109 protein-coding genes, 1 tRNA gene and 1 pseudogene (1 of these 111 running past the window's edge) are annotated in these 115,343 nt (G+C 39.0%); 23 read left to right on the top strand and 88 right to left on the bottom strand.

Annotation, left to right across the window (positions count from 1 at the left end):
• The 4 genes from G592_RS0112260 to G592_RS0112245 all read right to left on the bottom strand — a co-directional run.
• Nucleotides 1-529: the 5' portion of a hypothetical protein gene (locus tag G592_RS0112260; RefSeq protein ID WP_028248071.1), read on the bottom strand. 215 nt of this gene lie to the left of the window's left edge; only the first 529 of its 744 coding nucleotides appear in the window; its start codon is at nucleotides 527-529; its stop codon lies beyond the left edge, outside the window.
• Entirely contained in the window at nucleotides 529-1,239 is a 711-nt protein-coding gene (locus G592_RS0112255) for an ABC transporter ATP-binding protein (protein ID WP_028248070.1), read from the bottom strand. The genes G592_RS0112260 and G592_RS0112255 overlap by 1 nt, the downstream gene beginning before the upstream one ends.
• 17 nt (nucleotides 1,240-1,256) lie before the next feature.
• The gene (locus tag G592_RS0112250; RefSeq protein ID WP_028248069.1) at nucleotides 1,257-1,607 is read right to left on the bottom strand and encodes a GntR family transcriptional regulator; all 351 of its coding nucleotides are present in this window, start codon (nucleotides 1,605-1,607) and stop codon (nucleotides 1,257-1,259) included.
• A 109-nt stretch (nucleotides 1,608-1,716) separates the two neighbouring features.
• On the bottom strand, nucleotides 1,717-2,589 hold the full coding sequence (locus G592_RS0112245) for a helix-turn-helix domain-containing protein (protein ID WP_028248068.1): 873 nt from the start codon (nucleotides 2,587-2,589) through the stop codon (nucleotides 1,717-1,719).
• 357 nt (nucleotides 2,590-2,946) lie between these two features.
• Here G592_RS0112245 and G592_RS0112240 point away from each other — a divergent pair, with 357 nt between their 5' ends.
• From G592_RS0112240 to G592_RS0112225, 4 genes are all read left to right on the top strand, one after another.
• A complete protein-coding gene (locus G592_RS0112240) occupies nucleotides 2,947-4,248 on the top strand; it encodes an ABC transporter substrate-binding protein (protein WP_028248067.1) in 1,302 nt (433 codons plus the stop codon).
• A gap of 110 nt (nucleotides 4,249-4,358) precedes the next feature.
• A complete protein-coding gene (locus G592_RS0112235; protein ID WP_028248066.1) occupies nucleotides 4,359-5,243 on the top strand; it encodes a carbohydrate ABC transporter permease in 885 nt (294 codons plus the stop codon).
• A 12-nt stretch (nucleotides 5,244-5,255) separates the two neighbouring features.
• Nucleotides 5,256-6,083, top strand: coding sequence for a carbohydrate ABC transporter permease (locus G592_RS0112230; protein WP_028248065.1), 828 nt, complete (start codon nucleotides 5,256-5,258; stop codon nucleotides 6,081-6,083).
• A 40-nt stretch (nucleotides 6,084-6,123) separates the two neighbouring features.
• A complete protein-coding gene (locus G592_RS0112225; protein WP_028248064.1) occupies nucleotides 6,124-7,098 on the top strand; it encodes a glycoside hydrolase family 43 protein in 975 nt (324 codons plus the stop codon).
• 362 nt (nucleotides 7,099-7,460) lie between these two features.
• Here G592_RS0112225 and G592_RS0112215 read toward each other — a convergent pair whose 3' ends face one another.
• From G592_RS0112215 to G592_RS0112160, 13 genes and pseudogenes are all read right to left on the bottom strand, one after another.
• On the bottom strand, nucleotides 7,461-9,047 hold the full coding sequence (locus G592_RS0112215; protein WP_036952869.1) for an RICIN domain-containing protein: 1,587 nt from the start codon (nucleotides 9,045-9,047) through the stop codon (nucleotides 7,461-7,463).
• Between the two features lie 107 nt (nucleotides 9,048-9,154).
• Nucleotides 9,155-9,235: transfer RNA gene (locus G592_RS0112210), tRNA-Leu, on the bottom strand.
• A gap of 100 nt (nucleotides 9,236-9,335) precedes the next feature.
• Complete coding sequence (gene purD / locus G592_RS0112205) at nucleotides 9,336-10,604, bottom strand: phosphoribosylamine--glycine ligase (protein WP_028248062.1); 1,269 nt, start codon at nucleotides 10,602-10,604, stop codon at nucleotides 9,336-9,338.
• A gap of 2 nt (nucleotides 10,605-10,606) precedes the next feature.
• Nucleotides 10,607-11,233 carry a phosphoribosylglycinamide formyltransferase gene (gene purN / locus G592_RS0112200; RefSeq protein ID WP_028248061.1) on the bottom strand — a complete coding sequence of 209 codons (627 nt, stop codon included), beginning with the start codon at nucleotides 11,231-11,233 and terminating at the stop codon, nucleotides 10,607-10,609.
• A complete protein-coding gene (gene purM / locus G592_RS0112195) occupies nucleotides 11,233-12,258 on the bottom strand; it encodes a phosphoribosylformylglycinamidine cyclo-ligase (RefSeq protein ID WP_028248060.1) in 1,026 nt (341 codons plus the stop codon). Before purM ends, purN begins: the two co-directional genes overlap by 1 nt.
• A 174-nt stretch (nucleotides 12,259-12,432) precedes the next feature.
• The gene (purE, locus tag G592_RS0112190; RefSeq protein ID WP_028248059.1) at nucleotides 12,433-12,936 is read right to left on the bottom strand and encodes a 5-(carboxyamino)imidazole ribonucleotide mutase; all 504 of its coding nucleotides are present in this window, start codon (nucleotides 12,934-12,936) and stop codon (nucleotides 12,433-12,435) included.
• 24 nt (nucleotides 12,937-12,960) lie between these two features.
• Nucleotides 12,961-15,009, bottom strand: a complete 2,049-nt coding sequence (locus tag G592_RS0112185; RefSeq protein WP_028248058.1) for an aminopeptidase — start codon at nucleotides 15,007-15,009, stop codon at nucleotides 12,961-12,963.
• Nucleotides 15,010-15,024: 15 nt separating this feature from the next.
• A complete protein-coding gene (locus G592_RS0112180; protein WP_028248057.1) occupies nucleotides 15,025-15,357 on the bottom strand; it encodes a hypothetical protein in 333 nt (110 codons plus the stop codon).
• Nucleotides 15,357-16,043 carry an orotate phosphoribosyltransferase gene (gene pyrE, locus G592_RS0112175; protein ID WP_028248056.1) on the bottom strand — a complete coding sequence of 229 codons (687 nt, stop codon included), beginning with the start codon at nucleotides 16,041-16,043 and terminating at the stop codon, nucleotides 15,357-15,359. Before pyrE ends, G592_RS0112180 begins: the two co-directional genes overlap by 1 nt.
• Before the next feature lie 65 nt (nucleotides 16,044-16,108).
• A pseudogene (locus G592_RS18170) lies at nucleotides 16,109-16,210 on the bottom strand (hydroxylamine reductase); the annotation flags it as partial.
• Between the two features lie 27 nt (nucleotides 16,211-16,237).
• Nucleotides 16,238-17,473, bottom strand: a complete 1,236-nt coding sequence (locus tag G592_RS0112170) for a glycerate kinase type-2 family protein (protein WP_028248055.1) — start codon at nucleotides 17,471-17,473, stop codon at nucleotides 16,238-16,240.
• Nucleotides 17,474-17,494: 21 nt separating this feature from the next.
• Nucleotides 17,495-18,886 (bottom strand): GntP family permease, encoded by a 1,392-nt coding sequence (locus tag G592_RS0112165; RefSeq protein WP_028248054.1) that lies wholly within the window; start codon nucleotides 18,884-18,886, stop codon nucleotides 17,495-17,497.
• A gap of 123 nt (nucleotides 18,887-19,009) precedes the next feature.
• On the bottom strand, nucleotides 19,010-20,152 hold the full coding sequence (locus G592_RS0112160; RefSeq protein ID WP_028248053.1) for a CdaR family transcriptional regulator: 1,143 nt from the start codon (nucleotides 20,150-20,152) through the stop codon (nucleotides 19,010-19,012).
• Nucleotides 20,153-20,449: 297 nt separating this feature from the next.
• On the opposite strand from G592_RS0112160, the gene G592_RS0112155 reads away from it, so the two are divergent.
• Together G592_RS0112155 and G592_RS0112150 are read left to right on the top strand one after the other, a co-directional pair.
• Complete coding sequence (locus G592_RS0112155) at nucleotides 20,450-21,139, top strand: alpha/beta hydrolase (RefSeq protein ID WP_036952864.1); 690 nt, start codon at nucleotides 20,450-20,452, stop codon at nucleotides 21,137-21,139.
• A complete protein-coding gene (locus G592_RS0112150) occupies nucleotides 21,136-21,714 on the top strand; it encodes a GDSL-type esterase/lipase family protein (RefSeq protein WP_028248051.1) in 579 nt (192 codons plus the stop codon). The genes G592_RS0112155 and G592_RS0112150 overlap by 4 nt, the downstream gene beginning before the upstream one ends.
• Here G592_RS0112150 and G592_RS0112145 read toward each other — a convergent pair.
• Nucleotides 21,711-22,454, bottom strand: a complete 744-nt coding sequence (locus G592_RS0112145; RefSeq protein WP_028248050.1) for an alpha/beta fold hydrolase — start codon at nucleotides 22,452-22,454, stop codon at nucleotides 21,711-21,713. The genes G592_RS0112150 and G592_RS0112145 overlap by 4 nt on opposite strands.
• 313 nt (nucleotides 22,455-22,767) lie before the next feature.
• On the opposite strand from G592_RS0112145, the gene G592_RS0112140 reads away from it, so the two are divergent.
• Nucleotides 22,768-24,306: a methyl-accepting chemotaxis protein gene (locus G592_RS0112140; protein ID WP_028248049.1), complete on the top strand. Its 1,539-nt coding sequence runs from the start codon at nucleotides 22,768-22,770 to the stop codon at nucleotides 24,304-24,306.
• A gap of 98 nt (nucleotides 24,307-24,404) precedes the next feature.
• Here the strand turns inward: G592_RS0112140 and G592_RS0112135 are convergent, their stop codons facing one another.
• From G592_RS0112135 to G592_RS0112100, 8 genes are all read right to left on the bottom strand, one after another.
• Nucleotides 24,405-25,667 carry a sigma factor-like helix-turn-helix DNA-binding protein gene (locus G592_RS0112135; RefSeq protein ID WP_028248048.1) on the bottom strand — a complete coding sequence of 421 codons (1,263 nt, stop codon included), beginning with the start codon at nucleotides 25,665-25,667 and terminating at the stop codon, nucleotides 24,405-24,407.
• Between the two features lie 5 nt (nucleotides 25,668-25,672).
• Nucleotides 25,673-27,121: a helix-turn-helix domain-containing protein gene (locus G592_RS0112130; RefSeq protein WP_028248047.1), complete on the bottom strand. Its 1,449-nt coding sequence runs from the start codon at nucleotides 27,119-27,121 to the stop codon at nucleotides 25,673-25,675.
• A complete protein-coding gene (locus G592_RS0112125) occupies nucleotides 27,099-27,476 on the bottom strand; it encodes a hypothetical protein (protein ID WP_028248046.1) in 378 nt (125 codons plus the stop codon). The genes G592_RS0112130 and G592_RS0112125 overlap by 23 nt, the downstream gene beginning before the upstream one ends.
• Nucleotides 27,476-27,745, bottom strand: a complete 270-nt coding sequence (locus tag G592_RS0112120; RefSeq protein ID WP_028248045.1) for a hypothetical protein — start codon at nucleotides 27,743-27,745, stop codon at nucleotides 27,476-27,478. Before G592_RS0112120 ends, G592_RS0112125 begins: the two co-directional genes overlap by 1 nt.
• A 192-nt stretch (nucleotides 27,746-27,937) precedes the next feature.
• Entirely contained in the window at nucleotides 27,938-28,192 is a 255-nt protein-coding gene (locus G592_RS0112115) for a hypothetical protein (protein ID WP_028248044.1), read from the bottom strand.
• 16 nt (nucleotides 28,193-28,208) lie between these two features.
• Complete coding sequence (locus G592_RS0112110) at nucleotides 28,209-28,424, bottom strand: hypothetical protein (RefSeq protein ID WP_028248043.1); 216 nt, start codon at nucleotides 28,422-28,424, stop codon at nucleotides 28,209-28,211.
• 6 nt (nucleotides 28,425-28,430) lie between these two features.
• Entirely contained in the window at nucleotides 28,431-28,673 is a 243-nt protein-coding gene (locus tag G592_RS0112105) for a hypothetical protein (RefSeq protein WP_028248042.1), read from the bottom strand.
• A gap of 252 nt (nucleotides 28,674-28,925) precedes the next feature.
• On the bottom strand, nucleotides 28,926-29,192 hold the full coding sequence (locus tag G592_RS0112100; protein WP_028248041.1) for a zinc ribbon domain-containing protein: 267 nt from the start codon (nucleotides 29,190-29,192) through the stop codon (nucleotides 28,926-28,928).
• 284 nt (nucleotides 29,193-29,476) lie between these two features.
• On the opposite strand from G592_RS0112100, the gene G592_RS0112095 reads away from it, so the two are divergent.
• Together G592_RS0112095 and G592_RS0112085 are read left to right on the top strand one after the other, a co-directional pair.
• Complete coding sequence (locus G592_RS0112095; protein ID WP_028248040.1) at nucleotides 29,477-29,869, top strand: hypothetical protein; 393 nt, start codon at nucleotides 29,477-29,479, stop codon at nucleotides 29,867-29,869.
• 234 nt (nucleotides 29,870-30,103) lie between these two features.
• Nucleotides 30,104-30,670, top strand: coding sequence for a hypothetical protein (locus G592_RS0112085; RefSeq protein ID WP_028248039.1), 567 nt, complete (start codon nucleotides 30,104-30,106; stop codon nucleotides 30,668-30,670).
• Nucleotides 30,671-30,889: 219 nt separating this feature from the next.
• On the opposite strand, the gene G592_RS0112075 is transcribed toward G592_RS0112085, so the two are convergent.
• The 4 genes from G592_RS0112075 to G592_RS16485 all read right to left on the bottom strand — a co-directional run bounded on the left by G592_RS0112075 (nucleotide 30,890) and on the right by G592_RS16485 (nucleotide 40,585).
• Nucleotides 30,890-32,023, bottom strand: coding sequence for a YibE/F family protein (locus G592_RS0112075; protein ID WP_028248038.1), 1,134 nt, complete (start codon nucleotides 32,021-32,023; stop codon nucleotides 30,890-30,892).
• 11 nt (nucleotides 32,024-32,034) lie between these two features.
• On the bottom strand, nucleotides 32,035-38,550 hold the full coding sequence (locus G592_RS16490; RefSeq protein WP_051194908.1) for a CehA/McbA family metallohydrolase: 6,516 nt from the start codon (nucleotides 38,548-38,550) through the stop codon (nucleotides 32,035-32,037).
• 270 nt (nucleotides 38,551-38,820) lie between these two features.
• Nucleotides 38,821-39,453: an endonuclease III domain-containing protein gene (locus G592_RS0112065; RefSeq protein WP_028248037.1), complete on the bottom strand. Its 633-nt coding sequence runs from the start codon at nucleotides 39,451-39,453 to the stop codon at nucleotides 38,821-38,823.
• A 1-nt stretch (nucleotide 39,454) separates the two neighbouring features.
• The gene (locus G592_RS16485) at nucleotides 39,455-40,585 is read right to left on the bottom strand and encodes an AI-2E family transporter (protein ID WP_051194907.1); all 1,131 of its coding nucleotides are present in this window, start codon (nucleotides 40,583-40,585) and stop codon (nucleotides 39,455-39,457) included.
• A 197-nt stretch (nucleotides 40,586-40,782) separates the two neighbouring features.
• Between G592_RS16485 and G592_RS0112055 the strand changes: the two genes are divergently transcribed.
• Genes G592_RS0112055 through G592_RS0112045 form a run of 3 tightly spaced genes read left to right on the top strand, consistent with a single transcriptional unit; the run spans nucleotide 40,783 to nucleotide 42,638 of the window.
• Entirely contained in the window at nucleotides 40,783-41,244 is a 462-nt protein-coding gene (locus G592_RS0112055) for an RpiB/LacA/LacB family sugar-phosphate isomerase (RefSeq protein WP_015551008.1), read from the top strand.
• A 28-nt stretch (nucleotides 41,245-41,272) separates the two neighbouring features.
• Nucleotides 41,273-42,151 carry a ParB/Srx family N-terminal domain-containing protein gene (locus G592_RS0112050; protein WP_028248036.1) on the top strand — a complete coding sequence of 293 codons (879 nt, stop codon included), beginning with the start codon at nucleotides 41,273-41,275 and terminating at the stop codon, nucleotides 42,149-42,151.
• Nucleotides 42,144-42,638: an HAD family hydrolase gene (locus tag G592_RS0112045; protein ID WP_242830175.1), complete on the top strand. Its 495-nt coding sequence runs from the start codon at nucleotides 42,144-42,146 to the stop codon at nucleotides 42,636-42,638. The genes G592_RS0112050 and G592_RS0112045 overlap by 8 nt, the downstream gene beginning before the upstream one ends.
• Nucleotides 42,639-42,852: 214 nt before the next feature.
• Here G592_RS0112045 and G592_RS0112040 read toward each other — a convergent pair whose 3' ends face one another.
• The 6 genes from G592_RS0112040 to G592_RS0112015 form a co-directional block, all read right to left on the bottom strand.
• A complete protein-coding gene (locus G592_RS0112040; protein ID WP_028248034.1) occupies nucleotides 42,853-43,125 on the bottom strand; it encodes a DUF2442 domain-containing protein in 273 nt (90 codons plus the stop codon).
• A gap of 5 nt (nucleotides 43,126-43,130) precedes the next feature.
• Nucleotides 43,131-43,391 carry a DUF4160 domain-containing protein gene (locus G592_RS0112035; protein ID WP_028248033.1) on the bottom strand — a complete coding sequence of 87 codons (261 nt, stop codon included), beginning with the start codon at nucleotides 43,389-43,391 and terminating at the stop codon, nucleotides 43,131-43,133.
• Between the two features lie 356 nt (nucleotides 43,392-43,747).
• Complete coding sequence (locus tag G592_RS0112030) at nucleotides 43,748-43,984, bottom strand: hypothetical protein (protein WP_028248032.1); 237 nt, start codon at nucleotides 43,982-43,984, stop codon at nucleotides 43,748-43,750.
• A gap of 95 nt (nucleotides 43,985-44,079) precedes the next feature.
• Nucleotides 44,080-44,280 (bottom strand): kelch repeat-containing protein, encoded by a 201-nt coding sequence (locus G592_RS0112025; protein ID WP_028248031.1) that lies wholly within the window; start codon nucleotides 44,278-44,280, stop codon nucleotides 44,080-44,082.
• 2 nt (nucleotides 44,281-44,282) lie between these two features.
• Entirely contained in the window at nucleotides 44,283-44,852 is a 570-nt protein-coding gene (locus G592_RS0112020; protein ID WP_028248030.1) for a hypothetical protein, read from the bottom strand.
• Nucleotides 44,853-45,167: 315 nt separating this feature from the next.
• Entirely contained in the window at nucleotides 45,168-45,800 is a 633-nt protein-coding gene (locus tag G592_RS0112015) for a hypothetical protein (protein WP_028248029.1), read from the bottom strand.
• A gap of 323 nt (nucleotides 45,801-46,123) precedes the next feature.
• On the opposite strand from G592_RS0112015, the gene G592_RS0112010 reads away from it, so the two are divergent.
• Entirely contained in the window at nucleotides 46,124-47,548 is a 1,425-nt protein-coding gene (locus tag G592_RS0112010) for a class I adenylate-forming enzyme family protein (protein WP_028248028.1), read from the top strand.
• A gap of 99 nt (nucleotides 47,549-47,647) precedes the next feature.
• Here the strand turns inward: G592_RS0112010 and G592_RS0112005 are convergent, their stop codons facing one another.
• From G592_RS0112005 to G592_RS0111915, 19 genes are all read right to left on the bottom strand, one after another.
• A complete protein-coding gene (locus G592_RS0112005) occupies nucleotides 47,648-48,340 on the bottom strand; it encodes a YczE/YyaS/YitT family protein (RefSeq protein WP_028248027.1) in 693 nt (230 codons plus the stop codon).
• 159 nt (nucleotides 48,341-48,499) lie between these two features.
• Entirely contained in the window at nucleotides 48,500-49,681 is a 1,182-nt protein-coding gene (locus G592_RS0112000) for an ABC transporter permease subunit (protein WP_036952858.1), read from the bottom strand.
• 17 nt (nucleotides 49,682-49,698) lie between these two features.
• Nucleotides 49,699-50,868 (bottom strand): multiple monosaccharide ABC transporter permease, encoded by a 1,170-nt coding sequence (gene mmsB, locus G592_RS0111995; protein ID WP_028248025.1) that lies wholly within the window; start codon nucleotides 50,866-50,868, stop codon nucleotides 49,699-49,701.
• Between the two features lie 14 nt (nucleotides 50,869-50,882).
• Nucleotides 50,883-52,388 (bottom strand): multiple monosaccharide ABC transporter ATP-binding protein, encoded by a 1,506-nt coding sequence (mmsA, locus tag G592_RS0111990; RefSeq protein ID WP_420329247.1) that lies wholly within the window; start codon nucleotides 52,386-52,388, stop codon nucleotides 50,883-50,885.
• A gap of 160 nt (nucleotides 52,389-52,548) precedes the next feature.
• Nucleotides 52,549-53,667 (bottom strand): sugar-binding protein, encoded by a 1,119-nt coding sequence (locus G592_RS0111985; RefSeq protein WP_028248023.1) that lies wholly within the window; start codon nucleotides 53,665-53,667, stop codon nucleotides 52,549-52,551.
• A gap of 682 nt (nucleotides 53,668-54,349) precedes the next feature.
• Entirely contained in the window at nucleotides 54,350-55,378 is a 1,029-nt protein-coding gene (locus G592_RS0111980) for a substrate-binding domain-containing protein (protein WP_028248022.1), read from the bottom strand.
• 32 nt (nucleotides 55,379-55,410) lie between these two features.
• A complete protein-coding gene (locus tag G592_RS0111975; RefSeq protein ID WP_028248021.1) occupies nucleotides 55,411-57,000 on the bottom strand; it encodes a response regulator in 1,590 nt (529 codons plus the stop codon).
• Nucleotides 56,988-58,460 carry a sensor histidine kinase gene (locus G592_RS0111970; protein ID WP_028248135.1) on the bottom strand — a complete coding sequence of 491 codons (1,473 nt, stop codon included), beginning with the start codon at nucleotides 58,458-58,460 and terminating at the stop codon, nucleotides 56,988-56,990. Before G592_RS0111970 ends, G592_RS0111975 begins: the two co-directional genes overlap by 13 nt.
• The gene (locus tag G592_RS0111965) at nucleotides 58,447-59,499 is read right to left on the bottom strand and encodes a sugar ABC transporter substrate-binding protein (RefSeq protein ID WP_028248020.1); all 1,053 of its coding nucleotides are present in this window, start codon (nucleotides 59,497-59,499) and stop codon (nucleotides 58,447-58,449) included. The genes G592_RS0111970 and G592_RS0111965 overlap by 14 nt, the downstream gene beginning before the upstream one ends.
• Nucleotides 59,500-59,573: 74 nt before the next feature.
• On the bottom strand, nucleotides 59,574-60,602 hold the full coding sequence (locus G592_RS17155) for a hypothetical protein (protein ID WP_051194906.1): 1,029 nt from the start codon (nucleotides 60,600-60,602) through the stop codon (nucleotides 59,574-59,576).
• Nucleotides 60,603-60,764: 162 nt separating this feature from the next.
• The gene (locus G592_RS17150; protein ID WP_051194905.1) at nucleotides 60,765-61,646 is read right to left on the bottom strand and encodes a CPBP family intramembrane glutamic endopeptidase; all 882 of its coding nucleotides are present in this window, start codon (nucleotides 61,644-61,646) and stop codon (nucleotides 60,765-60,767) included.
• 15 nt (nucleotides 61,647-61,661) lie between these two features.
• The gene (locus G592_RS0111950) at nucleotides 61,662-64,118 is read right to left on the bottom strand and encodes a glycogen/starch/alpha-glucan phosphorylase (RefSeq protein ID WP_028248019.1); all 2,457 of its coding nucleotides are present in this window, start codon (nucleotides 64,116-64,118) and stop codon (nucleotides 61,662-61,664) included.
• A gap of 22 nt (nucleotides 64,119-64,140) precedes the next feature.
• Nucleotides 64,141-67,299: an isoleucine--tRNA ligase gene (gene ileS, locus G592_RS0111945; RefSeq protein WP_028248018.1), complete on the bottom strand. Its 3,159-nt coding sequence runs from the start codon at nucleotides 67,297-67,299 to the stop codon at nucleotides 64,141-64,143.
• A 103-nt stretch (nucleotides 67,300-67,402) separates the two neighbouring features.
• A complete protein-coding gene (locus tag G592_RS16470; RefSeq protein ID WP_036952854.1) occupies nucleotides 67,403-67,894 on the bottom strand; it encodes a DUF4190 domain-containing protein in 492 nt (163 codons plus the stop codon).
• Between the two features lie 123 nt (nucleotides 67,895-68,017).
• Nucleotides 68,018-68,821, bottom strand: a complete 804-nt coding sequence (locus G592_RS0111935; protein ID WP_028248017.1) for an enoyl-CoA hydratase-related protein — start codon at nucleotides 68,819-68,821, stop codon at nucleotides 68,018-68,020.
• An 85-nt stretch (nucleotides 68,822-68,906) separates the two neighbouring features.
• A complete protein-coding gene (locus G592_RS0111930) occupies nucleotides 68,907-71,483 on the bottom strand; it encodes an EAL domain-containing protein (RefSeq protein WP_028248016.1) in 2,577 nt (858 codons plus the stop codon).
• Between the two features lie 45 nt (nucleotides 71,484-71,528).
• On the bottom strand, nucleotides 71,529-72,197 hold the full coding sequence (locus G592_RS0111925) for a DUF6320 domain-containing protein (RefSeq protein ID WP_028248015.1): 669 nt from the start codon (nucleotides 72,195-72,197) through the stop codon (nucleotides 71,529-71,531).
• Entirely contained in the window at nucleotides 72,197-73,444 is a 1,248-nt protein-coding gene (locus G592_RS0111920; RefSeq protein ID WP_028248014.1) for a hypothetical protein, read from the bottom strand. Before G592_RS0111920 ends, G592_RS0111925 begins: the two co-directional genes overlap by 1 nt.
• 6 nt (nucleotides 73,445-73,450) lie before the next feature.
• A complete protein-coding gene (locus tag G592_RS0111915) occupies nucleotides 73,451-74,371 on the bottom strand; it encodes an alpha/beta hydrolase (RefSeq protein ID WP_028248013.1) in 921 nt (306 codons plus the stop codon).
• Between the two features lie 307 nt (nucleotides 74,372-74,678).
• Here G592_RS0111915 and G592_RS0111910 point away from each other — a divergent pair, with 307 nt between their 5' ends.
• On the top strand, nucleotides 74,679-74,876 hold the full coding sequence (locus tag G592_RS0111910) for a YjfB family protein (RefSeq protein ID WP_028248012.1): 198 nt from the start codon (nucleotides 74,679-74,681) through the stop codon (nucleotides 74,874-74,876).
• Nucleotides 74,877-76,072: 1,196 nt separating this feature from the next.
• Nucleotides 76,073-76,777 (top strand): hypothetical protein, encoded by a 705-nt coding sequence (locus G592_RS17145; RefSeq protein WP_051194904.1) that lies wholly within the window; start codon nucleotides 76,073-76,075, stop codon nucleotides 76,775-76,777.
• 327 nt (nucleotides 76,778-77,104) lie between these two features.
• On the opposite strand, the gene G592_RS0111895 is transcribed toward G592_RS17145, so the two are convergent.
• The 9 genes from G592_RS0111895 to G592_RS0111855 all read right to left on the bottom strand — a co-directional run bounded on the left by G592_RS0111895 (nucleotide 77,105) and on the right by G592_RS0111855 (nucleotide 86,263).
• Complete coding sequence (locus G592_RS0111895; protein ID WP_028248011.1) at nucleotides 77,105-77,803, bottom strand: adaptor protein MecA; 699 nt, start codon at nucleotides 77,801-77,803, stop codon at nucleotides 77,105-77,107.
• A gap of 270 nt (nucleotides 77,804-78,073) precedes the next feature.
• Nucleotides 78,074-78,982: a dihydroorotate dehydrogenase gene (locus G592_RS0111890; RefSeq protein ID WP_028248010.1), complete on the bottom strand. Its 909-nt coding sequence runs from the start codon at nucleotides 78,980-78,982 to the stop codon at nucleotides 78,074-78,076.
• Nucleotides 78,982-79,746: a dihydroorotate dehydrogenase electron transfer subunit gene (locus G592_RS0111885; RefSeq protein ID WP_028248009.1), complete on the bottom strand. Its 765-nt coding sequence runs from the start codon at nucleotides 79,744-79,746 to the stop codon at nucleotides 78,982-78,984. Before G592_RS0111885 ends, G592_RS0111890 begins: the two co-directional genes overlap by 1 nt.
• Nucleotides 79,746-80,666, bottom strand: coding sequence for an orotidine-5'-phosphate decarboxylase (gene pyrF / locus G592_RS0111880; RefSeq protein ID WP_028248008.1), 921 nt, complete (start codon nucleotides 80,664-80,666; stop codon nucleotides 79,746-79,748). Before pyrF ends, G592_RS0111885 begins: the two co-directional genes overlap by 1 nt.
• Complete coding sequence (locus tag G592_RS0111875; RefSeq protein WP_028248007.1) at nucleotides 80,647-81,933, bottom strand: dihydroorotase; 1,287 nt, start codon at nucleotides 81,931-81,933, stop codon at nucleotides 80,647-80,649. The genes pyrF and G592_RS0111875 overlap by 20 nt, the downstream gene beginning before the upstream one ends.
• A 94-nt stretch (nucleotides 81,934-82,027) precedes the next feature.
• On the bottom strand, nucleotides 82,028-83,350 hold the full coding sequence (locus tag G592_RS0111870) for an aspartate kinase (RefSeq protein ID WP_028248006.1): 1,323 nt from the start codon (nucleotides 83,348-83,350) through the stop codon (nucleotides 82,028-82,030).
• 99 nt (nucleotides 83,351-83,449) lie between these two features.
• The gene (locus G592_RS0111865; RefSeq protein WP_028248005.1) at nucleotides 83,450-84,250 is read right to left on the bottom strand and encodes an ABC transporter ATP-binding protein; all 801 of its coding nucleotides are present in this window, start codon (nucleotides 84,248-84,250) and stop codon (nucleotides 83,450-83,452) included.
• Nucleotides 84,243-85,190: an ABC transporter permease gene (locus G592_RS0111860; protein WP_028248004.1), complete on the bottom strand. Its 948-nt coding sequence runs from the start codon at nucleotides 85,188-85,190 to the stop codon at nucleotides 84,243-84,245. Before G592_RS0111860 ends, G592_RS0111865 begins: the two co-directional genes overlap by 8 nt.
• Before the next feature lie 20 nt (nucleotides 85,191-85,210).
• Complete coding sequence (locus G592_RS0111855) at nucleotides 85,211-86,263, bottom strand: ABC transporter substrate-binding protein (protein WP_028248003.1); 1,053 nt, start codon at nucleotides 86,261-86,263, stop codon at nucleotides 85,211-85,213.
• A 355-nt stretch (nucleotides 86,264-86,618) separates the two neighbouring features.
• Between G592_RS0111855 and G592_RS17870 the strand changes: the two genes are divergently transcribed.
• Nucleotides 86,619-88,970: a glycoside hydrolase family 11 protein gene (locus G592_RS17870; protein ID WP_081660409.1), complete on the top strand. Its 2,352-nt coding sequence runs from the start codon at nucleotides 86,619-86,621 to the stop codon at nucleotides 88,968-88,970.
• A 149-nt stretch (nucleotides 88,971-89,119) separates the two neighbouring features.
• Here the strand turns inward: G592_RS17870 and G592_RS17135 are convergent, their stop codons facing one another.
• Nucleotides 89,120-89,971: a CPBP family intramembrane glutamic endopeptidase gene (locus tag G592_RS17135; protein ID WP_051194903.1), complete on the bottom strand. Its 852-nt coding sequence runs from the start codon at nucleotides 89,969-89,971 to the stop codon at nucleotides 89,120-89,122.
• 122 nt (nucleotides 89,972-90,093) lie between these two features.
• On the opposite strand from G592_RS17135, the gene G592_RS0111840 reads away from it, so the two are divergent.
• The 3 genes from G592_RS0111840 to G592_RS0111825 all read left to right on the top strand — a co-directional run bounded on the left by G592_RS0111840 (nucleotide 90,094) and on the right by G592_RS0111825 (nucleotide 92,078).
• Nucleotides 90,094-90,306: a hypothetical protein gene (locus tag G592_RS0111840; RefSeq protein WP_028248002.1), complete on the top strand. Its 213-nt coding sequence runs from the start codon at nucleotides 90,094-90,096 to the stop codon at nucleotides 90,304-90,306.
• A gap of 336 nt (nucleotides 90,307-90,642) precedes the next feature.
• Complete coding sequence (locus G592_RS17720) at nucleotides 90,643-91,458, top strand: hypothetical protein (protein WP_028248001.1); 816 nt, start codon at nucleotides 90,643-90,645, stop codon at nucleotides 91,456-91,458.
• A gap of 2 nt (nucleotides 91,459-91,460) precedes the next feature.
• Nucleotides 91,461-92,078, top strand: coding sequence for a hypothetical protein (locus G592_RS0111825; RefSeq protein ID WP_028248000.1), 618 nt, complete (start codon nucleotides 91,461-91,463; stop codon nucleotides 92,076-92,078).
• Between the two features lie 203 nt (nucleotides 92,079-92,281).
• Here G592_RS0111825 and G592_RS0111820 read toward each other — a convergent pair whose 3' ends face one another.
• Nucleotides 92,282-92,605, bottom strand: a complete 324-nt coding sequence (locus tag G592_RS0111820) for a hypothetical protein (protein ID WP_028247999.1) — start codon at nucleotides 92,603-92,605, stop codon at nucleotides 92,282-92,284.
• Nucleotides 92,596-92,943: a hypothetical protein gene (locus G592_RS0111815; protein ID WP_028247998.1), complete on the bottom strand. Its 348-nt coding sequence runs from the start codon at nucleotides 92,941-92,943 to the stop codon at nucleotides 92,596-92,598. Before G592_RS0111815 ends, G592_RS0111820 begins: the two co-directional genes overlap by 10 nt.
• A 252-nt stretch (nucleotides 92,944-93,195) precedes the next feature.
• On the opposite strand from G592_RS0111815, the gene G592_RS16450 reads away from it, so the two are divergent.
• Entirely contained in the window at nucleotides 93,196-93,501 is a 306-nt protein-coding gene (locus tag G592_RS16450; protein ID WP_028247997.1) for a hypothetical protein, read from the top strand.
• A gap of 549 nt (nucleotides 93,502-94,050) precedes the next feature.
• On the top strand, nucleotides 94,051-94,374 hold the full coding sequence (locus G592_RS0111800; protein WP_028247996.1) for a hypothetical protein: 324 nt from the start codon (nucleotides 94,051-94,053) through the stop codon (nucleotides 94,372-94,374).
• A gap of 9 nt (nucleotides 94,375-94,383) precedes the next feature.
• Here G592_RS0111800 and G592_RS0111795 read toward each other — a convergent pair whose 3' ends face one another.
• From G592_RS0111795 to G592_RS0111780, 4 genes are all read right to left on the bottom strand, one after another.
• A complete protein-coding gene (locus G592_RS0111795) occupies nucleotides 94,384-94,641 on the bottom strand; it encodes a hypothetical protein (RefSeq protein WP_028247995.1) in 258 nt (85 codons plus the stop codon).
• Between the two features lie 23 nt (nucleotides 94,642-94,664).
• Nucleotides 94,665-94,862 carry a PspC domain-containing protein gene (locus G592_RS0111790; RefSeq protein WP_028247994.1) on the bottom strand — a complete coding sequence of 66 codons (198 nt, stop codon included), beginning with the start codon at nucleotides 94,860-94,862 and terminating at the stop codon, nucleotides 94,665-94,667.
• Between the two features lie 86 nt (nucleotides 94,863-94,948).
• A complete protein-coding gene (locus G592_RS16445; RefSeq protein ID WP_036952842.1) occupies nucleotides 94,949-95,821 on the bottom strand; it encodes a CPBP family intramembrane glutamic endopeptidase in 873 nt (290 codons plus the stop codon).
• A gap of 212 nt (nucleotides 95,822-96,033) precedes the next feature.
• Nucleotides 96,034-96,249: a hypothetical protein gene (locus G592_RS0111780; RefSeq protein WP_028247993.1), complete on the bottom strand. Its 216-nt coding sequence runs from the start codon at nucleotides 96,247-96,249 to the stop codon at nucleotides 96,034-96,036.
• 179 nt (nucleotides 96,250-96,428) lie between these two features.
• On the opposite strand from G592_RS0111780, the gene G592_RS0111775 reads away from it, so the two are divergent.
• Nucleotides 96,429-96,677 (top strand): DUF6465 family protein, encoded by a 249-nt coding sequence (locus G592_RS0111775; protein WP_028247992.1) that lies wholly within the window; start codon nucleotides 96,429-96,431, stop codon nucleotides 96,675-96,677.
• 198 nt (nucleotides 96,678-96,875) lie between these two features.
• Here G592_RS0111775 and G592_RS0111770 read toward each other — a convergent pair whose 3' ends face one another.
• Together G592_RS0111770 and G592_RS0111765 are read right to left on the bottom strand one after the other, a co-directional pair.
• A complete protein-coding gene (locus G592_RS0111770; RefSeq protein WP_028247991.1) occupies nucleotides 96,876-97,289 on the bottom strand; it encodes an EamA family transporter in 414 nt (137 codons plus the stop codon).
• A gap of 2 nt (nucleotides 97,290-97,291) precedes the next feature.
• Nucleotides 97,292-97,483: a GNAT family N-acetyltransferase gene (locus G592_RS0111765; RefSeq protein ID WP_242830174.1), complete on the bottom strand. Its 192-nt coding sequence runs from the start codon at nucleotides 97,481-97,483 to the stop codon at nucleotides 97,292-97,294.
• Between the two features lie 58 nt (nucleotides 97,484-97,541).
• On the opposite strand from G592_RS0111765, the gene G592_RS0111760 reads away from it, so the two are divergent.
• Entirely contained in the window at nucleotides 97,542-97,859 is a 318-nt protein-coding gene (locus tag G592_RS0111760; RefSeq protein ID WP_242830173.1) for a hypothetical protein, read from the top strand.
• A 193-nt stretch (nucleotides 97,860-98,052) separates the two neighbouring features.
• Here G592_RS0111760 and G592_RS0111755 read toward each other — a convergent pair whose 3' ends face one another.
• The 15 genes from G592_RS0111755 to G592_RS0111675 form a co-directional block, all read right to left on the bottom strand.
• The gene (locus G592_RS0111755) at nucleotides 98,053-99,141 is read right to left on the bottom strand and encodes a GGDEF domain-containing protein (protein WP_028247988.1); all 1,089 of its coding nucleotides are present in this window, start codon (nucleotides 99,139-99,141) and stop codon (nucleotides 98,053-98,055) included.
• Between the two features lie 71 nt (nucleotides 99,142-99,212).
• Nucleotides 99,213-99,653, bottom strand: a complete 441-nt coding sequence (locus tag G592_RS0111750) for a hypothetical protein (RefSeq protein WP_028247987.1) — start codon at nucleotides 99,651-99,653, stop codon at nucleotides 99,213-99,215.
• Nucleotides 99,654-99,864: 211 nt separating this feature from the next.
• Nucleotides 99,865-100,212, bottom strand: a complete 348-nt coding sequence (locus tag G592_RS0111745) for an EbsA family protein (protein WP_028247986.1) — start codon at nucleotides 100,210-100,212, stop codon at nucleotides 99,865-99,867.
• Nucleotides 100,205-100,666, bottom strand: coding sequence for a hypothetical protein (locus G592_RS0111740; RefSeq protein WP_028247985.1), 462 nt, complete (start codon nucleotides 100,664-100,666; stop codon nucleotides 100,205-100,207). The genes G592_RS0111745 and G592_RS0111740 overlap by 8 nt, the downstream gene beginning before the upstream one ends.
• 14 nt (nucleotides 100,667-100,680) lie before the next feature.
• Entirely contained in the window at nucleotides 100,681-101,643 is a 963-nt protein-coding gene (locus G592_RS0111735; RefSeq protein WP_028247984.1) for an RHS repeat-associated core domain-containing protein, read from the bottom strand.
• A 285-nt stretch (nucleotides 101,644-101,928) separates the two neighbouring features.
• Complete coding sequence (locus tag G592_RS16440; RefSeq protein ID WP_036952839.1) at nucleotides 101,929-102,261, bottom strand: hypothetical protein; 333 nt, start codon at nucleotides 102,259-102,261, stop codon at nucleotides 101,929-101,931.
• Nucleotides 102,248-102,430, bottom strand: a complete 183-nt coding sequence (locus G592_RS18165) for a hypothetical protein (RefSeq protein WP_420329246.1) — start codon at nucleotides 102,428-102,430, stop codon at nucleotides 102,248-102,250. Before G592_RS18165 ends, G592_RS16440 begins: the two co-directional genes overlap by 14 nt.
• A 376-nt stretch (nucleotides 102,431-102,806) precedes the next feature.
• The gene (locus G592_RS0111715; protein ID WP_028247982.1) at nucleotides 102,807-103,139 is read right to left on the bottom strand and encodes a hypothetical protein; all 333 of its coding nucleotides are present in this window, start codon (nucleotides 103,137-103,139) and stop codon (nucleotides 102,807-102,809) included.
• 11 nt (nucleotides 103,140-103,150) lie between these two features.
• Nucleotides 103,151-104,644, bottom strand: coding sequence for an RHS repeat domain-containing protein (locus G592_RS17130; protein ID WP_051194902.1), 1,494 nt, complete (start codon nucleotides 104,642-104,644; stop codon nucleotides 103,151-103,153).
• 199 nt (nucleotides 104,645-104,843) lie between these two features.
• Nucleotides 104,844-105,503, bottom strand: coding sequence for a hypothetical protein (locus G592_RS0111705; protein WP_028247981.1), 660 nt, complete (start codon nucleotides 105,501-105,503; stop codon nucleotides 104,844-104,846).
• 46 nt (nucleotides 105,504-105,549) lie between these two features.
• A complete protein-coding gene (locus G592_RS0111700; protein WP_278244649.1) occupies nucleotides 105,550-106,455 on the bottom strand; it encodes an RHS repeat-associated core domain-containing protein in 906 nt (301 codons plus the stop codon).
• Nucleotides 106,456-106,737: 282 nt separating this feature from the next.
• The gene (locus tag G592_RS0111695; RefSeq protein WP_028247979.1) at nucleotides 106,738-108,018 is read right to left on the bottom strand and encodes an IS4 family transposase; all 1,281 of its coding nucleotides are present in this window, start codon (nucleotides 108,016-108,018) and stop codon (nucleotides 106,738-106,740) included.
• A gap of 434 nt (nucleotides 108,019-108,452) precedes the next feature.
• Nucleotides 108,453-108,896, bottom strand: coding sequence for a hypothetical protein (locus G592_RS0111690; protein WP_028247978.1), 444 nt, complete (start codon nucleotides 108,894-108,896; stop codon nucleotides 108,453-108,455).
• A gap of 765 nt (nucleotides 108,897-109,661) precedes the next feature.
• Nucleotides 109,662-110,054 (bottom strand): hypothetical protein, encoded by a 393-nt coding sequence (locus G592_RS0111680; RefSeq protein ID WP_028247977.1) that lies wholly within the window; start codon nucleotides 110,052-110,054, stop codon nucleotides 109,662-109,664.
• 8 nt (nucleotides 110,055-110,062) lie between these two features.
• A partial coding sequence (locus G592_RS0111675) for a DUF6531 domain-containing protein (protein WP_028247976.1) occupies nucleotides 110,063-115,343 on the bottom strand: 5,281 nt, incomplete at its 5' end.

Below are 115,343 nucleotides of genomic sequence, written 5' to 3'. Positions count from 1 at the left end.
TGGCACAAAGTACAACTGCCAAAAATCCAAGACAGATAAGATATACCCATGACATAACACCGTCAAAACAAGCCATTCCAAATGTCTGGTAATTTAATGTAGCAACATCACCTGTAACAACCACACTTAAAAGTTCCATAACCCCTTTGAAATCTTCGTATCTAATTGTTAGAAGCATGATGTCGAGGATTGCAAGGACTGTGAAAAATATACCAGAGATAAGTACTGAGCCGCAGTTCTCAATTACTTTTGCTCCGAGAATCTTGTAACTGTTATTAGGTGTCATAAATAACATGTAGCTTTGCTTTGTATTAATATCTTTGCTAAGCACATGAATTCCATATACTCCGATTAGGAACAAGCCACAAATTGTTGTCAGCACCAATCCTGTAATGGATGCTGCAAGCAAATCATCGCTTAGTTTCCATGCCCCAAAAAGAAATAACAACTCGAAAAATGCTGTGAAGCAAAGGACCAGGCCCTTCATCTTCCATGATTTTCTAAACTCGTATTTAATTAATGCTCCCATTAACAAGCACCTCCCATTTCAGCAGCGCCATACACTTCTCTATACTTATCAGCTAATGAAATGCACTGGTTCTGTCTTAACTCTTCTACTTCATAAACACCTGCCAGATGAGATTTGTTAATGAAGATTGCATAATCAACAACTGACTCAAGCTCCTCTACAAGATGACTTGATACTAAAAGTACCTTGTCCTCACCGGCATGTCTGATGATTGCATTTAAAACTTCATCTCTTGCAAGAAGATCAATTCCATTAAGTGGCTCATCAAGCATGTATACCTTTGCGTCTCTTGCCATGGTAACTGCCACCTTTAATTTGGCAAGCATACCAGATGAAAGTTCCTTACACTTAAGTTTCTTTTCAAGATCCATCTCCTGAAGCATTTCCTCAAAAGCTTCCATCGAAAAATCATCGAAGAAATCCTGATAATATTTTCCAACATCGCCAACTGTCATCCAGTCATAGAAATATGGTTCTGTAGACATGTATGCGATTTCTCTTCTGCTTCTAACCCCTACTGGCTCATCCTTATATTTGATTACACCAGATGTTGGCTTAATAAGGCCTGCTGCCATCTTCATCCATGTTGTCTTACCGCTTCCGTTTGGGCCAAGCATTGCATAAATATGTCCCGGCTCAAGCTTAATGGAAACTCCATCTACTGCTGTCTTGCCAAGAAATTTCTTTGTAACCTCAAAGCTCTCTAACATTTTTATTCCTTCCTCCGTTATTTAGTAGTTTTAATCATTTCGATTGCCTCGTCCTTTGAAATACCAAGTTCTGAAATACATTTAAGAAACTCTTCCAGGCAACCATGAGCCATTTCATGACGACATTCTTTTATCTTAGATTCATCCTCGGTCACGAATGTGCCCATTCCTCTTTTGGTGTAGCAAACCCCTTCTCGTTCAAGTTCCTGATACACCCTGGCTGCAGTATTAGGATTGATTGTGTACTGCACTGCAAGATCTCTACTAGAAGGAAGTTTTTCACCTGTTTTGATTCGCTCATTTATAATATCCAGCTTTATCGCATCGATAACCTGCATATATATAGGCGTTTTTGAATCATATTGCATATGTATACTCCTCCGTGTTGTACCTCTGTACTATGTAGATAGTACACTAGTATCATATGGATGTCAACACCAGAGATTAAAAAAAAATTCCCCGAAGGGAATTTTTTTATCAAGCCTTTTTTGTATCAGCCCAATACATACTCTTAAATTCGGTAGGTGTGCATCCTTTTTGTATCTTGAACATACGGATGAAGGATGAGATTGATGTGAATCCACAGTTGAGGGCCACATCAGTTACTGATACACCTGGTTCAACCAAAAGCTCCTGCGCCTTTGCTATTCTTTTTTGATTTACATATTTATAGAAGCTAGTGCCTGTGAATTGCTTGAACAGCCTCTCAAAATAGAACTTACTAAATCCGCTCATGTCGGCTATGTCATCTAATTTAAGATCCTCTGAACAGTGTGCATTGATGTAATCACAGATCTCCATAAACTTTGGAGCATACTCTTCTTTTACAATAGGATTGTAATCTGTATTTACATTATTATTAGAATAGTTTGTTCCTATTAATACTAACATCTTCAGAAGCTGACTATATATATTCACCTCTGAGAAAGGATTATTCTCCATGTATTCCTCACGGATATTAATAAGCATCTCCTTAACTGTTCCATGAATCTCAGGATACTCTTCCGGTGTGATGACACAATAAGGAGACATAATGGAAAATAAAATTTCCACTTCTTTCATAAATCTAAGTGTGGTGGTGTTAGGCTGGAAAATAATACGACGACCTGTAGGCGGTGCAATAATAGAATGAACGCAACCTGGACAGACTATGCAGATATCTCCCTCGCGAAGTTCAACCTCCGCATTTGAGAAAACCATCTTATATCCATTTTCAACTGGCATTATTATTTCGATAGCTGGATGCCAGTGCATAGGATAATCCTCATATTGTGTGTTGTCATAGAGCTTTAATCCCGTACTCTGCTTGTAATTCACGGTCTCAAAGATGCCGTCTAAGCTTTCTATCATAAAATTCTTCTCCCTTAAAAAACCACCTTTTTTCAAAAGGCAATAATTGATAACTAATTTCCGTTACAATTTTTGCTCTTATTTGCCCTAAAATCAAGTTTTTTCAAATAATTGCTCCCCAAAATTAAGGAATTTGTTCATTTTATCATTTTCGCCACAGTTCTTTTAGTGATTTTGCACAATTTTTCAGCAATAATTAACTTTACTTGAGCAATTTTTGATAATTAATCAACAACATTTTTAAAGATTGTGTTCAAATTGTGTGTTAAATTTAAGTTACCAAAACAGTTAACAGACAAATGTAACACAATAGCAAATAGGGGGCTTATCATTTGTCAAGAAAAAGGAGGAGACGTAATGAAAAAGAAATTACTTGCGACTTTAATGTCAGCAATGATGATCGCTTCTGTATTTACAGGTTGCGGTGCATCAGGCGGATCGTCTGATTCAGCTTCAAGCTCAGGTTCAGACGGTTCAGCAGATGGTGTTCAGGAAATCACCTGGATGTTCTGGGATGATTTGGATGCCACACAGGATCTTATCTCTCTTGGATACAAGGAGAACGTTGAAAGATTCAACAAAGATTATGAGGGCAAGTACCACGTTAACGTTGTTACAACAAACCTCGAAGAGTACTATGACAAGTTAAATGCGTTAGTAGCTGCTGGGGAAACACCTGACGTATTTATTGTCAGCCCAGGCCCACAGCTTACCGATTATGTAGCACCTGGTATCGCTGCTCCACTTGATGACTATCTTGCTGATGGTTGGAAAGATACATTCACAAGTGATGCAGTATTCACACAGCAGACATATGACGGCAAGATCTACGCTGTACCTCTTAACACAGCTGCAGCTTGCTGCTTCTATAACACAGAGATGTTCGAAAAAGCTGGTGTAGAAGTTCCTACAAACTGGGATGAAATGCTTGGCGCTTGCGAAAAGCTTCAGTCAGCAGGATTTACACCAATCACAATTTCAGCTGGTACAGCATGGTGCCTTTCAATGGTAGCTGGTTACCTTTGCGAAGCTGAGGGCGTTGACCTTTCTAAGCTTGCAGATGGTTCTGCTTCTTGGGAGGATGGAAAGCTTGAGGCAGCTGCAACAAAGCTTCTTGACCTTTCTAAGTACTTCCAGCCTACAGCAGCTGGTGACACAAACGACGTTGCTACAGCAAACTTCTACAACGAAGAAGCTGCTATCCTTATCCAGGGTTCTTGGGCAATCGGTCAGATTAACGGCGAGAACCCAGAGTTTGAGTCTAAGTGTGGTGTATTCCAGTTCCCAGGTGTACAGAGACTTATCGCTAAGTCTGATTCACTTTGCATGAGCTCATCAACAAAGTCTCCTGAGGCTTGCGCTGCATTCATGAAGTACTTCACAGATGACACAGCTCAGAAGTACACAGCAGAAGTTGGTGGAAAGATTCCTGTAACAAAGGTTGAATATGATGCTTCAGCAGCACCTGCTCAGCTTGCTTACGTAATGGATATCTTTGAGAACGCAAAGGGTACATTCGGATTCTACAATGAGTCAATGCCTACAACAGAGACAGGCTCACACTTCGATGACACAATGGTATCAGTATTCCTTGGTGATATGACACCTGCTGAGGCTGCTACCGACATGGAAGAGTTCTACCAGGCAAACTGCCGATAACATTCTTTTTCTTCAATACCTTTATTGTATATTGGGGCGCAACTTCCCTGCGCCCCTATTCTTTTAAACTTTTTTAGGGTCTATTTAATAAAAATTAAGGAAAATAAGTTATGGATAAATTACTTAGAAACAAAAAAGCCATCATAATTTTCATGGCGCCAGCATTAATTCTATTTACTTTTATATTATTTATTCCAATCTGCCAATCTGTGTATTACTCATTTTGTGATTACAACGCTTTGACACCAGCAAAATGGGTTGGATTAAAAAATTATCAGGGATTACTTGGCGATAAAACATTGAAAATTGCCTTAAAGAATTCTGTGTTCTTTTTGGTTTATTCATGTATAACTCAGCTAATTATGGGTCTGTTCTTAGCAGCCCTTCTTACAAATATAGATAAAGGAAGAAACCTTTTCAAAAATATTATCTATTTACCATGTGTTCTTTCATCAGCTGCTTTAGGTCTGTTATGGATGTTTATTTTCAGCCCTAAGCTTGGTATCAACCAGCTTCTTCAAAAGCTTGGTATGGAAGGTCCACTTTGGCTTATGGATACAAAAGGTTTCATCATCCTTCCAATGTGGGTAATCGCATTCGTTGCTTTATGGCAGTACGTAGGACAATCAATGATGCTTTACATGGCTCAGATTTCCGGAATCAGCAAATCATTATATGAGGCAAGTTACATTGATGGTTGCAGCAAGGCTAAGAGCTTCCGTTATATCACTCTCCCGCTCGTCCGCCCTATGGTTGCAACCGCAATGTCACTTAACGCAATCGGTTCATTGAAATTCTTCGACATGATTTTCAACATGACAGAAGGTGGTCCAAACCACAAGACTGAAGTTCTTGCAACTCACCTTTATCAGCAGGGCTTTAAGTACTTCAAGTACGGATATGCCAGCGCAATCGGTGTGTTACTCCTTGTGCTTTGTTTGGCTGTAACACTGTTCATAAATAAGGTTGTAAAGACCGAGCCATATGAGATGTAGGAGGTTTTAGAAATGAAAAATTTATCAGTTTGGAAAGTTATTATATACATCTTTTTGGTAATCATGGCAGTGCTTTACTTGGCTCCACTTCTTTGGACATTTAATGTTGCCTTCAAGACAAATAAGGAGATTTTCACTGCTCCATTTGCATTACCACAAAATCCTACAATGGAAAACTTCACCTTTGCTTGGACAGCAGGTAAGCTTGGTATCGCAACACTTAATTCATTTATCGTCTGCGTTGTAACATTAATTCTCAGTATGATAATCGGTTCTATGGCAGCATTCGGCATTGCCCGCTTACGCTGGAAGTTTTCACATTTAGCACTTGTTTATTTCCTTACTGGAATGATGATTCCTGTACACTGCGTTTTGATTCCACTTTTCACACGTTTTGCAAAGGTTGGATTATCAAACAGCCTAACAGGTTTGATTCTTCCTTATTTAACATTCTCTCTTCCAATAACCATATTTATCATGGTTGGTTTCTTTGAGGGAATGCCAAACGAGCTTATTGAGAGTGCCTGCATCGACGGCGCATCAATTTACCAGATTTTCTTTAAGGTATGTCTTCCACTTGGAAAGACCGGACTTTTCGTTACAGGTCTTATGACATTCGTAGGAAACTGGAACGAACTCTTACTTGCAATGGTATTTATATCTGACGATATGAAGAAAACACTTCCTGTTTCTCTTTCAAAATTCGTTGGACCTTACAATACAAACTATTCACAGATGTTTGCAGCCATCATCATCGCAATCATACCAACAATCGTTGTATATTGCGCATTCTCAAATCAGATTGTAGATGGTTTAACTGCTGGTGCGGTTAAGGGCTAAAAACTAAGTGAAAAAAATTTAGGAGAAAAAAGAGAGTATAATGAAAACACAAAACAAACCCCTGATTACTGAACTTTTCACGGCTGATCCATCAGCACATGTGTATGAGGATAAGATTTTTATCTATCCTTCACATGACATTCCACATAACGGGGAAGACAACGACAATGGTGACGAATATCAAATGGAGGATTATCATGTTTTCTCAATGAGCGAAGACAGTGATGAAGTCACCGACCACGGTATGGTTTTACATCAGGATGATGTTCCTTGGGTAAGCAGCCAGATGTGGGCTCCAGACTGTGTATTAAAAGATGAGGTTTATCACTTAATTTTCCCAGCCAGAGACAAAGAAGGAAACTTCAGACTCGGTATTGCAGAAAGTAAAAATCCAGCAGGCCCATTTGAGCCAAGACCAGAATGCATTCCAGGAAGCTTTAGTATTGACCCTTGCTCTTTCATCGATGATGACGGACAGGTTTATATTTACTTCGGTGGTCTCTGGGGCGGTCAGCTCGAGAAATACCGCACAGGAAAGTTTGATCCTAACGGTACAGAGCCTCCAAAGAATGAGCACGCTGTATGGCCTAAGGTAGCTCCTATGAAGGATGACATGAGCGAATTTGCAAAGGCTCCTTCAGATGTAGTAATCCTTGATGAGAACGGCAACGAGCTTCTTGCTGGAGATGAAGACAGAAGATATTTTGAAGATCCATGGATGCACAAGCATAATGGAAAGTACTACTTCTCTTACTCAACAGGAACAACACACTATATCGTATATGCGGTAGCAGATAACCCATATGGCCCATTTACATATCAGGGCAGAATCTTAGAGCCAGTACTTGGATGGACAACACACCACTCTATCGTAGAGTACCACGGCAAGTCATATCTCTTCTATCATGACTGTGAGATTTCAAAGGGTATCAACCACAGAAGAAATGTAAAGTACTGCGAGTTAAAGTACAACGAGGATGGAAGCATCCAGACTATTACTCCAGAGTATAAGTAAAATGAAAGAGCACAGCTGTGGCTGTGCTCTTAATTATTATATTATTTCAATAATTGCATTTATCATATCTCTCTACCAACAGGCTCTCCCCAATCATATTCCTCTGAAGCCTTTGTATATCAAACTTAGGCTGCCACATACTCATAGTACTCTTCCTCAGTAGCAAATAACTCGTAAGAACCATCTACAAGACCCATATATCCCTCACCAACAACATATCCTTTCATAATTCTACCTCCTTTGGCGAACACTACGTTTATCAACTGTCTAAATTATGCATCACCTAGGTGGGTATAAATATGTACACAAAAATAGCCCGGCAGCAAATGCCACCAGGCCTCTAAAATAGCTATTCTGTTTAATTAGAATCCGCTGCACTTTCCTGAAAGTACTGCACCACTAATATTGTTCTTTCCGTTGATTGACTTGCAATCGATAATCTGTGCTTTGCCAAAAGTTACCTGGTAACCAAGTGCTGATGGCTTTCCAGATGCAGGCCAATTGTAGTTGTTCTTCTTATTAGAATCAGCTGTGCAATTCTTCATTGTAACAACACCGCTCTGATTGTTTCTGTCGAAACCTGATGCAAGATTGCCCTTCGCAGAGCATCCTGTAAGTGTATGCTTTAAAGGATCAAGGTGTGCCTTCTGACCTGGAGTCTTGTTGTCTACTCCACCCATCTTAAAGCCGTTACCATCGCCATAGATACCGTTGCAGTATCCATTGTAATTGGCCTGACAGTTTACAAGTGTAACAGCGCCGTGAGCTGCGTAGCAGTCCCAGCCGTCATCACTGTTGTAATCTGCGATACACTCTTCATAGTAGTTGCCTTCACCTGAGTGAAGCTTGTTAGCGAATCCATCTGCATTTTCACCCTTTGCATCTGCATTGTGATGTGAGTGACACTTGATGAACTTGTTGTATGCACCACCATTGCAAACCTGGAAGCCTGCATCCTGATTGTAGCAAGCCTCTACACTTGTAAATGTGTTGTTAGAACCTGTGATATATAAACCGTTATCAGAAGCGTTCTTTACAGTGATGTAAGAAACCTTACTACCATTACCTTCGAATGTAAGACCTCTTCCATTACTTCCTGATGTAGATGAAAAATCAATTACAGCATTGTTCTTTCCAGTAATATGAACACCTGAAGGAACCTTGACAGCACCTGACTTAACTGTACCGTTGATTACGATTGTAGTACCTGACTTTGCCTTGCTAATAGCAGCTGAAAGTGTGGTGCCACCATTCTTAACCTCGATTGAATTTCCAGATACAACTGGCTCCTGAGAACCTGAGTTGTTTCCACCATTATTGTTACCGCCCTGGTTACCTGAACCATTGCCCTTGTCTTTGTCCTTATCCTTGTTCTTGTTCTTATCCTCTCCCTTTGAAGGATTCTCATTAGAAGAACCAATGCTTTCGAACTTGAATAACTGAGCACCTGCACCATTAGATGATGAAAGGTAAACATTTCCACCATTTGATGTGCCGCTAACAGTAAGAGCCATCTTGTTTCCTGAACATTTAGCAGTAATAGAATATTCCTTATTACCTCTGTGCTTCACCTTGAAAATCTGCGCATCAGCGCCATTAGCCTGATAGATCTGTACATTAGTGCCGCTAGTCTTTGCACCGTTTGCAACATCCATCATTCTTCCACCATTAAGCCCGCTCTTAATAGTGATGTAGTTATTTCCTACATTTGAAACATACCATTTCTGTCCCTGATTTCCAACGCCCTGATACTGCTGAACATTAGCTCCGTTTGAATCTTTTTCCCCAGCAACCTCAACGTATTTCTGACTACTTACATTTTTAATGTAATACCAGCCATTTGGAATTAATGTGCTTGCTGCAGAAACTGGAACAGAAGGCAACAAGCTGACAACCATTGCACATGTAAGGGCAACTGCTATCTTCTTTTTTAACATTTTTCCTAACATAACATATCTCCTTATAAAAATACGGAAACCATTATACAATATAACGGTTCCCGTAGTAATAGTAATTATAAACAAAAAAATGCGCCAGATTTTTATCTGGCGCTTAATGCGGATGACAGGACTTGAACCTGCACGTCGGGGACACTAGAACCTAAATCTAGCGCGTCTGCCAATTCCGCCACATCCGCATGAATCAAGGTCTTGATATAAAATCTACGACCTCGATGTCGGCTCATCGACCTAGATAATATATCATAAATCAGCCGATGATTGCAAGGAAAAATCCTCTTATTTTAATATCGCATTTGCGATATCGTGTCTCATATATTTGTTCTCAAAATCAATCCACTCAGTAGCCTCGTATGCCTTTGCACGAGCCTCTACAAGGTCTTTTCCAAGAGCTGTTATTCCAAGTACTCTGCCACCATTTGTGACGATCTCTCCCTTGTCATTCTTAGCTGTTCCAGCATGGAAGCAATAGTAATCCTTGTTATTGAACTTCTCAAAGCCAGTGATTGGGAATCCCTTCTTGTATGCAACTGGATAACCATCTGATGCAAGAACTACACATACGCAAGCTTCATCAGAGAACTGGAGGTCCACCTGATCAAGTGTGCCATCGATACAAGCATTAAATACATCGATGATATCGTTCTGAAGTCTTGGAAGAACTACCTGTGCCTCTGGATCACCAAAGCGAGCATTATACTCAAGCACCTTTGGGCCATCCTCTGTAAGCATAAGTCCGAAGAAGATAACTCCCTTGAATGGTCTGCCCTCTGCCTTCATAGCATCTACAGTAGCCTGGAAGATATTCTTCTGGCAGTATTCTTCAATTTCCTTTGTAAAGAATGGGGATGGTGAGAAGTTGCCCATGCCACCAGTGTTAAGACCTGTATCTCCATCACCTGCGCGCTTATGATCCTGCGCAGATGACATAATCTTTACTGTATTTCCGTCTACAAATGAGAGTACAGAAACCTCACGGCCTGTCATAAATTCCTCGATAACCATAGTGTTACCTGCATCGCCAAACTTCTTATCCTGCATAATTTCAGCAACACCTGCAACAGCATCCTCGTGAGTTTCGCAAATAAGAACGCCCTTGCCAAGCGCAAGACCGTCAGCCTTGAGAACGATTGGATACTTTGCTGTCTCAAGATATTTTAAAGCCGCCTCTGGATCTGTGAAATTCTCATAACCTGCTGTTGGTATATTGTACTTCTTCATTAGGTCCTTAGAGAATGCCTTTGAGCCCTCGATAATAGCTGCATTCTTTCTAGGACCGAAGCAACGAAGGCCTGCCTCCTCAAACTTATCTACAACACCACCTACAAGTGGGTCGTCCATACCGATTACAGTAAGGTCGATTTCCTTTTCCTTTGCAAAAGCTACAAGCTTATCAAACTCCATAGCCTTAATATCTACGCACTCTGCAAGCTCTGCAATACCTGCATTTCCTGGTGCGCAGTAAATCTTATCTACCTGTGGGCTACGTGATACTGCAAGAACAATGGCATGCTCTCTACCGCCACTACCAACGATTAAAACCTTCATACTTATTCTCCTTTTATTTGAACCTTCCCATCAACTACGCTCACACATCCTCTTGCGATTAGGTCGATAGCTCGAGGCATTATTACCCACTCAGCCTGTTCCATGACACGACGCTGAAGAACCTCTGGTGTGTCTCCTTCAAGGACCTCTACAGCCTTTTGTAAGATGATAGGACCTGTATCTGTGCCTTCATCCACAAAGTGACATGTGGCTCCAGTAACCTTTACACCACGAGCCAAAGCGCCTTCATGAACCTTCAGGCCATAATAGCCTGTGCCACAGAAGCTAGGTATAAGTGATGGATGTATGTTAATAATTTTATATTCGTATTTACGAATCATCTCTGGTGGAATAACAACAAGGAATCCTGCCAATACAACCAAATCAACATTGTAAGAATCAAGCTTCTCTAGGAATGCTTTGTTGAACTCCTGGCGGCTAGCAAAATCCTTAGGACAAACGCAAACGCCTTCAATTCCAGCCTTTGCAGCTCGCTCTAACGCATATGCGTTTTTGTTGTTTGAAATGACAACAGCGATTTCAGTATTGTGAATCTCACCTGATTCAATCTTATCTATAATAGCCTGAAGGTTTGTACCGCCTCCAGACACGCATACAGCTATTCTCATTAGACTAAATCTACTCCCTTTTCTCCGTCAACAATCTTACCTACTACGTAAGGTGTATCTCCTGCAGAACGCATAGCTTCCATTGTCTTATCAACGTCAGCTGGATCAACAGCAACAATCATACCAAGACCCATGTTGTATGTGTTGTACATCATCTGCTCAGATACGTTACCCTTTTTAGCCATAAGCTTGAAGATTGCAGGAACCTCATAAGAATCCTTCTCTACAACAGCACGCTTGCCCTCTGGAAGCATACGTGGAATATTCTCATAGAAACCGCCACCTGTAATATGTGAGCAAGCCTTTACACGAACACCTGCATCCTTTACTGCCTTAAGAGCCTTAACGTAAATACGTGTTGGTGCAATGAGCGCCTCACCAAGAGTTGTGCCGAGCTCATCATAATATGTATCAAGACTTTCCTTTGTCATATCGAAAATCTTACGAACAAGAGAGAAACCATTTGAATGAACACCAGTTGATGCCATACCGATAAGAACATCTCCATCCTTAAGGTCCTGACCTGTGATGATGTCCTTCTTATCTACGATACCAACTGCAAAACCTGCAAGATCATACTCTTCCTCAGGCATAAGACCTGGATGCTCTGCTGTCTCACCACCAACAAGGGCGCAGCCAGACTGCTTACATCCCTCAGCAACACCGCTTACAATTGTTGCAATCTTCTCTGGAATGTTCTTGCCGCAGGCAATGTAATCAAGGAAGAAAAGTGGCTCGCCACCTGCACATGCAACGTCGTTAACGCACATTGCAACTGCATCAATACCGATTGTATCATGCTTATCCATAAGGAACGCAAGCTTAACCTTTGTGCCACAACCATCTGTACCAGATAAAAGTACTGGCTCATCCATGTTTTTAATAGCGCTAAGATCAAATGCGCCTGAGAAGCCGCCAAGACCACCTAAAACCTCAGGTCTCATAGTGCCCTTAACAAATTTCTTCATGAGCTCCACTGACTCATATCCTGCCTCAATATCTACTCCTGAACTCTTGTAATCCATGTTTCTCTCCTTTTATATCCTTTATTCCGCATGTTACGCTCACAAGCCATAATATTTCTCCGCTCATCTAACACGATTCGCTAAAGAAATATTAGAGCTTGTTAGCTACATGCTCATTTAAATATTAAATAAAAAGAAACCCTTGTATTTCTGCAAGAGTTTCTTCTATTTACGTTATATAAACGCCTTATAACCTTCGCTCTGAAGACGCGAATCCTTAGACTCCACCTGTTCCTTCTGGTCCACGATGAAATCGTGGAGTTTGCCTGCAAGGGTAGCGTCAGTCATTGCAAGCATCTTAACTGCGAGAATGCCTGCGTTAGCGCCTCCATTGATTGCAACTGTAGCCACAGGTACACCTGTAGGCATCTGAACGATAGAGTAGAGAGAATCCACTCCACCAAGGTCGCTTGTCTTCATAGGGATTCCGATAACTGGTCCCTCAAAAACAGCGGCACACATACCTGGAAGATGTGCTGCCTTTCCTGCTCCTGCAATAATAATCTGGACACCACGGTCCTTTGCAGTCTTTGCATAATCAACAAAGATGTCTGGTTCGCGATGAGCTGAGATGATGCGGATCTCATAATCCACTCCGAACTTCTCAAGTACCTCCACAGCCTTAGCCATAACAGGCATGTCGCTGTCGCTACCCATAACTACACTAACTTTTGCCATAACACTATCCTCCATAAAAATTAATTAATCAAATACCTTATTGAGCTCTTCGGTGCCTGGAACTACGAAACGTCCCTCCACGATGATTGGTAACTCTTCACCTTCCGCTGTAATTACGGTGATGTCACCAAGCTCGTAATAAGGAATTGTTATATCTGTGTGGCAATTAAAGTATGCCTTAGAGAAATCTGTTTTACGAAGGAGTGATACTGAGTTATCACGTGCGATGCACTCCTTGCCGTCTGGATTGTACATAGGTACATCCTCTGAATGTGAATAGCATGTGTCACCCACTGCAAAGTGAGGACCAGTCTTTTCTGCAATGAGAATTGGAAGCTTGTCTGCGATGCCAAACTTCTGACCCATAACGAATGCTCTTGTGTTAGTACCAATAGCAAACTCGCCGATAGGAAGTGTCTCATGCTTGAAAAGTACGTTATCAAAAATATATTTTTTATTTTCTTCTTCTGAATCGAAGTTTCTGCAAGTGTAAGAAACAATCTTACCTTCCTCGAACTTCATTTCAAGATTGCGATAGCAAAGCTCATTTAAGTATACCTGTGTAACGTGAAGCACACCGTTTGTGCCCTCAAGCTCAGGTGATGTGAATACCTCACCAACAGGGATATTTACGTCTGCTACGCAGTTCTCGAAGTTAGTCTGCTTCTCAGGATTATCAAGGTGATGAAGCTTTACAGTGATATCTGTATGGTTGTCCCCACGACCTGTAACATGAACTCTGTCACCCTTATCAAGAACATCGATAATGTGCTGCTGAATGTTCTTGTAGAGCTCGTAATCCATTGTATTGATAGCAACTGTCTCGTTGAAAATCTCGTTGAAATCCTTGCCAATCTCTGGGATTGGGTAAGCGATGATTGTGAAGCTGCGCTCCTCGCCGTGGATGTACTGATTCATAATCTGACCCCACTGGCTTGCAAAGTAAACATTAAGCTCGTTCTGCTTGTCTGTGTATTTTGCATTTGCTGGGAAGTTGGCTGGCTCAAATGGAACCTCACCAAATGTCTCGATAACAGCTGGACCACCGTGAGCCCCTGCAAGTTCCTTACACTTCTCGAAAGTATTCTTCTCTACCTCGAGCATTCTGTCTGCAAGACCCTTGTCCCAAACGTATGCCTTGTCATCCTTGTGATCATACTCGCACTGCTTGTTTGGTACTGTTGAGTAAAGGAATCGGCCGCGTGTGCCACCAAAGCGAACTGTAGCTGCAAGACCTGCCTCGTTGAAAAGACGGATGGCCTCACGAGCCATAAGCTCAAATCCAACTGGAGACTCTACACATACTGTCTCCTTCTTTGTAATGTCCTTACCACATACCTCGAAGCCCTTGATGTAACCCTCTACGTATGTACGCGCCATAGCAACAACATCCTCGTGAGGAAGACTGCGTAAGTGAGCTGCAATCTTTCTCTCGTTGTCACCAACATACATACCATAACGGTACATATATCTGTCATCTGATAAATCCGCATTTACGATAATATCTGTATAGAAATCATAGTCAGGGTCAATCATTGTGATGAGTGGCTCTGCTGTGAAAATATTGCAGTAATCGTGCTGGAATGATGACCATGCGCTTAAAATATCTTCTCTGCGGAACTTGTCCTCAGATTCTACCTGGCATACACCGTACACCTGAAGGAAAAGCTCCATGTAGATTGTGAAAATATCTAATCTGCCAGCAAAGGCTGCACGAATCATATCTGTAAGTAAATAGAAAATGCCTGAAAGTGGGCCACCAATTTCCTGTCCAAGATGCTCTACCGCATATGTAGGGCAAAGGAAGCTGTTCTCATATGTGCCCTTCTTGTAGATGGCAAAAATAGCATCTGCATCCTTCTGGCACTCCTCGATGCTTCTCTCCTGAAGCTTTCCAGCGATAGCCTTATCCATAACAGGAACAACTGTCATGATATACTCAGCCACCTGATTGAAAAATCTCTGAAGCTCCTCTGGAAGCTCCTTATCTTCTTTTATTGTAGAGATGCGCTCTGAAGCAAGCTCGTAGCGCTCGATAATATCATCTGTCTCTTTGTAAAAAGTACTGCTCATTATTAATACTTCTCCTTAGTTAATCATTCCTAAAATAAATGTGACTACCCATACGCCCATACAAAGGGTACTGATGACAACGCAGATTACTCTGTATTTCAACTCAGTCTTAGTCTTCATCTGGCCGCAGTTATATAGAAGGGCTGCAAGGGCCAAGAAAAATCCAAGCATCCCGATACCACCAACGAACTTAGGTGTCTCGCCTGCCATGTAAACAGACACACCCATGATAGCCACATATATAATTAATGAAAAAAGCGAAACTCCTGCAGCGTACATAGCCTCCATTGGGAGAGCCTTAAGCTGATTGCCGTAGGAATTACGTCTGTGTGGACGAATTCTTCCCATTACTGAACTCCGTATTCCTTATAATATGCATCAATGCGTGACTTCATCTCGTCATCGATAACAACGCGTCCCTGGCACTGTCTGTTCCAAAGATGCTCAACAACCTCATCCATAGAAACGATGGCTGCTGTCTTGAAACCATATGTATCTGCGACCTCATCAAGGGCTGTCTTGCTTCTGTCTCCAGAAAGACCAAACTCCTGACGGTTAAGTGAAACCATAAGACCAACGATAGTAACATCACCCTGAGCACGTACGATAGGTACTGTCTCCTCCATGCTCTTTCCTGATGTGGTAACGTCCTCGATCATGACAACTCTGTCGCCATCCTTAATCTTATATCCAAGGATGCCGCCCTTATCAGCGCCGTGATCCTTTTCTTCTTTACGATTGCTGCAGTATTTAATCTCCTTACCATACAATCTGTGAAATGCCTCAGCTGTGATTACAGCGAGAGGAATGCCCTTGTAAGCTGGTCCGAAGAGGACATCAAAATCATCTCCGTATGCATCGTGAATTGCCTTTGCATAATACTCTCCAAGGCGCATGAGCTGGCTACCTGTTACATAGGCACCTGCATTCATAAAAAAAGGAGACTTTCGCCCTGACTTCAGTGTAAAATCACCAAACTTAAGGACGTCTGCCTCCACCATAAACTCTATAAATTCTGACTTGTAGCTTTCCATAAACGATTCTCCTTCGTTACAACCAGATTGATTTTCAAAACCTTCACGATTGTAACATAAGAAGTGACGCTTTTCAATGAGTTCATCATTTTTCCAAGTGAATATGAGTCATTACACTGTCCTGCGTCCAAAACTCTTGGTATTCCATTGATATCACCTAAGCTTAGTATATCACAGAAGTTTTTTTTTATTCATTAGATATCAATCAGTGCTATAGCAACATCATTTACGTTCGTTCCTGTTGCACCAGTTATTATCAGACCATCTACTGCTTTTAATGCATTGTATGCATCATTATCTTTTAAAACATCATGTATGTTGATTCCTTTAGCTTGTAATTCTTGATAAGTCTCATTATCAACATAGCCTCCAGCGGCATCTGTTGGGCCATCCGTTCCATCACTGCCAACTGATGCTACTGCAATGCCTCTATTTCCAGCTATTCCTATAGCAGCACTGAGTGCAAGTTCCTGATTTCTTCCACCTTTACCAGTACCAGTAAGATGAACTACTGTCTCTCCACCAGCAATAATGGCCAGCTTTTCATTGTCCTTTGCTTTTGTCTTTGCGATGCTAGCAAGAAAACTTCCTGCTTCTCTCGCCTCGCAGCAAAGCTCATCTGTCAGAATAATAGGCTTGTAACCTAACTTTCCACTGTTGCTAGCAGCAGCTCTACAAAGTTCTCGTACAGATCCAGTTATATGAGTTTCTACATTATTTAATTCTTTAGGAGTTTCTTTATCTAATAGTTCTTCAGCATCCTTAGAAAGCTTAATATTGTATTTACGAACTATTTCTTTTGCTTCATCACATGTAGAAAAATCAGGATATGCTGGACCACTAGCTATCATATCAAGTGGATCTCCAACTATATCACTAAGCACAATGCTAAATACTTTGGCTGGAGCGCAGGCTAAAGCAAATCTACCGCCTTTTACTTTACTAAGACGCTTTCGAATAGTGTTTATCTCTACTATATCTGCGCCACTAGCAAGTAACTGCTTTGTAATATCTTGTAGTTCTTCACCAGAAATTAATGGCAATTCAAACAGGGCACTTCCTCCACCGGAAAGCAAAAAGATAACTGTGTCATCTTCTGATAAGCCTTCTACTAATTCAATAGCTTTTTTTGTCGCATCAAAGCTATTTTGATCAGGTACTGGATGTCCTGCTTCAAAGCATTGTATCCCCTCAATATTGCTTTTAACATGATCATATTTTGTTATTACAATGCCGCCATCTAATCTTTTAAGAACTTTTTTTGCTGCTGCGGCCATTTGCCAAGCCGCCTTTCCAGCGGCTACTAGAATCACTTTACCTTTTCCATAAGCGAAATTGTTAAGAGCTCTAGTAACCGCCTCATCAGGCAGAACTTCTTTTATTGTGTTTTCAACAATATAATCAATATCATTCCTTAATTTCTGATTCATAAAACTTCCTCGATTACATTATTAATGTATGAATAGGCTAAGAATAGCTATTTCAATTATAGCTGCAATACCCATAACAAGTGATGCTACTGTCCAGGTCTTGTAACCTCTTTCTGGAGTCATCTCACCAAAGTTAGTAACAACCCAGTAATAAGAATCGTTTGCATGTGATACTGTCATAGCACCTGCTCCGATTGCCATACATACAAGTGTTATCTGTGCTGGTGTAGTAAATCCAAGCACTGGAAGAAGTGGAGCTACGATACCAGCTGTTGTTGTAAGTGCTACTGTAGAAGATCCCTGAGCACTCTTTAAAATAGCTGAAAGTAAGAATGGGAAGAAGATGCCCATTGCTGAAAGTACTGTAGCATGCTCTGAAATGTAGTTAACCATATCAGAAGAAGCAATAACTTTACCAAGTACACCACCTGCAGCTGTAATGAAAAGAATAGGACCAACTGTCTTTAGAGTATCGTTTACAATGTCATAGAACTCATCAATCTTTTTAGCTCCGCAAAGCTGAATAACAGCAAAGATTGTACCAACTGCAAGAGCGATAATAGGAGTTCCTAAGAACTTGCAGATGCTAGCACCAGCTCCTGTTACCTTAGCCATTGTAACAATTGAAGATAAAGCCATCAGAATGATTGGCACAATAATAGGTGCAAGAGCAGAGAATCCATTTGGAAGCTTACCATACTCAGCAACTAATTCTTCGTATGTTTTGCTAACAGCATTTGTATCGAATTCATCATCAGCCTTAACCTTCTTGCCAATGAATGTAGCATAGCAATATGCTGCAATAAGTGGGCAAATTGAACATACTAAACCAAGTCCAATTACAAGAAGTAAATTATCACCAATTCCAAGTGTATTTGCTGCAGCAATTGGACCTGGTGTAGGAGGTATAAATACGTGAGATGTAAATAGACCAGCTGCAAGACCAACTGTCATTGCAACAGAAGATGAAGCTGTTCTCTTTACTAATGCTTTACGGATAGGGTTTAAGATTACAAAACCTGAATCACAGAATACTGGGATGGAAACAACCCAACCCATAAGCTCCATAGCAAGTACAGGATGATTCTTGCCTACAATCTTAATTACTATATCAGCAAGTTTTAAAGCTGCACCTGTTTTCTCCAAGATGCTACCAATTAAAGCACCAAGGATAATTACAATACCAATAGATGTGAATGTGCCAGAGAAGCCCTGACCAATTACAGTAGCTATACCAGCCTTTGTTGTTCCGTCCTCTAAAGTGACATCAACAATAGGAATGCCCGCTAACAGACCTAATACCAAAGAGATGCACATAATTGAAATAAATGGGTGAATCTTGAACCTTGAAATCATGACAATCATTAAAACAATTGCCAAAATAAAGATGATAATTAACGGAAATCCAGTCATGGAACCGCCCTCCCTTCTTAAAGCGTTTATAAGATACTTTTATGATACGGGAGGGCAATATAGAATTTAATGTACTATCGTTACAAAAAGAGTATTAATTTTTTGTGTTGAGAACACAACACATTATATATTGTATTTGTTCCTCTTCCTATACAAATAGGTGTAGAAACTCTCTAAAAAGCTTCTATCAGAAGCTTTTGCCACTGGGTCGATATCCATTAATTCCTTATACTTATTGTATCGATAAACCAATGTGTTTTTATGTATGAATAATTCCTGGGCTGCTTTATTAAAGTTAAAGTTGTTTCTAATTAAAGCTCCAACTGTCTCTATGAAATCATCAATCTTTCCCTCTGGAAATTTACTTTCAAAGATATAAAACATGTTAGCCATATCTCTCATTGGAGTAATGAAATGCAAATACTCTCCTACATGATCATAGAAGAAAACAGAACTTCCATCTGTTTTTATATATTCCTGTAACCATCTGCAATGTCTGTATGCATAGTAATATCGTGCATAAGAATCTTGAAAACTGCCAATATAGAACTTTGCCTGAGTATCGTTTTCTTTCATCCATCTAAGAACTGGACTTAAATACTCTCCAACTATGTATTTGTAATCAGAGAACAGTTCGCTAACTGTGTCAGGCATGGTCTTAAATATGATGACTCTCTTTTCATCAAGTGCCAAAGAAACATCTTTTAAAGTATGATAAGGACTCTTTTTAAGATGCACTAAAAAGTCAGATGCATTAACCCCATCCATAATAGCTAAGATAGGAATTCTAATTCTTTCTTCAGGATATCCAAGTTCCTCAGCCAACTCTCGGATTTCTTCCGAGTCCGCATACTCAACCTCAGTTAACATATGGATAAAACGCTCTTTTCGATTTTCACGTAGTCTGGCCTTTTCTTGTTGTTTTTCATATCGAAGCATAGACTGAATTGCCATCTTTACAATCATTGCAACAGGTCTGATTTCCTCTGGCTCTCCAGTAACACCAACTACTCCCTCGCGCCTTCCATCCATCTCTATTACCATGTTTATGCCTGGAAGAACATTGGGAAATTGTTCGATGGTTGTAGTATCAACTATGTCCTCTTCCCCATGGACAATTCTGTAAGCAATCTCGTGATACTGCCCCACACGCTCACTGTTTCTGCTTGCTATTATCACACCATCTTCATCCATAATGTTTACATTATATGAAGTGTATTCTGTTACTTGTTCAATAAACTTTTCCGCTAAAAGCTTACTAATCATGCCCCTTCTCCCTTTCCTTCATCCTATTAATTATTGTAAATCTTCACTTCTATAAAAGCCACTACCTTGATGAAGACAAGAGGGGAAATGGATACAGGGCATACCCTCAAAGAACTTTAACCAAAGCTTTAAATATCTGCTATCATTATTACAACAAGCACAAGGCTGGTACTCTAAATCAATGAGCTTAGAATAGGACACCTCGGAGGCCTTGATTTTACTGGGATTATTGCAAGAAAGCGCATGAAAGTGTCAATCTTGTCAATCTATCAAATATAATTCATATGGAGTTTTGAAATGGTTAAAGAGAATTTTCAAATACAAACAACGAACTGCATAGCATTTATGGATGAAGCCCCAGAGGTTGTACTTGTTCAGCCAGTAGACTCCCATGATTACGAGATGCTAGACTCTGAAACAAAATATATCACAGAGCATACAGATAAACCTTTTATTCTTGTTGCCTTTAGCGTCAATGACTGGAATAAAGACTTATCTCCTTGGCCTGCACCACCCGTGTTTGGAAAAGAAGGTTTTGGTGACGGGGCTAAAGGAACACTTGCCTTTGTGATAAATGAGCTCATTCCTGCAGTAAAGACAAAATATGGTATGCCACAAAATACCCCTCTCATTTTAGGGGGCTATTCTCTTGCAGGATTATTTGCTCTTTGGAGTGCCTACCAAACAAATGCTTTCACAGCAATAGCTGCAGCTTCTCCTTCAGTATGGTTCCCTAATTTTCTTGAGTATGCTAAGAGCGAAGATATTTGCGTCAAACATATCTATCTAAGTTTAGGTGATAAGGAAGAGAAAGCTAGAAACCCTATTATGTCTACTGTAGGTAAATGTATTAGAGAGCTCAGTGATTACTATCAATCAAAAGAATTAGATTCTACCCTAGAGTGGAATGAAGGCAATCACTTTAAAGAGGCTGATATCCGTACAGCAAAAGGCTTCACCTGGGTGTCAAATGAGGTAAATCAATGAAAAAACTAATTCTATTTGGAGATTCAAATACATACGGATATGATCCAAGAGGCTTCTTGGGTGGTAGATATCCAGCAGAAATACGTTGGACTACACATGTAAAGGAAGCCCTAAAAGATAACTATGATGTCATCGAGGAAGGAATGAATGGACGAATGTTGCCAGAGTTAGGCTACGGCTATTTCACAACAACCATTCAAAGTCTAACCAAAGATGATGTCTTTGTAATGATGCTTGGTACCAATGATATTCTACTTACAAATCATCCAGATGTAGAAGCCACACTACAGAGATTGGATGACATTCTTGATTATGTTAATCAAAACTGCCTTGCTAATTTTATCCTTATAGCACCACCATATATCAGTGCGTCAGATTCTGAAATGGAACTATATCATGACTGTAGCAAAAAAATGAATGAAGGCTATATGAAACTAGCAAAGGAACATAACATAAATGCTATCGATGCTGGAAAATGGAATATAGAGATGGGTTACGACGGCGTTCATTTTTCAATTGATGGGCATAAAAAGTTTGCCGAATCTCTATTGGAAGTTTTATCTACAACAATTTAAATAATAGATTCAACAAATCTTTCTGGCTGAAATGGAGCCAAACTTGCATGACCTGCATTATCAAACTTCTTAAATACGGTATTTGGAAATACCTTTTTGATATAATCTATATCCCACTTTCTTTGCTTCTCTTCACCATCACCATACCAGTACTCTATTTTCGGACAATCTGTAGTTACTATCTTTGGCATAGAATAATTATCTGTAGAATCAAAGGTTCTCCAGATAGTCTTGTAGCTTATCATTTCTAAAACCTTTGCTTCGTACTGTATATCTTCCTCAGAAAGATTATCAGTTGCAAATGCTTTTTCCAAAAGCTTCACTCCACCTATTTTTCCTATGGATATCATCAAAAAGTCTCTGAGAAGAATAAATCTAGTCACTATCCATGGCAACTGGTACGGCGTAATTCCTCCATCAATCACAGCTCGATTAAAATTAATCACTCCATTTGATAATAGTTTTGTAATAAAGGCTCCTCCCATAGAGCAACCATAAATACAATCAACCTGCGTTATCCCCTTCGCAGTGAGCCATATTTCTAACTCTTCTGCTATATCTTCTACACTTGTAAAATCACTTTTTACATCCGGATCATAACCTGGAATTGCAGGAATAATCAGATGATACTTTTTTTCAAGCGCTGGTATAACATACTCAAAGAAATCCCACATCACAACTGCAGGATGAAGCAACACCATTATCTTGTCATTTTCTTTACCAAATTCATGTATTGTCATAGCTTTCCTACCTAAATAGTAAACATATCCATGCTAAAAAAGCAGAAACTGTAATAATGCATATTACATGAAGTAAATGCACATTATACTATTTATCTATCTCTTAACTAATAATATCACATTGTGTTAGTCTATGCTAACGTTAGTTGCAATCAACAAATTGGAATACTTTGATCAAAAATGAAGGCTTCTTATTTAGTCAACAAGAGGTCTTCTTTTTAATTATCCTACAAGTTTTAGGATAATGTTTAACACTTTTATCATAATCTGCTGATAAAATTACTTTAAATGATGATGTAAGGAGGTTTTGTACATGAGTAGTAAGAAATCAGCATTCGAAGTATATCTTTCAGCGGTATTTAAATGGGGCATTATAGCGTTGACAGGAGCATGTATGTTTGCAACATGTATGTTCATTACTGAGAAATTGTTAGGCTTTTACAAAGATATGCAATGGATTGCTGTAATCTGTTTCGCCCTTATGGATGTTTGTTTTTTAATTTGTGGAATGCTTATACTAAAAACATCATTTAATGAAGAGGGCTATCTAATAGATGGAAAATTACAGCTAGGCAAAATTTTTTGTTCCGGCGTACTTATTATTCAATGGACTTATATTGTTTATATGTGTCCAACTAGAAATTTCTGGGGATTCTTAGCATTCTTTCTTACACTAATCGGATTTTTCCTTGATATAAAACAGGTATTGTTAACCGGTGGAATTTGTATTATTTCCCTTATTAGTGGATGGATAGTTCGAGGCTCACAACTTCTTCCTGCAAAAGACGAATTATATGTGACTGATATAATAATGTGTATTGTTGGATTAACTATATCTTTGGCCGGCATAACATTGTTTGTTTTCTTTGTTTCTTATTTCCTTGTAAATGCTAAAAAAGATGAACTTGAAGAAAACAACAAGAAGGTTGTTGGTGTAATGAATGCTGTAAAGTCTATTTCTGAAAAGATGGTTTCAGCAGGTACTACACTACTTGATATCGCCTCAAATGAAAGTGCTTCAGCTGAAGAATTATCAGCCACAAGTGATGATTTAGTAGAGAATAGTAATATGCTTGGTACCAAAGCTGATGACAGTATGGCAAATCTTTCAGAACTAAGTGATGTAGAAAGTATTGTAATCGAAAATGTTGAGAAGGTTGAAAATACCTCAGATAATTTACTTGTTAAATCAAACGAAAATGAAAAAGCTCTTAATGATTTACAAGGAATTAACTCTGATGTTTCAGATTCAATGGCCACCACAACAGATATTGCAGAACGTCTGTCAAATGCAGTTGAAGAAATCGGAACTACATTGGAACTTATTCAGGGAATATCTTCTTCAATCAGTTTACTTGCTTTGAATGCGTCAATCGAGGCAGCACGTGCAGGTGAAGCTGGAAAGGGTTTTGCAGTTGTGGCAACAGAAGTTGGTAAACTTGCAGAAAGTACATCAAATTCATTAAATGATGTTGGCGAAGTAATTGATAGAGTTCAAATGAATGTAAGGGAAATTACAAGCCAGGTTGAGAAAAACGCCTCAAAGCTTGAAGAACAAAATGAACAATTCAAGAAGGTCTTTGGCGATGTAGCAGACATGAGTGTAATGCTTAATGATTCTGTTGCTGCGGTTTCAGAAATGAACAAAGCCATCAAGCGTCAATCTGATATCATAAAACAAACTGTAGATATCAATCAGGATATTGCCGAAAGTATTAGAGATGAAAATCAACAATTCGTTTCTATAAGAGCTATGGCTGAAAGCAATGCTAAAAATACAGAAGAAGTTGCTAATCAAGCCAAAACTATTAACGATATGGTGGATGAAATTTCTAAATTATTAAATAGCTAAATCTTGTGAGCTTTATCCTTTAGCAGCATATAAAAAGTCCTAAAATACAGATTTTAATAAGCCTCGAAGCCTTTGTTGACTTCGAGGCTTTAATTAAGTTATTCATCAATAAATTTTATGATTTCGTGAAGGTTATCACTAATATATTTTTGACCAGTTGGTTCCAACAAAATACCGAAAAATTCTTTTCCAGATACTGTTTTACCAATCCCTCTTTTTATTCCATGTAAATCGCCTTGTGCTGTTGGTACATAAATATTTTTTCCATTTTCTTCATATACATTTATGTCTCCAACTGAATAGAACCATTGAATTACATCTATATATTGAAGTCTTTTTTCTGATATCCCTTGATTAAACAAATCCATCAGAGTTTTTGAAATAGAAAATGCATCTTCGGAAATTTTAGAATTATAAAATGGGATAGCTTCTACATTTACACTAGTTGAACTCAAAATATTAGCGCTTATCTTTCCGGCTGGAACTATCAGCGTATCAGCTTTTCCATTCAAATATCTTATATTATCTTTTGATTTCAGTCTTCTTAATCCTCGTGCTATTAGTTGCCGTACTCGCTCTCCTGTCAAAGTATACTCATATCCTATTTCGGCTAAAGTCATACCGTCTCTATAGTATTTCAAAATACATTCATAATCTCTTCCATATCTTCCATCTTTCTTTATTTCAATAATGGCCATAATTCTTTGCTCAATATCTTCAGGATACATCTCTTGATCTGGTAGTATCTTTTCCAATAAATTATATGGATATTGCTTTTTTCTATTGTTCTCTATTTCCTCTGACAAATGTTTTTTTTCATCGCTTTCCATCACAGTATTTTTATCTGTAATTTCATCATTATTTTCAAGACCAGTTTCAGTTACTATTGATTCAATTAGTGCTTCATAGTCGGATACATCTACCCTGTATTTATCAAATGGATTCTCGCCGTTAAAGACCTCAACTAACTCTCCCTTACTTACGCATAAAAAACTCACACCAGCTGCTTTTAAAACATTAGATATTTTGTCATAATCTGGACCTCCAGTTGTAGGACGTCCAAGTCGATCTATTATCAGCCTATACTCTAATAATTGATTTAAAACGAACGCTGACCTATTATGAGCACAATACATATATCTCTCAAGCTGTATAATAACATGATTAGGATAAGCTTCTTCCATTTCAGTATACATACTTTTTCCTGGTGACAGGTTAACTTTTTTCAGCAATTCCCTTAACGAATCCTGAAAATCTTTATCCTTCTTTAGTATTTCAATATCTACTCGTTCTCCCGTTGTAGGGTCTACCCCTAAAGTTATTGCCTTTATCAATTCTGTTATATTCTTAACGGACTCCATATTCCTTACTCCTCAAACAAATCATCTATTCCATTCATCATATCTTTTGGATCTAAACCATCAATATCAGCTATATTTATATCCTGATCTTTTAAATCGCCTCTAGTATTACATCTATTTTTCCAATAACCTTCGACATCTAAATCAGAGAATATCCTGAATGGACGTCTTGCAGTCTTCTGCTTATCAATCTCTTCCTGAGATAAACAAGAATCAGCTTCACATGCCCTTTCAAATTCTTCATATCGATTTTGTTCTTCCTCATATGCTTCATCATACGCATATATTTCATTATCATCATATACATCACGCTCTAGCTCGTTGACTACCCAGCCGTCATCATCAAACTCTTCCTCGTCATATGATGTACATTCTTCAACTCTATCTTCGAATTCATACTCTATATATTCTGAACCAACCAAATCTTGGCGTTCTTTGACCTTTTTTTCAGCCCCAAAACGTTCTTTATATTTTTCTAACTTTCTTTCATTGACGATTCCAGGTTTGATTGTCCTAAAAGCCTTCTCCGCAGAACCAATATTTGATACATAAAATCCATATAATTGTGCATCGTACTTTGTGTATGTTTCATCCCGCATTTTTTTATAATATTTAATCTTTTTCTCCAGTGTTTCTAGTTTATCGACAATATACACTTCGTATTCAGAACAAATATTTAGATAATCTTCATCGTATTCTTCTATAGGTCTTTTTATAAATCCCAGGTATTGCAGTAACAATATTCTAAATATCTGATCAAAATTTAATTCCTTTTTAAAATATAAATATTGGACTTTATTATTTTCCAAATCTGTTTTTAATCTATAATCTCTTTCCAAATCAGTTTTGTCATATACATAATCAGCCACAAATTGAAAACATTCTTTCAATGAAGATTTACCATCAAGCCATAAATTTTGTGCCAAGTGAGCTTCTTCATCATTGAAGCTATATAACTCCTTTAAATCACGTACGTAATTTTGAATATCTTTTGAATTATCAATAGCAGTAACTATTATTTCTCTATTTTCCATTTTCATTTCTACTCCATTTTCAGTAAGGCTATCCCATGATGGTCTAGCTTTATACTTCAATCCATCATTTATCTCAAACGCTTCTTTCGGTGATATACCAAATATTTTTTTAAACTTAGTAGAAAAAGCCTGAGCTGTACCTGTCCCTGATATGTCTATAGCTTCCTGATAAGTCTTATGAATATCCCCGTTAGATAATAGTTTTTTATAACTAATCATCATACGTCGTTCTGATATATATTGAATTACAGTTTTGTCCATTAAAAATTTAAAAATGTTATTTCGACTTCTTTCATCTAGGACTTCATTAACTACCTCAAAAGCTATCTTACTAATTTCTTTGTCCTGTAAATATTTTTCTTCGCGTATTAAATTTTCTATTTTTTGAATAATGGTTTCAAATTTTTGTTTTGCTTCCATACAGCATTCCCTCCCAATCAGTACTTTCATTGTACTGGTCAAAATAATATTTTTTATTGTATTTCTTCAGGTTACGAATTCTATTTTTACCATCAAAATGTCTTTTGCCAAACCAAGTAGGAGCCTTATACATTGTGATACACAGACCTTCACAGCTAAAAATAAAGCAATATCCTGCATAATATTTTATTATTGTTCCATCATAGGCTTTTCTTTCTAAGTATTCCTTTTCTACAGTACTAAACTGATTCGCATCGATTCCTCTGTTATAAGCATTTTCCATCATACGAATAGAGGCTTTTCTATTCAATCCAGTTCTTTCTGCTGTTCTTTCAATACTATGTAATGTAACCATTATGCTACCTCCTTTATTTTCTCATAATGCCCACCATTTGTAATTACTCTGAAATAATAATTTGCTGAATACTTATTAGAAAAAACTCTGGCTATATCACCTGAGCAATCTATCAATCTTACATAATATTCATTTTTATATTTAAAACATTGTAAAAGCGCCTTTGTATATCCGACTCTTCCGCCCCTCCAACACGATACTTGTTCTGCATCTCCGCAGAATAGCATCTCTTTAAAATCTTCTATACTTATTAATCTTATTTTCTCCATTGATATTTTCTCCTTTCAGTTAATACTTAGATACTACCCCCAACCAAGCTTTATTACTTCCAAATGCCTGTACAAAAATTTAGAACATAAAAAAAAGAAATAGGCTTTTGCCTATTTCTCCTAATCCAGCGTAGTTTTCTTTTAAATATGAACGATACTCTCTAAAAAAGGCATTAGCAGTATCATTGATTGTCACATTAGAAGGATTTTTGGCTTTATACAGAGCTTGCTCGAATGCCTGTATAAAAAATCATATTGCCCAGAATTGTTATTCTTTAGATATTCAACAATAGTTTCATATAGAACAACTTTCCCATACTTTTTTGCAGCTACATTTCCGTTATAATATTTTTCTGGACATATAATAATTGTTAAAAACTCATCATAATCGACATTATTAATACCAAGTTTTCCTCTCTCAACGTACCGTTCTGGTTGTTTGGGCATAGCTATAGCATCTATCTTATCTTCTATATAACAAGCCTATCTTATGAGAAGAGTTTTCTAGTATGACAGTAATGTCACTTTCTCCTAATTTAGAATCGGTTTTAGATAATTCAACAGAAATAACATTTGCATCCTCAGCTATAAATAGATTTTTAAAATCTCTATCCATATGGAATAGCTGAGCGATAAAAAGGTCTATATCATGCTCATAAATGTTATTTACAACAATCATTACAGTCTACTCATCTACCGTTTGTTCTTCATCTAAATAAAAGATACTTCTAGGATCACTTGTTGAGTCAGCAGCTCCAGTTGCCTCGGCATTATCAAGTATATCTTCTAAATCATCAATTTCTTCATTCGAATCATTAGGCGTTTCAAAATATACATAGATAACACTTTCGCTATCAGAAGAAAGGATAATGGCAAACATTACTGTAACAGGTTCTTCGTTTATTTCTCCAGTATATACATAAAGCAATGTTTTATTCCCTGCAACATATGTACTCTGGGAAAGTTCCCTATATGGATTAGATAAGACCTCTCCTATTTGTTGATCTGCAATGTCATTAAATGCTGCATTGTCAATATATAAATATACATTCCAAAAATCTTCAACTTTTTCACTTTCAAAGCCAAGCCTAGAATAATCGGATGAAAATGAACCATCCTCATAATAATAATTATCTGGAATTTCAAAAGTTATTCCACTAATACTATATGTAAACGGTCCCTATGGCAAAGTTTCTTCATTTTCGCTATCAGAGTCAAGAAGACTATTTTCCTGGATAGTTATATTGTTATTGATATCTTCTTTTTCAATATAGTCAAAGATAAAGAAAATAACAAACACTATGACCGCTATGGTAAACATTAATGCAACTATGGAAGAAACTGATTTATTATCTTCTTCAGTATTATTAATAGGAGCACCACAGAATTTGCAGTAGGCGTCATTCTCGGATATTTCATGGCCACATTTTTTACATATAAAACTCATTTAGAAGCCCTCCTTTACATATTATTAATATCAAAAATATGTGTTAATAATGAGAAAACCACACGTAACAAAGATTCGAAGTAATTTTTTCTATATATTTTCAGACCTTGACTATATTATTTTAGATTTGCTAATATGAACTAGGTGTATTGGCACGCCAGCTCATCCGTGTAAAGACCAAGTCAGCCTCTTATTATTTTTCTACAATCCAACTTTGATTAGTTTCATTGAGATTGTCTACGGATGCTATCTTAAAATGATTTATCAAAGGAGGAACAAATCGCGTGAATTACATTGATTATTTCAAGTCACAAGCAAAGAAATTCTACAAAGATTTCCAAACACAGTACAAAAATGAGGATGATATAGGTTACAGTTATAATCCAAAATATTGGTTAGACATTGAATGGATAATTGCATCCTGTGATATTGATGAAAATAATTTCAGTTTGATGAAAGCGCAGCATATTATTGCTATTCTTGCAAATTTTGAAAGTTGGAATGAATTAATACATTCAAATGAATGTAAACTAGAGCTGGGTTATTATCTAATTGAGAACCGAGAAGGAATTCTTTTAACAGAATGGCAAATGTATGAAAACTGGGCACCTATGGATACTTTTGATGATGGTGTAAAACTAAATATTTTTAAACATACATTTTTAGAACAAGCTTAATTTTAACACTTATTAACGATATAACTACTATATCTGACTGTAGAAATCATATATTTATTAAATTGAAATTAACAGTTCTATTAAAGAGGTATATACATTGCAAAGATACAAAGAACATGTAAGTGACTTAGTCGATCTTATGCTGGAATGGGATTGGTCTGAAAATGAGATTCGAGGTTTAAATCCTTATAAATTGACAATCGGAAGTAGACAAAAACCAAGCTGGGTTAGAAAATGAAAAAAAGAATTATGGTATTATCAATGATTTTCTGCATAGGATTAGCTATAATCGCCTGTGGAAAAGAGGATTCTGCAACAGAAACATCTGAAGTTGTAGAATCTGTGGAGCAGTCAGTTAAGGATACTGTTTCCGAAGAAGCAACAGAGAGTTCAGCGGAAGTGGAAGAAGACGACGAAGATGAAGAAGCAACAAATACAACAGTATGGTGTGGGTATCTAGAAGCATCAAATAAGGAGCTCAGCGGTGAGCCTGATGAGTATGGCGTTATACGTGCGATAATTTATGATGCACATTTAGATGGAGACACTTTCACTCTGGAAGGTACTTTAAACTTCAAGAACGATATGTTCCAGGACCCAATCGGAATGGTTCCAGGTGATGTAAACACATTTAAAGTTGATGAAAACACAAAATACCTGTTACATGGTGGTGAAGCAGGTCCTGAAGAAAAGACCCGTGAAGAATTTGAAGAAATATTCAAGGGTCTACTAGATTCCGGGCTATTCTTTGAAGTAGAAATCGAAAACGGTGTTGCAAAAACTGTAAATATTCGTTCATAAATAAAAGCACTAAGTAAGGACTAGGTAAAATGCCTAGTCCTTACTTTCTATTTTCCTTTACGTAAATTGTAAAATTGAATACCAAAAAATCCTAAAGCAGCTAAAGCAAGAATGCATAATACTATAATTAACATCGCATTTGATGAAGCTTCATCAGCTTCTGTAGCTACCTCTTCTGCAGATTTTTTCCTGTTCAGCACTAGCAGTCTTTAATCAATCCTATTTCTTACTATACAAATATCCAGCCACTGCTGAAACACATGGCACGGTTCCGATGATTCCAATAGAACCTGCAACGGCTCTAATCAATTCTATAGCCACAAAATCTGTGTTGACAAGCTGTCTAAAGGAAACGCCGTAGGAATAGATAAGCACCATCATGTTAAGTGCTCCACCAACATAAGCAAGCACAAGTGTGTTTGCCATGGTTCCCATTGCATCGCGACCGATGTTCATGCCTGCTGCAAAAAGCTCCTTAAAGCCAAGCTTTGAATTGGCCTCGTGAATCTCTCCTATTGCAGATGATATAGACATTGCAATATCCATAACAGCGCCCATGGCGGCAATCAAAATTCCACTTATAAACAAGCCGCGAAGCTGAATAGGATTTGTTGACTTCACAAGAAGAAGCGCCTCTGCTTCATCCATCTGGAATGTGGTAACACCGCCTGCCTTGGCAGCAAGCTCACCAAGTAATGCTGCTATGAGAACACCTGCAAGAGAGCCAAATGCTGCTGCAATTGTCTTCTTCTGTACACCGCCAATAAGCAAGAAACACAAAGCTGATGTAACGAACACTATAACTATTGTAAGTGGAATAGGCGATACTCCCTTTAATGTAAGTGGAAGCAATACAAAAATAATTGCAACCACTGTATATGCAAGTCCTGCGAAAGCTTTTAAGCCCTGCTTACCACCTAGTAAAACAAGCACTGCGAAGAACACAACAATAAGTCCTAAAAAAAGAGGAATTCTGTTGTAGTTGTAAATGCTCACCTCATATTTACCTGCATCAGTAGTATCTATTCTGACACTGACCTTATCGCCCTTTGCCACATCAACATTATAGAGGGCACTGAAGTAGTTCGTCACATGACAAACATCTCCCTTATAACGGCCAGTGAGAAGCTCTACCTCAAGTTCGGCACTTCCCTTTTTTACATTTTCAATTTCTTTATCAATCGATGTATTATCCTCTATTACAGAAAGAACTCTAGCAGTCTCATATTCGACGCCAGAGCTCTCTGTGATAGTGTATTTTGGCCTGTCAGTGTTGGCGTAAATAATCACTCCAACACTGAGGGCTATAAATACAAGGACTGATACAATTTTAATTATCAGTTCTTTTTTCATTTTCTAAAAAATTACCATCCAAAAAACTTTCCTAAGAAGCTCTTAATTGCGCTAACCACCTGCTTAACAACTGGGTTCTCAACAATCTTCTTAACAACTGGATTCTTGGCAGCTACCTTCTGAACCGTCTTCTCAACAGTCTCAACAACATTCTTAACTACCTTTCCAACCTGCTTGATTGTTTCCTTAACAGGATCTGGCTTAACCTCTGGTTCAGGCTCCTTAACAAGAACAATATCATCGCAATTGCGAACTCTGAATACAGGTACTGATACCTCAGAATCTCCCTCTGGGTGCATGTAAAGAACACCAACTGCAGAAACTGTAGCACCTTCCTTAACGAAGTTTGCTACTTCGTTCTTTCCTGTTGTAGCTGAGTTGATGTAACCATCGATGAAGATAGCTGCCTCAACGCCTGTAGAATCCTTAAGCCAGAATTCCTCAACAGTCTTTCCGTCAGAACCGTAAGCAACTCTTGTTACCTTACCAGTTGTCTTAAGAAGTGAACCACCAAGAGCATCATAATTCATTGCAGTCTTTGTGTCTACTTCCTTTGGAGCCCATACGTATGGCTCGTCATTAAGAATCTTAGATGAGATAACCTTAAGCTCCTTATCTCCCTGATACTGTGAAACGTATCCAACGATACGCATCTTTGTACCAATTGCAAGACCTGGTGTAGCATATGGGAATATGTCGATACCAGCTGTCTCATCCTGAAGGTAAATTGTATCGAAGAATGTTGTGTTCTCGTTGTCTGTACCAGATGTTACATAACCTTCAACAGCGAATACCTCATTCATCTTACCAGCACGAGCCTCTGCGATTGTAGATGTTGGAAGCTCTACTGTAACACCCTCAAGGATGTTGTTAATGATTGTGTGGTTAGTGTATGGCAATGAATCATTGTTGTCCATCTCTGCCTTTACTTCGAAGTCTGAAATGAATACGCCACCAGCTACGAAGATATCACCACCAGCCTTTGTGTGCTGTGTTGCAAGGAATGTAACATCACCAAGGTTGTCATTCTTTGCACCCTTAACACCGTTATCAAGTGTACCTGGCTGTGGATTTCCTGATGCATCCTTGCAGTCTACTGAGTAAGTAGTATCAAAGCCCTTTACAAGCCACTGTGCCTTGTCTACAAAATCTGTAGCCTTAGCATTTGAAATATCAACTGAGCAGCCTGAGTACTGGCTGTACTTCTGGCCATCTCTTAATCCAGCAAATAAAGCTGACTCTGTGTTGTAAGTAGTTGGGTACATTCTGTATACCTGACCACCATTGTTTGTATCATCACAAACCTCATCAGAACCCATGCGGATTGTAGAGCCGATTGCTTCAAGAAGCTTGTTCTGCTCTGTAGCTGTCTGACCGTCTGTTGTATCTGAGTAATCTGCAAGACCACATACGATTACAGAACCGCCATTTGCCACATAGTCCTTAACCATAGCAATGAAATCATCACTGAAGTGTGAAACTGTGTAATCACCAGCATTTGCTGTACCAGACTTCTTAGCTGGAGCGGATACTACAAGTAATGAGCACTTCTCAAGCATCTCTGGTGTAATTTCTGTTGTAACAACCTGAGCTCTGATATTCTTCTTAGCGCAGATTGAAACGAAAGCTGACATGTTGCCACCGTAGTAGCCAGTAACATAGTCATTGTAATGTGTTCCGTCGATGAGTACGTCTGTAACCATCTCTGGAACTGCATAGCTTAACTGAAGCTTATCTGTGTATACCTTAGGTACTCCGTTAAGTGTTGCGTTAACAACTACCTCATAAGTAACCTGACCAGCCTCGTTATATACGAAGTCTGTCTTGAAGGTTGCTGTGCCCTGTGACTTAACTGATGTGATACCAGCCTCTGCACCTGAAAGGTTTACAACCTCTGTTTCCTTATTATCAACGTCCTTGAGGACTACCTGGATGTTGTCGATTGTAAGATCTGTCTGCTCGTTGTTGTAGAAATCAACATTTACATCAAGGCTCTCTCCCTTTACAGGAAGAACTGTGTTTGTGTAAGTCTTGTTGATACCGCAAGCCTCAACCTCACCTACCCATACAGGAGCTGTAACAGCGATATCGCCATCATCTTCTGTAATCTTTAAGTAGTAGTATGAGTAGCTAGATGGTACCTCGAATGTAACTGTCTTTTCGTTAGTAGCTACATTCTCCATAGCGATTGACTGACCACCGTTAACGATAACCTCAACACGGCCAATCTTTGAATCTGTAGGATCCTTGATTTCTGCCTTGAGCTCAACAGTATCACCTACTGCATCCTTCTCAAGGATTGTACCCATGATGTTATTATCAAGTGTGTAATATACTGAGAGGTCGTTATCCTCTGTTGCGTATATACGATAATTTCTCATTGCATCATAGATAGCAGTTTCATCATTTGTATCAGCAAGCATTACTGTACGTGCTGTGTTGGCATCGCCCCACTTACCCTTGTGGTTATCCTGGTTGTTAGTAGGAGCTACGTGCCATCCCTTATCAAGGGCACGAGTGTAGTACTCGTATGATGGGAAGTAACCTGAAGAACCAATTGTACCTTCACCGTTACCAACCTCAATCATTGTGATTAACGCATCGTTCTCTTCTGTGTAGTATGCGAAATCCTGGAAATCACCGAAGGTTGTACCTGGGTGATTGAACTGGCTGATAGAATCAGGAACTGATCTAAGTGCCTCATAGTAATTCTGTAATGCTGTAGCATATGTTGAGTATGCTGTCTGTGTACGGCTCTGGAAACCTGGTGTGTTGTAAGTGTTGATATGACCAAGACCATTTGACCATGTCATCTCATAACCGTAAGCACATGTAAACTTATCTGTTGAGTACTGCTTTACAAGATTGTGAGCGTATGTCCACTCATCTGTTGCAGCCTTATCTACGTTCTCAGTAATCTTTGACTCCTTCTCGTTGTCAATTGAGTTACTGTGGTCCGTAATTACGATATAGTCAAGATTATCTACGTTAGTAGCATGCTTTAAAGCCTCCTCAAGTGTACCAGCACCGTCAGAAATGCTTGTGTGTGCATGAATCTGTCCAAAGTAGATGTTGTACTTCTCATTTTCCTTCTTTGTGAACTTGAGAGTAGAAACAGCGCTATCCTTGTAGCCTTCCTTTGTAGCCTTTACCTGGATCTGAGCAGGAAGAGTCTCAAGTGTGAATGGCTTTTCATATTCAATCCAGTCATTGTGCTCTTCAACTGCTGGCTCTTCTGTCTCTTCATTGTTCTCCTCAGAAGCTACTGTGTTATCAGCTGCTGCAATCTCTTCCTCAGTCATGTATCTGTAGAAGATCTTAGCACCCTCTGTCTTAGACTTAAGGGATACCTTCTGATTCTCAATAACTGCGCCACCGTTTGGTGTAGCCTTAACTGGTGAAACCTGAGCCTGTGTGTACTGATAATTTACAGTAACAGATTTAGCAAGTCCTTCCTTTGTAGCGTAAGCACGAACTGTTGCTGGAAGCTCTGTGAAGCTTACCTTCTTTTCATCATCGTACTTAACAAACTCTCCACCGTTTACTGAGTAGAAGATTTCTGCTCCCTCAGTCTTAGATGAAAGAGATACCTTCTGGTTAGAAGAAATCTCGCCGGCTGCTGGACTGGCAATTACATAACCAGTAACATCATCGCTAACGATTGGGTTACCCTTGAATGTAACACCATCAATGCGGATAACACCGCCCTTTGCTGGAGCCTTGTCGCCCTTAGCTGACTTGTCGCTTGCAGGAACAAGTCTTACATAAAGCTTCTCAGCATTTGCTGCTGCATTTGGAATGTCGAAGCTAAATGTGATGTAGTATGTTGGAGCAAGAGATGTGAGTGCCTTACCATCTGTGATGTCGCCAGAACCATTTACCTCGAATGGCTCCTGAACAGCCTTGCCGTTCTCATCTACCTTATCTCCTGCCTTGTAAGCTGTGTACTTATATGAATATGTACCAGTCTTAAGATCCTTGAATGATTCTCCATCTGTAGAGTACTGAAGCTGGAATGCTCCGCAAGCAGTGTTTGAAGCTCTCATTCTGAAATCAACTGACATGTTGCCATAGCCTGCTGATGGGAATGCAAACTGCATGTAATCAGTGTCCTTATTGATAACACCTGTTGATCCCATGTAGAAGTTTGTAGAGCCTGTGTTGCTACTCTTTGCAGATGTCCATGGCTGTGAAACACTTCCATTTACAACTGCTGTGTACTTAGCAGATGAATCAAGCATATCGTTAGTAGCATATAAGTCACCGTTGATATACTCCTTAGATGTCTCTACTTCATCGTAGTGTGCATTACCTGCCCACTGAGCAACTGTAAGAAGAGTATCATCATAATCGTACTTAACTGTCTTTGTGCCTTCTTCAAGTGCATAGAAGCTGAACTCATAAGCAGCAGCTTCCTTGAATCCATAAAGTGAGAATCCACTATAGTATTCAAGAGCCTGAACGTTTGAACCAACCTTTGCGAAAGCATTCTTTAAGTAATACTTTCCTTCTGCGCTGGCTGCTTCCTCTGTCCAAAGGCTGTTATCTGTCTTTGTATCCTCAAGAGTAAGATTTGCATAAGTCTTCTTCTTGCCGTCTACTTCCTTCTCCTCAACTGAGCCAGTAAGGTACTTGCCATCAGCTGTCTTGAAAGAATAGTATCCGTTGTCATCAACTGCAACCTTAAGAACTGCAGCATTTAAATCCTTTGTTTCAAGTGTGCCATCCTCTGCTGGCTCAGCTGCAACATCCTTGATCTTACCATTTGTAGTAGCCTCAGATGTCATAAGCTTCTTGCCTGCTGGATAATAAACAACTACCTGATCTCCATCGTAAAGCTCTCTTGTGAGAAGCTTTCCAAGTGTGTTGTCTGTAGGAGCATCTGTCTTCTCAAGCTCAGGTACTGTGTATGCTGAGAATGTGTATGCATCCTTCTTTCCACCAGCTGTGTAGCTGTATGTTGTGAATCCTGAGTAGAACTCAAGATACTGTGCCTTATTCTTGTAAACCGCATTTACGTTTTTAACAAGGAATGTGCCATCTTCCTCTGGCTCAACTGACCAAAGGCTGAACTCATTCTTCTCAGCCTCAAGTGAAAGGCTGTTTCCTGTAGCTCCTGAAGTAAGGTACTTTGTTGTAAGTACATTATCCTCAAGAATGTCTGATGTAAGATAAAACTCTCCATCATTTTCAGCTTTTACGAGCTTAAGCTTAACAATAGCAGCCTGAGCATCTGTGTATGTAAGGTGGTTGTCATCATCAACCTTTACATCAACACCAGCCATCTTCTTGCCGCTTGCCTCAGTAGAAAGTACCTTTTCATTATTAAATGAAAGTACAAACTCCTGCTCATCATCAAGCTTTGTAATATCTGTAATCTTGGAACCTGCAATAAGCTTGTAGTTGAATGAAACTATCTCGCTCTTTGTCTCATCAACAACTGAGTAAGCATAAATTGTAGTTTCCTTTGTGATTTCGATTGCTTTCTTGTATGGGCTGTAGTTGTCCTCGCTGCCATTTACGTTGTAGTAAATCTTAGCGTCTTCTGTATCGCATGTAAGCTCTACCTCAGCACCAAACTCTACCTCTGTACCGCTTTCAACAGAAGCCTTTGGAGCTGAAACCTTGCCCTCACCTGCAACCTTGCTTGTAAGCTTGTAGAAACCTAAGGTCTGGTCCTTAATGTTTCCTGTTGTGTTTGTGTATGCTCTCCAATCCTGTTTATTGTATACCCCTAAGAATCGAGTAGCATCCTTTGAGTCTTTAGCTGAAAGATAACCAGTATCATCAAGCTGCCACTGAGCGCCAACCTGATCCTTTGGCATCGAACCAGCTCTAACACCGTTGTTAGCAGCGTTAGTGTAAAGATATGAAGAACCACTTCCTATTGTATAGTAAGTTCTTGTAACCTTTTTCTCTGACTCCTTATCCTGTGAGTCCTTGTCATCCTCTTTCTCAAGATCCTTCTTATCAGAATCTTCAACGGACTTCTCTTCTGCCTTTACCTCAGAAGCCTCTGCATTCTCAACTACAGTCTCATCCTCTGTAGTCTCAGAAACCTCATTAGTAGAAGTCTTTTCAGAAGCTTTTACAGAAGCCTTTTCTTCTGTAGCCTCACTGCTTATTTCCTCTGACACTGTCTTTTCCTGAACAGCAGCTGTCTCTGCCTCTGTATTATTATCAGAGCCTGCTACAACTGTCTCCTCAACAGTGTTCTTTGTAATTGTCCATGCATAATCTGAATCACTACCTGATTCGATAGTTAAAGAACCATTGTTAACTGTTCCGAGAACAGCTGCTGGTGCTTTTCCTGTAGATGCATTTGGCAATACGTAGATTTCGCCATCGGAAGTGCTCATTGTGATGGCAATAGAATCACTAGATGTGATATCGGATAGACTTACTTTAGTCCAGACATGGTTTGTTTCTTCGGCCTTAGAAATGAAAGAAATATCAGTGTAAGCACATGAAACAACCATCAAAAGCGAAAGAACTAAAGATAGCCCTCTGCGAGCCAATTTTTTCATTACCTATCCTCTCCTCCTTTAATAAATTCAGACAAAAACGCGTCAAAAAAGGCGACTCACATATCCCAATCATCCACTATGTACCTAAATGATTTGGTATGTAAATCGCCCTTCCTAAATCGTTATGTCGTGTAATGTTAGAGTATCATTTTGAGGGTTTAATTTCAATATAATTTTCACACATTCATCACATTTTCTAGTAAGTATACAAAAGATTCAATAAAAACTTTAGTTCATTAGAAGGATAGCATGACAGAGTCAAGGGGAAGCCTATATTCTCTTCTTGCACACATCCTCCAGGCAGCATTTGTCGCAGTAAGGTGCTGTGCGGGCTGTGCAGACGGCGCGGCCATGATCCACAAGGCGGTGACAGAGTTCATTGCCTTCCTCTGGTGGAATGATTTTGCGTAAGGCCATCTCCACCTTAGTTGGCTCCTTGATATTGTCTACGAGGCCGATACGGTTTGAAAGTCTTATGGCATGTGTGTCTGTTACAATAGCAGGCTTGCCATAGACATCTCCAAGAATCAGGTTGGCTGATTTACGTCCAACTCCTGGAAGCTTAAGTAAATCCTCCATAGTATCTGGAACCTTACAGTCATAAACATCTCGCAGCATCTTCATACATGCCACTATGTCCTTGGCCTTGGATTTTCCTAATCCACAAGGGCGCACTATGGCTTCCACATCTGCCACATCAGCATCTGCAATGGCCTCAATGGTAGGAAACTTTTCATATAATAAAGGAACAATCTCATTTACTCTGGCATCTGTGCACTGGGCTGCAAGCCTTACCGACACCAGAAGCTTCCATGCATCATCATAATCCAATGTGCAGTCACTGTATGGATATTCCTTTTTTAGTCTTTCTATTACAATAAGAGCAAGCTCTTTTTTTCTCATGTTATTCTCCAGTATTTTCAATCTCTTCCTCATCCATATCTTCAAGGAATGGAAGCAGATACTTATGATAAATCATATCTAAAATGGCAACCATAGGAATGGCAAGAAGGATTCCTACTACACCGAACATCTTTCCACCAGCCACAATGCCGATGAGAATCCAAAGGCCAGAAACTCCAAGGGAATCTCCAAAAAGCTTTGGCTTGATAACATAGCCGTCAAGTGTCTGAAGGACAGCTGTGAAAATCAAAAATGCTACTGCATACCATGGTTCTACCAAGAGAAGCAGGAAGCCACCGATTACTGCCCCGATAGCTGGACCAAATGTAGGGATAATGTTAAATACAGCTACAAGCACAGAAACAAGTCCTGTATAAGGCATTCCAAGTATTGTCATAAATATCGCATTTACGATACCAACAACCATGGCATCAATCAGGTTATAAACGATGTAGCAATTGAGAATCTTATCGCTCTCTTTGATTATATATTCAACTTTTTCATACTGATCCTTACAGAGAGCCTTTAAAAATCTTGCTCCGCCTGCCTTAAGTTTATCCTTTTCAGCAAGGAAATAAATTGAAAGTAAAAGTGCTATAAATGCCTGTGCAACACCGCTACCTACGTCAGCTGTAGTAGCCATAATTGTATTCATGTTTTTTGAAGCATATACTTTCACAGTATTGAGCAAATCATTTGAGTTATTGATAAAGCTGGTTAAATCGAGTGTTGAATTTGAAACTCCAATAGCTGTAAGTGTTCTCTGGAGCTTATCCATATACCCATTGAAATTTCTAGCGAAAATCTTAATACTGTCCACAAGCTGTGGAACAACTAAAACACCTATCCACACCAGAATAAAAATCAAAAGTACAAATGCACATGCATTTCCAAGTGCAGCCTTAGTCTTTTCATTCTTAAGCTTTCCAAATACCTTTCTTCTAAGAAACATAGCCAATGGATTAACTATGTAGGCAATAACTGCCCCAAAGAAAACTGTGGAAAAGAAACCTAAGAAAGTTCCGATTATGTTGAGAACTGAACTGATTTTCATCAGCAGAACGAAAAGTACTACACCTATACAAATTGAAACTGTTAGTGAATACCATGATTTATTTTTTATATTTTTCATTGTTCCTCCAAAAATTCACAAATCGCTATTAATAGTGGTATTTATAGTTATAATATGGCAAAGTGGAGACTTAAATGCAATGAATTAATTCTAAAAATTCTATTAAGTCTTCACATATTTGTGATATGGTATAAGTGTTTATGGATAACAACTGTGGTTAAAACCCAGTTATTAATAGGTTTAGGAGGTAATTCCATATGAAAATTGCAATGGCAAATGATCATGCCGGAACAGAAATGAAGAATGAAATTAAGGCATATCTCGAGAGTAACGGATATGAAGTAGTAGATTTTGGTACTTATGATGGTGAAAGCTGCGACCTTTCAGATTTCGTTTATCCAGCTTCCCTTGCAGTAGCGAAGGGAGAATGCGACAGAGGAATCTTCTGTGATGGTGTTGGATATGGCAGTGCTCTTATCGCAAATAAAATCAACGGCTGCTACGCTGCAGTTTGCCAGGATCCTTTATGTGCTACTCTCGCAAGACAGCACACAGATTCAAATATCCTTTGCCTTGGTGCAAAAATTATTGGCGGACTTATGGCTATGGAAGTTGTAAAGACATGGCTTAATACAGATCCACTTATGGAGGAAAAATATCGCCGTCGCGTTCAGAAGGTTTGCGACATCAACGATAAGCATTGCGTACCTGTTAAATAGTTTATTTATCCACATATAAGGGTAGCCTATGGAAAGCAAAACACAATTCGAAGCATATATAGCTGATGAAATATCAAGACATGATGGAGTAGCTATTCCAATCAAGTCTGGTTTGCTTCATCGCCTTCTTGTAAAACGATGTTATTGTGAAAACCTGCATCCAAATCCTGACGATGAATTTTCTCATCCTAAGATTGGGCCTAGCTATCGAATCATTTCTGATTATGAAAAGAAGTTTTTAAACTCGGAGCGAATTTATCAGAATTACTATATGGGCGAGGAGCCTATTGTAGTTGAACGGATTCATCCTGATGGCTATATGATTCTAAACGGCCATCACAGGTGGGCTGCGGCCCTAAGACTGGGCTATCCAAAAATTCCAGTACAGGTTGTAAATGTAGTTCACAATCAGGAAATCAAAGAAATAGTTAAACACTCAGAGCACAACAAGCGCGTTACCCTTGATTTAGACGAGGTTGTTTTCTACAATGGCACACAAGGACAGGCAGAAAAACCATTACCATTCCCACTTAATAAGATTTACCCAGATCGACTGAGACTTGGAATTCCTGCTTTATTTAGAATGCTTGAAAAAAACGGATTTGATATTTGGTTATACAGTGTTAACTACTATTCCACTGACTATATTAAATCGCTTTTACGTAAATACCATTTAACTGCTACTGGTATAGTTACAGGTACATCAAAAAGAACTAATCCAGAAGACAAAAAACTGATGGAATCACTGTATGTCGACAACTATTTATACACTCTACATCTCGATAATGCTGAAGTCAGTATGTTTGACAATGTAGCCAATGAATTCCGTGTATATCCAATCAAAGATAAGGATCACTGGTCAAGGGACGTAATCAACATTATTAAGGAGCTACCTTCTTATGATTAATAATGCCGGCGAGAAAATGCGTATCTCCTTCGACCTTGATGAGGTTCTGTTTGTATCACCGATGACCCACAAGGTTGAAGAGCCGCCACCTTTTCCCTTTAACAAAATATATAAAGAACGATTGAGGCTTGGCACTCCTGCGCTGATTAACGAACTTCAGGAGCTGGGCTTTGAAGTATGGGTCTACACCTCCTCTTTCAGGACGGAAAGCTACATTAGGCATCTTTTCAAACTGTATAATGTTCGTTTTGATGGGATTGTAAATGGACAAAGACATTTGAAGGAGGTTCAGAGAAATAATTCAACCATTCTTCCTCAGAAAATGCCTAGCAAATATCGAATTGCCTTTCATATTGATGACGAGAAAATCGTCTGTTCAAACGGAAGACAGTATGGATATGAGACATATCATCTTGATGCTGAAGATGAATTGTGGAAAGAAAAAATATTGATACAGGCGTATCATTTGAATGCTAAACTGAATTAACCCAACTCCAACAAGGTGATTTATGAATTATACAATTCACTAATCACCTTGTTCAATTTATTTCCATTATTATTTCTAATCACTTAATTCTTCCAGGTACTAAAACATCAAATTCTATTTTCAATACTACAATTCCAAAGACGTCTCTTTTTCACTTGTAAAATAAATTTTGACATTTTAGGACCTCCATTAGAAATTTAATTTTCTTTTATTTCTATGCTAAAGTATCAACGACTTCAGGACAGTTATACAATGTAATCGGATCTATATCCAAGCAATCAGCCTCGCCATCTACCCCTATATCCCATGCCAAAGTATCATTCATGATTTTACATTTTTCTTTGAATACGACTATGTCATCTATTTTTTTAAATAACCCTTTAGTAAGATTCGGCTTCACATCATAGCAAGTAATTTTTCCATCTGCAAAATATATCCAAACCGTAAAATCATCCTGTGGAACAACCTGAATTATCTCATACATCATACTCTTTACCTCAACGGTTCTATTTTTTTTAGTTCTTCCATCATCTTAGCCAGCTCCCAATCATTCATTAATTCATCTTTATGAATAATCGACCAAGCCAAAACCAATTTGACTTGTGATGATGGCATAAAGCCTTTCATTATCCGTGATCTCTTTATATCCACCAAAGCTTTATATTCACCGTATTTTGCGTGAAAATGTGGTGGATTGTGATCATCGTAATACATTGAAATTTCAATTCCAAAAAAACTAGATATAACTGGCATTTTTATTATTTCCTCCATGCTCTATTAATATTTATAATAGTAGCAAAGGAAGGTGTACATAAATATACCCACTTAATTAATGTACTAAAAAATCTATGGAATTGAATTTAATATAAAGAGTCCTACAAAAATTTTCTGTATACTCAATTATTACTCTATCAGATTTAGTCGAAAAGTGTGAGTGATTATTTATATTTTTATTCAATCTACATTCCTGTAAATTTAAAAAGACCGAATGAAGTAGTCACCTCATCCGGCCTTTATTTTTCAATGATTTACACTTTAAATTAAATCCATCTAGCGTTTGTGAGCTTCTCTTCACTGATAATTGTCAAGGGAGGGTCATTTTTTATATTCTATTTGTCTGCTTTCTTAGCACCTCTTAAGGCTAATATTCCTGCAACAAGTGGCACAATGCCAAGCACTAATAACATAACGCCTGCAACAACCACAATGCCCATATCATTAGCATCACCATATGCAGGATTAAAAATCATAACTCCGCTGGCAGCAAGAAAAAACACTCCAGCACCAACACCTATGATTCCTGTAACAGTGCATATTATACCCATAATTTTTAATATTTTCTTCATAACATACTACCTTTCTACAAACTGTATTACTCGGTATAATACACTTCTTAAAAGATAATTACAAGTTATGATTTTCCTTTTTCTATCAACCAATTTCATTTCTTGAAGGAATTGATTGTGCGGCCCCCTTTTTCTGAACAGCCAAAGCTGATGCTTTTGTGGCCGTCAACATTGTCTCTGGTATTATCCTGGTTGGCACCACCAAAAAGCACAATACTATTCTGTCCATTATCATCAACCTGAATTATGGTGTGTCCACATCGTTCAGAAACAGTCTTGATATAGATACTATTCATGCTTACTGAAGCTGAGAAAGAATCTCATTTAAATCAAAAGTCTGACCTGAGTAAGAAATTACCCACTTGCCATCTACATAGTTAACTGGAATATCTTTTAAGCTATCTGCGTATGTGCAGATGTATGTATCACCCTCGTATACCTCTACATTCCAATTGATTGAAAATGTCTTAGAATCAGCATTAACTGTAACAGTACCTGTACCATCCATTGTACAGTTGCCATATGCTCTATTAACTAAGCTGAACTGTCTGTTAACACTCTCAAGAGAAGCTGTTTCTGTGCCAGGATTGAGATACTTATCCATCTCTGCCTTCTTCTCTAAAAGCTCATCTAAATAGTTAAGCTTGCGACGGTATTCCACATATGACTTATCTGGATTAGTCCATACCTGATAATATGCTACCCAATATGCTCTTTCTAAATCTGATAAACTGCTGTATGGTGTGTCTATCGCGATGTTATCTAATGCAGCCTTAGCCTCAAGATACTCCTCCGAAACCACACCAGCCTCCTCACATTTATAAACTATACTATCGTAACCACAATACTTCACATAGAGTTCAGTCACTGCCTCTCCATGTGCCGCTTTCTTCTTGAAGGATTCTGAAGCTGTAGCCTCATATCTAGCCTTTGCATCACTAACTTCCTTCTCAGCCTGTGCAATTTCTGTAAGAAGCTTGTCATAATCACTGGCTGTAACCTGTGCTGTAGCTTCTATATTCTCAGCAGCCTGTGCGCTTGTAGAATTAAAAGCAAGTCCAGCTGAAACAAGGCATCCACTTCACCGAAGTTTATTGTATAATACAAGACTATCATATGTCCAATCAAATGTCTGTCTACGGATAGCACGTGGGCAGAGAGCACCAGCACGTCTCATGTGTTACTAAAGTCCTTTATAATGTTTCGCCAAATAAAATGAAAACAGCAAAAGACCTATAGTTTCCATACCATGATAGATTACCGAAGTCCAGACAATGCTAATGATTTTGACTTCCATATCAAATGTAATCATTTGAAAAATGCAAAATGCCAAAATAAAAACTGCTGTTATAATCACAGATATAATCTTTAAAAACCTGTCTTTCAAAAATACTGCCGATACAAATATTCCGATAATCAGTGCGGAAAACATTCCGATGTATTTAAACCCGTGTGTGGAATTGTATATTCCAGAAAAATCCACTGCTCTCTCATATGTATCCATAGGAATGATTCTGTACAAATCACTGACAAAACTCTTGTACTGATAGCTGGATACCATAGACATAATCTGTATAAACAGAAGTATGGAAGCCCATATTTCAAGGAGCTGATAAATGTCCAATGCTGTCAGAGTAGATATTCCATCTGGAATGTATTCCTTCTGCAACAGGCCCATCTCTTCACTATCATCTTCTGTAACCACTTTCATAATTTTTCGCATCTTCTTTATATTTCTGGTAAAGATAACTGCAATCAAAATGGTAACTGTCAGATGAATACACATATTTGAATAGAAAATAGTGCTGTTAAGCATATCAGGCTCACTGAGATTGGAGCTGAAAAAAAAGCGCGACAAAGCATTAAGGCATTGTGAAAACAAGCCTATTAATGCCGATGAACATATTGATTCAGATAGATAATGTTTCCGTGTATTTAAATACATTTCACACCCCTATAATATGCCTTCCCCTGACTATAACAATATTTTAAAAGTTTCCCCCTATATCATCAATAGTTTTTAATTGACACCATCTGTCAAAAACAGCAGGATATTGGCAAGTTCTCCACACATCTCATCAGACTTTTCATGCTATAATTTTTAGCGTTCGCAATACATTTTAAACAGGGAGGTAGTTTATGTTTAAATATTTGGAAACATTGGAACAGGAAAAACATGTTAATGCATTCAGATATCTGGATGGAGAGAATTCCTACAACATTACATTTGAGACATACATACGCGACATTAAGGAATGTGCTACAAGACTTGAAAATCTTATGGGTCCATTAGAGGGCAGACACATTGCTCTTATTGGTGGAAACAGCTATGAGTACGTAGTTATCGCTATTGCACTCATGTTCAGCAGAGCTGTAGTCATTCCTCTTAACTTCCGTGAGATGGAAGAAAATCTTAAGTTTGCAGTAAAAAATTCAGATGCTGAATACCTTATTGCTGACGATCTTGAGAAATTCAGCTTCTTATCAGACACTAAGACTTACAGCTTTGACATTGCTCTTAAGGGAGATGTAGAGCCAAAGGATCTTAAGGACTTCACAGACGAAGAAGCTAACAACCTTATGATGATTGTTTACACTTCAGGAACTACAAGCCTTTCAAAGGGTGTAATGCTTTCTGTAGGTAACATCTTCAGCGGTGAAAAGATTGCACTTCCAAAGGGATATTCAAATGGCTTTGAGCCATACCCAGGTATGCCAATCTACACTAATTTCCCACTCTATCACATTGGTGGACTTCTTGCTCTTATCACATGGTCAGAGCATGCATGTACATTCTACCAGAGCGTTCATCCAGAGAACATTCTTGATGATCTTGTAGGCGAGGAAATTGATTACGCTTGTGTACTTCCTGGTACTTTAAAGCTTTGGCTTAAAACTATCAAAAGAGGTCATATGGACAAGCTTGGTAACGTTAAGATTCTTTGCACAGCAGGTGCTCCTGTAAGTATTGATGACGTTAAAGAAATCACTTCACACGGTATCGCATTCGGTCAGTACTACGGTATGACTGAGACAGGTGGAAATGCTACATTCAACTTCGATATGGAGCATCATATGGCTTCTGTAGGTCGTCCTTACGATGATGCAGAAATCAAGATTATCGACGGCGAGATTGGTATCAAGTACTGGGGTAACATGATGGGTTACTACAAGAACGAGGAAGCTACTGCAGAAATCTTACGTGATGGTATGATTTTCACAGGTGACCTTGGTTACCTTGACGAGTCAGGATACCTTTACATGACTGGTCGTAAGAAGAATCTTATCATCCTTTCAAGTGGTGAGAATGTAAGCCCTGAGGAGCTTGAGAGATACATGTACGCAAATGAAAACGTTAAGGAATGCCTGGCATTCGAGAAGAATGACAGAATCCACGTTTCTGTTTTCTGCGACGAAAACGCTCATGATGATATCAAGGCACACGTTGACGAGCTTAATAAAAAGCTCCCAATTTACAAGAGAATCTACGGCGTAGAATTCCAAGATACAGAATTCGTAAAGACTGCAACTGGAAAGATTAAGAGACCAGAAGTCGCTATCTAATGTAATTAAAGCCATGGACATTTAATTGCCCATGGCTTTTTTATCTCTGTTAGTCTTTGGCTAAACCTTCCTGTTTTGTTTTAAGCTGCTTGCCTCCCACTAGTGGGAAGGCTTTGCGAACATTATTTTAAATGATTCCGACAGCCTCTGGTGGCGGATCTCAGCTGCGTTGAATTTCACTGACTTAAATGCGAACTGCATGATAGGGCCGGTGCCGAAGGCGCTGATAATAGTGCCGATGCCTACAGGTCCTCCTAAGAGCCAGCCTACAAATGTGGCGGTGGAAAGAAGTCCAATGCTGACCACACCGATGGACAGCTTCTTTGCTCTCTTTGTAAGAGCCACAAGCAGTGTATCTCTAGGTCCACAGCCAAGTGCTGCTGCCATATAAGTAAACTGAGTATAAGCCATTATAATCAGTCCAATAATCATAACAGGGATGCCTGTAGCAAATGAGCTGCAAGGCTCCACCAAACCAATTCGATTAAACAAATCCACAGACTTACCTACAACAAAAGCATCTATAAACATTGCAATACCAATAGGTGCCCTCATAAAAATATCTATTCCAAGGATGCTGTAGGACACCGCAATTGATGCTGTTCCATATAATATCCCAAGACTTTTTGATAAGCCAAGGTTTAATACATCCCAAGGGCTGGCGCCGATGTTTGCTTGGATGGTAAGATAAACTCCAAATCCATTTATAAACAAGCTGATGGCTGCCACAAGCATATTCATAAGAATAGCCCTTGTGGAGCTGTTTTCTCTATAATAATTTCCGAAAAGCATATCTAATCTCCACTTGCTAAAATCGGACTAATTATAGTCTCACACAAGAGCCTAGTCAATGATTTTATAAAACAAAATTTAGGACAGGAAAATTTACGCAAAAAAGGCCCAGGCATAAGCCTGAGCCAAGAGAATATAATGAAGAAAATAAACTACAGATTATTTTGTAGCTGTTTTCTTATTATTGAGGATTTCGAATACTACAGCGCCGAGAAGAACGACACCCTTAACAACCTTCTGCCAGTTAGCATCGATACCCATAAGGGACATACCAAGGTTGATAACACCAATAAGTGTAGCACCGATAATCATACCGAATACTGAACCAGATCCACCGTAAGCAGATACACCACCTACTACGCAGGCAGAAATTGCATCCATCTCGTAGTTTGTACCAGCTGTAGAGTTTGCAGCCTGGAAACGAGCCATTGTAAGGAATGCAGATACAACTGTAAGTACTGCCATGTTAAGGTATGCGATGAACATGATTCTCTTTGTATCGATACCTGAAAGTCTAGTAGCTTCCTTGTTACCACCGATTGTATAGAAGTAACGTCCAATATCTGTCTTAGATGTGATGAAGCTGTAGATTATAACGATTACAGCTACCCAGATAAGTGAATAAGGAACACCACCTGCAAGTGCAAACTTGTAACCAAAGAGCATAATTACAAAGCAGATAAGCACTGACTTTACAACAACCTTTACAAAGCTATCAGCAACATATCCCTTCTTAATTTTTGTCGCGCGTTCTCTAAAGAGAAGGAATACTACGATTACTGATGCGATAAGTGCGATTACAATACTTGTCATATTGTACTGAACACCGCCGATTCTTGGGCCTCCGAAAAGATCGTTCATCTTTCCTGAGAAGAGGCTACAGAAGGCTGGTGGAAGTGGGCTGATGTTTGAATTACCGTTAAGTAATGCAACACCCCATCCACGAAGTGCAAGGAAACCTGCAAGTGTAGCAATCCATGGTGGAATATTGATATACGCAATTACGTATCCAAGAACACAACCATAAATTACACCAACGAGAAGCATTACGAGAATACCAACTATTGTTGGAGCTCCCATATTTACCATAACCTTTGCGCCGATAACACCTACTAAACATACGAATGAACCGCAGGAAAGATCGATGTTACCACCTGTTAACATACACATCAACATACCAGTTGCAAGAACATAAACGTATGCATTCTGTGTGATAAGTGCATTGAACTGACTTGGCATTAACATTGTGCCATGTGTTGTAGCGTTAAAGAAGAGAACAACCAGGACCAGTACAATGAGCATAGTGTTTTCTTTAACTATCTTTAAAATTTTGTCTTTCACTTTTCGCTCCTCCCTTCCTATTTCTTCTCTCTCTTAGACATAACATCAAAGATTACCGCTGCGAGAAGTACAAGGCCTTTTACAACCTTCTGATAGTTGGCATCAACACCCATGATTAACATACCCTGGTTGATAACACCCATTAAAAGAGCACCGACGATAGCTCCGAATACAGAACCTGTTCCGCCGTATGCTGAAGCACCACCGATGAAGCAAGCACCGATTGCATCCATCTCGTAGAACTGACCGTATGTAGGCTGAGCTGATGCTGCACGAGCAACTGTAAGGATACCAGCAAATGCTGCCAAGAATCCCATATTCGTATATGCGAAGAAGTAAACCTTCTTAGTGTTGATACCAGAAAGCTGTGTAGCCTTCTCGTTACCACCTACTGCATATAAGTAACGACCGATTGTAGTCTTTGTTGTAACGTAGTTGTAAACAAGTACTATAAGGATGATCCAAAGAAGTGATGTTGGGATTCCCTTATAACCTGCAAGCTTGTAAGCAAGGAATAAAATTACTAATGAGATAAGAACAATCTTTGCATAGAAGCCAGCTGCACCTGATGTCTCATAACCCTTGCGTGAAGCAGAAATTCTCTTCTTGAATGAGAATAATACAAAAATAACAACTGCGATAACGCCTGCTAATAAACATGTAATGTTAAGTCCATCACCGTGGAAGAAATCTGGAATGTAGCAATCAGCGCCACCACCAAATACATTAAGGAATGTTGTATTTGAAATTGATACCGCATATCCGTTAAGAACTACATTTGATAGTCCTCGGAAGGCGTACATACCAGCAAGTGTTGCGATGAATGGTGGAACGTTTACGTAAGCAACCCAGAATGCCTGCCATGCACCAACAAGTGCACCAACAAGTAACATTACGATTACTGCTACCCAAACATTTACCTTCTTGTCCATGAGCATTGCTCCGATACCGCCTACGAAGCAGACTACTGAACCAACAGAAAGATCGATGTTACCACCAGTTAAGATACAAAGTAACATACCAGTTCCAAGAACGAATACGTATGCGTTCTGTGAAAGAAGGTTGTTAACGTTCTGAGACAGAAGGATTGTTCCGCCTGTTCCAACGTAGAAAATTCCTATAACGATCACCAGGGCGATAACCATGGTGTACTTTTTTAATGTATTTCCAATGCTATTTGAAACCATGTTTTCTCTCCCTTCTATGACTTAAGGATGCAAGACATGATGCTCTCCTGAGATGCCTCAGAACCAGCCATTTCACCAACCATCTTGCCCTCGTTCATAACATAAATTCTATCTGACATACCAAGTACCTCTGGAAGCTCTGAAGAAATCATGATAACTGACTTTCCAGCTGCTACAAGGTCATTGATGATGCAGTAAATTTCGTACTTAGCACCAACATCGATACCTCTTGTTGGCTCATCGAGAATAAGTACATCTGGATTTGCAAACATCCACTTAGCAAGAAGAACCTTCTGCTGGTTACCACCTGAAAGGTTACCAACGTTCTGCTCAACTGTAGGACACTTTGTCTTAAGCTTCTCTCTGTAATCCTCAGCAACCTGATATTCCTTATCCTGATCGATTACACGCTTAGAGCAAATCTCTGAAAGATTTGAAAGAGTTGTATTAATCTTGATTGGATTTGTAAGAACAAGTCCGTTACCCTTTCTATCCTCAGTAACGTATGCAATCTTGTGCTTGATAGCATCCTTAATATTCTTAAGGTGAACCTCTTCTCCGTTCAAGAAAAGCTGTCCTGAGATGTTTGTTCCATAAGCCTTACCAAAGATACTCATGGCAAGCTCTGTACGGCCAGCACCCATAAGTCCGGCAATACCTACTACCTCGCCCTTACGAACGTTCATTGATACGCCATCAACAACCTTACGCTCTGAGAACTGTGGATGGAATACTGTCCAATCCTTAACTTCCATAGCGATGTCACCGATTTTAACATCATGACGCTTTGGGAAACGGTCTGTCATTTCACGACCAACCATGCCCTTGATAATTCTGTCTTCAGAAATATCATCCTTTGTCTTATCAAGTGTTTCAATTGTAGAACCATCACGGATAACAGTGATTTTATCTGCTACATAAGAAACCTCATTAAGCTTGTGGGAAATAATGATAGATGTCATTCCCTGCTTTTTGAATTCAAGAAGTAAATCAAGAAGTGCCCTTGAATCTGTCTCGTTAAGAGATGAAGTAGGCTCATCAAGGATAAGTAATTTTGCGTTCTTAGCAAGTGCCTTTGCAATTTCTACAAGCTGCTGCTTACCAACACCGATATCTTTAATCAATACACGGCTGCTTTCTGAAAGACCTACCATCTTCAGATACTTGTCAGCCTCTGCATATGTTTTGTCCCAATCAATAGCTGCTTTCTTTCCCTGCTCATTTCCAAGGAACATGTTCTCACCAATTGACATGTAAGGAATAAGAGCTAATTCCTGATGGATAATTACGATTCCCTTTTCCTCTGAGTCCTTGATCTTCTGGAACTTACAAACCTCTCCATTGTAAACAATGTCGCCTGTGTAAGAACCGAATGGGTAAATACCACTTAATACATTCATCAGAGTAGACTTACCAGCACCGTTCTCGCCTACAAGAGCGTGAATTTCACCTTCTTCTACTTTAAGATTAACGTTATCAAGGGCCTTTACGCCTGGGAACTCTTTGGTGATGTTGACCATCTCAAGTATTGTTTTTCCCACTTGTATTTCCTCCCTATAAAAAAACTTTAGAATAACTTATGTGTATTCTCTTCAAAATATTCTCTAGTGAAAACCTTTAAAATAGGGCAGGTTTCCCTGCCCTATAAAACTGTTTTGGTTTTAGATGTTTATCACCTAATTACTGAAGCTGATCCTCTGTGTAGTATCCAGAATCGATAAGGAGCTCCTTGTAGTTGTTAGCATCTGCGAATACTGGCTCGCAAAGGTAAGAAGGAATGATACCTGTTCCGTTGTCATATGTCTTCTCATCGTTAACATCTACTGTCTCACCATTAAGAATCTGACCTACCATCTTAACAACCTGTGAAGCAAGTGTACGTGTATCCTTGAATACTGACATAGACTGCTTTCCAGCGATCATGTTCTTTGTGTTCTCGATATCGCAATCCTGACCTGTGATGATTGGATATTTACCCTTGTAGTTTGCTGCAAGTGCGTTCTCAACACCAAGTGCTGTAGAATCGTTTGAGCAGAGGCAGATATCAAGGTCATCGCTAGCATAGTTAGAAGAAAGGATTGTCTCCATACGTGACTGAGCTGTCTCTGTAGCCCATGCTGGAGTAGCAACTTCTGCGAACTCTACCTGACCAGACTTAACTTCAAGTGTTCCTTTTTCAATGTATGGCTTAAGAAGATCCATAGCACCGTTGTAGAAGAAACCAGCGTTGTTATCACCTGGATCACCAGCTGTGATTTCAAGTGTGAATGTATCAGATGTGTTCTCAAGGTCGAGCTGATCGATGATGTACTGACCCTGAACCTGACCTACCTTGTAGTTATCAAATGTAGCGTAGTAAGAAACTGCATCTGAGTTCATGATAAGACGGTCATAAGCGATAACTGGGATGTTCTTCTCAGCTGCCATATCCATAGCCTCACCAAGTGAAGAACCCTCGATAGCTGCAACTACGAGTACGTTACATCCTGAGTTAATCATGTTCTCAATCTGAGAAACCTGTGTCTGAACATCGTTTGAAGCGTACTGAAGGTCAACATCAAATCCAGCTGCCTTAAGCTCCTTCTCCATGTTAGCACCATCCTGGTTCCATCTCTGAAGGTCCTTTGTAGGCATTGCTACACCAACCTTTGTGCCACCAGCTGTTGTAGTAGACTCTGTAGCCTCACCTGCATCTGCTGCTGGAGCTGAATCTGTTGTCTCTGTGCTTGTACCACAGCCTACTAACATAGAAGCTGCCATAGCACCTGTTAAGAGTACACTTAATAATTTCTTTTTCATTTCCTAAAAAACCTCCCTTTCAATTAGGTTATGTTTGTTACTGTAGATAATATATCATTTCACTTTCTGAAAATGGTTGTCACTTTCTTCACATTTTTGTCTAATCCGTATTTACGATTAAAAAAGGACTAGCACATTTTTGTGCTAGTCCTATATCGTAATTACAATAATATGCTATTCTATCCACTATTTGTTTTTCAACCTGCTTTTGCCACATGATATAAATGGGGCTATGGCGGCGCCATGTTACTTATTTACGGGTAAATGATTAGTTTAGTTAGATTACACCCGTAAATTTCCAATTTAAAAATCAATGTTTTTTCTAAATTACGGGTATATCTAATAAAGGTTCCAAAATACCCGTATTTTTCAAAAGTTATTACCCATATTGTGGTTTCTGTGAATACGAATTACGGGTAGATTATAGCTTTCTAATTTTCTACCCGTAAAAGTCTTTAAAAATGAAGATTTTTTACGGGTGATAATAGAAAATTCTAATCTATACCCGTAATGTAATTTTACTGCAATATATTTTTACGGGTAAAATAATCCATCTCCTGGTTTCACCCGTAAAATACCTGTAATTCATACTTAGAATGCATCCCAACTCCAACCTTTATTGTTTTGGGATGCATTAATAAGACCAGATGAGACACCTCATCCGGCCTTATATCAATTACCATTATTCACCCACATTTAAGTATACGTCCTCACGGCTGTGGAAGCCTCCATCTATGATGACTTCATCAAGATTGTCTTTATTGACTGCCACAGGTTCGATGGCTACATATGGAATTGTGTTTTCGCCGTCGCTAATGCTATTCATTACAGAAAGATCCTGCCCCTGAGCCAACTGTACTGAAAGCTTTGCTGCTTCCTCGGCAAGCTTGCCTACTGGCTTATACACTGTCATCAGCTGTGTGCCCTGCACTATGTGCTGGCATGCTGGAAGATCTGCATCCTGCCCAACTACTGGGATTTCTCCAGCAAGCTGTGCAACAGCAAGAGCTTTGATTACAGAAGTTGCTACATCATCATTTCCGCACATGATAGCATCGGCAGTACGTACTAAATCCATGTGATCATATACATATGCTCCACCAAGCTCAGCTTTCCAACCCTCACAATTATATGTATCAAGGATATCTATGCTGTTTGCGTTCATCAATTTGGTGAAGCCCTGGTTTACCATAGGAACATTCATATCTGTATATGGTCCGCAAATCATAATAACTTTTTTAGCACCTGAACTAACTATGGCATTACCAAGCATACTTCCAACTTTTTCATTATCAAAGGAAATATATAAATCCGCATTTACGTTAGGAATAAGTCGGTCGTAACACACTACTGGAATCCCAGCTTTTTTAGCATCTATTACCACATCAGTAAGAGCCTCTGCGTCTATGGCGATAATAACAATGCAATCTACCTTCTTATCTATTAAATACTGAATCTGTTCAATCTGCTTTTCAACATCCCCATTTGCATTCTGAACATTTACTGTGGCTCCTAGAGACGAAGCCGTATCAACAAATACGTCTCTGTCCTTTTCCCATCTCTCGATTACAAAGGAGTCGAAGCACATTCCTATCTCCAGCTCGTCCTCCTCTGGCTGGGTCTGGGCAGCCTCTCCGGCTCTGCTGCTACATCCGCAAAGCAGCGTGCCCATCAACAGACAGACCGTCACCTTTTTCAAAAAACCCTTCATACCTATTAGTCTCCTTACATCCTCTATAGCAATTATCCACGGGCGTAGTCCGTAGGTGTCTTGCCTGTATACTTCTTGAAATTTCGTGAGAAGTAATTTGGATCTGAATAACCAACTTCTGCAGAAATCTCTTTCATAGACTTATTTGTAGTCTTAAGCAACTTTTTAGCTGCCTCAATTCTAAGCTTGGTAAGGTAATCAATGAAGTTCTCTCCCGTTTCTTCCTTGAATACCTTTGAAAAATAATATGAACTGATGTTAACCACTCTTGATACATCATCCAGAGTAAGTTCCTTCATATAATTCTCATCTATATACTGCTTTGCCTGATTTACAGCACTCATGGATTGCTCTTCATGTTTGTTTGATACCCAGAAGGCTGCATCCTTAATCTTTTCTGTAAACCAGATTTTCTCATCTGCCAAACCACTTAAACTCATAAGTTCTGAAAGATAATTTGCCCTGCTTTTAAATTCGTACATACGACCTGTCTTTTCATATGCAAGATGCTCTGCCCAAAGAACAAACTCAAGACACTTCAGACGAACACTGTCGTTATCATTTGCATATGTACTTTCCATCCAGTCGAAGAAGGTCTGGGCAATGGATACAGATTCGCTGACATTTCCAAGATTAATCTCATCGAAAAGTCGCTTCTCCAAATCCATTGGATAATTTTCCTCGTACTGACAGGCAACAGGCATGTCATCCACATGAGCTACGTGGCTGGTGTTACTTATCAACACTGAGTTTGCTTCCTCGTAGGATTCGCACATTCTTTCAAGTGGCTTTACAGAACCGAAGCCCACTCTGAAGTCCATATCAAAGCGGTCTGCCAGCTTTCTGCAAAGAGCTCTGGCGTTTTCCACAATCTCATTTCTCTCATTATATGAAAGAGTGTCGTTGTGGCATGGAATGAGAATTGGGATTTTGTTGGACATAACATTTCCCATAATTCCCCTGATATAATCATCTGTGATAGTGTGAATTTCCTTGTAGGATTTCTGGGCCTGGATAGATGCAGCAACAGCACTGGTCATGTAGTTGCCCACAAGCTCGCGACCAAAGGTCATGCATGCCATGTAGCCGTAATCACAGTCGATACCAAGAAGAGTCTTGTAGTTATCAATATCCTCTTTGAAGTACTCTTTAAAAAGAAGATCCTGAATAAGACCATTTTCTATAATAGGAACAACTATCTCCAGCTTCTCGCGAACCTTTAAATCGTTGCTGCGCTTTGTGCGCTCGCCATCGATTCTTCCCATGGCTTTCTGGAGGATATCGATGATAGCCTCACGGCTCACAGGCTTGTTGAGATAATCCAAAACACCTAAAGAAATGGCTTCCTTGGCGTAATCAAACTTGTCGTAAGCTGTCATTACAATAAACACCACATGCTTATTAGTACGACGGATTTCGCGCATGGCTTCGATGCCGTTGATACCTGGCATTTGGATATCCATAAAGGCGATGTCCGGCTGGAACTCTTCTGCAAGCTCAATAACCTGGCGGCCCGTTTTGGCAACGCGGATTTCACATCCGCTACCAAACTCTTTTTCAATTATGAATTTGAGGGAGTCGATGACGATTCCCTCGTCGTCTGCTAACATTACTTTATACATGGCAAATACAATATTGTCTCCGTTCCCTTATTTTCACCTTCCGAAATAATATCCAGCACATCATCTCTCTCATAGAAGATGTTCAGACGTTCGATGCAGTTGGCAAGGCCCACTCCGTTTGAATCTGTTTTCTCTGGATTGCCTTCGTAGCTGCCCTCGAGAATCTTGGTGATTGTCTCACTGCTCATTCCGATTCCGTTGTCCTTGATGCTGACGCAGATATAATCCCCTAATTCGTATACAGAAAGGCTGATTTTCTTCTTCCATTCAATGTTTCTGACACCATAGTTGATACTGTTTTCAACAATAGGCTGAAGTATCATACTAGGTATTTTTACATCCAGAAGACTTTCATCAATCTGCTTTTCAAACTGAATCTCTCCTGCGAAACGAACATTGATGATGTAAATATAGATATCTACAAGCTCGATTTCTTCCTTCAAAGTAACAGCATCTTTATTTTTCTTGATGTTGTAACGAAAGAAATTGGCTACGTTATGCATATACTCGCTGGTGCGGTCTGCCCCTTCCATCATGGCAAGCTGTGCGCCTGCATTTAAAGTATTAAAAAGGAAATGCGGATTAATCTGAGACTGAAGATATTTCAGCTCCGCATCCTTAATATGATTTGCCATAATCAGCTCATTTTCCTTAAGCTTTCGCTCTGTCTCCATAGACTCGGTAAGCTTGGTGATATAGGCCTTCAGTGAAACTACCATCTTGTTGAAGGCACGAGTCACAACACCTACCTCATCGTTATTGATTACCGCTGGAAGTGCCACATCAAAATCACCATCAGACACTCTGTTTGCAGCCTGAGCCAGCTTTACAAGTGGACTTGTGATTGTAGAGGCAATCAAAACTACGAAGGACAGGTTAGCTACGCCGATAATAATCAGTGTCAAAATATTCAGCTCTTCAAGAGTCTGCAAGGCAGACATCATTGTGCTGTATGATTTTGAGTTGTTGATGAACTGCTGATTGTTCAGGCTTGTGATATTTGAATCGATATAGCCGTAGGTTCTTGTGGCTTCCTCGTAGTAGCTCTTATACTTTTCAACATTACCACCACGCTTACTTTCCACTGCATGATTGGTAAGCTCAAGGTAATTTGCCGACATCTTAAGGATGTTGCGCTCAAGCACGCGGCTTTCATTTACATCGTTATTGTCATCTAAATCTCTAAGTAAATCCCTGTAGTTCTGCTCAGCAATATAGTATTCCTCGAGAGCGTTACTGGTCTTGGTTCCAAGGTAGACCATAGTAGCACCCTGAAGTCCATCCAACGCACCTGTCAGCTCGTTAAGGGAATTGTTGCTGGCATATACTTCATCCAATGAAGTAAGCATTCTGTCGGTACCCATGTACAAAACAATGTTTACCATAAACAGCAAAATAATAGGCAGACAGAATACGATAATCATCTTTTTTCTTAAGGAGAGTGATCTAATGGTTTGCATTTTCCACCTCCTTCAGATAATCCTCAATGTTTGTGCCATCAATAATCTCCGGCTCAACATTGACATAATCAGAAACATGGCCCGTCTGTCTATACTCAACAAAAGCTTTTGCTGCAGCCTGTCCCATGCTTGAAGCATTCATTGTAACTGTGCTTTTGATAACCCCCTGCTTGATTCCAGTATAAATAGACTGAGACTCATAGTTTCCAAAAAGCAAAATCTGACCAACCTTGTTGTAATCAATCATGGCCTGATAGAAGCTCTCAGTAGAAAGCTCATCTAGGCAGATTACCACTGGCTTAATCTCATTCTTCTGGAACAGATTCTGAATGTATTCTTCTGTTGCGAAAGCATCATTGCTTTCGATTCTTCTAATTTCAAATTCAAGAGGTCCGTTTGGAAGTTCCTCATCGGAAAAAGCCCCCTGAATGTTGTTAACGAATGTATTAAGAGTATTGTCATCATAGGTGTTGTTGGCGATTACCATCACGTGCTTCTGTTTCACAAGATTTTTCTTGATAGCATCAGCATAAAGGTTTGCAATAGTGTAATTGTTCACACCTACAAAGCTGACACGGCTCTCAGAGGCAATGTCAGTCTCCAAAGTAATAACTGGGATATGGGCAGAATATGCCTTTGTAAGAAGGTCGAGAGTCTCTGGTTCATCATCTCCCTCAAGCATGATTCCATCACAGCCTGATTCAATAGCCATCTCTAAAAGCTCGGTCTTACTGTAATTGACATCTACATTATCAGAAATCATATCCACATAGACGCCATGTTCTATACCATACTCGCTGGCCGACTGATACACGTTCTGCCAGAAATCACTTTTATCATTAGAGGCAATGAGAACCACATAGGAATCGTACTGGCTGTACTTGGCTTCCTTGAGAAGATTATTGGCCTCGCGCATACGCTGATGGAACAAAACGAAGCTAATAATGGTGGTTAAAAACATAAAAGCAACAGTACAACCTGCCGCAATGACAAGTGCACTGTTGCTCTTTAATTTAATTTTGTTCCCGCCTAATTTCATAATACATTACTTCTCCCGCAAATAACCCCCAAATATTTCTTTGTTATTTGCTAACTTAAAATATTATAAATAAACTAAGTCATAAAATCAACGTGTTGCACGCCACTTGCATGACCATCACTTTCATGAAGGAACATTCCGGATTTGCGGGTAACTCCGGTGGCGTCATAATTTTCTGTTCGGTGGATGAACTGGGTGTCTAGTCGGCCAAGGAAAATAGCTCCTACATCAGACTCCTTCAGTCCATATAGCTCCTGCTCTCCTTTCTCATTGATGGTCATGATTCGAAGCTTTGTAAATACAGGATCATTCTCATCGATCCAGCCATTGCCATCTTCATCAAAATCCTCAAGTTCGCTAAAACCATCTCCTGTTCTTGCGCCAAACAGCTCCAGGCCATTTTTGATGAATCCATCATCATCTTTATCCAGCGCCAAAAAGCCTGAGCCCTTGCCAAGATTATGAATCTCATCCTCTTCTCCATCCCCGTCTAAATCGAAGAAGAAGGTCTGGTCAGCTATCGATGTTGGACAGTCATCCAGATTGATTACCAGTGGATCCACGCAGTTTCTGATTGCTGTAGTTACAGTTTCATACTTCTCTACAAATGAATCTGACAATGCAAAGCTGTAGTTAAAATTCAGCTTCCGTCCATCTGCTGTGACAGCTGTTCCTGTAGATGAATACTCTACACTCTGACTCTCCCACCGCTCGTAAGATACTGAAGTAGTCTGGATAAACAGTGCTCCAGTTTCCCCAGTAGACATGTCCCCAAGCTCATCCATAGAACCAAATGTTTCTCTCAGCATTTGTCCAAAGGCACTGTCCTCATCAAAATATCTTCCAAGCATAAACATCTTCAAAAGATACTCGATGGTCTTAAGCCTTAGCTTGCTTGTACTGTCGATTTTGATTTCATTGTTGTTATCGACAGCCTCAGTCTTTTCCTCCTTTTCAGTTTCATCTGCCTGAAGCTCATCCCCTAAAAGGGTAATCTCCTTCAGATTAAAGACGGGTTTTGTCTCTGACTGAACAGTCAGACGCATTCCACTAGTGTAACTAGTGGTTGAGGCCATAGAAACCTCTGAATTGTTAATTACCATCCGCTTTCCTCCTTCGTAAAAACCAAATAGCGTTAAAAAGAAGAAAGTCCCTTTTCTGCCCTCATAGACTCTTTTATTTCAGGTGGCACTGATACCTGAAACAAAAGAAAGACCAGGAAAACCTATGGGCCTTCCTGGTCTCTATGATACTCGTCCGTGTAATTATATATCGGTTGATTCGGTGTTATTATTAACCACTGCCGATGTCTTTTTCAGCAAAAGAATGGCTCCGTATGAAACCACCAGTGATGCCAATGTGCAAAGGAAGAATGACAGGATAGAGTCTCCTCCTGATGGCATGAATTCTGAACCAATGGTACCGATAAAATTAAACAGAATATGAATAATAATTGTAATAACAAGGCTGTCGTAAAGGTACATTATGTAGCCTAAACCCAAGCCTAAAACAAAGGCGTATATTCCCTGAAGCTTGTTCATATGGAAAGCGCCAAACATAATAGCCTGAACCAGAATAGCATAATATACTGGCATGGCTTTTCTTGCTGCATGGAAAGTAATTCCTCTGAATATAAGCTCCTCACAAACAGGGCCTAAAATGATTGCATAAACGATCATCAAGGGTGTCATGGTAGTACTGATTCCTGCTGACTCCATGAGTTCCTCGTATTCCTCCAGCCATGAAGGGAATGATGAAGCCAATGCATTCATAAGGTATAAAGTCACATACTGCATTCCACATGAGAAAAGCAAAATTCCACAGATTGTAAGTGGTAAATTATTGGATTTGCCTGTAAGCCAAGAAAGCTTTCCTTCTCTGCAATATTTCTTATACACCCAAAAGGCCACTGATGCTGTAACCGCTGCATAGATTATAGATGTCCATGCCGTACCGTCTCCGGTGGAATAATCATTAATCACCTGGACCATGAAGCTTATGTAGTCATCACCCTTATAGGTGCTCATCTCTGCAACTATGTAAAACTCAAGAGCTATGATAGATGCGGCTGTCTGAATTAAAATTGCAAAAATGGTTGGCAGAAAAATCCATGGAATATATCTTCTGTCAGTATTATTCTGATTCATTATTTGTCTCCAATATTATTTAAGCTCAAGCTTATCCAGATGCCAAATATCATCTACATATTCCTGGATAGTTCTGTCTGAAGAGAACTTACCAACATGAGCAACATTTGAAAGGGCCATTCTAGCCCACTTATCTCTGTCCTTATAAGCTTCCTGAATCTTCTCGTGAGCCTCACAGTAAGATGCGAAATCCTTAAGAACGAAGTATGTATCAGCTCTCTCTGTACACTCTGTATTAAGAAGTGAATTGTAGATAGGTCTGAAAAGTTCTGGATTGTCTATGCTGTAGTTGCCATTAACGAGCTGAGACAGAACCTTCTGAATATGAGGATTCTTGTTCATCTCATCAACAGGGTTGTAGTCACGATTCTGCTCGTGAGCAATAACCTCGTCAGAGCTCATTCCGAAGATGAAAATATTCTCCCCGCCAAGCTCCTGGTACATCTCCACATTAGCACCGTCCATAGTACCGATAGTAACAGCACCATTAAGCATAAACTTCATATTACCTGTACCTGAAGCTTCCTTTGATGCTGTAGAAATCTGCTCAGAAACATCTGCTGCTGCAAAAATCCACTCTGCATTGGAAACTCGGTAATCCTCGATAAATACAACCTTAAGCTTATTATCTATAGATTTATCATTATTAATTACTGCACCTACATTGTTGATAAGCTTAATAATAAGCTTAGCGTTCTCATAACCTGCAGATGCCTTTGCGCCAAAGATAAATGTCGTTGGATAGAAATCCATCTCTGGGTCCTCTTTAATCTGATTATACAGATACATTACATGCAAAATATTGAGAAGCTGACGCTTGTACTCATGGAGTCTCTTAACCTGAACATCAAAAATTGAGTTAGGGTCAACTGCTATACCATTATGGTCAAAGATATATTTTGCAAGTCGCTTCTTGTTCTCCAGCTTAATATCCATAAACTGCTGAAGTGATTTCTTATCATCAAGAAGTATAGTAAGCTTCTCCATCTGAGAAAGATCTGTAATCCAACCACGACCAATCTTCTTGATAACCCAGTCAGATAGCTTGTAATTACCATGCATCAAGAATCTACGCTGAGTAATACCGTTGGTCTTGTTGTTGAATTTTTCAGGATACATCTCATAGAAATCATGAAGAGAAACGTTCTTCAAGATTTCTGTATGAAGAGCAGCAACACCATTTACTGAGAAGCTGGCGCAAATAGCCATATGAGCCATTTTTACCTGACCATCAGCAAGGATTGCCATGCGGTGAACCTTTTCATCATCACCAGGGAACTTAGCTCTGATTTCCTCGCAGAAACGACGGTTGATTTCCTCAACAATCATGTAAATACGTGGTAACAGACCTTTGAAAATATCCTCTGGCCATTTCTCAAGAGCCTCTGCCATGATGGTGTGATTTGTATAGGCTACACAATGAGTAGTAACCTCCCAGGCATCGTCCCAACCAAGACCATGCTCGTCCATCAAAAGACGCATAAGCTCAGCAACTGTCAGTGTTGGGTGGGTATCATTCATCTGGAATACCACCTTCTCTGGCAGACGCATAATATCATTGTGATAACGTAAATACTTTGCGATTGCTCGCTGAAGAGATGCAGATACAAAGAAGTACTGCTGCTTTAATCTAAGCTCCTTACCCTGAATGTGATTGTCATTAGGATAAAGAACCTCTGTAAGGTTGCGGGCCAAATTCATGTCCTCAACAGCCTTGTTGTAGTCGCCACGCTCAAAGGATGCAAGTCTGAATACTTCCTTTGGCTTAGCATCCCAAATCATAAGAGTGTTTACCATACCATTATCAAAGCCAGTGATTGGCATATCGTATGGTGTGGCTAATACAGAGTTGTAACCCTCATGAATATATTTAGTAGTACCATCAGGCTGGTTTTCATAGCGTACCCAACCGCCAAACTTAACTTCGAACTCATACTCTGAACGCTCAAGCTCGAATGGATAACGGGTCTGGAGCCAGTCATCTGGAACCTCCCGCTGATATCCATCCTCAATCTTCTGCTTGAACATACCATAGTGATATCTGATACCACAGCCATATGCTGGATACTGCAATGTAGCAAGTGAATCCAGGAAGCAGGCTGCAAGACGACCAAGACCACCATTTCCAAGTGCTGGATCTGGCTCCTGGTCCTCGATAAGGTTTATATCTACTCCAAGATTAGCAAGAGCATCCATAACCTCTGTGTAGCCTCGCATGTTAATCATGTTGTTACCGAGAAGTCGTCCAATCAGGAACTCCATTGACATGTAGTAAACACACTTAGGATCCTGCTTGGTAAATTCCTTCTGGGTAGTGAGCCAGTTGTCGATTACCACGTCATTTACAACTTCGGCGCAAGCGCGGTAAATCTCTTCTTTGGTGGCCTCCTCAAAATCCTTTCGGAACATAGACTTAACACGGTCTCTGATCTCGCGTTCAAGCTCTTTAGTGCTTGGCATCTGTCTCTTCATACTCTAAAAACCCCCTATACGATTAGTTTTTAGTTACTGCTAACGTTACCTTCTCACCATTTATATTCCACTCTTTTACGTGGTCGCCTGTAGCACCTGTAACGATAGAGTCTGCAAGTACTTCACCAGCGATAGTGTCCATATTTCTCTTAAACACGTCATTTATTTTATCAGATGATTCGTAAGAAACTGTGATTCTGTCCATTACCTCGAAATCTGCTTCCTTACGCATTGTCTGAATCTTAGATACGATTTCACGAACGAAACCTTCCTCAAGGAGCTCCTCTGTAAGGTTTGTATCGAGAACTACTGTAACGTAGTTGTCACCGTCTGCTACGAAGCCCTCTGTCTGAGCCATAGAGATAAGTAAATCTTCCTCTGCAAGCTCGATAGAAGCATCAACCTCTGGAAGTCTGAGAACTCCATTAGCCTTAAGCTCTGCATAAGCTGCGTTTCCATCAAGGCTAGAAAGTGCCTTCTGGATGCCACCAAGGAACTTACCGTACTTAGGTCCTACTGTACGAAGCTGTGGCTTGAAGCTGTATGATGTGAATGCTGAAACATCATCTGTAAATGTAGCCTTCTTAACATTAAGCTCATCCTCAATGATAGAAACATACATCTCATCAAGCTCATGCTCAGCCTTGATGTACATCTGACCGATTGGCTGACGGTTCTTGATATTTGCTGTATTTCTACATGCACGACCGTGAACTACGATTTTGAGAAGCTCGTCCATATCTTCCTCAAGCTTCTTGTCAATGAACTGCTCGTTTACAACTGGGAAGTCGCAAAGGTGGATAGACTCTGGAGCTGTCTTATCTACTGAGCAAACCATGTTCTGGTAGATTTCCTCTGTCATGAAAGGAATCATTGGTGCTGCTGCAAGTGCGATATCCTTAAGGCATGTGTAAAGAGTCATGTAAGCATTGATCTTATCCTGCTCCATTCCCTTTGCCCAGAATCTGTCACGGCAACGACGAACGTACCAGTTTGACATATCGTCAACGAACTCATCAAGTGCACGTGCTGCCTCAGGAATCTTGTAAGCGCCAAGGTTCTCATCAACAGCCTTGATTGCTGAATTCAAACGAGAAAGAATCCACTTATCCATAACTGCAAGCTTGCTGAAATCAAGCTCGTACTTTGTAGGATCAAACTCGTCAATGTTTGCATAAAGAATATAGAAAGCGTATGTATTCCAAAGTGTTCCAAGGAACTTTCTCTGGCCTTCCATAACAGCGTTCTCACCAAATCTCTTTGGAATCCAAGGAGCTGATGAGGTGTAGAAGTACCATCTGATAGCATCTGCACCCATCTTCTCAAGTGCATCGAATGGATCTACAGCGTTGCCCTTTGACTTAGACATCTTCTGTCCATTCTCATCCTGAACGTGACCAAGTACGATTACGTTCTCGTAAGGAGCCTTGTTGAAAAGTAGTGTTGATTCAGCCATCAACGAGTAGAACCAACCACGAGTCTGGTCAACAGCCTCTGAAATGAACTTAGCAGGGAACTGCTGCTCAAATACTTCCTTATTCTCGAATGGATAGTGATGCTGAGCGAATGGCATAGCACCTGAATCGAACCAGCAGTCAATAACCTCAGGAACACGCTTCATTGTGCCCTTACACTCAGGACATGTGCATGTAACCTCATCGATGTATGGACGATGAAGCTCGATTGTCTCTGCATCGGCACGGCCTGAAAGCTCTGCTAACTCCTTGCGGCTGCCGATTGAAATCTGCTTACCACAGTCTGGACACTCCCAGATGTTAAGTGGAGTTCCCCAGTAACGGTTACGTGAGATACCCCAGTCCTGAACGTTCTCAAGCCAATCACCGAAACGTCCCTTACCGATTGAATCTGGAATCCAGTTTACAGTGTTATTATTCTTAATCAGGTCATCCTTAACCTCAGTCATCTTGATGAACCATGATTCTCTAGCGTAGTAGATAAGTGGAGTGTCGCATCTCCAGCAGTGTGGATACTCGTGCTCGAACTTAGGTGCCTCGAAGAGCTGTCCCTTAGCATCAAGGTCCTTAAGTACGTTTGGATCTGCATCCTTAACGAACTGACCAGCGTATGGTGTCTCTTCTGTAAGCTCACCCTTACCGTCTACGAACTGAACGAATGGAAGGTCGTACTTACGGCCAACCTTAGCATCGTCCTCACCAAATGCAGGAGCAATATGAACGATACCAGTACCATCTGACATAGTAACGTAATCATCGCATACTACGAAGTGTGCCTTCTTGTGCTGCTTCTCAGCTGCAATGCCAGCGCACTCGAAAAGTGGCTCGTATTCCTTGTACTCAAGGTCTGTTCCCTTGTAAGTCTCAAGAACTTCGTAAGCCTTCTCGCCTTCTTCCGAAGCCAGCTTGCCAAGAACCTTATCAGCAAGTGCCTCTGCGAGAATGTATGTATAACCATCAGCTGCCTTTACTCTGATGTAAGTCTCAACTGGATTTACGCAAAGTGCAAGGTTTGATGGAAGTGTCCATGGTGTTGTTGTCCATGCGAGGAAATAAGCATCCTCTCCCTTAATCTTGAAGCGAGCGATTGCTGAGCGCTCCTTAACTGTCTTGTAGCCCTGAGCAACCTCCTGTGCTGAAAGTGGAGTACCACAACGAGGGCAATAAGGAACGATTTTGAATCCCTTGTAAAGGAGCTTCTTGTCCCAGATTGTCTTAAGTGCCCACCACTCAGACTCGATGAAATTGTCATCATATGTGATGTAAGGATTGTCCATATCTGCCCAGAAACCAACTGTTCCAGAGAAATCCTCCCACATACCCTTGTATTTCCATACGGATTCCTTACACTGCTTAATGAAAGGCTCCATACCGTATTCTTCAATCTGCTCTTTTCCGTTAAGACCAAGAAGCTTCTCAACTTCAAGCTCTACTGGAAGACCATGTGTATCCCAACCAGCCTTACGAGGAACGAACTTGCCCTTCATTGTCTGGTATCTAGGAATCATGTCCTTAATGGCACGAGTCTCAACATGACCGATGTGAGGCTTGCCGTTTGCTGTTGGAGGGCCATCATAGAATGTGTAAGTCTCCCCCTCTTTTCTTGAATCCATTGACTTCTGGAAGATGTCATTCTCGTTCCAGAACTTGAGCACCTGCTTTTCGCGCTCAACGAAATTTAAACTTGCGTCTACTTTGTTGTACATATAAAGTAATTCCTTTCTGTGAGACTAGGCTTTCTCGTCACCTAATCCTTATTATTATATGTAAAGAATGAAGGATGGTTAGGCCTTCACGCTTTCATCCAAATTAAAGTGTGTCATCCTTTTCTTTAAGGAAGTCTTCAAAATCATCTGAATTTCCATCAAAATTGTAGAAATCCTCTATATCATCAAAATCCCTGAAAATATCTGGATCTTCCCCATTGTACTCATAGTAATAAAATGGAGAATCGCCATTCTGAAGCTCATTTTCAAACATCTTGCTGATGTTGTCAGCGTTCTGGAAAATCACCACATAGCTTCCTATGCATAAAACAATAGAAAGAACAGCTGTGATAATACCTCCAATAGCTAGCTCTCTGCCCTTTGCACCAGCCTTTGTGCTTCCAATGAAAATGAAGCCCATGATAATTGCAATAATTGCTGAAATAATATTTAAAAGAAACAAGAAAAATACTAATGAAACTGCACCCAGTATAAGTGAAGCTATAGCAAGACCGTAGTTTGCTGGTGCATCACCATTCTGAAGATTCTTAATTTCTCTTTCCACATCATCGGTGTAATAGTAGTCGTATCCCATGAATTCTCCTTAAAAATAAATATATTTCACCTAATCTTAAATATTCTAACTGTTTACGTATTTTTTATCAAGAGAAGGGCGCAAAAAAAGACCCCTCTTGCGAGGGGTCAAAATTGCGATAAATTAGAAATCTGTAAGGTTTGCAGCTCTTCTCTCAAGGAAAGCACCCATTCCTTCAGCCTTATCATGTGTAGAACATGTAATTCCGAAGAGGTTAGCCTCCATCTCTACTGCATTCTTGATATCCATATCGTATCCGTTGTTGATAGCTGCCTTAGCGATAGATACTGCATAGCTTCCCTTAGAAGCAATCTTCTTAGCCATAGCCTTAGCTGTATCCATAAGCTCCTCACATGGAACAACCTTGTTTACAAGACCGATTCTGTATGCCTCGTTAGCATCGATAGAATCGCATGTGAAGATAAGCTCCTTAGCACGTCCCATACCTACGAGACGAGCAAGTCTCTGTGTACCACCGAAACCAGGAATGATACCAAGACCACACTCTGGCTGACCAAATGTAGCATTCTCAGAAGCGATACGGATATCACAAGCCATAGAAATCTCGCAACCGCCACCAAGAGCAAATCCGTTAACTGCACAGATTGTAACCTGTCTCATGTTCATAAGCTTGAAGAAAGGAACTGATGCTCTCATACCGAAAGCACGTGCCTCAGCTGCTGTAAAGTTAACCATCTCAGAAATATCAGCACCAGCAACAAATGACTTAAATGCGTTATCCTTCTTATCAGGACCACCTGTAAGAATAAGAACCTTTACGTCGTCTCTAGCCTCGATCTCTGTAAGTGCAACGTTTAACTCATCAAGAGTCTCGCTGTTAAGTGCATTAAGTGCTGCTGGACGTGAAATTGTAAGTACGGCAATCTCGTCTGCAACCTCAAGCTTTAAATTGTTGAATTCGCTCATCACAAAATCCTCCTATGCTGGGTTCGCCCCAATTATTTTCTACTGTTTACTATCATAGTGTATTGTTAAAACTTTGTCAATCACTTTAATGATGTGTTGGCTCACCTTTTTTCATACGCTTTTTATTCAGGTACATCTTGGCATCAGCATCATCGAAAATCTCACTCATTTCACTTTGTCCATCAAACTTGGATACGCCAACAGCTATAGTAACTTCTTTTTTCTTTTTATTACGGACATTAACCTTTTCTAAGTTTTCAAGAAGCTTATCTATATTTCCATAATCAGCACCCTGAGCTATTACCACAAACTCATCGCCACCGACTCGGTAAACAGGACTGTGGGCAAATACAGTACAGATAATTTTACAGCCCGCTCTAATAAATTCATCACCGGTCTGATGCCCAAAGTTATCGTTAACGTCCTTAAGACCATTCAAATCACAAACTACTATAGCAAACTCAGATGCTTTTCCTGCTTCAATTTTTACATTAAATTCTTCCTCGGCAATTGCGTAAGCATGCTTATTCTTAACACCTGTCAGTTCATCTCGAATAGCCTTATCCTCGGCTTCAGAAACCTTTTCAGCGAATTCTTTTTCCTTTCGAACCTGCTCATCAACGTCAATAAGACCAAAAATAAGCTGTGGACCATCCAACTCTTCTACAAGGGCAGTTTTCATGGTTACATATCTTAAACCACCTTTTATCCTCTTAATTCTGCAGGTGTATGTAAATAATCCACGTTGTTTGATAGACTCCAAAATATGTTCCTTAGTGAACACTTTCATAAGAGCATCAACATCTTCTTCGTAAACAATTTCCTTAAGTCTATCTCTACTTTCTTTGAAGAAATCCTTACCCTCTGGCTCCAACTCATATAGCATATTTTCAGGATTCATCTTAAAAATTTCATAGAATCCCGTCTCAGGATCAACACTATATATATTAATGAAATCACTGGAAAGAGCTGCTATTCTATTGAAGGTTATACGTTCTTCTTTAATTCTCTGGAAAGCCTCCTGCTCACGTGTATGAGCATCAACATTACTAATACCTATGATAATATGCCTGTTATCTGTTCTTACACGAACAGCCTTCAAGTTTACATAAGTAGGCTTTCCATCCATAACTGTTCTGTAGGTAAGTGTGTACTTGCCGTACTGATTTAAGTCACGTATAACATTTTCCTTTGTAAAGGAATCTATAAATCGTGGTCTATCTTCCTTGTAAACGAATTTGTATTTCTCTAGTTCAGGCTGGTCAAAATAGTTAGTACCACGGTCTACAACTGATACATCTCGATTTTTTCCATCAGAAACATATTCTACAAATTCATCCTTTTCCATATCTACAAAATATAGCTTTATGTAATCTTCTGCCAGAGCTCTTGCGATATAATTGTAGGTCAAATCTTCGCTTGAATTAGGAATATCGGTAACAGACAAGACTACAACAGCAACAGCGGACATACCTGTAACAGGATTCTGAGAAATTTTGTCTACAAGTATCTGGACCATTTTGCCATTTTTAGTACGCTCGTCTACAATAACTCGTTTTCCATCTACTCCGCACTGACGTACAGCATTCATGGCATATAATCCCACAAAATTTTCCGAGCTTTTGAAATAATAGGTGGATACGCCCCTTTGATCAGTAAAATTCGCATAGCAGAATTTTCTAAAATTACCGTTGCAGCGAAGGAGAGAAATTTCCTCAGAATTTACCTGCAAAATAGCCATCGGAAGTGTATCAAAATAATCTATAAATCCATTTTCCTCATTACTTGTAAAGGACAAATCATAAAGGCTGACATGACCTACTGTCGAATAATACTCGCGCTCATCAGGATTTTCAAAACCTATCTGAATACCCTTATCATATCTATCGAGAAGCTCTGCTAATGAAACTGGCTTACAGAAATAGAATCCCTGAAGCTTGGCACAGCCAATCTCACTTAAAAATTCTACTTCCTCCTCTGCTTCAACTCCCTCTGCTGCCACCTCAATTCCAAGTCCCATAGCCATTCTTACAAGCTCTGTTGAAACTACTCTAGCACCTTTATTAAATCGCAATTGGCTAACCAGACTCATGTTAATTTTCAGCAAATCAAAATGAATCTGCTGAAGAAGAATAGGCGCTAAATCACCATTTCCATAATCGTCCATCCAAATCTGAAAACCCAGCTCATGAAATTCCTGCAATTTTGATAATACTGTCTCGTTTCTCGTTCCACAGGCACTTTCAATGATATCAATAGCAATCAATGAAGGGGGCACAGATGTACCTTCCAGTCGCTGCTTCACCTCGGAAACAATATCTGATGAGAAGAAATCTATCTGAGAGAAATTTACAGAATGAACCACTCTGTATAATCCAATTTTCTCGAACTTTTCAAGCTTTGCAATAACCTGTTCTAGAACGTAAAGGTCCAATCTGTCAATCAAATTGACAGACTCAAGGATAGGAATAAACTCAGCTGGATTAAGCACGCCAAGCATAGGGTCGTCCCAGCGCACTAAAGCTTCCTCACCACATACTCTACCACTAGAACCACGGATAATCGGCTGATAGTAAACCTCCAGCCAGCCCTCCTGCATTGCCCTTCCAAAGTTCTCTAATAAATATTTCCTCTTATCAGGTATTCTATCTCCGGTATTCATGCAAATAACCTCCGTAAGGTCGCACTACCACTGCTGCAAAACTTGCTATACGCTCAGCCTGCGCTGAATCTCGCCAACAACTTCTCTCCCTTTGAAAATTATTGCTCCCACAAAAATAATGAAACTAACAAGTAAGCAAATCATCCACTCGATTGGACAATCCTTCTTTAATGTTATGCAAACAAAGTATGGAATAATTCCCACAAGTAAATCTGTCAACAGATATACCATCGCGTTACCACTTTTATCCACCATGCACAGCACAAAGTTGGCAACAATTGTGCACATAACCATGATAGGAATAACCCATTGCAAAACGAAAAGCAGGTAACCAAAATAATAAGCAGTAACACTCACCATAGCCATTACAATTACCACTACTATGGACATAATCCTGGAGGCATCCATTCCCTTTTTAAATACATGGATGATACTGAACTCGAAGGCAAATAACCACATCAGCACCAAAAGGCTCCAATGGAATCCACCGTATTTTCCGAATGGAAGCTTGAATATGTAATCCAGCCAAAGCGCTGATATAATCACTATCCAAACAATGAACAGTTGCAGCTTGAAGAAAAATGACTGGAACTTTAATTTTAACTGTGTTGGGAAATATTTTTCCTCATCCTCGCCTACCAGACGGCTCTGGCACAATGGACATTTCTTTAAATTTCCTCCAACATCAATCTTACAATATGGACAATTCTTCATTAGCGAATCACCTCCGTCGCATAAGCAGTAACCTTCATGCCATCCTCACTGAGGCCTCTAACGAAGCTTTTTACTACCTTTGTATTTGAATATGGTGAGCTGATTCCAAGGGTCATCTTACCGTTGTAGCTACTCATAACTACAAAGAGATTTGATGAGCTACAGAAACCATTATAGTTTCTAATCTTTGGAATAATCTCCTCTGGAGGACGCTGCACTCCAAGATTTGAAAGAACAACTGACACCTTTTTATCCATAATCTTTGAGCCATAGCGAACAACCATCTGCTTAATGAACAGTGGCACCGCTCTAACTGGAATAAAGTATTCCATAGTCTCAAAGTTATCCATCTGTTTTTTAATGTTTTCCTCTGTAAGGTTTTCCTTAAGCTTGGCATCAAATTCCTTTGCCAAATCCTCAAAGGAAATCTCCTCATCGAAAACATGGGCAACATTTACATTGTTGAAGAAATTACGTGAAGTCTGACTTGGATAGTAATTTCTTAGATTTACAGGCATAGACACATTGATTGGCATATGCTTTTTACGTGGAGGCATATCATCCTTGATAGCAAGCATAAGCTTTGCGCCAATATAGCTGGTCATTCCAACTCCGATATTTTTAGCCTTTGGAAGGATATCATCTGTTGGCACCTGAATCTCAAAAAACTGAAGTTGATCATATGGAAGCTTCAATCCGCTTGGGTGATAAGCCACCTTTAATGCCGATGATTTCAAGGACAAGTTTCCAAAAAACTGTCTATAACTGTCCTGATTCAAATCATCATATGAAGCGCCTGAATGAATATTTAGCTCTTCAAGCTCATCAGGATATTTAAGCTTCAAATAATCAAAAACAATAATGTTTAAAAACTCTAATGCACCTGTTCCATCTGAAATAGCATGGAACAAATCAAGATTAATTCTCTTGTGATAGTAAGTCACCTTATAGTGCAGCATCATTCTGCCTGGGTGATAAAGAGATGGGCAAACACGTCCATGCTCCTTTTCTACTACTGGCTGAAGGTCTGTGTCCTCCATGTAGTGCCAAAAAATACCTCGGCGAACTCGCACATTAAACTGTGGTCGAAGCTGAATAGCTGACTCCACTGCCTGCTGTAAAAGCTCTGGGTCTATGTCTTCCCAAAGAGTACAACTGACTCTAAGGGTTCGTGTATCTCGTTTTGCGGCAGTGGCCAAAAAAACCTTGGCGACATTGTCGACTTTGTACCAATTTTCTCTACTCATTTATCTTCAATCCTTATAAATTTCCTCTGAGACGTAGTCCGCGAGACGTTTCATCGCGCGGCCAGCCACAGGCAATGGCATTTGCTGATACACATGCCATCCATCCTTTTCTACGTCCAGCTTTGCTTTGCCTCCTGCCTTCTGAATCTGCTTCACAAGAGAGGCGCTGTCCTCATAGAGGATTTCTGTTTTCCCACACTGCACCAGAGTAGGTGGGAAATGCTGAAACTCACCAAACAATGGTGAATATATAGGGTCTGATGGTTCGGCGTCCTCTCCAATTACTGCATCCCTCACTGATTCTACATAGTGCTTTGTGAGGATTGGATCCTTGCCATCATACTGTTGATATGATTTTGATTTTGCTGTCATATCAGTCCATGGACTAAACAGCAACAACATTCTTGGTGGCTCTTTGCCCTCCTGCAAAATCCTTTGGGTAAGGCATACCATTAAATTGCCACCGGCAGAATCACCTGCCAAAATAATCCGGTCATTTTTATAGCCCTGATCAATCAGATAATTCCAGACTTCTTCGCCGTCCTCTAAGGCAGCCGGAAATTTGTTTTCTGGAGCAAGTCTATACTCAAAGGAAACCACTGAAAAACCTGTGGACACTGCAAGCTTTGCTGCCAATATTCTGGCATATGCCAAGCCACCACAGGTATATCCACCTCCATGGGCATATAGAATCACGTACTGTGGATTGTGTGCCAGATCAGGCGTCACCCACTCACATGGAATCTTTCCAACCTTGAATGGTTTCAGGCTTACGCCCCCAGTTGGAGCCGCCAGCCTTCCAGCCAGTTCCATGGCCGAACGCTGTTTGCGCAAATCTTCTTCTGTCAGCGATTTTCCGGCTATTGAATTTACTGCTTTCAGCGCCTTCATAAGAGGGTCACTAAGATTCAAGTTTAATAAGGCCATAGCATCTCCATGAAATCATACTGATATAAGCTTATTATAGTAATTCTAGACTGATTTTTAAATATGTAAAATATGAAACAAGGATGAAAAAAATATGAATATTTCAATATCCATCAAGGGTTATCTAATCTAATTATCAACACGTCATACAAAAACAAAGGGCTTTTTCTATCTAAAGTGCCAAAATATCCATAATTCACAGTTTGTTCACAATTTAGACACAGTTTGGCACCAATTTGTGAACAAGTAATGGTAGAATTCTAGAGTAGTTGAAAAAGCATAGTCTTTTTTAGGGGAGGCGCTAATTATGGATATATCAGAGCTTTCTATGAGTTTAAGTCAGAACAAGCTACTTTCAGCTGTGGGGACAGCAATGCTTGGTAAGACATTAGATGTCATGGAGGGACAGGCGCAGCTTTTAACTGAAGGCATTGATATGAATGCACCATCACTTGAAAGTCTGGTCTATCCTACTTCTGGTACCATGATTGATATGCGCATATGAGTTATAAATGTATTTGGGTTTTACGATATGAAAAGGGCCTACCGTTTAGGTCCTTTTTTCATGCCCAAAAGTTAAATTTTTTAACCTATTCCCTGCTTAAATATAAGGTGGTAAGCAATTCACAAATTATCTTTTTCTTTTACAATTTTATTCACATATTTTCCATTGTTCCTTCAAACTAACTTAGTATTATAATTACATCGCAAGACAGAAGCGATGAACCATTTTTTTCATAACATTATTCTCCCTTTTTGAAGAGGACGCCCCGCCGGCGTCCTCTTTACTTTTATCTAAACTTTATTGTCTTTGTCTCCTTGGCTTGATGTAAGCTCCGCTTACTAGGACTCAAAAGTTCCTTGCTTTGCAAGGATGCCTTTTGGTCCCTTCGCCGGCGTCCTCTTTACTTTGCATAGGATTTTGTCAAAGACACCTATGCAAACTGCTTATTTTCGTTAGCCTTTGACAAAGATCAGAGCATTTACATTGGTTTTTTGTCAAAAGCACCTCGGAAGACCGCTTGGTTTCGTTGGCCTTTGACAAAGATCAGGACATTTACATTGATTTTTGTCAAAAGCACCTCGGCAGGCCGCTTGGTTTCGTTGAATTTTGACAAAATCACACTTTTTTCTCTTCATTTTGTCAATACACCTTCCTCAGCCCGCATATCTCCGTCGGTCTTTGACAATGATTCAAAAATATATTTATAGATTGACATTACAAGCTATTAATGTTATAAAATTTAAGTCTTTTTTCAAAATAATTTATATAATAACCACTAGTTCAATGCTATGACTTCATGTGGGCATCATAATGAAAAGTCCCACAAGAATCTGACTTTAGCCAGGCAATATTTTCTTTCATAAAATATTGGTCCAACCCTGGTTCTTGATTTTCTGATAAAACAAGAATCTATATTGACACTATGTATACATCTTAAACAAATTAAATAATCTCTATTACCTCATATTATTTCAAAGTATTTCGCATAATAAGCTGAACCTTATAAATTTTTAGTCCATGTTTTTATGAATGCAATACTTTTACATTTAAATATAATGATTTTCAAATTCAATTTTCCAATTTAACTACAACAAAATAATTAACAATTTCTATACAAAGGAGAAATCACTATCAAAGAATATATTAGTAACAGAATAAATAATATAAAAAAAGAGCTTAACGAAATAAACAGCGAATTGTCCAGCCTTCCTGAAGGAGAACTTCGAATATATCCAAATGGTAAATACTATAGGTGGTACTACTCAAAAGATGGTAAAACAACTTTTCTTGACAAGTCAAAAAAAGATTTAGCGCAGGAACTCTCCAGGAAAAAATATCTTTCATTAAAAAATTCATATTTATTAGCGGAATATAAATTCCTGCAAATGTATTATGAAGATATTGAAGAGAAAGAATTGGCACTTGAACAATTTCTAACACAATCAGGTTATTCGCAGCTTCTATCTTCTACTACATGCAATAATGATAACTATCATGATTGGATGACCGAAAAATTTATATCTAATCCTAAATATGCTGAACATTTAACATACGTTTGTCCATCTGGAAATAGGGTTAGATCAAAATCTGAGCAACTAATAGATATTGTTCTTTCTCAACATAATATTCCCTATAGATATGAATGTGAATTAGTCATAGGTAATGTGACATTTTATCCAGATTTCACTATTCTTCATCCTATCACAAAGCAGCTATTTTACTGGGAGCATTTTGGAAAAATGGATGACTATAATTACAGCAAGAATGCTTTAGCTAAAATAAAAACCTTTCAAGAGCATGGGCTTATTGCTGGAAAAAATCTTATACTAACATTTGAATCAAGCGAGCACCCATTCACATATAAGGATGCAGAAGCCGCTTTGGTTCAGATGCATATATAGAGCTAGGATATTATGGTGGGGTTATTAGGCGCATCCAGCAGAGATTTTTTTGTCAATGACCAACGGAAGTACGCGGGCTCAAAAGCTTCCTTTTGACAAAATAACATGTTAAAACACCTAATTGTGTCAAAGGGCAATGAATGAATGCAGCCTGAACAAGGGTGTTTTGACAAAAACGAGACAAGCAATACACAAAAAGGTAAAGACCTCAAAAGATGTTCTCCAAAAAGGCTTAGATAAAAGATACTCACCCAAAAAGGCTTAGATAAAAGATACTCACCCAAAAAGGGCTACCTCACATGAGGTAGCCCTGGTATTTCTATTTAATTAAATCTGTGACAGTACATTTACACAGTCTTCGCAGATCACGTCGCCGTGTTCTAAAAGGAATGCTCCGTCGAAGCTTTCAGTGAACATCTGGGTGGCGTACTCTGCAATAACAAGAATAACTGCTGAGATCTGGCGGCGGGTCAACTCGAAGTTGAGCTTTACATAGTAGTCGTCGCCATAGCGGTAGAGCACACTCTGAATGCCGTCGAACTTTGGAATGTGTCTGCAAAGTTCAATGGATGCATCCAAATCAGGAAGGATTGCCCACAATGGGGTATCCAGATACTGGGATGTGATTTCATCCTTGTCATCTCTGAGTTTATTAACTGGCTGTACTGGTACATCTGCTGTGCTGCCTGAGACTGCCTGCTCCTTTTTGGTGGTAGATAATGTCTCCTGCAAACCTGTAAGATGTTTCTTTAATTCTTCAATAGCCGTTGCAAGTCCTGAACTTGAATCTGGGGATATGAGTAATGCTACATCACCCTGAGGCATAACTGTCATCTGTACGCTATATGCTTTAGCGTGAGTCTCGATTCCGAGGGTCTCACACGCTTCTGCTAATATATCCCTGATAAAGCTTTGGGTCTTTTCCTGGTCACTGACGAAATCTCCAAGCTCCATGCCGTTCTGTTCCATTTCTTCTTTGGTGATGACGCAACGAATTTTGTCCTCACCTATCTTCTTGAACTTCATCAGCTCCCCTCCTTTCAAAATCTAAGTAAAACCGTTATATATAAGATAATTTTTGTGTGAGTGTATCTAAAGTGTAGCAAATAGATTTAGATGTGTCACGGATAATTCTGAGTATATTGTCTGAACATTCGGTGAATTGCAACACAATCCGTGAACTACGACACAATTATCTATACATTGTACATTACCAAAATTTTCACAAGCAGACCCCTATGTTTAATTTACCATTTTTCACAGACAGATTATAGCTGGACTTTCTGACTTACCTCCCTACTTAACAATACCTATGATTGAATTGATGTCCTCAATATTCTTGCGAACCATGTAGTCTTCAATGCCTGAAAGAATATCCAAAGTAGCTGTTGGATTAAAGAAATTTGCTGTGCCAACAGAGACAGCTGTAGCACCTGCCAGCATCATTTCTACTGCATCTTCCCAGGTGGTGATTCCACCCATTCCGATGATTGGAATTGATACTGCGTTTGCACATTCATAAACCATTCTAACTGCAATTGGATGAACTGCCGGGCCTGACATACCACCGGTCTTATTCGCGAGAACAAAGTTCTGACGTTCTACATCGATTTTCATTCCTGTAAGAGTATTGATAAGTGAAATAGCATCTGCGCCACCGGCCTCTGCTGCCTTAGCCATAACCTTAATGTCGGTAACGTTTGGCGAAAGCTTCATAACGATTGGCTGTTTAGCGCGAGCCTTGACTAAACGAGTGATTTCCTCAACGGCTTTAGGGTCCTGTCCAAAGGCGATACCGCCCTCTTTTACGTTCGGACAAGAGATGTTGATTTCCAACATATCAACCCTTGACTCGTCTGCCAATCTCTCTACCACTTCAATATATTCTTCGGCGGAATGACCGCAAACATTAACCACAACTTTTGTGTTTTTATATTGTTCAAGAAATTTTAAATCTCTCTCGCAGAAAACTTCCACACCAGGGTTCTGGAGGCCAATTGCATTTAGCATTCCCGAGCGCACCTCTGTGATTCGAGGTGTTGGATTTCCTGGCCATGGCACGCTTGCCACACCCTTTGTAACAACAGCGCCAAGCTTATTCAAATCAACGAATTCTGAGTACTCCATGCCAGAACCGAAGGTGCCTGAAGCCTCCATGATAGGATTCTGAAAATCAACTCCTGCAATGGTAACCTTTGTGTTCATTATAGTACCACCTCCGTTGACAAGAATACTGGGCCATCCTTACAAACCCTCTTATTGTTAACATGACTGTGGTCGTCCTGTTCCTTTGACTGGCAAACGCAGCCAAGGCATGCGCCAACTCCACAAGCCATGCGCTCTTCCATGGAAACATAGCATTTGATTTGATTTTCCAAGGCGAAATCTGCCACTGCGCGAAGCATAGGCTTTGGACCGCAGGCATAGATTACGTCTGCCACCAAATCATTTTCTCTCATAGCATCCACAACTGTACCGTGCACACCTACAGAGCCGTCATCTGTGGCAATGAAAAGATTTGACACTGTCTTTTCAAATTCCTCTGTAAGGAAAAGATCATTGTTGCGATATCCCATGACAGCTGTGACTGTGCCTGGAAGCTGCTTTGCAAGCTCAAGCATTGGAGGCACGCCGATACCACCGCCAACAACAATCGCATTTCTACCCTCAAGTGGGAAGCCATTTCCAAGAGGACCCATGACCTCAATCTTATCGCCCATCTTAAGCTGAGAAAACTCCTCTGTACCTGCGCCGACTACACGGTAAACTACGCGAAGTGTGCCGTAGTCTTTGTTGATTTCGCAGATGCTGATTGGACGTGGCAAAAGCTTGCTGCCGTCATTTGAAAAAATGCTGATGAACTGGCCTGGAATTGCATGGTCAACAATGCTTGTTTCAAGTGTGAGGCTGTAAACGCCCTCGGCCAGTTTCTCCTGCCATAATACTACTGCTTTTTCTTTTATCTTCATTACTTCAAAGCTCCTCTGATATCTTCAAGCATATCCTCTACTGCTGCACGGCTGGCACCTGCAAAGTTTGCCTCGCCGTATGATGCGTACTTCTCCTGCTGATATGCTGCTATGATTCCACGGCTGGAATTTACGATAGCGCCGAGACCATCTTCGTTGAAGAAGTGTACAAGGTCTTTACCTCTTCCGCCCTGTGCGCCGTAGCCTGGAACAAGGATGTATGCGTGAGGCATAAGCTTACGAAGCTTCGCGCCCTGCTCAGGATATGTTGCACCTACAACTGCACCTACATTTGAATAGTAACCTTCTCTTGTCTCCATTCCCCAGTCCTCAATCTTCTCGGCCATGTGCTCGTAAAGAGGTCTGCCGTCGATGAGTCTGTCCTGGAACTCGCCAGATGAAGGATTAGAAGTCTTGCAGAGTACGAAGATACCCTTGTCCTCTTCCTTGCAAACATCAACGAATGGCTGAACACCGTCTGAACCAAGGTATGGGTTAACAGTAGCCATATCAGCATCAAAGCCCTGATACTTGTAATCCCCTACCTGAACTGAGCCAAGGTGACCAAGAGCATATGCAGTAGATGTGGAACCAATGTCACCACGCTTGATGTCAGCTATGACAATGAGTCCAAGCTCCTTAGCGTAATCAACTGTCTTCTTATATGCAATCATGCCTGGGATGCCATAGCTTTCATACATGGCAATCTGTGGCTTTACTGCTGGAATTAAATCTGCGCAGGCATCCATAATCTGACGGTTGTAGTCAAACATGGCTTCTCCCACTGCTTCCAAGGTCTGGCCGTACTCGTTGATGTACTTATCAACTAAGCTCTTTGGCATTAATTTCATTGTAGGATCGAGACCTACAACGATTGGCGCATCCTTTTCCTTGATTTGGTTAATTAGCTTCTGAATCATATACAACATTACCTCCATATATTGTCTTTAAAACCTTACCCTGAACCTGACGGCCCTCGTAAGGCATATTTTTAGATTTACCAACAAAATCAGCAGCGTGAATCTCGTATGAAATTGTAGGGTCAAAAATAGTGATGTCGGCGGCCTTGCCTGGTGCGATGTTTCCTAAATCGTCGCGGCCAAGAATACGAGCTGGATTGCTGCTCATGTAAGCTGCCATTGTAAGTGGTGTAATCAGGCCTGATAAAACAAGCTCTGTGAATGTAAGACTTGCAGAGGTCTCAAGGCCAACAATACCGAATGGCGAAGCAAAACCCTTAGCTTTCTCCTCGGCAGTGTGTGGGGCATGGTCTGTAGAAATGACCTCAAAAACGCCCTCAGCCAAACCTCTTCTAAGAGATTCTCTATCCTCTTTTGTACGAACTGGTGGATTCATTTTGTAATTGCCATCTCCTGGCACAATGTCATCCTCGGTGAGTGTGAAATGATGTGGGCAAACTTCGCCAGACACCTTGATGCCCTTTGCCTTTGCCTCTTTAATAATATCGTAGCTCTCCTTTGTAGAGCAGTGACACAAGTGAAGTGTGGCGCCGGTCTCCTCTGCCAGCATGATATCGCGAACCTCGATGATGTTCTCCACAGCGTTGCTGATGCCCTTCTCTCCCATTGTATCAGACTTGGCGCCCATGTTCATAACGCCGCCCTGAACAAGATTGATATCCTCGCAGTGAGCAAGCACTGGCACATCTGCCTCAGCCACAATCTTCATGGCCTCGCGATAGAGCCCAGAATCCATAACAGATTTACCATCCTCTGAAATTGCAGGGATCCCCGCATCAATCATTCCCTGTAAATCAGAAAGCTCCTTGCCTTCCATGCCCTTTGTAACAGAGCCAACCTGAAGCACTCTTGTAAGGCCAACAGCTGCGCCCTTTTCGTGAACATACTTTACCAACTCAGGATTGTCTACAACCGGTTTTGTGTTTGGCATGGCAAGAACTGTAGTGACACCACCACGAGCTGCAGCCTTTGAGCCAGTCTCGATATCTTCCTTTGCTGTCTGTCCTGGATCTCTGAAATGAACATGCATATCGATGAAGCCAGGCATGACATAGCAGCCAGCTGCATCAATCACATTATCAGAAAAGACGGGAACAATCTCAGCCTCAACAGCTGAGATAATGTTCCCGTCTATCTTTATATCCAATATTTCGTCTGTATTTGTAGGTGGGTTCAAAACCCTGCCATTTTTAATAATTAAGCTCATACATTCTCCCTCGATTTTGAATCTGTGTGAAACTTTTCATAGTATATCATAAAGACATAAAATGAGCCACCCTGTAACTAGGGTGGCGTATTATTTAAAGTTTTGTAAGTACAAAAATATCGTAAATTGCTTTCACCGCAGCCTCGAAATCTTCGTTCTGAACTCCGATGATAATGTTCAACTCAGAAGAACCCTGGTCGATCATGCGGACATTTACATGTGCATGGCTGAGTGCAGAGAAGATACGTCCTGCAGTACCACGTGTGCTCTTCATACCACGACCTACAACAGCGATAAGTGCAAGGTCTGATTCAATCTCGATAGAATCTGGTGAGCAGTTGCGGTGAATAGCAGAAACTACTGCCTGCTCCTTGTTGATGAACTCATCCTCGTGAACAACAACTGTCATTGTGTCGATACCTGAAGGCATGTGCTCGATGCTGATTCCGTTGTCCTCGAATGCCTGAAGAGCCTTTCGGCAGAAACCAACCTCTGAGTTCATAAGTGACTTTGTGATAAGTACTGTACAGAAGCCCTTCTTACCAGCGATACCTGTGATAACGTACTCATTTTTCTGAGCTGTAGATTCTACAATCCAGGTGCCATCATCCTCTGGCTTGTTTGTATTTTTAATATTGATAGGAATACCTGCTGAACGAACTGGGAAAATAGCATCCTCGTGAAGAACGCCTGCACCCATGTATGAAAGCTCGCGAAGCTCACGATATGTGATTGTCTGCATTCCTACTGGATTCTTAACGATACGTGGATCGCAAATCAAAAATCCTGAAACGTCAGTCCAGTTCTCGTAAACATCTACCTTCGCAGCGCCGGCAACGATAGAACCAGTCACATCAGAACCACCACGTGAGAATGTCTTTACCTTACCGTCCTTACCACAGCCATAGAAGCCTGGGATGACAGCTCGTGGGTGCTCCTCGAGAACCTTTGCCATAGTTTTTTCTGTCTTATATGAATTGAGCATTCCTTCTTCATTGAAGAAGATAACATCCTTTGCATCGATGAAATCATAGCCAAGATACTTAGCCATAATCTTTCCGTTGAGATACTCACCACGGCTTGCAAGATAATCAAGAGATAAGTCCTCTTTAATCTGAGCTGCAATCTCCTTGAAATCTTCATCAAGAGAGAAATCCTTTAACTCAAGTCCTGTGATAATCTCGTCATAACGAGCCTTGATATCCGCAAGATTCTTCTTTACATCCTTGCCTGCCTTGGCAGCTTCATAAGTGCCAATAAGCATGTCTGTAACCTTAGTATCTTTGCTGTTACGCTTACCTGGTGCAGATGGAACTACAAACACACGATTCTCATCAGCGCGAATGATATCGCCAACCTTCTTAAACTGGCCGGCGTCTGCCAATGAGCTACCGCCGAATTTAACTACCTTCTTCATAATAACAAAATCCTCGTCGTTCTATTTTTTATTCTGAAATAACAAAGCCTATTGTACACGATTACTTTAGTAAATTAAAGCACTAAATTACCCAAAAAACTAGCTCAATAATACTCTGTCATTATCTAATTCTTCTCCAGCGCCCACTTTAAACTTCTCAAGAAGGTCATTTACAGTGAGTCCTGCTCGCTCTTCTCCTGAAGTATCGAAGACGATGCGTCCAGCATTCATCATAAGTGTTCTGTTACCTACGTCAAGTGCCTGGTGCATATTGTGGGTAACCATAAGGCAAGTGATGCCTCGCTCAGCCACGATGCTCTTTGTGAGCTCCAACACCTTTTCAGCTGTAGCTGGATCAAGAGCCGCTGTGTGCTCATCCAAAAGCAAAAGCTTAGGTGTAACAAATGTAGCCATCAAGAGTGTAAGAGCCTGACGCTGACCGCCTGACAATAATCCTACTGGCTGCTTCATTCTGTCTTCAAGTCCCATGCCGAGAAGGGCTAACTGTTCGCGGAACTTCGTCTTGTCCTTGCTACTGATTCTTGAAAAATACTGACTCGAAGCATGGCTGGCACGAAGATATGCAAGAGCCATATTTTCCTCGATGGTCATATTTGGCGCAGTGCCCTTCAAAGGGTCCTGGAAAAGATGACCAATCACCTTGCTTCGAACATGTTCCTTTTTAAATGTAATGTCCTCACCATCCAGATAGATGTTTCCCTCATCAACGATGAAGGTGCCTGCGATGGCATTGAACATGGTGGATTTGCCCGCTCCGTTGGAACCAACGATTGTGGCAAAATCTCCATTCTTTAAATCTAATGAAAGATTGGTAAGTGCCGCCTTTTCATTGACGGTGCCAGGATTGAAGGTCTTTGAAATGTTGTCGATCTTAAGCATTATCCTTCACCTCCCTGTTACCTCTATAGTTGGCAAACTCACGCTTTTTGAGAGCCGCCTTCTTTCTAACATAAGGCATTGCGATTGCAACTGCAACAATTATTGCAGAAACAAGCTTTAATGCCTCTGCTGGCACACTCATTCTAAGGGCGATTGCCACGATAAATCTGTAAAGAACAGAACCAAGAATTGTTCCTAAGATTCTGCGGATAGTGCTTCCCTTATTTCCAATAAGAGTCTGGCCGATGATAAGCGAAGCCAGCGCAATTGTAACCATACCTGTACCGATGTTGATATCTGCTGACTTCTGGTACTGGGCAATGAGACAACCTGAAAGACCAGTAAGTGAGTTTGACAGACATAAACCAACAGTGATTGTAAATGTAGGATTGATAGATGATGATTTTACCATCTCTGCATTATCACCTGTGGCGCGGATGGACATACCAAGTGTGGTACCAAGGAACCACCAGAGAGCCAGTGCGATAACAGCCAAAATCAAAACTACTGTCACTACCTTGTACCAGTCACCAAATATCGCATTTACGAATCCATCTTTTCCCAAAGAGAAAATTGTATCGCAACCGAAAAGGTTAATCAGAGATGAAAATCCCATGACTGCGATGTTGATGGTATACAGCGCCGTATTTACGATAATACCTGCAAGGATGGATTCCACACCAAGTCTGGTCTGGAGGAAGGCTGTAACAAATCCTGCCATGGCACCTGAAATCAATGCTGCAATAAGAGCAAGGAATGGATGGCCGGCAAGTGTGACCATTGCACCAACAGCACATCCTAAAGTGAAGCAGCCATCTGTGGTAAGATCTGCGATGTTAAGAATTGTAAATGAAATAAAAAGTGCTAAAGCAACTAGGGCGTATATACACCCTAGTTCTAAAGCACTCTGAAAAATCGAAATTGTAAAAATACCTGACATTACATTAAACCCCTAATTATTTATTCGAACTCCTTTGAAGTCTGGATTTCTACGAAGCCGTCGCACATATCGCGAAGCTTTTCGTAATCCAAATCAAGTGCTGCAGCTGTCTCTGTGTTAACAGTAGCTGTACCGTTATCAAGAGTCTTAACTGGAAGTGAAGCTGGCTCCTTGCCATCCACTAAAACCTCTGCAACCATCTTTGCTGTCTCAACGCCAAGTGTAGCGTAGTTTACACCGTAACCAAGGTAAGCTCCGTTGAGAGCAAATGAATCAGCACCGCAATAGTGAGGAATTCCAGCATCGATGAACTTCTCATAGATAGCAAGCTCAGCTGTCATGATTGTGTTGTCAGTCGGTGTGAATACTGCGCCAACCTTCTCTGCACAAAGAGCATCTGCTGCAAGCATAACCTCGTCGTTTGTAGTACCAGTCTTCTCGATAACCTCGATACCTGCATTCTGGAGGTATTCCTTAGCTGCCTTGATTGGAGCTGTTGAAGCATCCTGTGACTTATCATAAAGAAGACCAACCTTCTGTAAATCTCTGTCCTGCTCAAGCATCAAATCAAGAATAGCTTCTGTATTAAGCGCATCTGATGTACCTGTGATATTTGCACCTGGTGCATCATTGCTGGCAACAAGGCCTGCGCCTTCTGGATCAGATACTGCTGCAAATACAACTGGAATCTGATTGTCCTCTGTAGCTGACTGACAAATCATAGCTGTAGGTGTAGCGATAGGAACAAGCACATCTACCTCGTCATTGATAAGCTCTGTAACAATCTGGTTGATTGTAGTGGAATCAGCCTGACCATTGTAATAGTAATCCTTGTAATTAAAGGTAACGCCCTTTTCCTCAGCGATGGCATCAAGCTGCTTCTCAAGATTGTCCACAATCTGGTTAAGAGATGCATCATCAACGTACTGGATAATACCTACCTTATATACCTTTCCATCAGCAGCTGTGTCTGCACCTGCACTCTTGTCTTCTGCTTTGTTGCCGCCACAACCTGCGAAGCACGCTGCTGCCATGGTCATAATCATAAGCATTGAAATTATTTTCTTCTTCATAAGTTGTCCTCCTCAATACTGCGTTTGACATTTAGCTTCATTGTATCGTCGCACTAAAGTGCTCCTGATACTAAATATCTTCACTGCGTTCGACATTTAGCATCATTGTATCATATCACTTTAGCGAGTTAAAGTATAAATGTGATTTAATTTTGTATAAATAATTCTGATTATTCTTTAGATTTTCCTAAACTATTTTATATAGATGTAACATTATTGTAACTTCTCCGAAATATTTATATAATTTTTCGGGTTAAATATATAATTTGTCCTGTTTTTACCCTTTTATTCCACAATTACAATATTTATGTGGTTATAACATATTAATGTATATGAAAAAGTGAGGAGGTTATTAGTGAAAAACAAATTAACAGCGGCGTTGTTGGCGATTGTTATGTCTGCTACACTCTTGGTTCCATCCATGACTGTAAAAGCAGCCGACACAATCTACAACAATAAGACAGGTAACCAGGATGGTTACGATTACGAGTTATGGAAAGATACGGGAAACACTAGCATGACATTGAACGCTGGGGGAACGTTCGATTGCTCATGGAGCAACATCAACAATGCTCTTTTCCGTAAAGGTAAGAAATTCGATAGTACACAGACTTATCAGCAGATAGGAAATATTACCTTTGATTACGGCTGTGATTACAGACCTAACGGTAATTCTTATCTTTGCGTCTATGGCTGGACTGTAGACCCGCTTGTTGAGTATTACATCGTAGACAGTTGGGGAACATGGCGTCCACCAGGAGGCACACCAAAGGGTCAAATCCAGGTAGATGGTGGCACATATGATGTCTATGAAACAACAAGATACAATGCACCTTCTATTCAGGGTGACACAACATTTAAACAGTACTTTAGCGTTCGTACCTCTAAGAGAACCAGCGGTACAATTAGCGTATCTGAGCACTTTAAGGCTTGGGAAAGAATGGGTATGAGATGCGGTAAGCTTTATGAAGCTGCATTGAATATCGAAGGTTATCAGAGTAGCGGTTCAGCCAGCGTATACAAGAACAACATGACAGTTGGTGGTTCTTCTTCTGGCAGCTCTAGCAGCTCAGGCAACCAAGGCGGAAACCAGGGTGGAAACACTGGAAATGAAAACGCTGGTAACAATCTTGTAAAAGTAGCAGATGCTGACAAGATTCAGTGCGAGACCATGACAAAGGGTGGCCAGTATACAGGCGGTATCTCTTCTCCTTTCAGTGGCGTTGCTCTCTATGGAAATAACGACACAGTTAAGTTCACACAGAACTTTACAAAGGGAACTCATGATTTCACACTTCGCGGTTGCTCAAACAATGACAACATGGCTCGTGTAGATCTTAAGATTGGCGGTCAGAATAAGGGAACATTCTATTTTGGCGATGCTAACCCTGCAGAGTACACAATTAAGAACGTTAGCCATGGCACAGGCAATCAGACAGTTGAGCTTGTTGTTACAGCTGATGATGGTCAGTGGGATGCTTATCTTGACTGGCTCGGAATTGGCGGTATCAGCTCTGAAGGTAAATCAGGCAGCGGCTCTTCTTCACAGGGCGGCAACACAGGAAATACAGGAAACACTGGCAGCCAGACAGGTAACACAGGCTCTACAGAGCAGCAGTCTGGAAACACAGGTGCTTCAACAGAGACTTCAGGCTCTACAAAGATTGAATGCGAAAAGATGACAAAGAGTGGCCAGTACACTGGCAGCATCTCTTCTCCTTTCAACGGAGTAGCCCTCTATGCTAATAATGACGCAGTAAAATATACACAGAACTTTACATCAGGTACACACGATTTCACACTTCGCGCTTGCTCTAACAATGACAAGATGGCTCGTGTAGATTTAAAAATCGGTGGACAGACAAAGGGAACCTTCTACTATGGAGATTCTTATCCTGCAGAGTACACAATCAAGAACGTAAGCCACGGCACAGGCAATCAGACAATCGAGCTTGTTGTTACAGCTGATGATGGTCAGTGGGATGCTTACCTTGATTACTTAACAATTAGTGGAGCAGGTGCAGCTGGTGCCGGAGCAGGCGCTGGTGCTGGAAGCTCTTCTAACACAGGCAATAACTCAGGTACAAACACACAGAACCAGAAGCTTATTGCTCTTACATTTGACGATGGTCCTTCAAGCACAACAAGCCAGGTACTTGACGTTCTCGAGAAGTACAATGTTAAGGCTACATTCTTCCTTATTGGACAGAACGTAAACTCTAACACAGCTTCTATCGTACAGAGACAGGTAAAGATGGGTTGTGAGCTTGCTTGTCACTCATACACACATGAGGACATGACAAAAATGAATGCTTCACAGATTAGAAACCAGATTGACTGGACAGCTTCTGCTATCAAGAACACAGCTGGTGTTGATGTGAAGTTCTTCAGACCACCTTACATTTCTGTAAACAACACAATGTACCAGAACATCGACCTTCCTTTCATTCAGGGAAGCATGCACAACGACTGGGAGTCAAGCATATCAGCTTCTCAGAGAGTAAACTCTGTTCTTAGCTCAGCTAAGGATGGCGACATTATTCTCCTTCACGACTTCCAGGGCAACAGCCAGACTGTATCAGCTCTTCCACAGATCATCGAAGGTCTTAAGAACCAGGGTTACACATTCGTAACTGTAAGCGAATTATTCGAAATGAAGGGTGTAAATCCTAACGTAGAATACAAAATCTGGTCAAACGTAAAATAAGCAGGACTTAATGATCTAAAGTTTATAACCACATAAAAAATGGGAATCGCTCTTCTGAGTGATTCCCTTTATTTTTAATAACTAATTATTTTCCATACAGTGTTCATCTGACTGCAACAATATCATTCTTAATATTTGATAGGACAATTTCAGCACTTCTCATCCTTCCAAGGTTTATACAAAAAAAGCATTATAATCGCTATAGCCCAGGCACAAATAATAGTGATACATCCTGTCTCGCTTACATAATACATTTTGTCATTGCCTCCAGTAAGTCCAGCAAAAACGGCCTGATCATATGCATTATGTGCTGCATGAAGAAATGCTGCAGGCCACACGCTTTGGCTTTTAATTGTAAGTATTGCAGCAATTATACTCACTGGAAAAATACAAAGCAGGAAGGCAATCAGACTATACAATAAAGATGCCCCTTCCATGTATCCGCCCCAAATAAGTAGTGGAAAATGCCATAAACACCAAAACAATCCTACAATGGCAAAAGCTTTAATCACACCAATTCTCTCTAAAAGAGCAGGAAGCATAAATCCTCTCCATCCAATCTCTTCTCCTAAAGCGGTAAGTAAAGAAACTAATACACTGATTACTGTATAGAGAGCCAAATCCTTTAGTATTAATGAAAAGGCCACCCCATTGTATGCATAATTTTCAGGATGCATTGTCCAATAAACTCTGTAAGGAATAAATAGATAAACAAATGGAATAAGAACTCCCATCAGTATATATTTAATATGGCTGAATCTTATACCTATAAGACTTCTGTGATTTTTAAAAGAATATCTTTCTCCACTCTCTGCGATGCTTACAAGGGATGCAACAATAGCAGATATTGCAGGTATCCACATCAAAATAGCTACCAGCCACTCAGAGCCACCCATACAGTAAAGTGTCTCACATACCCCTGAGAACAATATCACCATTGTAAAAAAGACTATAACTGCCTTTCTGCCATATTTTTTGCCTGTTAAAAAATCTTTACTCATAACAAATCCTCCAACCAGTAATAATATATAAAAAAATATCCGAAATAAATAATAGGAAAGTCTTCCAATTTCTTCCGTATTAATCAACGGATAAAATGTTATTAGAAAAGGGGGACAAAAGAATGTTAGTATATGTACACAATAATAACTTTGAAGAGATGATCAAAAATTATTCTTATAATGCTTACAAGAATGGAATTGTAGTATTTGCCGATGATGGTTGCCATGTCTTCGTTAACAAACTCCATATCGGCCAGTTCAATACATGGATTGAAGCACATGAATATATTGATGCCTTAATCAAATTATGTGGCTGTGAATGCAAAACTGCATAAAGTTTTCTGAAGTACCAAAGGAGAGCATCACTGTGCTCTCCTTTTATTTTGATCTCTTAATTAGCTTAATAAGAAAAATAAGTATAAAAATCCAAAGAGCTATATTTCCTAATGTCCATAATATATTTATTAAATTTATACTATCCATGACTATGCCTCCAACTAGCAATAACATTGGCACTATTTTACATTAAATTTAATATATATTTCAATAATAATTACACATAATAAGCTTTTTTGTGTTATAACATTTTCTTTTTACCTTCAGGCGTTAATAGGATTAACACAGATTGATGATATGATTACAGTGAATTTTAGGATTTAAAGGTGTGAAATATGCTCTATTATTTAAAATTAGATGCTTTCTTTAGAAATTTATATGTATTTGATTACATCACTATTGATGACTTCAAAAAATATTTAAAAAATAAAAGGATTATGCTATTTATCCAGCTATTACCTTTTTTTATGCCATTACTAGCATGTATTATTGGCGGAGCGGCATATCTACTAAACTTTTGTGATGCAGATTCTTCTCTATTTATTATTTTGATGTCAACAGGGCTTATGATAATTAGTTTGCCCGCGTCTCTAACTTTAGGGTTTATATGTAGGTCAGGAAGACGTATGGCGGAAATAAGACAGGTTGTTCTATCTCCAAATTATATCCTGCCAGAAAAAACTCAGTTAATCATGAATATCTTAAACTCCTCTAATCTTGACTTAGATCTAAAATCATTGATAACGACCATAGTATGTGTAGGTTTTACTGTAATAGCACTCGTCAGTCCTTTTGCAATCAACTTGGCGGATAATATTTCGGCTTCCAGAAGTAAGTCACTCCAAAAGCATCTTGCACAGGCAGAGCTTCTCAAAGAAGCTAATAAGGAATCTGGAAATTTCGATGCTGCATTAGATAAACTTCGTGAAGACTTTGATGATGAGAAAACCTATTACTACGTGTTCGGTGAAAAAGATTACTTAGGTGAACCCACTCTTATCATAGTCCTTGCCAGAGAATCTGAAGAATCAGTATATATGACACACTTTAAAGTAAGGGATACAGGTCTTTATAATCTTGATTACTGGGTATCTTCCCCAGACAATCTTACCAATGAAAATATTATTGAGAAAGCTGATGGTATTTTGTAAATATGAATGAATTAACAAACAGTGAAATCAGATTTATAAAAAGATTATTATCATATCCAACAATATACATTACACTGATTGTCGTGCCTTTAATTAATTTTTTATTCGTAACCTTTTTGGATATGCTTGGCTATGTTCTTTATGAATATGAAGGACCAGACTATGCTACAGATTTTTCTATATATGTTCTGGCTTTTATTGTTATTGGCATCCTAATGATATTTATTCCTGGCATATTAATGAATACTCATAAGTGGCTTATAATCAGAAAAAAGCTTGGTGGAGGTCCACGAATCACTCTTGGAGACTTTGAAAATAGCGAAGCAATTTCGCGTACTGCTGGAAATCTAGCTACCAGTTACAGCATCGGGGAAGCCCTCTCACACTCCAATAATGAGTATGTTTCTTCTTATGGAGATGTAATAAAGGTTGCCTCTGGCCTTTTTATGCCTAGATTTATTAAAGCTTTTTTTATCAGTCTAGCAAGTGATGAAGTCTTATATGTAGCCGAAAGAACTGATGTAAAACCAATCAATCCTGGAATCATTTTTTGGTTTCCTATGATACTCCTCTTTGCTTTCAATCTTGGTTTAAGTATTTATTGTTGGAATTATTTTTAATTTAATCGAGTAAAACAATTTGTACGGGAGAGCACTGCTCTTGTACAGAGGGGTGCAGAATGAATCATAGACAATATAAATATGATTGTTATAAACGGTTGCCAACAGTTATGTTTTTTTCAGTAGTGCTATTATTTGCTGCTTTAATTAATTTTTGCTTAATACTAATGATTAAACCACTAGCTCTATTTGAGTTAGTGGTTTTATTTAGCGAAGTCAATCAACTTATCTATACATGCTATGACTTCAGATCCATCCTCTGTGAAATCTCCTTCGGGGTGATTGTGTGTCACGGAAATCCATTTTTCTTTTCCAAAACGACGTACCTTTTTGTATAAGCTACACACATCAACATTTGCCAATATAGCATACTGCTTACTTTTCGAGAAATATATTATTAAAACTGGACTCTCCTCGTAGTACTTAGGCTCACCTTCATAGCCAAAGTCCTCATTTGGTACCCAGGCTACTTTATATTTATTCTCATAATATGCGTAGATTGTATGCATTTCTCTTCTTACTGACATGATCTTCTTCCCATTGTAATTTTATTAGTGTCAGGATACCGCCTCATGATTGCTTCATCCACGTCAGCTCTATCATAATTCTCGTCCCATATATCTAAACTGAAAATATTAGTTGTTGGCTTTGAGAACAATTTTTTAGGATGATAAGAGATTATGGCAAGACCAACACATTTTCCATTTTCATCAACTATTTTTTGAAAAGGCTTGTCTGTGGAAATATTACTATTCATCTCCTCTTCCATCTCTATAGCAACCTTCCAGCCATTTTCTTTTATCTCTGGATGCTCTTCAACAATAGATTTACACTCTGCCGCTGTAATATCTTTAATCATTAACATAAATTAGCCTCCTCTGCAATCGCATACATACTTAGTTTATGGTATCATCAAACTATGTTAAAACTATTAACAACGATATGTATGCTTGGCAGAATCTTTTAATTTAATGCAGTAGTTAAATTATTGTCACACTTTGGGAGAGCTCTGCTCTCCTCTTCTTTTTTGCGTTTCATATAGTTATCAATCTCCCAATCAAGTATAATTGAACTCAACAAGTCAGAGTTCTTGAAATAGATATGGTGGAGGTAATATATGAATCTGAAAAATGAATTCAATGGTATATGGCAAAAAAATCCAGAGTATTCAAGAACAATTTGCTCAGGAATGAGACCGGCCTTTAAAATATTAGAGAACTACATGACTTCGGGAAAGATTGAATGCAACGATCCGTTGAATGATGGAGACTTGATTTCAGTTCAACTGATCAGTCCGGAGTATTATCCGAATTCATTGTGGCCGGGCAAATGTATAGAGGCATTTGATGGTTCAAAACAAATAGGGACAATAATCGTGAAAGAAATTTTTAATCCACTATTGGATGGGAGCGAAAAAAAATAGCCTCGTAAAAGTTTTTTTCATACAAATTCAAATTTGTCGACCTCTTTCTAATTGAATACTGAACGTTACATAGCAGTTATCGCAAGATAGCTGCTTTTTTGTGAAGAGTTTTGTGGGGGCAGGCAGTACTAGAGAAGAGAAAGCTTGCAGCACTGCTCGGAAGAAGAGAAATGGGCAGTGCTAGAAGCAAAAATGAATGCAGCACTGCTCGGAAGAAGAGGAATGAGCAGTGCTAGAAGCAAAAATGAATGCAGCACTGCTCGGAAGAAGAGAAATGAGCAGTGCTAGAAAGAAAAATGAAGTTAGTACTGCTCGGGAGTAGAAAAATATCACTTTTGAATTGTGTATTCCTTGCTGGATGTGGATTCTGTATAATAGAAGGCAGCAAGATTAACAACTTCAGGTTTGTCTGGATGAGGGCATAGCCTTTTATCTCAGCTAAATAACCAAGTCTCAGAAATTTAATAATTTGTTCGATTGAAACATTTGTTCGGCGGTGGTATATTATTATCACTACAGAACAAATGTTTTATTTTTTGAGGTATGCCTATGGATTATAAGATTATTGCAGTAGATTTCGATGGAACACTTTGCTATTCAGAATGGCCTGCATTAGGTGAAGCAAACAAAAAATTGATTGATTATTTACTAAAAGAACAAGCTTCAGGAAACAAGCTAATCTTATGGACCTGCCGTGCTGGGAAAGCTCTAAGTGATGCAATAGACTGGTGCCACGATCAAGGTCTGTCGTTTGATGCAATAAATGATAATCTTCCAGAAATCATAGAACTATATGGCAACAATTCCAGAAAGATTACATGTGATATTTACATAGATGATAGAAATATGCCGATAGAAGCAATCTGTGGTTAGATTGAGGTTTTATTTATGTATCCAAGGAAAAATGTTTTTGATAAAGTGGATGTCATCTGTGTGATTATCATCTGAAATTCTTTCATAATCTTCTTTTTTTGAAGCCTTGATTCTGCGAACCAGATCATATACATTTCTTAAACCAATGACAATCCAGCATATAGTTAAGAATTTATAATCTGCTAAACAATACCTTGTAGCAATAAAAAATGATAAACAAATTAATACTATGTAACCAACTGTCTTAAGAGATTCTCTATTCTTCATATCATTTTCTCCATACATATTCTTTAGTTAACAACATCACATGGATTGTCATCCATTACAATAGCAGCAATAATATACGCCAAGATTCCGCTACCACCACCCAAGATGAATGCTACCCATAACAGTCTAACAATTGTTGGATCAATGTCAAAATACTCTGCTATGCCTCCGCATACACCACAAATCTTTTTATCTCTACTCTTATATAATTTCTTTCCCATAAGAATTTCCTCTCTTTCCTTTGATGATTATATGATAGTGCTACTGGTACATGAAATACATACTGCTGTTGGAGAAATAAGCTGTCCTAATTTTCTTCTTCGTTAGGATATGGTAATTTTATTGCATCTCTCTTCAACCTCTTCCACCCAGTCAGGACAATAACAAAAGATAGAAGCTGTGCTACCATCACGCGGATAATCATCATCTCATCTATTCCTGACTCTGTAACCACATGCAAAAGATTCGTTGCTATACAGTTATTAAAAAAATGATCCGCCATTCCAGCATAAAGACTGCCGGTCATCTGATACATCAAGCCCCATTTTATTCCCATCAGTCCGGCAAGAATAATATATCCTACTCCAAGTCCAACAAACGCTACCAAATTTATATCGCCATCAATTAAATTATGGAGCGGGGTTACTATATGCCAGATTCCAAACAATACTGCCTGAAAAACAAGTGCAAACTTTATGGAATGATTTGTCGCAACAAGCTTATTAAATAATCCACGAAAAGTCCCTTCCTCCATAAGAACATTGATTATATTGAAGAACACACACATCAGTATAAAGCCTATCCCTCTATGCACTTCCGCCTCTCCGGTAAGTGAAAATCCCGTGGTAAACACGCCAAAATCAGTAACCTTGCCCTGGCTTCTTAAGATAAAAATCTCAATAGAATAAGAAACAATAAATGAAATAATAGCAAGAGCAAATCCCAAACATATACTTTTGGTAAATCCATTTCTTGCAAAACCAATATCCGACCATTTCCAATTAATTAGATTTAAGACAATACAGAGCAGAACAATCCCAAATACTTTGTTTATGAAATTTTCACCAATAACTGTTTCGTCCATTCGAAGGACAATCGCCTCGAAACCATGCACCATAATCAATATCGCAAATATGGTTAAACATGATGCAACTGGCTTTTTCAAAATCTTTTCATCCATAATCTCATACCTTCTATCTAGTAATCAAAAATCCAAAAGCAAATCATTGATATCCCAAATCGCTCCATAATATTTTTCCCGCTTTGATTAAGATAGGATAATTGTACTGTATCTCATATCATCAAACCATTGAGTATTGTCACTTCTTAAATGATAAATGTCATATTAAAAATGGCTACCCCTGTAGGGGTAGCCATGCAAAGCATATTGAATTATTTCATAAAAGCCCCAGCCAAATCCTTGATCTCGCCAAAATCAAGTTTTCCATCAGCAAGAGCTGCCTGAACCTTTTTGATATCCGCATCAGAAATGTCAATGTTAGCCTTCTTCAAAAGGTCCTTTGCCTGACTTAAATCAGCAGTAGAAATCTGCTTCATCAAATCCTTATTACCACCTAACTGTTTGATAATGTCTTTAATATCTGCCATTGAAAAATCCCCCTTCTCTACAGAAAACAAAACACCATATATCTGTCCACTATTATAAAATTATACGCCCTATGTTTGCAATATTGAGTATTAAAGTTGCATTTTTCCTGTATTTGCTTATAATTATTTGTAAGTAACTATCAACTTTTAGACAATCGTTAAGCTTGGGGAGGTTTATGATGGCAGTTAAGAAAACTAGTACAACTAAGAAAACAGCTGGTCGCAAGAAAGCAGTTAAATCTTCAGCAGTAGTTCAGTATGGCAACATTGAATTCAGCGAAGAAGCTTGCTTAAAGAAAGCACAGTCTGGCTTTAAAAAGCAGTTTAAGGGCCAAGAGCTTGAATCAATTAATATCTATATCAAGCCAGAAGAAAGCAAAATTTACTTTGTAGCTAATACCGACTGCGTTGGCTCTGTAGATTTATAATATCGTTTAAATAAGACTTATTACTGAGGACATTGGATGTGTGTGTCTTTTCTCTCCCCAGTAATAAGTCTTTTTTTTTTGCAAAAATATTGTGTTCTATACACTTCTGCTTTTTATTGAGTCAAAAATCCTTTTTTCAATTTCTTCCTGAGACATCCCATAATACTCGTACTGGCTGAAGGCAACAACTATATCCCCCTACATAACTAAAAACAATGTACCTGCTCCAATTAGAATACATCCTATTACTGAATGTACTGTAAACTGCTCATGTAAAAATATAAATGCCATAACCAAAGTGATTACAACACTAAGCTTATCAATTGGTACAACTTTTGATGCTTCTCCCATCTGAAGTGCCTTATAGTAGCACAACCAAGAAGCTCCCGTTGCCAGTCCTGATAAAATAAGAAAAAGCCAGCTTCTTTTACTTATCTCAGAAATTCCAGACTGGGCATTTGTAATAAAAACCATTCCCCACGCCATAAGTACAACAACTACAGTTCTAATGGCAGTAGCCAAATTGGAATTCACGCCATCAATACCTACTTTAGCAAGTATAGATGTCAATGCTGCAAAGATTGCAGACCCTATAGCAAATATGAACCACATGCTCAACCCTCCCATTCTTTTTTCAAAATAGCATATTGTAAAGTGTTCTCATATCTAGGTGTTCCATCAGGATTGTTTACAAAGGAAATAAACTCTTTGAATAATCCTTCTTTTCTCATACCAAGCTTTTCACAAAGATGCTGACTGGATAAATTGTAATCTTCTGTATATGCATATATTCTAACCTTTCCCAATAATAAAAACCATATGGATAAATTTCGGAATGGTACAAGAAAACCCAATACCTTATAATTGAAAAAGAAGGTTCCTAAAAAACCTCCAGTAATAGAACTCTATATTGAAAGGAATAAAATTATGGATATGGATATTCTGATTGAAGATATAAAAAAGGATATTAATAAACTACTAAGCCATCCAGATACTATTCCTTACTATATGCTACCATCACAGTTAGAAATGACCTTACAAGAACTTGATAAGATGCGTGAAGTAAGAAATGCCGATACCTTCTTCCCTTACTACCCAAAGGGAATATCAGACGCATGGGATTACAATGACCCTCTGGGCAATAAACTCATGGATCTGTTAAACGTATATAGAAAACTCTAGAATACTAAAAATAAAAGGTAGCCCTCTCATTACTGAGTAGTAGCTACCTTCACATATTTCTTTAAATAATGTTAGAACCTGTCACCATATAAACTTGTTGGCAGGTTCTTTTTTTATATACTACCCCATTATCTCAGCTATATAACAAAAAACTGCAAAACCTATAAGTTGGCTTTGCAGTTTAAAATTGAATTTACCTTACAACTACTTTATTCTTGCCTGTGTTCTTAGCCTCATATAGAGCTTCATCCACACTTTGAATAGTTTTGCCATAATCGCCGGTATAACTGGTTACACCCACTGAAATGGTAAATGGAACTGGAGTGTCGCTTGCATTCTCAATATCCATTCTGAATTTTTCCATACGGTTTCGAGCCTCATCCAATGTGCAATTTTTATGGATTACAACAAATTCCTCTCCACCATAACGAATAACATAGCCATCATCACTAAACCGCTCAGATAATTTCTGACCGATATAGAAAAGGGTTATGTCCCCAGTGTAGTGACCGTTTACATCATTGATTTTCTTGAAATCATCAATATCAATCATCGACACTGAAACATTCTCCATTGGCGAAACATCCTTTAAAGAGTTCTTTGATACAATCTCCTCCAAAAGATGCCTGTTGTAAACCTGAGTTAAAGGATCTGTAACCATTGACAGTTCAAGCTTCTGAGTGACTCTGTAATGATCCAGATAAAACGCTGTCATAATATAATGAACGACCATTATACCGATAATGCATGGTATTTCCAGCGACAAAATCACTTCATAATTTGTGTAGTGATTAAATATATTTGTAATCCAGATTTCAATAATGAACACAATTCCATTAATAGTAGTGTCTATAGGCGAAGACACAAATCCAATTACAATCCATAAGAGATTCACTATTATAATTCCTGTAACAGAATTACTATTATCAACCAGATTGTATGCTGTCCAGCTTGCTGCAATGACTGTACCATGCCCCAGGAAGTAATCCATGAACACCAGCAAGCTAGTGCTACTATTTACATGAGTAGCAATGAAAAAAATAGCAATAAATACCAAAATGGATAATCTTGGCAATAGGGTCGGGATGAAGGACCCATTTATCATATAGTCCGAATATAGAAAGCATACAGTAGTAAGGCATGCCACAATAAGACTCAGTTCGACAATACCCTGATAGTATTCGCACTTAGCCCTGTAGAAATCAGCTTTTTCCTTATGACTCATTAATCTTAGGTCTCTTAAAAGACCTATAATCATTCTTACGCCATTTATAATTCTCATAGTCACGACTCCTCGGGCACTATTATAGCAATAATTTGTTAACCAATAATGTTTTCTGCCTTCTAAAAAAATTATTCTACTGGTACAGCCTGTCCTATCTTACTATGCGGAAGATATATAACCGTATATTTCTCTCCTTCGTTTATTCCATATGCGTATAAAGTCATATGCTCAATTTTACCATCAATTTCCATATCAATGTATCGTCTTTCAACAAACCCTGGATTACTATGATCATAGGATCTGGCAATAGCGTTATCTACACAATATGATTTTGAAATAGCATTTGGTATATCTAACATTAGCGGATAATATTCCCACAGACAAAATATTAGTGCAGCATACACAATAGGAATACATATCATATTGATTATTAACTTCGCTTTTTCACTAGTAAATTTCAAATTAGTCAATAACCTTTTTTTAATAATTATTTTTGCAGTTATAAAAATCAAACATCCTACAAGCATCAATATTATTGTATATTCCCTATATATTATTACTTTACTCATTAGCAACACTCCTCCTGCACAGTTATATCCATTACGTCTGCACTAGCAAATTTGAACTCCACTTGTAATAATATCATTTAAATCCAACATATAAACAGAATGGTATCGATACAATCATCAATACTACATAGTCCTCAACTTTCAAGCATTTATTTGCATTAGAAAACAATCCTTTTGCTATGTCCTTACCAATTTTGAATTCATACCATACCTAACACAAGTAAATTCCATTACCACGCAATTCTTTCATTAAAGATTCTTGGTTATCAAACATATAATCTATAAAAATCTTCCTTTGACTCTTCAAATATATTTTTATACCATCAGATTTTTGTTCTATCTTATCAATTTCTTTTAAACTGATTTCTCTTTTAAAAATAAACATTTTATAGATGACAATTTTATCGTCTTCCAGTACATATGTATAAAAATTATTGAGCCGTATTAATACTAAAAAGGCACCAAAAATAATTATAAAAATACCTAACCCTGCTCCAAAAGTAATCAAACCAGCTGTTTGAATTTTATCCAAAACTGCTAAAACTAATAAGTTACTCATAAATAACCTTCCCATATTTAGAATGTTTAAAATATCTAACTTTTATATACTCATCTTTATATATGCTATATCCATAAACATTAAGATGTAATTCCTCATTTTCCTCATCTGTAATAGAAATTCGCCTTAATTTATTTGTATTTTCTTGAGTAATATCCCATCTAACAACATAACCTGATGTTTCTATGTATTCATCTTTCATTGCTGCTGGAAAATCCATTATTACTGGAATACATAACTCAATCAAAATAAACAAAGATAATCCATAAACTAAAAAATGACATATTGCATTTGCTAACAAACTATGATTCTTAAAGAAATTCTCTCCATAATTTCCAAATGGATTCTCTCCAAGAATATTTCCATGCTTTTTAATTGTATAAAAAACATATATCCCTATTCCGAGTAAAATAATTAATACTTCAATCAAAGTTACTATGTATATTCTCTTCACGCTCTACCTCTCCTTTACTCATCATATTCCTCTTTTTCCGTAGAAATAATTCTTTCATTGATTAATTCTGTAGGCTTATATTTATCTTCATTTTGAGTAGCTTCTTTTGTTTTATCTTCCTTTTGATTTATATTACCCTTTATGTTCTCCCACCATTTTTGACCTGTGGCTACAATTGTATCTAACCCAAATGGTATTCCTTCATTTACCGCATAATATGTTAAATACTTACTTCCATGTCTTCTTAACGTTTCACCTAGGGCAAAAGCTCCCTCAGCCATTCTTTTATTAGCATACTCTACTTTGAAAATATCAGCTTTAGACATCACCTTAGGTAAAACTTTATCAGCCAATTTGAATGATCCAAATGATGTAACACCTCCAATAATGGTATTACCCGCTACATGCTTTGCCACATCCAAAGCTGTCATATCACTAGAATGTGTTGCAATATCTATAGTATCTGTAATCAATGTTGACAATCCATTTGACACAGCTCCAGAAACAGTTGCTGCTAAAGCTGTATTTCCTGTAGCAGCAATCACACCACCAACAGCTCCTCCTGCTGCAGCACCAAAAACTGCTGATGCTTTGATTTCCTGTCCAGATAGTTTTGCAGAAATAACTTCAGTGGCAACTCCAGTTACCAATCCGACAGCTGCACCTATAGCAAATTGTACCCATTTACCATTACCATCAATCAAGTAAGTTGGCGCATTAACACAGTACACATAATGATTTTGTGATTCAGGAACACTTACTAATCCCTTTACCTGATCTTCGCCAACAAATCTTCCATTCTCTGCGCTGTAGAATCTCGCCTGAGCAAACTTAAGGCCTGATACCTCATCTTCCTGGTAGCCTGTGAAGGCAAATGGCTGAATGATGTTACCATCCGTTGTATAGCCGTGCTTTTTCTGCTTTCCTGTTCTTGGGTCAATGTTTCTTCCAAAGTCATCGAAAGCGTATGAACTCACAGCCACTCCATCTGTTCGGGGAGACTCGCCATTTATAATCAGCTTCGCTGATGGGCTCGTCGCTGTTCACGATTTTCAATGCTTATGCTAGAAAATCGTGAAATTGGTCATGTACATTGAAGAACCAAGCTCATCCTGAAGATAGTAGTAGTTATTTCCTGCCTTAGACATAGATACAGCATTATGGTAATTTTACTCTCCTCTAAAAAACCACGCAAAGAGCCATATTTAGCCCAAAACTTTCCTGCTAAAGATATCATTTTGGGGTAAGCGCTTAAATTACTATCAATAATTAGAAGCCAGTAATATTCCTTCTTCAATTTTTTCTCTTATATATTCTAATGAATCCCCGGCTGCATCATTCCAATAAAAAATAGGTGCAATATCTTCCGTATCACTAGGCAACACATTAAATGAAATATATCTATATGGAGCGAAAGTCGATTGCTCGATTATTATTTCACCTATACATTTTTCATAATCAAGAAAAATTCTATAGCAAGTTGGATTATCTACGATAACTTCTATATTTCCATGTGTTTTTTTGTTATAAATCGAATTAATTAGCTCTTTTACTAAAATAATTACATCCTCAACTCCAAAATCATTTTTTATCATTTCGTTCTCCTATTGAAATATTATATGCATTAGGCATGTCACTTATTGGTGGCAAACCTTTCTTTATATTAAGTCGGTCATATAAAGATCCTGGTCCTGGGATTTGTCCCCAACCTTCATTACCTGCTTGATATATTCTTGACGAATCAACATCAAATTCTACATACATGGTTCCTGGTTTCGCCTGACTACCAAATGCATTTAAAGGTTTATATAAAACCTCGCCATCAGAATTTGTGATGAAGCAATTGTGCTTATCTTTTGCAACATCAATCCCCACATAAATCATGAAACATCCTCCTATTAGATATTTGATACTGCTATAGAACCACATGAACTCCTTGCAATTGTAACCTCGTTCTACATAAACCGTCGAGCGGTATCTAACTGATTAACAAATATACAAAGAGGCTGTGGTTGTATCCTGACCCGAACCGTCTATGCGGTAGGCACCAATTGAACAATCCACAGCATCTAACCCAGCATAGCCCAACCTATAGAAAAGGTAAAGAATGGCTATGACTATATAATACGAGGCACTTAGATTAATCTCCGATTGAAACAATTCCTTTGCCTTTTGCCTGAGCTTTTTGAATAATATCGAATAAATCTTTCACCATTTTCTGACCTTCATCTGGTTCATCATATTTTTTAAGCATAGAATTCTCCAATATATATATACAAATATTCGCAATCAATGGTAAATCATCTTTAGAAATTTCCATGTCCTCATATGGCTGAATTTGGAACAGCTTACTCATATCAATATGCGCTTCTCCATGTATTTTGTAGATATAATCTAACAACTCATCACTAAATTCTATATTGAAATCTTGTACATTTACCTCATTTACGGAATTACCTATATAAAAATTCATTTTAGTACCTCCTATTTTTTTGGAAATGCAGTAATTACATTTCCGGACCCATCCATGACAACTTTTAGGGTATTTAATGATTTACCATTACTACTTGTTCCTATAGAATTAGTGAAGGTTTGTTCAAAAATGTATCCATCTCTTCCTGCGGTATTTGGGCCTAAGGTAAAATTATTGCCTGTCAATGTACTATTAATGCCTTCTCTAATATCAAAATTTGCGTTAAAATGTGACTTATTTCCATATACCGAATTAGGTCCATGTCTATCTAAAATATGATTATTAAAAGTTTCATCACTTAATTTATAATTATCTGCTAAATCAAAAACTTCTCGAAATTTGCTTTCTGCTCCACCATCATATGGACATCCACCACTCTTCTCAGCAAAAAACTGTAAATCCATTTCAAGTCTACATTGCTTTGGCGATACTGTGTTTACTGAAGCTCCGCCCCTTGCTACTCGTCGCTTTGTAACAAAATCATCAATCTTGTTAGCAATTTTTGGCATTACCTTAGAAGATACTTTAGATATCGCCTTTCCTATTCCATAACCGGCTGCTCCACCTATAACTCCTGCTCCTGTTGCTAATGCAAGCTGACCACCATCTACTGAGCCAGTATTAATAAGCTGAGTCGTAACATTTCCTGCTGCTGCTCCTAATCCTCCAGCAAGCATAGCACCTGCAAGACCTGCACCAACTCCAGTTGACGCCACAGCTCCGACAACAGCTCCTTCAACAGTAGCCCCTGCCAATTCGCCCCAGTTAAAGCTATCCTGCTCACCTTTGGCTATAGCAACCCCCTGAGATATAGCATCAACGCCTGCACCGATTATTCCTCCAACTGCAGCTCCTATAAGAATCTGTGGGAACTTTCCATTTTTATCAATCAAGTTCTTAGGATTATTCCAGCAATATACAAAATGGTTTATTGTATCTGGCTTTTCTGTATATCCGCCAATCTGATCTTCCCCAACAAATCTACCATTCTCAGCACTATAGAATCTCGCCTGTGCAAACTTAAGGTCTGAAACCTCATCCTCCTGGTAGCCAGTGAAAGCAAATGGCTGAATGATGTTGCCATCAGTGGTGTAGCTGTGCTTATGGTTTGCCTCTTTGATTTTGCCTGTAAATGGATCTACGTTTCTTCCAAAGTCATCAAAAGCATAAGATGACACTGCTACACCATCTGTTCCTGTCATGTACATTGGAGAACCAAGCTCATCCTGGAGGTAGTAGTAGTTGCTTCCAGCCTTAGACATAGATACTACATTATTATCGTAGATGAATGACTCTGTTTCGCCATTTACTGTGCGCTCAAGAAGGTTGTAGTAGTCTCTTGAAAGGTCACATAAGTATTCAATTTTTTCTTCAGGACGGGTAGATGCTACTCTAAAGCCAAGACCGTTATACTGGTTCTCTACCTCTCCCTTATTTGAGTCTACCACTTTTGAAAGCATATTTGTTGCATCAAAAGTAAAGGTCTTTTGTAAAAGACCATCCACGTACTCTTTTGTCTGGTTGCCACGCTTATCATAGGATTGGACTAATCATCAGATTAGTTCAATCCGTACATGGCATAGATTTCTGAAACCCCTTTCAGAAATCTATGTTTTGCTTTAGCAAAATTAAAATGCAGCTTTCCTTGGCTGCATTTTAACCCCAAATTCTACGATAGCCCCATGTGTTATAATGTCTATCTTGTTATTTGTTCATTTTCATAATTTGTCTAATATAAAGGCATGACTCATACATACCAATTGATGTATGTTTATTCAATAAATCAGCTGCATATAAATAATCAGCTGTTTGAACTTTATCTATGACATCGGATATATCCACCATCTTCCCATCAAAGCTTTGCATATTTGCTGACTTCAAAAATGAATATTTAGAATGCTTTTCCATATTTGCATAAGCATATAATGGGCTATCTGAATACATCCCCAAAATACCTCGCTCTTGCAAATATATTTTTAATTTGTCGTATTCTGGTAAATAATATGGTATTTTTATCTTTTTTTTGTCATACAACTGAAGAACTATCATAGAATTAGTATATTGTCCACAGTTAGACAAGTATATTCTACGAACAGAGCTCCAATTTATCTTTTTCATTTTTCCAAGCGAAGAAATATGATTTATTCCTTCATCAGATATAATTATTCTCTCATTAATAAATGCCAGTAATGCTGGAATATTAATCAATAACAAAAAAAGATAAACCACCATCATAACGTACAAAAATAGCACATTATATCTAAATCCAATATACAGTGAAAAAGGCATAAATATAATCATAAGCACTACTACTGCTACATAATAAAAACATCTTTTAGTAATTAAAACTCTTTCGATATCCATCTTTTTCAATAACCACCTTACTGTTCATAAAATATTGCCACCTTCCTCAGGCAGCACATTGAGATTGATTAACGACTGTCGATTTAGCAACTAGGCTATTCGCTAAATCAATAATTTTCTCACAGGCATAATCTATTCCTTTCCCAAGCCATCCTGTAATCCTATTATACATAAAGTCTATCACGTTTTCTTGCAACGCATATATTCCTACGATTTTTGCAGCCTCCATTGCATCTGGAGCACCACTAAATGCATATTTAGCCAATGAATCTAAACAATTCTTTCCCAATCCCTTACCGATTTCTTTAATTCCATTTACATTATTAACTAACTCTCCTTGAGCTATGAACTCCGACGCAATTTTCTCTAAAACAGGATGTTTTCCGCTACTAAATAGTTTATTTGCAATTTTAGGTGCTTTATCAGCCAGAATAGATGCGCCCTTCATAACTCCTCCTACAGCCAACGCATTAACACCAGCCCCCACAACATTTCCTGCAAGTTCACCAGCGGTAAGATTACCATCAAGATAATCTTTAGCTGTATTAAATACTATATCAGTCGCAAATTGAACTACCATTGCCGCCCCAACGCAACCAGTTGCGATGGCAGTACCTTCTATTGCTCCTTGTACTGTACTTAAACCGACTTTTTTCCAATCTATTTCTTCGCCATTAAGCTTCGCATCAATTATCTCGAGACCACCATTTACCACACCACCAACAACTGCTCCGATAACTAGATTTAAAATATTACCATCTAAATCAATTGCAATTAAAGGCATATTTAGGCAATACAAATAATGATTTATTGTATCAGGCTTATCTGCAAATCCTCTGACCTTATCCTCACTAACAAATCTACCTGCATTACTGTCATAGTATCTTGCCTGAGCAAAGTAGCTGCCAGTCATCTCATCATGCTGGTAACCTGTGAATGCTAAAGGCTGGATGATATTACCATTCTTTATGTACGCTGGCTTTTCTTTCTGGCCTGTGAATGGATTGAGATTTCTACCAAGAACCGGTGCCTGACACCAATGTGGTCAACTAAACGTCAACTTAAGGGAAATCTCATTAGATTTTACTTTTACTAATAGTATCACATTCATTGCATAGAAAGAAAATCCGTAAGCTACACATTTTACAGAATAAAAAGTGCAGCTCAAAGGCATAGAAAATAAGCCAGCAGCATATGTCATAGCTGGTATGAGTGTAATAGATATTTTTATAGGTTAAAAAGCAACTTTCTTATTCCTAAAGTGAGTTCGACCGATGGCTTTATTTCTCTTTCTTGCGAAAGACCTTCCTGGTTGAATTTGAGATCTGTTTTTGTAAGCTAAAGCTATTAGGTCATCAAAAGTGTTCAAATCAAGTTGAGCACTAATGTATCTAGCAAAACGATATTTTAGTTGACCAATAATAAAGGAACGATTTGCTTGGTATCTATATTTGTTGGCAGGATTTGAAGTTTCATCAATTAGCTCATCTACATGATTTTTGATAAGTGAAGCAATGTTCGAGAGCATCAAGTTAATGAAGAACTCTTGCATGATAGCTACAGGTGTTGCTCCATTGAATTCTTCCAGTTTGAATGAGCTTTTAAGTTCATGATATTTTATTTCGATTGGCCATCTCTTGAAATATAGTTCCTTAAACATAGGTGCAGTGATGGATTTATCAAATATATTAGTTGCTAAGTATTCCTTGCTTCCATCATCAAGAGATACTTCGATGACGCGGATATCGATATCGTAAGTGTTTTCTTTAGGATTGCCAGGAAGTGTGGTTAATGTTTCAACTTTACAGTTTTTGGAAAGCTTAAAATTTTCTCTTAGACGCATAACACAAAGATGATTATGCTCAACACAATAGCGAAACATTCCTTCAGAGTAGTATCCTCTATCAAAAATTACTACAGCATTTTCATAGATTCGAAGAGCCTCTAGCGTTTTTAAATGCTCAATAGCTACAGCACGCTCACCAGCTAGATATCTGTTGATGGATGCATGAACTATATAGTCTTCTAAAACATCATAAACGGTGGATGCTAGTGCCATAGTGAATTTTCTGTTAGAATCAGGATAACCAAACATTTCGCCAAAATGTTCAAAGTTAGATTTAGAATTGGGAAGTTCTATTTTAGATCCATCAATAGCAAAAAGATGGTATCCATGCCAGTCTTTTCTGGTGCCAATATTCCTGTAAAAGATATCTACAGAAATATTGAAAAGATCACGGAATAGATACGGATGGATAAATTGCCTAGCTTTCGAAAGGGCTTGTTTGGTAATGTCAGGGAAAGAAATAGATATTAGTTCTTGTCTAATCATAGCAAGATTCTGATTCATAGATGCTTTGGAAGAGTACAAAAGATACAGAATTACTTGCTGGAATGATAGTTTACGCTTTCTAATAAACTTAGACGGTGCGCGATGAATCTCCATACAATCAGGAGAATCAATGTACTGCTTGATGGCTTGGACAATAGAGCTACAAATCTCGTTTCTTTTCATAAGAACACCTCCAAAAAATGATCAATTTTAATTCGCCTCGGAAACGAATCATCTTCTTGATCAATAGGCGCGAAGCGCCGCATTTTTTGGAGGTTATGTCAAGAGATTTTTGCAGAAAAAAAGCAGAGATTTTAAAATAAAAAATAAGCTGAAAAGCTTGATTTTACAAGCTCTTTCAGCTTAAGTTGACCACATTGGTGCCTGACACCTTTACGATTTTATTACAGAGTTATTATTTTGTAATGGGGTACTTTAACATTTATTTCATTCTTATCCGCTTTCTTTGTAATATCGTTCTGAATTATGGCATACAAACTCACACATGGCCACATATATAGAACCAAAACATCTTAAAAATAATCAAACAAAAAAGCTGATTTATCCATTCTTTACTTTTCCTCACAATTATTCTATTCGTCTTTATAATCTCAAATTTATTCTTTTTCAATAACTGCATACTTTGAATTTGGTAAGTATGTCACTTTTACTTTGTCACCCACTTTAACATCGTTATCAATGAATGCAACACTAAACTCATACGGACTTCCATCAATACTAATATTAATTGACCTAGATAATCCAAACATTCCGCCTTCATCAACATCATGCAAGACTTGGCCTTCTTCCACAGCATAATGTTGATTATCTATTATTTTTTTATCTTTAATAATCGGCAATGCACTAAGCAAAAAGTAAGTAAGCATTAACAATGACAGACACACTCTTATAATGTATTTTGCAAACGGATGGTTTCTCAAATAATCCGACTCGTCCATATAAGAATTGTTCACCCAAAAGAATAATAGTGCTAAGCACCCAATTATCAAAATAACAATTAATATTATAAACTTTTGATTAAATAAATATTGATAATCCATAAAACATACTCCTAATATTTTTTATTGTCCACAGTCTAAAGCTTCGCCTGTTAAATATACATCTACTAAAATGCTTTTTTGCAGTATTTCTATCCACTTTTTATATTCTCCTTATTCGATTTTACTCTGAGCAATTATCAACCAATCTCGCCTGGGCAAACTTAAGGCCAGATACTTCATCTTCCTGATAACCTGTAAAGGCAAATGGCTGGTTAATGTTGCCATCAGTGGTGTAGCCATGCTTATGCTCTTTGATTTTAATTTATAACTATGAAAAAACTGCAAAGCCCAACATTGGCTTTGCAGCTTAAACATGAATCGGTTTATTAAGTATTATTCTCGTCTGTCTTTCTTTTGTCGAAAAGAGGTATATTTTCCTTCTCTATTCTTTTAAGAATGTTTCTCGCAGAGTATAGTTCTTACGATGCTCATTCCTCTTTTCAAATCATCGATTGTAACATATGGAGGTAAATTCATAATTTTCCTCATCACTGGTCTGACACCTTTACGATTTTTTTAATTGCATTTTTCCGTTATGGGTTCAGACACTTTTATTTGGTTTTGAACAGACAAAACTCCTATACCATAATTCAAAACGCAATCATAAAAAAGACGATTAATAACAATGCAATATTTTGCATGATGTAAAATTGTATAAGTTGCTTCTGTGTTAAACGTTTTGATAGCTTAACACCGAAATAAATTTGAAATGAAATATTCAAAATTATTGCCATAATAAATAAAATCATCAGCTTATTCATAATATCAATCTAACCTCTCAAAATTGCCAAATCTTGTAAATGGTAAATATTCAATCCTAACATAATCGCCTACTTCAACCTCTGAAGTATCACCTACAAAATAGAATAAACTATCATCTACATTAATCTCAGACGAATTAATATCTGTCACATATCCTTCATCAGTTTTATAGCTTGATGTAATCACACGAGATAAATCAAATACAAACAATAATAGCCATACACTTAAAAGCGATGGAACTCCATATACAAGCAATTTCACAATAAAATTTATACTCGGAACATACACTGTTTTTTCCTCGCGATTTTTATAATAATGGATAGCTTCTATTGACAAAACAATGTCTGCCATCAATAAAATTATAAATAAAACCATATATTTTAATCTTATATCCATCTTATACCTCAATCATCTACACAATTGTTTTCAACTATAGTTTTTTCTGCGTTATTTCTTTCCTTAAATTTATCATATATATAATTCGAGCCCACAGTTGAAAAAGTTGCTCCGAATCCAAAAATCATTCCGCAAAAATTAGAAAGTCCTGCCGAAGCTCCAGCTGAATATAGCCCCCATGCACCTGGTCCAGCAAGTCCCGCCTGCAAACTACCTGCCATGACTCCTCTCATACCTATGTCGAATGCACTTTTTTTATTTTTGGGATTATCCATATTGTCAAACATGTCTGCTGCAATATTTCCACTAAATCCTCCAGCGAATTGAGCCAAAAATGAATTTCCCTTTGTTACATATTCAACCGAACTAGAAACTGCTCCGTTTATAGCACCACTAAATACTCCATTCCATCTACTTGCGCCTGTAAGTCTAGCCGCTGCATCACCCTGTAACGCTCCAATAGCAGTGGATGGTAAAACTGTGGCCAAACCAACAGCAGTTGCAGCTCCATTTGATAGCGCACATCCAACAGATACAACTGTAGCGGCTTGAGCTACGGCTGCAACTGCTCCTACTCCTGTACCTACAACGGCACCTGCAATTGCCCCCTTTACAGCAGTTTTGCCTGCCTCTTTATAATTTACTTCTGACAAGCTTTTACCATCAGCTACTTGTTCTGCAACACTTCCTATAAATCCAACGGCAGCACCTATGCCTGCACCTATAGCTACTGTTGCTAAAAACTTACCATTTTTATCAATAAACTTTTTAGGATTATTTATACAGTATACGTAATGATTTATCGTATCAGGTAATTCTACAAATCCTCTTACCTGATCTTCCCCAACAAATCTACCATTCTCAGCACTATAGAATCTCGCCTGAGCAAACTTAAGACCTGATACCTCGTCCTCCTGATAGCCTGTAAATGCAAATGGCTGGATGATGTTGCCATCTGTTGTGTAGCCATGTTTATGCTCTTTGATTTTACCTGTGAATGGATCTACGTTTCTTCCAAAGTCATCAAAAGCATAAGATGACACTGCTACACCGTCTGTTCCAGTCATGTACATTGGAGAACCAAGCTCATCCTGGAGATAATAGTAGTTATTGCCTGATTTGCTCATGCTTACTACATTATTATCGTAGATGAATGACTCTGTCTCGCCGTTAACTGTGCGCTCAAGAAGGTTATAGTAGTCTCTTGAAAGGTCACATAAGTATTCAATTTTCTCTTCTGGTCGGGTAGATGCTACTCTAAAGCCAAGACCATTATACTGGTTCTCTACCTCTCCCTTATTTAAGTCTACCACTTTTGATAGCATATTTGTTGCATCAAAAGTAAAGGTCTTTTGTAAAAGACCATCCACGTACTCTTTAGTCTGGTTACCACGCTTATCATATTCGTAAGATTTTACGATAGCCTGGCTGTTATTAAGTTCCTTAGCCTGAACAAGTCTGTCTAATACATCATATGTATACGAAGTTCTAGAATCATGTTCAGCAAGTAATGTTCTGTTTCCAAATGCATCGTACTCATAAGCAGACTTAACCATTCCATCATGTGTGGTCTGTGTAAGTCGACCTATTGCATCATAGCTATACTTATACTGTCCTGAAACTTTCTCGAGATCGCGTCTATTTCTGTTGATTCCAGAGATAAGTCCTGCATTGTCATAAGAATAGAAATACTTATCAAGCTCGCCCTTGCTGTCGTAGCTTGTCATGCTCTCAAGATTTCCACCTGGAAGGTATGAGTACTCTGTAGATACACCGTTTGGAAGAAGCTTAAGGGAGAGTCTTCCAAGCTCATCATAAGAGTATGTAGTCTCCTCGCCATTTCCAGAAATACCTGAAAGCTTTCCTTCTGCATCATATGTATAAGCTGCTACTCTTCCGTCTGGATAAACAAGCTTTGTCTTTTCTCCTATGGCATTGTATTCGTAACCTACAGTTCTGTTCTGGTAATCTGTTACCTTTGTAAGACGACCTAAAATATCGTTTTCAAGTGTAGTCTTACCAAGCCAGTCATTAATCTCATTAAGCTGATTTAATTCGTTGTATGCAAACTCAACGCTTCTGCCATCTCCATAGCCTACCTTAGTTACTGCACCAAGGTTATTGTAGCTGTAGCTTGTAGCAAAATTATCTCTGTCAGTCTTAGTCTTAAGACGTCCGTACTGGTCGTACTCATAAGTCTCTTCCTGACCAATGGCATCTGTGATAGTTGTAAGCTGACCTGAAAGATCATAAGAATAGAGTGTTACGTGACCATCCTCACCTACTACAGGCATCTTGTCATCTTCAACTCTGCCTTCAGCTCTGTGAACGCTCTTAAGGTTATCAAGTGCATCATATGTGTATGCTGTCTCGTTTCCAAGAGCATCCACTACGCTCTTTAATCGACCTGTAGCTGTGTAAGTATAAAGTGTTGTGCTTCTGCCATCTGCAACCTTTGTGGCACGTCCCATGGCATCATACTCGTATGAAACTGTACGGCCATCCGAGCCTTCTACTTTTGCTATACGGCTTAAGACATCATAGCTGTAAGAAATCTCATAGCCATCAGCAAAGCTTCTCTTTACAATTCTTCCTACTGTATCATAATCAAGGCTCTGCTCTAATCTTCCGCAGAAGTAAATAGCCTTAAGCTTTCCACCATCTGTGTATTCGTATTTACGAACTCTTCCAGCTGGATCAGTTACAGTTTCGATATTTCCAAGCTTTGTATATGTATATGATGTCTCATTTCCAAGAGCATCTGTCTCTTTTACTACTCTTCCAAGTAAATCGTAGTCTCTAGTGTATCTGTTACCAAGAGTGTCAGTAGCACAAATCACCTGGCCGTTCTCATCATACTCATAAGTCTTTTCATGACCGAGAGCATCAGTCTCTTTTGTTACACGATTAAGCTCATCATACTCTAATGTACGAACTCTGATATCTCCAAGATACTCAGCTACCACATTTCCGTTCTTATCATACTCGTAACCGCTTGTTCTTCCCTCTGGATCAGTAACCTTAGTAAGGCGCATTAGTGGGTCATACTCATAAAGAATGGTTCCACCATTAGGCAAGCATACCTTTTCCTGCTCTCCCATTACGTTATAAGTGATTTCTGTTACAAAGCCTGCCTCATCAGTAACCTTTGAAACACGTCCCATGACATTCATTTCAAAGTTCTTTACTGTACCGTCTGCCTCTTTTACAGATGTCACCTTACCCATTTCATCATAGGTATACTCTCTTGTGTTACCAAGAGCATCTGTAGTCTTTATGATTCTATCAGCATTATCGTATTCGTATGTTGTAACTGCCCCGTCAGCTGTGGTTGTCTCCACTACACGGTTAAGCTCATCATAAGCGTACTCTGTAACAACTCCGTCAGGATCAGTTATGGTATTTACGTTACCCTTTTCATCATAATCAAAAAGAGTCACTCCACCATTTGCATTTCTGGTCTTATAAAGATTTCCATCCTTATAGTAGAATCTGTTAGTCTCATCAAGTGGGTTTCTAAGCTCAAAAAGCTTACCCTCAAGATTATAGCTGTACTTATATTCCTCACCCTTAGGACCCTTTACAGCCATAGGCTTGCCATCAGCTCTGTAGGTGATAAATGTCTTATTACCAAGGGCATCCACAATCTTTGTAAGGTGGCCCTTGTTATCATAGGCAAAACGTGTTGTATTGCCTCTCTTATCTGTAAAGCTGGTCTTCTGGTTTCTTGTATTATAAGTGTAATACTCAGTTCCGTCATAGTACTCTGTAGCTGTATGACGCTCCAGATCATCATGGGTATAGACTACCTTATTACCATTCTGTTCTGTGGCTGTAGTAGTCTTATTGATGTCGTCGTACTCGTAAGTCATTATAGAGTTATCAGGGAAGCTCTGCTTTACTGTACGATGCTGCTTATCATACTCATTTGTAATGGCAACGATTCCCTTTGGATTAATTACATCCTTAATCTTTCCATCTTCTGTATAAGTAAACTTTCTTACAGCACCATCAAGCTCTGTGATTTCTGTAAGCTGCATTTTCTCATCATAGGTATAGCAAACAGACCTGCCTGTATGGTCGGTCACTTTACTGATTAGTCCGGCATTTTCGCCATCCTCATAGTATGTGAATGTAAGAGCGTTTCCGTTCTTTGTCTCTACGCTCTTTAGTCTTCTGCCTCTGTCTTCAAGAATTTCGTAATGAACTACCGTGTGATCTCCATCGATATCGCCAAGGGATACAAGAAGACCTGCCCCGTCAAACTTCTCATAGCTTCCGTCATCCTGTCTGATGATATATCCCATACCATCCTCAAGCTTTTCAAGAATACCTGGTTCACCGTGCTCTTCCACGTAGAAGTTTTTCTCTTTTTTGAAGGTACCCTCACTACCATCCGCATATGCGATACGGATTTTGTCAGCTCCCTGGATATCGTATATACGAACCTCAAAGTTATGAGTCCAGCCCCATCCAAGGTCCTTAAGCTCATTTGCAATAGAGTTATAGAATCTCTTGAATTCAAGCTCATATCTTCCACCAAGAGTAATGTCTGTATGCTCATTGATGTAGTTACCGTTACACATGTTTACAGGGTCGTACTTGTAAACCTCGCAACGCTCCTTCTTACCCTTTAAGTATGCATGCATGTCTTCTACATACTTAAGGTATTCTTCAAGAGCTGCACCAGAAAGGTGGTTTAATGGGCTGTCCCACTTAAGGTCAAAGTGCTTACCATTATATGTTCTGATATCATAGCTTGTGCCATTTCCGATACCATTAATAAATGACTCAATATTAGACATGATGGTATCGTAAAGAGTCTGGTAAACACTCATGCTTACATCATTTGCATGTGTGGAATCAAAGTTCTCAAACTTCTTTTTTGTATCAGGAGCAACACCACTCATACCATCATTGCTGGCAAGAGTCTCCATTGTGGTGAAATAATTTCTGTAATCTGGTGCAAGATAACTTCCTACCTCGGAACAGGTAGCATTCAAATCTGCAGCCAGATTTTCAATCTGCTCGCCAATGCCCTTGAGTGAGTCCTCATATTTACCAAAATCAAGAGTAACCTTATCAAGGTACTCTGTCTTAATTATGGCATTAGGTGAATTATCAACATCTGAAATAAAGGACGACATAATCTCGTCCTGAAGTGTTTCCAGCTGCTGAATATCATCTGTTATATCTATAAGTAAAGGTATCTGTCTTTCTTTTACAAATCCCTTAGAATTGTCCGCTTCTTCACCAGTATGGGTGTCGTCATTTACAAAAGCCTCAAAT

This window comes from Pseudobutyrivibrio ruminis CF1b, assembly GCF_000424005.1.
GTDB lineage: Bacteria > Bacillota > Clostridia > Lachnospirales > Lachnospiraceae > Pseudobutyrivibrio > Pseudobutyrivibrio ruminis_C.
The sequence above is the reverse complement of the archived record's forward strand: the minus strand, read 5'-3'. Positions and strand labels throughout refer to the sequence as shown.

Bases quoted from the DNA above. Each gene is read 5' to 3' on its own strand.
- G592_RS0112255 (WP_028248070.1), bottom strand. From the start codon at position 1,239: ATGTTAGAGAGCTTTGAGGTTACAAAGAAATTTCTTGGCAAGACAGCA.
- G592_RS0112250 (WP_028248069.1), bottom strand. From the start codon at position 1,607: ATGCAATATGATTCAAAAACGCCTATATATATGCAGGTTATCGATGCG.
- G592_RS0112245 (WP_028248068.1), bottom strand. From the start codon at position 2,589: ATGATAGAAAGCTTAGACGGCATCTTTGAGACCGTGAATTACAAGCAG.
- G592_RS0112240 (WP_028248067.1), top strand. From the start codon at position 2,947: ATGAAAAAGAAATTACTTGCGACTTTAATGTCAGCAATGATGATCGCT.
- G592_RS0112235 (WP_028248066.1), top strand. From the start codon at position 4,359: ATGGATAAATTACTTAGAAACAAAAAAGCCATCATAATTTTCATGGCG.
- G592_RS0112230 (WP_028248065.1), top strand. From the start codon at position 5,256: ATGAAAAATTTATCAGTTTGGAAAGTTATTATATACATCTTTTTGGTA.
- G592_RS0112225 (WP_028248064.1), top strand. From the start codon at position 6,124: ATGAAAACACAAAACAAACCCCTGATTACTGAACTTTTCACGGCTGAT.
- G592_RS0112215 (WP_036952869.1), bottom strand. From the start codon at position 9,047: ATGTTAGGAAAAATGTTAAAAAAGAAGATAGCAGTTGCCCTTACATGT.
- purD (WP_028248062.1), bottom strand. From the start codon at position 10,604: ATGAAGGTTTTAATCGTTGGTAGTGGCGGTAGAGAGCATGCCATTGTT.
- purN (WP_028248061.1), bottom strand. From the start codon at position 11,233: ATGAGAATAGCTGTATGCGTGTCTGGAGGCGGTACAAACCTTCAGGCT.
- purM (WP_028248060.1), bottom strand. From the start codon at position 12,258: ATGGATTACAAGAGTTCAGGAGTAGATATTGAGGCAGGATATGAGTCA.
- purE (WP_028248059.1), bottom strand. From the start codon at position 12,936: ATGGCAAAAGTTAGTGTAGTTATGGGTAGCGACAGCGACATGCCTGTT.
- G592_RS0112185 (WP_028248058.1), bottom strand. From the start codon at position 15,009: ATGAGCAGTACTTTTTACAAAGAGACAGATGATATTATCGAGCGCTAC.
- G592_RS0112180 (WP_028248057.1), bottom strand. From the start codon at position 15,357: ATGGGAAGAATTCGTCCACACAGACGTAATTCCTACGGCAATCAGCTT.
- pyrE (WP_028248056.1), bottom strand. From the start codon at position 16,043: ATGGAAAGCTACAAGTCAGAATTTATAGAGTTTATGGTGGAGGCAGAC.
- G592_RS0112170 (WP_028248055.1), bottom strand. From the start codon at position 17,473: ATGAATCAGAAATTAAGGAATGATATTGATTATATTGTTGAAAACACA.
- G592_RS0112165 (WP_028248054.1), bottom strand. From the start codon at position 18,886: ATGACTGGATTTCCGTTAATTATCATCTTTATTTTGGCAATTGTTTTA.
- G592_RS0112160 (WP_028248053.1), bottom strand. From the start codon at position 20,152: ATGATTAGTAAGCTTTTAGCGGAAAAGTTTATTGAACAAGTAACAGAA.
- G592_RS0112155 (WP_036952864.1), top strand. From the start codon at position 20,450: ATGGTTAAAGAGAATTTTCAAATACAAACAACGAACTGCATAGCATTT.
- G592_RS0112150 (WP_028248051.1), top strand. From the start codon at position 21,136: ATGAAAAAACTAATTCTATTTGGAGATTCAAATACATACGGATATGAT.
- G592_RS0112145 (WP_028248050.1), bottom strand. From the start codon at position 22,454: ATGACAATACATGAATTTGGTAAAGAAAATGACAAGATAATGGTGTTG.
- G592_RS0112140 (WP_028248049.1), top strand. From the start codon at position 22,768: ATGAGTAGTAAGAAATCAGCATTCGAAGTATATCTTTCAGCGGTATTT.
- G592_RS0112135 (WP_028248048.1), bottom strand. From the start codon at position 25,667: ATGGAGTCCGTTAAGAATATAACAGAATTGATAAAGGCAATAACTTTA.
- G592_RS0112130 (WP_028248047.1), bottom strand. From the start codon at position 27,121: ATGGAAGCAAAACAAAAATTTGAAACCATTATTCAAAAAATAGAAAAT.
- G592_RS0112125 (WP_028248046.1), bottom strand. From the start codon at position 27,476: ATGGTTACATTACATAGTATTGAAAGAACAGCAGAAAGAACTGGATTG.
- G592_RS0112120 (WP_028248045.1), bottom strand. From the start codon at position 27,745: ATGGAGAAAATAAGATTAATAAGTATAGAAGATTTTAAAGAGATGCTA.
- G592_RS0112115 (WP_028248044.1), bottom strand. From the start codon at position 28,192: ATGCCCAAACAACCAGAACGGTACGTTGAGAGAGGAAAACTTGGTATT.
- G592_RS0112110 (WP_028248043.1), bottom strand. From the start codon at position 28,424: ATGATTGTTGTAAATAACATTTATGAGCATGATATAGACCTTTTTATC.
- G592_RS0112100 (WP_028248041.1), bottom strand. From the start codon at position 29,192: ATGAGTTTTATATGTAAAAAATGTGGCCATGAAATATCCGAGAATGAC.
- G592_RS0112085 (WP_028248039.1), top strand. From the start codon at position 30,104: ATGAAAAAAAGAATTATGGTATTATCAATGATTTTCTGCATAGGATTA.
- G592_RS0112075 (WP_028248038.1), bottom strand. From the start codon at position 32,023: ATGAAAAAAGAACTGATAATTAAAATTGTATCAGTCCTTGTATTTATA.
- G592_RS16490 (WP_051194908.1), bottom strand. From the start codon at position 38,550: ATGAAAAAATTGGCTCGCAGAGGGCTATCTTTAGTTCTTTCGCTTTTG.
- G592_RS0112065 (WP_028248037.1), bottom strand. From the start codon at position 39,453: ATGAGAAAAAAAGAGCTTGCTCTTATTGTAATAGAAAGACTAAAAAAG.
- G592_RS16485 (WP_051194907.1), bottom strand. From the start codon at position 40,585: ATGAAAAATATAAAAAATAAATCATGGTATTCACTAACAGTTTCAATT.
- G592_RS0112055 (WP_015551008.1), top strand. From the start codon at position 40,783: ATGAAAATTGCAATGGCAAATGATCATGCCGGAACAGAAATGAAGAAT.
- G592_RS0112050 (WP_028248036.1), top strand. From the start codon at position 41,273: ATGGAAAGCAAAACACAATTCGAAGCATATATAGCTGATGAAATATCA.
- G592_RS0112045 (WP_242830175.1), top strand. From the start codon at position 42,144: ATGATTAATAATGCCGGCGAGAAAATGCGTATCTCCTTCGACCTTGAT.
- G592_RS0112040 (WP_028248034.1), bottom strand. From the start codon at position 43,125: ATGATGTATGAGATAATTCAGGTTGTTCCACAGGATGATTTTACGGTT.
- G592_RS0112035 (WP_028248033.1), bottom strand. From the start codon at position 43,391: ATGCCAGTTATATCTAGTTTTTTTGGAATTGAAATTTCAATGTATTAC.
- G592_RS0112030 (WP_028248032.1), bottom strand. From the start codon at position 43,984: ATGAAGAAAATATTAAAAATTATGGGTATAATATGCACTGTTACAGGA.
- G592_RS0112025 (WP_028248031.1), bottom strand. From the start codon at position 44,280: ATGAATAGTATCTATATCAAGACTGTTTCTGAACGATGTGGACACACC.
- G592_RS0112015 (WP_028248029.1), bottom strand. From the start codon at position 45,800: ATGCTTAACAGCACTATTTTCTATTCAAATATGTGTATTCATCTGACA.
- G592_RS0112010 (WP_028248028.1), top strand. From the start codon at position 46,124: ATGTTTAAATATTTGGAAACATTGGAACAGGAAAAACATGTTAATGCA.
- G592_RS0112005 (WP_028248027.1), bottom strand. From the start codon at position 48,340: ATGCTTTTCGGAAATTATTATAGAGAAAACAGCTCCACAAGGGCTATT.
- mmsB (WP_028248025.1), bottom strand. From the start codon at position 50,868: ATGGTTTCAAATAGCATTGGAAATACATTAAAAAAGTACACCATGGTT.
- mmsA (WP_420329247.1), bottom strand. From the start codon at position 52,388: ATGGTCAACATCACCAAAGAGTTCCCAGGCGTAAAGGCCCTTGATAAC.
- G592_RS0111985 (WP_028248023.1), bottom strand. From the start codon at position 53,667: ATGAAAAAGAAATTATTAAGTGTACTCTTAACAGGTGCTATGGCAGCT.
- G592_RS0111980 (WP_028248022.1), bottom strand. From the start codon at position 55,378: ATGAAGGGTTTTTTGAAAAAGGTGACGGTCTGTCTGTTGATGGGCACG.
- G592_RS0111975 (WP_028248021.1), bottom strand. From the start codon at position 57,000: ATGTATAAAGTAATGTTAGCAGACGACGAGGGAATCGTCATCGACTCC.
- G592_RS0111970 (WP_028248135.1), bottom strand. From the start codon at position 58,460: ATGCAAACCATTAGATCACTCTCCTTAAGAAAAAAGATGATTATCGTA.
- G592_RS0111965 (WP_028248020.1), bottom strand. From the start codon at position 59,499: ATGAAATTAGGCGGGAACAAAATTAAATTAAAGAGCAACAGTGCACTT.
- G592_RS17155 (WP_051194906.1), bottom strand. From the start codon at position 60,602: ATGGTAATTAACAATTCAGAGGTTTCTATGGCCTCAACCACTAGTTAC.
- G592_RS17150 (WP_051194905.1), bottom strand. From the start codon at position 61,646: ATGAATCAGAATAATACTGACAGAAGATATATTCCATGGATTTTTCTG.
- G592_RS0111950 (WP_028248019.1), bottom strand. From the start codon at position 64,118: ATGAAGAGACAGATGCCAAGCACTAAAGAGCTTGAACGCGAGATCAGA.
- ileS (WP_028248018.1), bottom strand. From the start codon at position 67,299: ATGTACAACAAAGTAGACGCAAGTTTAAATTTCGTTGAGCGCGAAAAG.
- G592_RS16470 (WP_036952854.1), bottom strand. From the start codon at position 67,894: ATGGGATACGACTACTATTACACCGATGATGTGGAAAGAGAAATTAAG.
- G592_RS0111935 (WP_028248017.1), bottom strand. From the start codon at position 68,821: ATGAGCGAATTCAACAATTTAAAGCTTGAGGTTGCAGACGAGATTGCC.
- G592_RS0111930 (WP_028248016.1), bottom strand. From the start codon at position 71,483: ATGAATACCGGAGATAGAATACCTGATAAGAGGAAATATTTATTAGAG.
- G592_RS0111925 (WP_028248015.1), bottom strand. From the start codon at position 72,197: ATGAAGAATTGTCCATATTGTAAGATTGATGTTGGAGGAAATTTAAAG.
- G592_RS0111920 (WP_028248014.1), bottom strand. From the start codon at position 73,444: ATGAGTAGAGAAAATTGGTACAAAGTCGACAATGTCGCCAAGGTTTTT.
- G592_RS0111915 (WP_028248013.1), bottom strand. From the start codon at position 74,371: ATGGCCTTATTAAACTTGAATCTTAGTGACCCTCTTATGAAGGCGCTG.
- G592_RS0111910 (WP_028248012.1), top strand. From the start codon at position 74,679: ATGGATATATCAGAGCTTTCTATGAGTTTAAGTCAGAACAAGCTACTT.
- G592_RS0111895 (WP_028248011.1), bottom strand. From the start codon at position 77,803: ATGAAGTTCAAGAAGATAGGTGAGGACAAAATTCGTTGCGTCATCACC.
- G592_RS0111890 (WP_028248010.1), bottom strand. From the start codon at position 78,982: ATGAACACAAAGGTTACCATTGCAGGAGTTGATTTTCAGAATCCTATC.
- G592_RS0111885 (WP_028248009.1), bottom strand. From the start codon at position 79,746: ATGAAGATAAAAGAAAAAGCAGTAGTATTATGGCAGGAGAAACTGGCC.
- pyrF (WP_028248008.1), bottom strand. From the start codon at position 80,666: ATGATTCAGAAGCTAATTAACCAAATCAAGGAAAAGGATGCGCCAATC.
- G592_RS0111875 (WP_028248007.1), bottom strand. From the start codon at position 81,933: ATGAGCTTAATTATTAAAAATGGCAGGGTTTTGAACCCACCTACAAAT.
- G592_RS0111870 (WP_028248006.1), bottom strand. From the start codon at position 83,350: ATGAAGAAGGTAGTTAAATTCGGCGGTAGCTCATTGGCAGACGCCGGC.
- G592_RS0111865 (WP_028248005.1), bottom strand. From the start codon at position 84,250: ATGCTTAAGATCGACAACATTTCAAAGACCTTCAATCCTGGCACCGTC.
- G592_RS0111860 (WP_028248004.1), bottom strand. From the start codon at position 85,190: ATGTCAGGTATTTTTACAATTTCGATTTTTCAGAGTGCTTTAGAACTA.
- G592_RS0111855 (WP_028248003.1), bottom strand. From the start codon at position 86,263: ATGAAGAAGAAAATAATTTCAATGCTTATGATTATGACCATGGCAGCA.
- G592_RS17135 (WP_051194903.1), bottom strand. From the start codon at position 89,971: ATGAGTAAAGATTTTTTAACAGGCAAAAAATATGGCAGAAAGGCAGTT.
- G592_RS0111840 (WP_028248002.1), top strand. From the start codon at position 90,094: ATGTTAGTATATGTACACAATAATAACTTTGAAGAGATGATCAAAAAT.
- G592_RS17720 (WP_028248001.1), top strand. From the start codon at position 90,643: ATGCTCTATTATTTAAAATTAGATGCTTTCTTTAGAAATTTATATGTA.
- G592_RS0111825 (WP_028248000.1), top strand. From the start codon at position 91,461: ATGAATGAATTAACAAACAGTGAAATCAGATTTATAAAAAGATTATTA.
- G592_RS0111820 (WP_028247999.1), bottom strand. From the start codon at position 92,605: ATGTCAGTAAGAAGAGAAATGCATACAATCTACGCATATTATGAGAAT.
- G592_RS0111815 (WP_028247998.1), bottom strand. From the start codon at position 92,943: ATGTTAATGATTAAAGATATTACAGCGGCAGAGTGTAAATCTATTGTT.
- G592_RS16450 (WP_028247997.1), top strand. From the start codon at position 93,196: ATGAATCTGAAAAATGAATTCAATGGTATATGGCAAAAAAATCCAGAG.
- G592_RS0111800 (WP_028247996.1), top strand. From the start codon at position 94,051: ATGGATTATAAGATTATTGCAGTAGATTTCGATGGAACACTTTGCTAT.
- G592_RS0111795 (WP_028247995.1), bottom strand. From the start codon at position 94,641: ATGAAGAATAGAGAATCTCTTAAGACAGTTGGTTACATAGTATTAATT.
- G592_RS0111790 (WP_028247994.1), bottom strand. From the start codon at position 94,862: ATGGGAAAGAAATTATATAAGAGTAGAGATAAAAAGATTTGTGGTGTA.
- G592_RS16445 (WP_036952842.1), bottom strand. From the start codon at position 95,821: ATGGATGAAAAGATTTTGAAAAAGCCAGTTGCATCATGTTTAACCATA.
- G592_RS0111780 (WP_028247993.1), bottom strand. From the start codon at position 96,249: ATGGCAGATATTAAAGACATTATCAAACAGTTAGGTGGTAATAAGGAT.
- G592_RS0111775 (WP_028247992.1), top strand. From the start codon at position 96,429: ATGGCAGTTAAGAAAACTAGTACAACTAAGAAAACAGCTGGTCGCAAG.
- G592_RS0111770 (WP_028247991.1), bottom strand. From the start codon at position 97,289: ATGTGGTTCATATTTGCTATAGGGTCTGCAATCTTTGCAGCATTGACA.
- G592_RS0111755 (WP_028247988.1), bottom strand. From the start codon at position 99,141: ATGAGAATTATAAATGGCGTAAGAATGATTATAGGTCTTTTAAGAGAC.
- G592_RS0111750 (WP_028247987.1), bottom strand. From the start codon at position 99,653: ATGAGTAAAGTAATAATATATAGGGAATATACAATAATATTGATGCTT.
- G592_RS0111745 (WP_028247986.1), bottom strand. From the start codon at position 100,212: ATGAGTAACTTATTAGTTTTAGCAGTTTTGGATAAAATTCAAACAGCT.
- G592_RS16440 (WP_036952839.1), bottom strand. From the start codon at position 102,261: ATGATAAAAAATGATTTTGGAGTTGAGGATGTAATTATTTTAGTAAAA.
- G592_RS18165 (WP_420329246.1), bottom strand. From the start codon at position 102,430: ATGTATGTAGAATTTGATGTTGATTCGTCAAGAATATATCAAGCAGGT.
- G592_RS0111715 (WP_028247982.1), bottom strand. From the start codon at position 103,139: ATGAATTTTTATATAGGTAATTCCGTAAATGAGGTAAATGTACAAGAT.
- G592_RS0111705 (WP_028247981.1), bottom strand. From the start codon at position 105,503: ATGGATATCGAAAGAGTTTTAATTACTAAAAGATGTTTTTATTATGTA.
- G592_RS0111695 (WP_028247979.1), bottom strand. From the start codon at position 108,018: ATGAAAAGAAACGAGATTTGTAGCTCTATTGTCCAAGCCATCAAGCAG.
- G592_RS0111690 (WP_028247978.1), bottom strand. From the start codon at position 108,896: ATGGATTATCAATATTTATTTAATCAAAAGTTTATAATATTAATTGTT.
- G592_RS0111680 (WP_028247977.1), bottom strand. From the start codon at position 110,054: ATGGATATAAGATTAAAATATATGGTTTTATTTATAATTTTATTGATG.